This window comes from Sphaerospermopsis sp. FACHB-1094 (assembly GCF_014696195.1).
Lineage (GTDB): Bacteria > Cyanobacteriota > Cyanobacteriia > Cyanobacteriales > Nostocaceae > Sphaerospermopsis > Sphaerospermopsis kisseleviana.
In genome coordinates this window covers 1-85,082 of the sequence record NZ_JACJPT010000014.1, presented here as the reverse complement: position 1 = coordinate 85,082, position 85,082 = coordinate 1, and the positions used below count along the sequence as shown (strand labels likewise).

At 36.7% G+C, this 85,082-nt stretch carries 93 protein-coding genes and 5 pseudogenes; 46 read left to right on the top strand and 52 right to left on the bottom strand.

Annotation, left to right across the window (positions count from 1 at the left end):
* Positions 1-219 (top strand): annotated as a pseudogene (locus tag H6F47_RS06765) (4-hydroxyphenylpyruvate dioxygenase); the annotation flags it as partial.
* 160 nt (positions 220-379) lie between these two features.
* Here the strand turns inward: H6F47_RS06765 and H6F47_RS06760 are convergent.
* On the bottom strand, positions 380-1,921 hold the full coding sequence (locus H6F47_RS06760; RefSeq protein ID WP_190648135.1) for an FAD-dependent oxidoreductase: 1,542 nt from the start codon (positions 1,919-1,921) through the stop codon (positions 380-382).
* 378 nt (positions 1,922-2,299) lie between these two features.
* The gene (gene nagA / locus H6F47_RS06755; RefSeq protein WP_190346650.1) at positions 2,300-3,469 is read right to left on the bottom strand and encodes an N-acetylglucosamine-6-phosphate deacetylase; all 1,170 of its coding nucleotides are present in this window, start codon (positions 3,467-3,469) and stop codon (positions 2,300-2,302) included.
* A 114-nt stretch (positions 3,470-3,583) separates the two neighbouring features.
* On the opposite strand from nagA, the gene purE reads away from it, so the two are divergent.
* Complete coding sequence (gene purE / locus H6F47_RS06750; RefSeq protein WP_096568468.1) at positions 3,584-4,102, top strand: 5-(carboxyamino)imidazole ribonucleotide mutase; 519 nt, start codon at positions 3,584-3,586, stop codon at positions 4,100-4,102.
* Positions 4,103-4,206: 104 nt separating this feature from the next.
* On the opposite strand, the gene H6F47_RS06745 is transcribed toward purE, so the two are convergent.
* The 3 genes from H6F47_RS06745 to H6F47_RS06735 are packed head-to-tail and all read right to left on the bottom strand — an operon-like array spanning position 4,207 to position 6,117.
* Positions 4,207-4,899 carry a zinc-dependent metalloprotease family protein gene (locus H6F47_RS06745; protein ID WP_096568471.1) on the bottom strand — a complete coding sequence of 231 codons (693 nt, stop codon included), beginning with the start codon at positions 4,897-4,899 and terminating at the stop codon, positions 4,207-4,209.
* 12 nt (positions 4,900-4,911) lie between these two features.
* Positions 4,912-5,514 (bottom strand): TerD family protein, encoded by a 603-nt coding sequence (locus H6F47_RS06740; RefSeq protein ID WP_096568474.1) that lies wholly within the window; start codon positions 5,512-5,514, stop codon positions 4,912-4,914.
* A 24-nt stretch (positions 5,515-5,538) separates the two neighbouring features.
* Positions 5,539-6,117: a TerD family protein gene (locus tag H6F47_RS06735; protein ID WP_347237705.1), complete on the bottom strand. Its 579-nt coding sequence runs from the start codon at positions 6,115-6,117 to the stop codon at positions 5,539-5,541.
* Positions 6,118-7,498: 1,381 nt separating this feature from the next.
* On the opposite strand from H6F47_RS06735, the gene H6F47_RS06730 reads away from it, so the two are divergent.
* The 3 genes from H6F47_RS06730 to H6F47_RS06720 all read left to right on the top strand — a co-directional run bounded on the left by H6F47_RS06730 (position 7,499) and on the right by H6F47_RS06720 (position 9,756).
* A complete protein-coding gene (locus H6F47_RS06730; protein WP_190648132.1) occupies positions 7,499-8,965 on the top strand; it encodes an ammonium transporter in 1,467 nt (488 codons plus the stop codon).
* 195 nt (positions 8,966-9,160) lie between these two features.
* Positions 9,161-9,397 (top strand): DUF2281 domain-containing protein, encoded by a 237-nt coding sequence (locus tag H6F47_RS06725; protein ID WP_228051890.1) that lies wholly within the window; start codon positions 9,161-9,163, stop codon positions 9,395-9,397.
* Positions 9,391-9,756, top strand: a complete 366-nt coding sequence (locus H6F47_RS06720; RefSeq protein WP_190648131.1) for a type II toxin-antitoxin system PemK/MazF family toxin — start codon at positions 9,391-9,393, stop codon at positions 9,754-9,756. Before H6F47_RS06725 ends, H6F47_RS06720 begins: the two co-directional genes overlap by 7 nt.
* A gap of 89 nt (positions 9,757-9,845) precedes the next feature.
* On the opposite strand, the gene H6F47_RS06715 is transcribed toward H6F47_RS06720, so the two are convergent.
* Positions 9,846-10,349 carry a hypothetical protein gene (locus H6F47_RS06715; protein ID WP_190346646.1) on the bottom strand — a complete coding sequence of 168 codons (504 nt, stop codon included), beginning with the start codon at positions 10,347-10,349 and terminating at the stop codon, positions 9,846-9,848.
* Between the two features lie 140 nt (positions 10,350-10,489).
* A complete protein-coding gene (locus H6F47_RS06710; RefSeq protein ID WP_096568492.1) occupies positions 10,490-10,858 on the bottom strand; it encodes an SET domain-containing protein in 369 nt (122 codons plus the stop codon).
* Between the two features lie 224 nt (positions 10,859-11,082).
* Here H6F47_RS06710 and H6F47_RS06705 point away from each other — a divergent pair, with 224 nt between their 5' ends.
* Positions 11,083-11,556, top strand: coding sequence for a hydrogenase maturation protease (locus H6F47_RS06705; protein WP_096568495.1), 474 nt, complete (start codon positions 11,083-11,085; stop codon positions 11,554-11,556).
* Between the two features lie 138 nt (positions 11,557-11,694).
* Here the strand turns inward: H6F47_RS06705 and H6F47_RS06700 are convergent, their stop codons facing one another.
* The 4 genes from H6F47_RS06700 to H6F47_RS06685 all read right to left on the bottom strand — a co-directional run bounded on the left by H6F47_RS06700 (position 11,695) and on the right by H6F47_RS06685 (position 14,804).
* Positions 11,695-12,069, bottom strand: coding sequence for a hypothetical protein (locus tag H6F47_RS06700; RefSeq protein WP_190648129.1), 375 nt, complete (start codon positions 12,067-12,069; stop codon positions 11,695-11,697).
* A gap of 19 nt (positions 12,070-12,088) precedes the next feature.
* Complete coding sequence (locus H6F47_RS06695) at positions 12,089-13,375, bottom strand: SagB/ThcOx family dehydrogenase (protein ID WP_096568498.1); 1,287 nt, start codon at positions 13,373-13,375, stop codon at positions 12,089-12,091.
* Positions 13,362-13,826 (bottom strand): ankyrin repeat domain-containing protein, encoded by a 465-nt coding sequence (locus H6F47_RS06690; protein ID WP_190648127.1) that lies wholly within the window; start codon positions 13,824-13,826, stop codon positions 13,362-13,364. Before H6F47_RS06690 ends, H6F47_RS06695 begins: the two co-directional genes overlap by 14 nt.
* Before the next feature lie 381 nt (positions 13,827-14,207).
* Complete coding sequence (locus H6F47_RS06685) at positions 14,208-14,804, bottom strand: CBS domain-containing protein (RefSeq protein ID WP_187040955.1); 597 nt, start codon at positions 14,802-14,804, stop codon at positions 14,208-14,210.
* 804 nt (positions 14,805-15,608) lie between these two features.
* Here H6F47_RS06685 and H6F47_RS06680 point away from each other — a divergent pair.
* Entirely contained in the window at positions 15,609-16,076 is a 468-nt protein-coding gene (locus tag H6F47_RS06680) for a DUF29 domain-containing protein (RefSeq protein WP_096568504.1), read from the top strand.
* Between the two features lie 51 nt (positions 16,077-16,127).
* On the opposite strand, the gene H6F47_RS06675 is transcribed toward H6F47_RS06680, so the two are convergent.
* The 14 genes from H6F47_RS06675 to nifK all read right to left on the bottom strand — a co-directional run bounded on the left by H6F47_RS06675 (position 16,128) and on the right by nifK (position 25,961).
* The gene (locus H6F47_RS06675; RefSeq protein ID WP_137668013.1) at positions 16,128-16,550 is read right to left on the bottom strand and encodes a hypothetical protein; all 423 of its coding nucleotides are present in this window, start codon (positions 16,548-16,550) and stop codon (positions 16,128-16,130) included.
* A 288-nt stretch (positions 16,551-16,838) separates the two neighbouring features.
* Positions 16,839-16,988 (bottom strand): site-specific DNA-methyltransferase, encoded by a 150-nt coding sequence (locus H6F47_RS06670; RefSeq protein ID WP_236104082.1) that lies wholly within the window; start codon positions 16,986-16,988, stop codon positions 16,839-16,841.
* A gap of 3 nt (positions 16,989-16,991) precedes the next feature.
* The gene (locus H6F47_RS06665; protein ID WP_347239067.1) at positions 16,992-17,339 is read right to left on the bottom strand and encodes a FeoA family protein; all 348 of its coding nucleotides are present in this window, start codon (positions 17,337-17,339) and stop codon (positions 16,992-16,994) included.
* A gap of 52 nt (positions 17,340-17,391) precedes the next feature.
* On the bottom strand, positions 17,392-17,691 hold the full coding sequence (locus H6F47_RS06660; protein ID WP_096568510.1) for a 2Fe-2S iron-sulfur cluster-binding protein: 300 nt from the start codon (positions 17,689-17,691) through the stop codon (positions 17,392-17,394).
* 194 nt (positions 17,692-17,885) lie between these two features.
* Positions 17,886-18,257, bottom strand: a complete 372-nt coding sequence (locus H6F47_RS06655) for an iron-sulfur cluster assembly accessory protein (RefSeq protein WP_137668011.1) — start codon at positions 18,255-18,257, stop codon at positions 17,886-17,888.
* A 66-nt stretch (positions 18,258-18,323) separates the two neighbouring features.
* Positions 18,324-19,106 (bottom strand): HesA/MoeB/ThiF family protein, encoded by a 783-nt coding sequence (locus H6F47_RS06650; protein ID WP_096568515.1) that lies wholly within the window; start codon positions 19,104-19,106, stop codon positions 18,324-18,326.
* Positions 19,107-19,116: 10 nt separating this feature from the next.
* Complete coding sequence (gene nifW / locus H6F47_RS06645; RefSeq protein WP_096568518.1) at positions 19,117-19,434, bottom strand: nitrogenase-stabilizing/protective protein NifW; 318 nt, start codon at positions 19,432-19,434, stop codon at positions 19,117-19,119.
* Positions 19,431-19,631: a CCE_0567 family metalloprotein gene (locus H6F47_RS06640; protein ID WP_096572692.1), complete on the bottom strand. Its 201-nt coding sequence runs from the start codon at positions 19,629-19,631 to the stop codon at positions 19,431-19,433. The genes nifW and H6F47_RS06640 overlap by 4 nt, the downstream gene beginning before the upstream one ends.
* Before the next feature lie 138 nt (positions 19,632-19,769).
* Positions 19,770-20,246 (bottom strand): NifX-associated nitrogen fixation protein, encoded by a 477-nt coding sequence (locus H6F47_RS06630; RefSeq protein WP_190346643.1) that lies wholly within the window; start codon positions 20,244-20,246, stop codon positions 19,770-19,772.
* Positions 20,243-20,662, bottom strand: a complete 420-nt coding sequence (gene nifX, locus H6F47_RS06625) for a nitrogen fixation protein NifX (RefSeq protein ID WP_096568524.1) — start codon at positions 20,660-20,662, stop codon at positions 20,243-20,245. Before nifX ends, H6F47_RS06630 begins: the two co-directional genes overlap by 4 nt.
* Positions 20,663-20,729: 67 nt before the next feature.
* On the bottom strand, positions 20,730-22,061 hold the full coding sequence (gene nifN / locus H6F47_RS06620; RefSeq protein WP_096568527.1) for a nitrogenase iron-molybdenum cofactor biosynthesis protein NifN: 1,332 nt from the start codon (positions 22,059-22,061) through the stop codon (positions 20,730-20,732).
* A gap of 88 nt (positions 22,062-22,149) precedes the next feature.
* A complete protein-coding gene (nifE, locus tag H6F47_RS06615) occupies positions 22,150-23,517 on the bottom strand; it encodes a nitrogenase iron-molybdenum cofactor biosynthesis protein NifE (RefSeq protein WP_190648126.1) in 1,368 nt (455 codons plus the stop codon).
* Between the two features lie 329 nt (positions 23,518-23,846).
* Positions 23,847-24,173, bottom strand: coding sequence for a Mo-dependent nitrogenase C-terminal domain-containing protein (locus H6F47_RS06610; protein ID WP_096568530.1), 327 nt, complete (start codon positions 24,171-24,173; stop codon positions 23,847-23,849).
* Between the two features lie 252 nt (positions 24,174-24,425).
* Positions 24,426-25,961 carry a nitrogenase molybdenum-iron protein subunit beta gene (gene nifK, locus H6F47_RS06605; RefSeq protein ID WP_096568533.1) on the bottom strand — a complete coding sequence of 512 codons (1,536 nt, stop codon included), beginning with the start codon at positions 25,959-25,961 and terminating at the stop codon, positions 24,426-24,428.
* A 964-nt stretch (positions 25,962-26,925) separates the two neighbouring features.
* Between nifK and H6F47_RS06600 the strand changes: the two genes are divergently transcribed.
* From H6F47_RS06600 to H6F47_RS06560, 9 genes are all read left to right on the top strand, one after another.
* Positions 26,926-27,543 (top strand): Uma2 family endonuclease, encoded by a 618-nt coding sequence (locus H6F47_RS06600; RefSeq protein ID WP_096568539.1) that lies wholly within the window; start codon positions 26,926-26,928, stop codon positions 27,541-27,543.
* A 205-nt stretch (positions 27,544-27,748) separates the two neighbouring features.
* The gene (locus H6F47_RS06595) at positions 27,749-29,053 is read left to right on the top strand and encodes a site-specific integrase (RefSeq protein ID WP_190648124.1); all 1,305 of its coding nucleotides are present in this window, start codon (positions 27,749-27,751) and stop codon (positions 29,051-29,053) included.
* Between the two features lie 48 nt (positions 29,054-29,101).
* Positions 29,102-29,500 (top strand): hypothetical protein, encoded by a 399-nt coding sequence (locus H6F47_RS06590; RefSeq protein WP_190346638.1) that lies wholly within the window; start codon positions 29,102-29,104, stop codon positions 29,498-29,500.
* A gap of 47 nt (positions 29,501-29,547) precedes the next feature.
* Positions 29,548-29,961, top strand: a complete 414-nt coding sequence (locus H6F47_RS06585; protein WP_187039492.1) for a hypothetical protein — start codon at positions 29,548-29,550, stop codon at positions 29,959-29,961.
* A gap of 17 nt (positions 29,962-29,978) precedes the next feature.
* The gene (locus H6F47_RS06580) at positions 29,979-30,254 is read left to right on the top strand and encodes a hypothetical protein (RefSeq protein WP_137668952.1); all 276 of its coding nucleotides are present in this window, start codon (positions 29,979-29,981) and stop codon (positions 30,252-30,254) included.
* Complete coding sequence (locus tag H6F47_RS06575; RefSeq protein ID WP_190648122.1) at positions 30,239-30,637, top strand: type II toxin-antitoxin system VapC family toxin; 399 nt, start codon at positions 30,239-30,241, stop codon at positions 30,635-30,637. The genes H6F47_RS06580 and H6F47_RS06575 overlap by 16 nt, the downstream gene beginning before the upstream one ends.
* A 307-nt stretch (positions 30,638-30,944) precedes the next feature.
* Positions 30,945-31,193 (top strand): hypothetical protein, encoded by a 249-nt coding sequence (locus tag H6F47_RS06570; RefSeq protein WP_096568550.1) that lies wholly within the window; start codon positions 30,945-30,947, stop codon positions 31,191-31,193.
* Complete coding sequence (locus H6F47_RS06565; protein WP_190346636.1) at positions 31,180-31,632, top strand: HNH endonuclease signature motif containing protein; 453 nt, start codon at positions 31,180-31,182, stop codon at positions 31,630-31,632. The genes H6F47_RS06570 and H6F47_RS06565 overlap by 14 nt, the downstream gene beginning before the upstream one ends.
* Positions 31,633-31,791: 159 nt before the next feature.
* Entirely contained in the window at positions 31,792-32,007 is a 216-nt protein-coding gene (locus H6F47_RS06560; RefSeq protein ID WP_096572694.1) for a hypothetical protein, read from the top strand.
* Positions 32,008-32,024: 17 nt separating this feature from the next.
* Here the strand turns inward: H6F47_RS06560 and H6F47_RS06555 are convergent, their stop codons facing one another.
* From H6F47_RS06555 to H6F47_RS06545, 3 genes are read right to left on the bottom strand one after another with little or no spacing between them, the layout of a single operon-like run.
* Positions 32,025-32,369 (bottom strand): DUF6516 family protein, encoded by a 345-nt coding sequence (locus tag H6F47_RS06555; protein ID WP_096568558.1) that lies wholly within the window; start codon positions 32,367-32,369, stop codon positions 32,025-32,027.
* A 39-nt stretch (positions 32,370-32,408) separates the two neighbouring features.
* On the bottom strand, positions 32,409-32,750 hold the full coding sequence (locus tag H6F47_RS06550) for a DUF5615 family PIN-like protein (RefSeq protein ID WP_190648120.1): 342 nt from the start codon (positions 32,748-32,750) through the stop codon (positions 32,409-32,411).
* On the bottom strand, positions 32,747-32,971 hold the full coding sequence (locus H6F47_RS06545) for a DUF433 domain-containing protein (RefSeq protein ID WP_027404290.1): 225 nt from the start codon (positions 32,969-32,971) through the stop codon (positions 32,747-32,749). The genes H6F47_RS06550 and H6F47_RS06545 overlap by 4 nt, the downstream gene beginning before the upstream one ends.
* Positions 32,972-33,357: 386 nt before the next feature.
* Between H6F47_RS06545 and H6F47_RS28430 the strand changes: the two genes are divergently transcribed.
* Positions 33,358-33,480, top strand: coding sequence for a hypothetical protein (locus H6F47_RS28430; RefSeq protein WP_277876957.1), 123 nt, complete (start codon positions 33,358-33,360; stop codon positions 33,478-33,480).
* Positions 33,481-33,599: 119 nt separating this feature from the next.
* On the opposite strand, the gene H6F47_RS27800 is transcribed toward H6F47_RS28430, so the two are convergent.
* Positions 33,600-42,392 (bottom strand): Ig-like domain-containing protein, encoded by an 8,793-nt coding sequence (locus H6F47_RS27800; protein WP_242027345.1) that lies wholly within the window; start codon positions 42,390-42,392, stop codon positions 33,600-33,602.
* A gap of 318 nt (positions 42,393-42,710) precedes the next feature.
* On the opposite strand from H6F47_RS27800, the gene H6F47_RS06480 reads away from it, so the two are divergent.
* Positions 42,711-44,069: an NB-ARC domain-containing protein gene (locus H6F47_RS06480; RefSeq protein ID WP_190648118.1), complete on the top strand. Its 1,359-nt coding sequence runs from the start codon at positions 42,711-42,713 to the stop codon at positions 44,067-44,069.
* Between the two features lie 583 nt (positions 44,070-44,652).
* Positions 44,653-45,258 carry a hypothetical protein gene (locus H6F47_RS06475; protein ID WP_190346633.1) on the top strand — a complete coding sequence of 202 codons (606 nt, stop codon included), beginning with the start codon at positions 44,653-44,655 and terminating at the stop codon, positions 45,256-45,258.
* 485 nt (positions 45,259-45,743) lie between these two features.
* Here H6F47_RS06475 and H6F47_RS06470 read toward each other — a convergent pair whose 3' ends face one another.
* Positions 45,744-46,799 carry a hypothetical protein gene (locus H6F47_RS06470; protein WP_190346632.1) on the bottom strand — a complete coding sequence of 352 codons (1,056 nt, stop codon included), beginning with the start codon at positions 46,797-46,799 and terminating at the stop codon, positions 45,744-45,746.
* Between the two features lie 180 nt (positions 46,800-46,979).
* Here H6F47_RS06470 and H6F47_RS06465 point away from each other — a divergent pair, with 180 nt between their 5' ends.
* Both H6F47_RS06465 and H6F47_RS06460 read left to right on the top strand, forming a co-directional pair.
* Positions 46,980-47,564, top strand: a complete 585-nt coding sequence (locus tag H6F47_RS06465; RefSeq protein ID WP_096568567.1) for a Uma2 family endonuclease — start codon at positions 46,980-46,982, stop codon at positions 47,562-47,564.
* Positions 47,565-47,606: 42 nt separating this feature from the next.
* Positions 47,607-48,185, top strand: a complete 579-nt coding sequence (locus H6F47_RS06460) for a hypothetical protein (protein ID WP_096568570.1) — start codon at positions 47,607-47,609, stop codon at positions 48,183-48,185.
* A gap of 227 nt (positions 48,186-48,412) precedes the next feature.
* Here the strand turns inward: H6F47_RS06460 and H6F47_RS06455 are convergent, their stop codons facing one another.
* Complete coding sequence (locus tag H6F47_RS06455; protein WP_190648116.1) at positions 48,413-48,988, bottom strand: Uma2 family endonuclease; 576 nt, start codon at positions 48,986-48,988, stop codon at positions 48,413-48,415.
* Positions 48,989-49,300: 312 nt separating this feature from the next.
* On the opposite strand from H6F47_RS06455, the gene H6F47_RS27795 reads away from it, so the two are divergent.
* The 3 genes from H6F47_RS27795 (at position 49,301) to H6F47_RS06445 (ending at position 50,779) form a co-directional block, all read left to right on the top strand.
* Positions 49,301-49,711, top strand: coding sequence for an AAA family ATPase (locus H6F47_RS27795; protein ID WP_242027344.1), 411 nt, complete (start codon positions 49,301-49,303; stop codon positions 49,709-49,711).
* Positions 49,712-49,947: 236 nt separating this feature from the next.
* Positions 49,948-50,508, top strand: a complete 561-nt coding sequence (locus H6F47_RS27790; protein WP_228051698.1) for an ATP-binding protein — start codon at positions 49,948-49,950, stop codon at positions 50,506-50,508.
* Positions 50,501-50,779, top strand: a complete 279-nt coding sequence (locus tag H6F47_RS06445) for a hypothetical protein (RefSeq protein ID WP_190648137.1) — start codon at positions 50,501-50,503, stop codon at positions 50,777-50,779. Before H6F47_RS27790 ends, H6F47_RS06445 begins: the two co-directional genes overlap by 8 nt.
* Positions 50,780-50,908: 129 nt before the next feature.
* Here the strand turns inward: H6F47_RS06445 and nifD are convergent, their stop codons facing one another.
* Entirely contained in the window at positions 50,909-52,291 is a 1,383-nt protein-coding gene (nifD, locus tag H6F47_RS06440) for a nitrogenase molybdenum-iron protein alpha chain (protein WP_190346628.1), read from the bottom strand.
* Between the two features lie 131 nt (positions 52,292-52,422).
* A pseudogene (nifH, locus tag H6F47_RS06435) lies at positions 52,423-52,884 on the bottom strand (nitrogenase reductase); the annotation flags it as partial.
* A 110-nt stretch (positions 52,885-52,994) separates the two neighbouring features.
* On the opposite strand from nifH, the gene H6F47_RS06430 reads away from it, so the two are divergent.
* Both H6F47_RS06430 and H6F47_RS06425 read left to right on the top strand, forming a co-directional pair.
* Entirely contained in the window at positions 52,995-54,422 is a 1,428-nt protein-coding gene (locus H6F47_RS06430) for an integrase (RefSeq protein WP_190648114.1), read from the top strand.
* Between the two features lie 68 nt (positions 54,423-54,490).
* On the top strand, positions 54,491-55,096 hold the full coding sequence (locus H6F47_RS06425) for a hypothetical protein (RefSeq protein ID WP_190648112.1): 606 nt from the start codon (positions 54,491-54,493) through the stop codon (positions 55,094-55,096).
* Between the two features lie 15 nt (positions 55,097-55,111).
* On the opposite strand, the gene H6F47_RS06420 is transcribed toward H6F47_RS06425, so the two are convergent.
* Both H6F47_RS06420 and H6F47_RS06415 read right to left on the bottom strand, forming a co-directional pair.
* On the bottom strand, positions 55,112-55,348 hold the full coding sequence (locus H6F47_RS06420) for a hypothetical protein (RefSeq protein WP_137668815.1): 237 nt from the start codon (positions 55,346-55,348) through the stop codon (positions 55,112-55,114).
* A gap of 351 nt (positions 55,349-55,699) precedes the next feature.
* On the bottom strand, positions 55,700-56,356 hold the full coding sequence (locus tag H6F47_RS06415) for a hypothetical protein (RefSeq protein ID WP_187039466.1): 657 nt from the start codon (positions 56,354-56,356) through the stop codon (positions 55,700-55,702).
* Between the two features lie 450 nt (positions 56,357-56,806).
* Here H6F47_RS06415 and H6F47_RS28425 point away from each other — a divergent pair, with 450 nt between their 5' ends.
* Entirely contained in the window at positions 56,807-56,932 is a 126-nt protein-coding gene (locus H6F47_RS28425) for a hypothetical protein (protein WP_277877134.1), read from the top strand.
* A 114-nt stretch (positions 56,933-57,046) separates the two neighbouring features.
* Here H6F47_RS28425 and H6F47_RS06405 read toward each other — a convergent pair whose 3' ends face one another.
* Together H6F47_RS06405 and H6F47_RS06400 are read right to left on the bottom strand one after the other, a co-directional pair.
* Positions 57,047-57,325, bottom strand: a complete 279-nt coding sequence (locus H6F47_RS06405) for a type II toxin-antitoxin system RelE/ParE family toxin (protein ID WP_190648111.1) — start codon at positions 57,323-57,325, stop codon at positions 57,047-57,049.
* Positions 57,306-57,518, bottom strand: coding sequence for a hypothetical protein (locus tag H6F47_RS06400; protein WP_190346625.1), 213 nt, complete (start codon positions 57,516-57,518; stop codon positions 57,306-57,308). Before H6F47_RS06400 ends, H6F47_RS06405 begins: the two co-directional genes overlap by 20 nt.
* A gap of 40 nt (positions 57,519-57,558) precedes the next feature.
* Here H6F47_RS06400 and H6F47_RS06395 point away from each other — a divergent pair, with 40 nt between their 5' ends.
* On the top strand, positions 57,559-57,738 hold the full coding sequence (locus H6F47_RS06395; RefSeq protein ID WP_206755137.1) for a hypothetical protein: 180 nt from the start codon (positions 57,559-57,561) through the stop codon (positions 57,736-57,738).
* 3 nt (positions 57,739-57,741) lie between these two features.
* Here the strand turns inward: H6F47_RS06395 and H6F47_RS06390 are convergent, their stop codons facing one another.
* From H6F47_RS06390 to nifB, 6 genes and pseudogenes are all read right to left on the bottom strand, one after another.
* The gene (locus H6F47_RS06390) at positions 57,742-60,603 is read right to left on the bottom strand and encodes a DNA methyltransferase (protein ID WP_190648109.1); all 2,862 of its coding nucleotides are present in this window, start codon (positions 60,601-60,603) and stop codon (positions 57,742-57,744) included.
* A 373-nt stretch (positions 60,604-60,976) separates the two neighbouring features.
* Positions 60,977-61,414 (bottom strand): annotated as a pseudogene (locus H6F47_RS06385) (AAA family ATPase); the annotation flags it as partial.
* Between the two features lie 218 nt (positions 61,415-61,632).
* Complete coding sequence (gene nifU / locus H6F47_RS06380; protein ID WP_096572699.1) at positions 61,633-62,535, bottom strand: Fe-S cluster assembly protein NifU; 903 nt, start codon at positions 62,533-62,535, stop codon at positions 61,633-61,635.
* Positions 62,536-62,652: 117 nt separating this feature from the next.
* Entirely contained in the window at positions 62,653-63,864 is a 1,212-nt protein-coding gene (gene nifS / locus H6F47_RS06375; RefSeq protein WP_190346623.1) for a cysteine desulfurase NifS, read from the bottom strand.
* Positions 63,865-63,996: 132 nt separating this feature from the next.
* On the bottom strand, positions 63,997-64,335 hold the full coding sequence (locus tag H6F47_RS06370) for a 4Fe-4S binding protein (protein ID WP_137667210.1): 339 nt from the start codon (positions 64,333-64,335) through the stop codon (positions 63,997-63,999).
* 164 nt (positions 64,336-64,499) lie between these two features.
* Positions 64,500-65,933 carry a nitrogenase cofactor biosynthesis protein NifB gene (gene nifB / locus H6F47_RS06365; protein ID WP_096568594.1) on the bottom strand — a complete coding sequence of 478 codons (1,434 nt, stop codon included), beginning with the start codon at positions 65,931-65,933 and terminating at the stop codon, positions 64,500-64,502.
* 1,484 nt (positions 65,934-67,417) lie between these two features.
* Here nifB and H6F47_RS06360 point away from each other — a divergent pair.
* The 6 genes and pseudogenes from H6F47_RS06360 (at position 67,418) to H6F47_RS06335 (ending at position 70,228) form a co-directional block, all read left to right on the top strand.
* Entirely contained in the window at positions 67,418-68,362 is a 945-nt protein-coding gene (locus H6F47_RS06360; protein ID WP_190648107.1) for an NAD(P)-dependent alcohol dehydrogenase, read from the top strand.
* A 104-nt stretch (positions 68,363-68,466) separates the two neighbouring features.
* Positions 68,467-68,712 (top strand): type II toxin-antitoxin system Phd/YefM family antitoxin, encoded by a 246-nt coding sequence (locus H6F47_RS06355; RefSeq protein WP_096568597.1) that lies wholly within the window; start codon positions 68,467-68,469, stop codon positions 68,710-68,712.
* On the top strand, positions 68,709-69,113 hold the full coding sequence (locus tag H6F47_RS06350; protein ID WP_190648105.1) for a PIN domain-containing protein: 405 nt from the start codon (positions 68,709-68,711) through the stop codon (positions 69,111-69,113). The genes H6F47_RS06355 and H6F47_RS06350 overlap by 4 nt, the downstream gene beginning before the upstream one ends.
* A gap of 46 nt (positions 69,114-69,159) precedes the next feature.
* Positions 69,160-69,729, top strand: a complete 570-nt coding sequence (locus tag H6F47_RS06345; protein WP_137667207.1) for a Uma2 family endonuclease — start codon at positions 69,160-69,162, stop codon at positions 69,727-69,729.
* A gap of 6 nt (positions 69,730-69,735) precedes the next feature.
* A pseudogene (locus H6F47_RS06340) lies at positions 69,736-69,903 on the top strand (type II toxin-antitoxin system RelE/ParE family toxin); the annotation flags it as partial.
* A 4-nt stretch (positions 69,904-69,907) separates the two neighbouring features.
* Positions 69,908-70,228: a transcriptional regulator gene (locus H6F47_RS06335; protein ID WP_137667205.1), complete on the top strand. Its 321-nt coding sequence runs from the start codon at positions 69,908-69,910 to the stop codon at positions 70,226-70,228.
* Positions 70,229-70,291: 63 nt separating this feature from the next.
* On the opposite strand, the gene H6F47_RS06330 is transcribed toward H6F47_RS06335, so the two are convergent.
* Complete coding sequence (locus H6F47_RS06330; protein ID WP_190648103.1) at positions 70,292-70,567, bottom strand: DUF5615 family PIN-like protein; 276 nt, start codon at positions 70,565-70,567, stop codon at positions 70,292-70,294.
* Positions 70,551-70,874, bottom strand: coding sequence for a DUF433 domain-containing protein (locus tag H6F47_RS06325; RefSeq protein WP_190648101.1), 324 nt, complete (start codon positions 70,872-70,874; stop codon positions 70,551-70,553). Before H6F47_RS06325 ends, H6F47_RS06330 begins: the two co-directional genes overlap by 17 nt.
* Positions 70,875-71,741: 867 nt before the next feature.
* On the opposite strand from H6F47_RS06325, the pseudogene H6F47_RS28420 reads away from it, so the two are divergent.
* Positions 71,742-71,834: pseudogene (locus H6F47_RS28420) on the top strand (DUF433 domain-containing protein); the annotation flags it as partial.
* A gap of 6 nt (positions 71,835-71,840) precedes the next feature.
* Here H6F47_RS28420 and H6F47_RS06310 read toward each other — a convergent pair.
* Both H6F47_RS06310 and H6F47_RS06305 read right to left on the bottom strand, forming a co-directional pair.
* Positions 71,841-72,272, bottom strand: coding sequence for a hypothetical protein (locus H6F47_RS06310; RefSeq protein WP_190648099.1), 432 nt, complete (start codon positions 72,270-72,272; stop codon positions 71,841-71,843).
* Positions 72,265-72,522, bottom strand: coding sequence for a hypothetical protein (locus H6F47_RS06305; RefSeq protein WP_190346619.1), 258 nt, complete (start codon positions 72,520-72,522; stop codon positions 72,265-72,267). The genes H6F47_RS06310 and H6F47_RS06305 overlap by 8 nt, the downstream gene beginning before the upstream one ends.
* A gap of 427 nt (positions 72,523-72,949) precedes the next feature.
* Here H6F47_RS06305 and H6F47_RS06300 point away from each other — a divergent pair, with 427 nt between their 5' ends.
* Both H6F47_RS06300 and H6F47_RS06295 read left to right on the top strand, forming a co-directional pair.
* A complete protein-coding gene (locus H6F47_RS06300; RefSeq protein ID WP_190648096.1) occupies positions 72,950-73,459 on the top strand; it encodes a hypothetical protein in 510 nt (169 codons plus the stop codon).
* A gap of 93 nt (positions 73,460-73,552) precedes the next feature.
* Entirely contained in the window at positions 73,553-73,822 is a 270-nt protein-coding gene (locus H6F47_RS06295; RefSeq protein WP_190346618.1) for a hypothetical protein, read from the top strand.
* Here H6F47_RS06295 and H6F47_RS06290 read toward each other — a convergent pair.
* Both H6F47_RS06290 and H6F47_RS06285 read right to left on the bottom strand, forming a co-directional pair.
* Entirely contained in the window at positions 73,803-74,030 is a 228-nt protein-coding gene (locus tag H6F47_RS06290; protein WP_137667201.1) for a type II toxin-antitoxin system Phd/YefM family antitoxin, read from the bottom strand. The two genes, H6F47_RS06295 and H6F47_RS06290, sit on opposite strands and share 20 nt — an antisense overlap.
* A 46-nt stretch (positions 74,031-74,076) precedes the next feature.
* Positions 74,077-74,613, bottom strand: a complete 537-nt coding sequence (locus H6F47_RS06285; protein WP_190346617.1) for a Uma2 family endonuclease — start codon at positions 74,611-74,613, stop codon at positions 74,077-74,079.
* A 678-nt stretch (positions 74,614-75,291) separates the two neighbouring features.
* On the opposite strand from H6F47_RS06285, the gene cysE reads away from it, so the two are divergent.
* The 9 genes from cysE (at position 75,292) to H6F47_RS06240 (ending at position 82,685) form a co-directional block, all read left to right on the top strand.
* A complete protein-coding gene (gene cysE, locus H6F47_RS06280; RefSeq protein ID WP_137667199.1) occupies positions 75,292-76,020 on the top strand; it encodes a serine O-acetyltransferase in 729 nt (242 codons plus the stop codon).
* A gap of 126 nt (positions 76,021-76,146) precedes the next feature.
* On the top strand, positions 76,147-76,404 hold the full coding sequence (locus tag H6F47_RS06275; RefSeq protein ID WP_137667198.1) for an Asr1405/Asl0597 family protein: 258 nt from the start codon (positions 76,147-76,149) through the stop codon (positions 76,402-76,404).
* Positions 76,405-76,690: 286 nt separating this feature from the next.
* Positions 76,691-76,888: a DUF2949 domain-containing protein gene (locus H6F47_RS06270; RefSeq protein ID WP_137667197.1), complete on the top strand. Its 198-nt coding sequence runs from the start codon at positions 76,691-76,693 to the stop codon at positions 76,886-76,888.
* Between the two features lie 562 nt (positions 76,889-77,450).
* Positions 77,451-78,584, top strand: a complete 1,134-nt coding sequence (gene nifV / locus H6F47_RS06265) for a homocitrate synthase (protein WP_137667196.1) — start codon at positions 77,451-77,453, stop codon at positions 78,582-78,584.
* On the top strand, positions 78,571-78,861 hold the full coding sequence (locus tag H6F47_RS06260; protein WP_137667195.1) for a nitrogen fixation protein NifZ: 291 nt from the start codon (positions 78,571-78,573) through the stop codon (positions 78,859-78,861). The genes nifV and H6F47_RS06260 overlap by 14 nt, the downstream gene beginning before the upstream one ends.
* The gene (gene nifT / locus H6F47_RS06255; protein WP_096568637.1) at positions 78,836-79,039 is read left to right on the top strand and encodes a putative nitrogen fixation protein NifT; all 204 of its coding nucleotides are present in this window, start codon (positions 78,836-78,838) and stop codon (positions 79,037-79,039) included. The genes H6F47_RS06260 and nifT overlap by 26 nt, the downstream gene beginning before the upstream one ends.
* Before the next feature lie 238 nt (positions 79,040-79,277).
* The gene (locus H6F47_RS06250) at positions 79,278-79,817 is read left to right on the top strand and encodes a (2Fe-2S) ferredoxin domain-containing protein (RefSeq protein WP_190346615.1); all 540 of its coding nucleotides are present in this window, start codon (positions 79,278-79,280) and stop codon (positions 79,815-79,817) included.
* Between the two features lie 1,042 nt (positions 79,818-80,859).
* Positions 80,860-82,017 (top strand): hypothetical protein, encoded by a 1,158-nt coding sequence (locus H6F47_RS06245; RefSeq protein WP_190648094.1) that lies wholly within the window; start codon positions 80,860-80,862, stop codon positions 82,015-82,017.
* A 47-nt stretch (positions 82,018-82,064) separates the two neighbouring features.
* Complete coding sequence (locus tag H6F47_RS06240; protein ID WP_190648092.1) at positions 82,065-82,685, top strand: hypothetical protein; 621 nt, start codon at positions 82,065-82,067, stop codon at positions 82,683-82,685.
* A 661-nt stretch (positions 82,686-83,346) separates the two neighbouring features.
* Here H6F47_RS06240 and H6F47_RS06235 read toward each other — a convergent pair.
* The 3 genes from H6F47_RS06235 to H6F47_RS06225 all read right to left on the bottom strand — a co-directional run bounded on the left by H6F47_RS06235 (position 83,347) and on the right by H6F47_RS06225 (position 84,962).
* Complete coding sequence (locus H6F47_RS06235; RefSeq protein ID WP_096568646.1) at positions 83,347-83,694, bottom strand: hypothetical protein; 348 nt, start codon at positions 83,692-83,694, stop codon at positions 83,347-83,349.
* A 176-nt stretch (positions 83,695-83,870) separates the two neighbouring features.
* Complete coding sequence (locus H6F47_RS06230) at positions 83,871-84,284, bottom strand: DCC1-like thiol-disulfide oxidoreductase family protein (RefSeq protein WP_190648090.1); 414 nt, start codon at positions 84,282-84,284, stop codon at positions 83,871-83,873.
* 324 nt (positions 84,285-84,608) lie between these two features.
* Positions 84,609-84,962 (bottom strand): Rieske (2Fe-2S) protein, encoded by a 354-nt coding sequence (locus tag H6F47_RS06225; protein WP_096572705.1) that lies wholly within the window; start codon positions 84,960-84,962, stop codon positions 84,609-84,611.
* Between the last annotated feature and the right edge of the window lie 120 nt (positions 84,963-85,082).

The following is an 85,082-nucleotide window of genomic DNA, read 5'->3' as shown; positions in this document are numbered from 1 at the left end:
CAACAAGAAATTTTGGTAGACTCTCAACAAGATGCACCTTTAGAAGCTTTACTATTGCAGATTTTCACCCAGCCAATTTTTAATGAACCTACTTTTTTCTTGGAATTTATTGAACGTCGTTCTCAAGCTGCTGGTTTTGGTGAAGGTAATTTTCGCGCTTTATTTACTGCTATGGAAAGCGAACAAATTAAACGGGGGTTTGTAAAAGGTGACTGGTGACTGGTGACAGTAAGAAGGAAATATCTCGTTATCTTGTTTATCTCGTTTATCTCGTTTATCTCGTTTATCTCGTTTATCTCGTTCCCAGTTTCTAACTGGGAATGTGATCAAAGAGGCTCTGTCTCTGTTATAACTTAGTTTCTCTCCTAAAAATAATAACTTATTCAAAATAATCTCCACCAGAACCAAACTTCCAAGCATCTAGCCAACGATGATAATAATATTGTTGATCTGAAGGCAGATTTTTAATTATTGGTTCTAAGATAGAACTGAAGGAAAATAAAAGAGTAAATATAAATAAATTCCCATAATGTAATATCCAATCAAATAAACTTAATAAACCAACTTGAGGAATAATCTTAGCAACCAAAACAGGATGAGATAAACCAGTTTTTAACAAAGTTCTGGTTAAAGCAGAAAACTGAACCACATCTTGTAAAAAAGGCTTTAAAACCGGATTTCCTAATGTTTCCATTTCTGCAAACACAGATGATAGAAGTTGGTTAATTTGTTGGGGAGGAATTTGTTGATTTACACCCACACTCATGGCTTTTTGAAATAACCAAGTTACACTCAAACTCGGTTGATATGGTTGCAAAAGTTTTAAAGATTGGGATGATAATTGATTGGTTTTTAATGCTTCCTCAATACCCAAAGTTAACCTTTGTAAATGACGAATCATAGCACCAAAACCGCCAAAACTCAAAGGTGATTGATTTCCGCTACTATCACCCACGGGTAAAATACGATCCCAAAGAGTTTGTAAAGGACTTTCGCGGTAACTGGGAAAGAAACCAAACAACGCCCGTTTAAAATTTAATTGACTAATTTCCACACCTTGATACTCTGGTAAAAGGCGAAAATATTCCTCAAATAAATCTTCTAAACTCAAGCGTTGGGGTGCTGCATCCATATAGGTAAATAAATAAGTTGTTCTTCCATCCTTAGCGGGAAAAGCTTCCCAAAAATATTGACATTGATTTTGTAAAGGAGTGAAAGATAACAACAAATCTCCTGATTCATTTTTCGGAAAACCTTCTGCACAACTTCCCACCACTAAACAAAGTGCATCTGGTTTTTTCCCTTGACGTGCTTGTTTACTAATAGGTGAAAGATGTCCCATTGCATCAAGTAATAATCTGGCTTTAAATTGGTTATTGACTATTACCCCATCGGGATGAACTACCACTTTATTAAAAGGAGTATTTTCAAATAAAATTCCTCCCACCGATAGAAACCGATTTTTTAAAGTTGCGAGAAGATAAACAGGGTCAACACCAATATTTAAAACATCTTCTACCCAAACTTCTGTACCACCTGAAAAACTCACTCGTGCGGGATTATATTCAGTGACAATAGTTGTTTCTAACTCTGTTTCTGTTAATAAGTCTAATTCTCTAAATACTGATAATTCTTTGCGAGAAATATTCCATTCCTGTTCTCTTCCTTGTAAAATTCCTCTTTCTAATAATGCTACCCGCACACCGCGCACAGCTAAAGCACAACCTATTAAAATTCCTAATGTTCCACCGCAGATTATTACATCCCAGTCTACAGAATTTAAAGGTGCGGAGTTTTGTTTAACTACTTCTGTGAATGTTTGGTTATCGCTTCGCAAAGATGTTAAAATTTGGTCGGTGCGCCGTAAACCATTTAATACATTTCCGGGAAGTTGAGAAATAATTTCTTCTGTTAAAGTCATGATCATTAATTTTGTTTGATTTAGGATTTTCAGGATTTTCAGGATTTTCAGGATGTTATTGAAAATAATATTATATATCTATTTTTTGGATAAATGAACCACGAAGAAGCGAAGGACACGAAGGGAAGATGTTTTGAGAGAGATTTTTTGTGTTTGCAGAAAACTGACAATCTCTTTTTCTTCTTTGCGTCTTTGCTTCTTAGCGTGAAATAAAATTACTTCATGAATCCTGTACGGGGGAAGCCTTAGGGTAATCAATTATCAATTTTTTCCCAAGGCTATTTTCCTGTAAGGGCGAAGCATTCGGACGATAAATTATCAATTTTTTCCCAAGGCTATTTTCCGAATGCTTCGCCCCTACTGACTCCTGAATTATTACTAATTATTTATCCTTTTCCAATTCAATTCCCTGGTATTTTTATCCCAATGCCAGCGTATTAAATTAGCAGGTTGCTTGGGCGTAAGTGTGGGTAAATTGATGGCTTTTCTGGGTGCATCTGTAGCTAAGAAAATGGCTGTTTCTACATCACAAATGCCCCATTTGACTAAGTTCTGTACTCCCTTGAATAAAGGAAAGGTTGTACCTGATAATGTCCCATCTGCTAATCTGGCTGTGCCGTTTTTAACGGTAATTTTGCGATCATCCCAAGGATATTCCCCATCTGGTAATCCTAACGGTGCTAGGGCATCACTGACAAGAAATAATCCTTTACTCGCACGTAACAAAATTTCTAACATGATGGGGACTACGTGCTGTCCATCAGCTATAAAACTACTCATCACGTCGGGATTGTTCATTGCTGCACCTAATAATCCCGGTTCGCGGTGATGTAATGGTGGCATGGCATTGAACGCATGAGTTACCATTGTTGCACCGGCTTTAAATGCTTGTTGTGCTTGTGCTGCTGTGGCTTGGGAATGTCCTAAACTAACGGTGATACCCAAGGAACGCAAATAGGGGATCACTTCCCCTGTGGGATCTAATTCTGGTGCTAAAGTGATAACTTTGACAATTGAGGCATAATCACCTAATACCCGTTTGACTTCGTTCATTGTCAGGGGTAATAAATATTCTGCTGGATGTGCGCCTCGTTTACCGTAGTTTAAAAATGGTCCTTCGAGATGAACTCCCAGGATTTTTGCACCGGATTTTTGGGTATAGTTGGAGATGAGGGTGAGCGATCGCTGAATATTTTCTACAGAAGTTGTTACCAGTGTTGGTAAATATCCATCAACTCCTGCATCCCACAAATATTGTGATATTTCTTCTAACCGATGGATGTTTTTTCGCGTCAACTCAGGAAAAGCTAAACCTAGTCCCCCATTTATTTGTAGATCAACTCCACCTAATGATATCCAATCTCCGGCAACATCCACAATCTGTAAATTTTCCGGTGTCTCTCGTTGACACACTTTCCCCATTGGTAAAATCTCTTCAATTTTACCCTTTTTATTCACCCAAATCATCTGTAAACCTTGATAACCGGGTACTTTTGCATTGATAATATCAACGTTGGAAAGAATCGGGTTGAGTGTTGCGGTAGTCATTACCCTGCCAAGATAAACCTAAACTTGATTGTAGATGGAAATATCCACAATTCACCCAAAATCCAAAATCCAAAATCTAAAATCTAAAATCCAAAATCTAAAATCTAAAATTCTATGAGTCTTGAAGTTGGTATTATTATGGGCAGTGATTCGGACCTGCCTACTATGAAGGATGCGATCGCTGTTTGTGAGGAATTTGGCATTGAATCCGAAGTAGCTATTGTATCTGCCCATCGTACCCCAGAACGCATGGTAGAATATGCCCAAACCGCCCACCAACGCGGTATTAAGGTGATTATCGCTGGTGCTGGTGGTGCTGCCCATTTACCTGGTATGGTAGCATCTTTAACCCCCCTTCCTGTAATTGGTGTTCCCGTCGCAACTCGTAATTTACAAGGTGTCGATTCTTTATATTCTATTGTGCAGATGCCAGCAGGTATTCCTGTCGCTACGGTGGCTATTGGCAATGCTAAAAATGCCGGACTCTTAGCAGTGCAAATACTCGCTACGCATCAACCAGAATTGTTAGCAAAAGTCCAAGCATATCGTCAAAGTTTATGTGATATGGTGATGGATAAACAAAGTAAATTAGCAGAATTGGGTTATCAGCAGTATTTAGAACAGAGGTTTTAAAAAAGAAAAGTTGTAAAAAAGAAAAGGCGATTGTTGTAAATCGCAGCTATACAAACAAAGTCCGCCTACGCGGACTAGCAACATATAATATTCAAGGATATAAACTAAGATTTATGCTGACTAATAGCATAATTCATTAAGATAATTTGCTCTGCATGAAATGATGGTGGCATCAAACTATGAATTCTATGATCCAGTCCATCGTGCATCACATCAGTTGGTAAATTAGAATGGTCTAAACCTAAAGTGTGTCCAATTTCGTGGGTGATAGTATTAGCAATTAAATTAGATAATTGCTCTAAATTCAAATCAGCACAATAGGAAGCATGAAGTATTTGATCTATCCGCACAGCAGCAAGATTTGTCACTTTACCAGGACTAAAACTAGCAATTCCTAAATAGTCAACTGGTTGATGATGAAATAGCACCTGAACATGAGTAAAGTTTTGCCCCCACTCTCTTTGATCTGGTGGTTCAGATGTTAAAAATAGATTCACACTTCTAAAAGCACTGAACACTTTAGATAAAGCATCTTCCATTAATTTTATCAAGGTGCTTTTTTCTTCAATACCGAACAGAATAGCTGAAATATCAACCCAGATGCAATGACGATTTTGGTGTGTATTTTCAACAAGTAACCTGCCACAAAATGGACATATTTGCCAATTTGTTTGGATGCGAGAACGGCAACCTTGACAGCGAGGTTTTGCTGGTCTTTCCAGGTTGATCCGTTCCCAAATCGGAACTTGCAGCTTACGATTTGGTTTTTTGAGATTCAGGCGATCGTAAAGCGACATTATTCCTTAAATTTAACAGTAGGATTTAACCAATTCTCCCAAACCATTGACACTGACACCATTGCCAATAGCTGCCATTTTCCATTCATTATTGTGCCGATAAACTTCAGCTAAAATCATCCCTGTCATCCCTTTGTACTCTTTGCCAGAAAGGTTATATCTAGCCAGTTCTTTGTTGTTAGCTACATTAACCAAACGCACAAAGGCATTTTCAACTTGGCTAAAGTCTTGTTTCCGGGTAATACATTCGTAAATATTAATTACGAATACCAACTTAGCAATTTCGGCAGGTATGCGGAGTAAATCAATAATAATCACCTCATCATCACCATCACCAGCACCAGTTAAATTGTCTCCTGTATGGGTGATTCCTCCTGAATAATGTTGGAGATTACCAAAGTAAATAATATTCCCTTTATCTGTTAATTTGCCATTAGTATCTAGGCAGATAACAGAGGCATCTAGATCATATTCATGACCACCACCAAAATTACTAAAAAATCCACCTCCAGAACGTTTTGCCACATCCCAACCTAGTCCACACATCATTTGCGTCAGGCCGGGAGCTTCTTTAGAAAGTGATATTCTTTGTCCTTTCTGTAGATTAATTGCCATAATAATTTGCTCCTATATTTTCTCTTAGCTAAAACGATCTAGTAAGGCTTTTAATCCACCTTGATAACCAGAACCTACAGCATTTAAACGCCATTCTCCATCCTTGCGATAGAGTTCGGCCATGATCAATGCAGTTTCAATTGAATAGTCTTCAACTAGGTCGTAACGAATTACCTCTTGTTTATTTTGAGCATTGACAACTCGGACAAAGGCATTATGAACTTGACCAAAATTTTGACCTCTTTCTGCTGCTTCATGTATAGTGACAGTGATCACTATTTTCTGAATATCAGCAGGAACTTTTTGCAAATTAATCTTGATGACTTCATCATCTCCTTCCCCAATACCTGTTAAGTTATCTCCTGTGTGTTGAACTGATTTAGCAGGGTCTGGACTGATCAGGTTGTTGTAAAAAATAAAGTGATTATCAGAGATCAGTTTTTCATTACTTCCAAGTAGGAAAACTGAAGCATCTAAATCAAAATCAAAGCCAGTATCCATCACTTTGACATCCCAACCTAAACCAACAAATACTTCCGTGAGTCCTGGTGCAACTTTTTCCAGTGATACTCGTTGTCCTTTGGTCAGTGATATTGCCATGATTTCGGTTACTCCTAAATTCTATTTCTCGGTTGATTTTCTAGCCAATTATTTCTATCTGAATTAGACTTTCAGAATATTGAATATTGACAAGAAAAAGTAATATAAATCTGCAATTTACTAGCACAAAATCAGACTTTCAGCATGATACAAGATGTCAAATGCTTTGAAAAAATATCAGTACATAAATTTTGCAGCCGGTATTTTACAGAATTGTTGTCAGTACGGACAATGCACAATCTAAAACAATATGACAAACTAAAGTTTACTCTTTGTTTACCTAAAAGCCTAAATTTGGTGCTTAGGTAATGTTACAACTAGAAATGATGTAACAGTTTTACCTTATTTGTTTATCGTTTTGTTTAATCACTATTAAATAACTTATCTTTTGCTCTGTAATCAGTATTTTTGCGTAATTATTACTTTGGGACTAAATTGTATACTTGATTAAATTTGAATTTACATCTCAGGAAATTTACTTAAATAAACAGACATTAATTTAAGATTAATTTAAGATTTTTTCTGAACAATTGTGGTAAAGACGTATAAACTACTAGATTTAGAGTTCGTATACTATACAAGTATATTAAGTAACTGGTTAACAGTTTTGTTAATCTAGCGATCGCCTTCCCAATAGATAAACACTAGCCAAAAATGTAACTTCGTACATAGATCGACTTCTTTGGAAGTGGGGTATCTGGAATACATAATTTTTACATATAAAAAATTAATAAATTATTAAGAATTTATATAAATAAATATATTTTACCTTGAGGGTACAGTGGTAATAGGAGAAAATGCCTGTATTACAAAGGATCTATCGACATTTCCCTATCCTGTGCAGAAGCATCATTGATATCAAAACCTTAAAAACTGTAATTGAATATACAGAAACCTTAACAAGGTTAACATTATTAAATACAAAATCAATCAAACTTATTTGCTTGTGGTTTTATTTGCTGGTGGTTTCACCAACTTCTTCGGAGTTAATTTAATTAATTCCTGGTTATTCTCGTTCTCAATAATTAACTATTGAATTAATTGAGTTGTTCCAGATTCAAAACTGCATATTGAGGAGTGAACATCCTTCATAAGAAATAGGGAATTGTTAATAAAAACAAACTCCCAAATCGTTTTGGCATAAGGGTTGATGTATCTTATGCTATTCAAAAAATATGTTGTAGCGGAGAACAAAAGCATCTAAAAAATAGAACATCAAAACCACGATTTTTCACATTTATTAGCGAAATCTTGTGCAATTACCCTAATTAATTTAACTTAAATTATTTGGGTAAGCCAAAGAAAATCATTCAATAATGGGCAATTATCAATTGTCAATTATCAATTATCAATTGGTCAAGCTTTTCTAGTAATAAAAACCGCAATGAATCAACGAATTCGTCCCTTACACCGCCTACTAGCACTAGCTATAGGTTCAATGGTCTTTGCAATTTTCGCTCCTACAATTGTCCAAGCTGCTGATCCGCCAACATTGGAATCTTTAGCGGACACAACCACAAAATTGCAAATTTCCATTGATACCACCTGGGTAATGCTGACAGGCTTTATAGTCTTCTTCATGCAAACCGGTTTCGCAATGTTAGAAGCAGGTTTATTGCGACAAAGAGGAGTAGTTAACGCCTTAGTAGAAAACTTTGTTGATCCATGTATTACCATCCTTGTTTGGTGGGGTGTTGGTTTTGGGATCGCTTTCGGTACAAGTGCGGGCGGTTTTATCGGCACAGATACCTTTTTCCTGAGTCAGTTACCCGGTGCTGATGGTAGTTACCCAATGGGCGCACCTGGTTCTACTGCTGCACTTAATACCTATACCTTATTCTTCTTCCAATTTGCCTTTGCTGCTACCGCGAGTACCATCACCACCGGTTCAATGGCGGGAAGAGCTAACTTTGTTGGTGACTTAATTTACAGCGCCATCATGGGTGCATTTAGTTACCCCATAATTGTCCATTGGGTATGGAACTCAGAAGGTTGGTTAGCCAAAATGGGTTTCCATGATTTTGCTGGTAGTGCTGTAGTTCACACTGTGGGTGGTTGGACAGCTATAGTGGGTGCATATTTAATTGGTCCGCGTCCTGGTCGTCCTGCTTGGGGAACACTCCCACCAGCACATAACTTAGGTTTAGCAACCTTGGGCGGAATGATTTTATGGTTTGGTTGGTTCGGGTTTAACCCCGGTTCAACTTTGGGAACTGGAAATACTGGTTTAATTGGTTTGGTAACTATCAATACAGCCTTAGCTTCCGGTGCAGGTGCTTTAACAGCAATATTTTTCCAATATACCCGTTCTCAAAAATGGGATTTAACCTATTGTCTCAACGGTGCTTTAGCTGGTTTGGTGGGCATCACTGCTGGTTGTGCGTTTGTTTTACCTTGGGCAGCAGTATTAATTGGAATCATTGGTGGTATTTTAATCGTTCTTGGCATTGATTTAATTGAAGCAATGCACATTGATGATCCAGTAAGTGCCTTTGCAGTTCATGGGATCAATGGCATGATGGGTACTATCGCTGTGGGCTTTTTAGGTCAAAAAGAATTGACCATGAATGGAAAAGCAGGGTTGCTTTTAGGCGGTGGTTTTGATTTATTGGGTGTACAAATTTTGGGTATACTGGCGATCGCTGTATTCACTTTTGCTTTTGCCTTTGTGATGTTTAGTGGACTCAAAGCCATTGATAAATTGCGTGTTCATCCCAAAGGTGATGAAATCGGGATTGATGCTTACGAACACGGTGCAACTGTTTGGCCTGATGTTTACGCAGTTGAAGAGTTTGTTGAAGAACAACAAAATCATTCTAAAAATCCTCCTATTGGCACATTTGAGGGTTAATAAATTTGATCTTGATTTAGTCATCATTTGATAAATAATTAGATCCCCGATTTTCTTAGATGAAGTCGGGGATTTTTATGTTTCACGCAATCTCCGTCAGGAGATCCCGCAGGGTAGACGCAAAGACGCAAAGGAAGAAAGAAAGGAAAGGTTAGGTTACAATGAGAATATAGAGGCAAGCAACCCAGCTTTATTATGAGTATGAATTTACAAGAGAAAACAATTGCTCAAATCCAGCAAATGCCAGATTCTTTAGTTAAAGAAGTATCTGATTTTATAGACAGGTTGTTAACTAAATACAAGCTTGAACAAGGAGAATGGTCTTTTAATTTTGGCGAATCTATTGATACAGCAGAATCTGATTTTGCTGACTATTTATCTAATTTAGAAGATTATGAACAACGTTTGGCAAGTGGGGAAATTAAGTGGTAGATATCAAAAGAGGAGATGTAGTTCTCTGTGATCTGAACCCTGTTATTGGCACAGAACAAGCAGGAATCAGACCTGTTGTAGTAGTGCAAATTGATCGAGCAAATGCAGTCAGCACCCATACCATTATTGCACCATTCACATCAAAAATTAGACGAGCTATTTTACCGTCTCATGTGCTTATTTCTGCTGGTATTGGTGGTTTAAGCCAAGATTCTGTAGTGCTTTGTGAGCAAATTAGAGTTGTTGATAAATCAAGGATTATCAGATTAATTGGTCACTTGGATGATAATTATTTAAATGATTTAGAGATAGCTTTGTGTACTATACTTGGGTTGAATATTGTAAATAATAATGAATGATATGAGGTTGGTGTAGATAGTGAAAACCCAACAGCAAAGGACTGGTTAATGTTGGGTTTCCTTACGTCAACCCAACCTACTTTATTAAGTTACAAAAATTCCCAAATGCGAATTAGAGAAATACCAGTCACTTTCTCAAATATAGACACTAAACCTGTAAGAATTAGACTTGTCAAAAATAACTCCATTGATATGTCTACAGATTTTTCTAACCATTTAGGTGCTTTTTCTGCTAATGTTTTTCTGACAAGATACAAAATGGGAACAACTATCAAGCTTACCCAGCCAGCTATTGTAGCCCATACAATATTGAGAACAGTAGTTAGAAAAGTAATAAGGCTTCCAAAAAATAAAATCAAGAACCAGTTAATTCCTTTTAAAGTGCCTATTATACCTAAAATTACTAGAGCAGTAATTCCACCTAAGATAGCACTCAGAATTGATATAACTACATAGGTTGAAAATAAAATGTCAGAATCGTGCAAAATAGCAATAGTTATGTCTAAATTGATACCTAGTGCAAATCCCCAAAGCAGACCCTTTGTTAGTTCGCGCTGAAAGTTTATAGTCTCACTCATTTTTAATGCAGTCAATATTGGAACATTAAAAACTATAGTGTAAATTAAGCAACAAGTCTACAAATTTACTATCTGATTAGCTAGGTTTAAGATTCGGTTAAACAATAACCTACTCCTTCTCTCTCTGCGCCTCTGCGCCTCTGCGTGATCAAAAATCAATCCACCACATCAAACCAAATAGGCGTTAAATCATCAACATTACCATTATAATTAATAGTAATTTCCTGACCTTCCCGAATATATTTATAAGCAATAATCTCTATTATTTGTTGATCAAACTTTTTCACATACAGCGCATTAGGCTGATAAGAATGATTAAAAAGAGACCCATAACCAAGAGCGATCGCCCCACTTTCTCCATGCCAACCAAAATAATAATTACATAATACCGTATGGGTAATTAACTTAACTTGTTGTTTAGGAATAACAATCACATTGGCGATATCAATTATTTCCCCAAGCTCAAAATCCCTCTGAGCAAAAACACCTCTTCCTTTGATTTCTGTATCACGAACTACTAACATAAATCTATTTTGTCTGATCTGTGAGAATGATGTTTAACTAATCACTACAGATAGACGCAGAGACAATAAAGACAAATTTTTTTCACTTACTTACGGCTGCTATAGTCACTATAAAGTTAATATTTAGAGACATCATCAAAATTTCCGTAAATTTTAATTTTTGTTGAGGTTTATGTGAGGAAACTGTGCAAAATTGAGAATATTCATGTTATTATAAATATCCCATGCTCACGATCATAGGTTGTGGAAATCTCAATCGTAATGACGACGCGGTAGGCGTAATCATTGCCCAACGTTTACAGCAATATCTCGCCGAAAATCCTCACCCCAAAGTCCGCGTTTTTGATTGTGGTACTGCGGGAATGGAAGTGATGTTTCAAGCGAGAGGAAGTGAAAAATTAATTATTCTGGATGCTAGTTGCACAGATTCCCCACCAGGTGCTATATTTAAAGTCCCAGGGAAAGAATTAGAAGCTCTACCCGAACCGAGTTTTAATTTGCATGATTTTCGTTGGGATCATGCTTTGGCTGCTGGGAGAAAAATCTTTTTAGATGATTTTCCCCAGGATGTGACTGTGTATTTAATTGAAGCTGCAAATCTTGATTTTGGACTAGATTTAAGTGCTGCTGTTCAACATTCTGCTGATTTAGTTTTGGCAGAACTAATCACAATTATAAGTCAGAATGTGACGGCTTGATTTCCAAAATTCAGGAGTAGGGGCGAAGCATTCGGAAAATAACCTGTGATAAAAATTGATAATTGTTCGCCCGAATGCTGAATACTGAGAATTAAGAATCTCAAATCCAAAATCCAAAATCCAAAATCCAAAATCCAACTATGCCCAATCACGGTAAACTGAGAGTTCATCTACCCTAATTTCAAATGGTACAGCATTAGGGTCAGGAGGACAAACGCGAATTTTGGCACTGCTAACAATACCATAAAGAATACTAGCCATTGGGACGATTTTTTGCAAAATTTTCCAATTGCTAACTTGATCTGGACATTCAATTACTAAAGTTAAAGCACTAGCATCAGTCGTCATATACCAACGACAATGAGAGAGTAAATTTTGAATAATGCGATCGCATCCTTGATAAAAGTACCGACTAATAGAATATTCTAGCTGTTGTCGCAGGATAATATCTGCTGATGTTGCTTGCATAGGGTGCTTGTCATCAGCATTGAATTCTGATTCTCTTCTGCTCATTTCGGTTGCTTTTCCTATTTTATTTACCAATGGCCATTACATAAAGAACATCCTTATTGGTTAGTAGAAATGCTTGGGCTTCATCATCATAAAAAGCACCAATACCACTACAATCTATTCCCCAATAATTGCAGGATAGATATACTCGTTGTCCGATAAAACCAGCTAATTGCATAGCAGTTTGATAACTCAAATAATCGGACACAAAAAACAAAGTTACAGCGCAGTCTTTAGCCAGCGCCTGATGAATACACAAGTAACCTGTTTTTTCACTCAAATCACCCGACTCAATGAGATTCCTACCATGATATAAACCGGGTGTCATACCTTCAACACGATGCACCACCGAGTAAATTTCTATTTGCTCAAAATCTTCTGTAGGGATTGGTTGTTGAATATCTTGCCAAATTCGCCAATAGATTTCTTGAGTAATAGAATTTCTTTGAAAACGTCGAATAGAACGCCTGTTCCAAACGCTCTCAAAAAACCGTTCTCGGTGAAAATTAAATTGAGGATGTTCTAGCTTTTGCTGGTGACTAGGTTGCATTGATGTTGCTTGATAAGCATCTTCAATGAATTGATTCGCTTGAAAATAGTCAGTTCCACAGACAAAAGGAATGGATAACCTTAAACGTCTGACTGGCTTTTCTTGCGTCTCCCCCGATATCACACAACTACTAATAAACTCCTTATTCTCAAATCCTAAATCAGCATTGAGAGAGAGTTTATCAAAGTCAAAGATTAATTTGATGTTTTTTTCATGAAGATACGCTGAAGCTGCAATAGCGCCCATAAGGTGTCCGCTATCCAATAAGCAATATCTAATGCTCCTGTCTTGATATTTCCAGCTAGACCTATAATAAACACAACTAACTAAAAAAATGCAGCCGTTGATACGTTTATTAGGTATAATATAACTTTCTAACCCATCATCAATTAATTCATAAATCAACGTCAGACAATTATTCTCAACTTCTAGATGGTAGATGCCGTTTATAAATCCTTCAACCTCACGAATTTGGATATAAACTTCCGTGGGATATAACGCCCCAGCAGAGGGATTTACCCGGAGTTGATAGGTTTCATTTTTGTAAATCTTCTCAAAAGTAATGGCGCTTGTTAACTTGATAAAAGCATGAAATGGATTATTAGGAATTAATTTCACTCGCCGATAAAATTTAGGATAAACTTTAAAGGCGCGGGGTTGAGTTGATCCATCCACATAATTGGGATTCATTTGCACAGATAGGTAAGAATGCTTGGTAGCCTCATGAAAGGCTATTCCATAAAGCTTACTGTGTGGCATTTTTCAGTAACCTTAAAACTTCTATATTGCTGGCAAAGTCAATTGCTTTATAGTCATCCAAATTGTGTAAATTCATGTTAGGATTATGTTGTAATAGCAATCTCACTACTTCTGTCTTTCCAGCCGATGCACCATACATCAGGACAGTTGCACCATTATCATTTTGATTGTTAATATCTATGTTGGCTTCTAGTAGTAAATTCATTAAATCGTAGTGATTCCCAAAACACGCAAACCACAAAGCATTATTGTGATCATCGTTAGTGGCATTGATATCCGCACCTGCCTTAATTAATTCTTTCACCACTGGGTAAAGTCCATCTCTAGTGGCTTTCATTAAAGCTGTATCACCATTTTTACCCCGCTGATTTAAATCTTCGGGATTGTAATTATTTGCTAATAGCCATTGGCAGGTTTCTGTACTTAATTTGAGTTGATTTGGTTGACTCATAATTATAGTTGAGTAAATAACTTAAACAAGAAAAATATGATGGCTGATTACTGATAGCTGATAGCTGAATACTTACCAAATAAAAACGGAATGGTGAGCAATGCCCACCATATTTAAAAGCTTTATTTGAATCAGAGAAAAAACACAGTAGCTGGAGAACAATTGTGATACCAATTCTTTGTGACGTTGCCAGAGATTTGATCCCCCCAACCCCCCTTAGTAAGGGGGGCTAAGAGATGAATTGATCATCCGGGAAGAGAAAAGGTATAGCAAGCACTCAGGTAATTAGGACATCAACTGATGACAAAACTAAGATACAAATTAACTTTTAAATCTGTCACCTGTCACCTGTCACCTGTAACCTGTCACCTAGTAAAACTGTTAGCCGGCTGTCACTGGTTTTTTATCGTCAGCAAACAGTTCTCTAGCAGATTTGCATGGTTTTGGTACACCATAAAAAGTAGCTTCTGCTTCGAGTTCGTCTACTATATCCCAAGCTTCAATTGCTCGTTTAGAATCTGGACCATAGTTAGCAGAAATTAACCGAGCTTCAGATACAGCTTTCTGTATCTCTTTGCGTAGGAATTTTAATTTTGGTTTATCTACAAAGTTACCCTTGGTGAGAATATCAGTCACAGAAATAATGCCTAATAATTCACCTTGAATAACAGGCGCACGCCATGTATCAGTATTAGCAAATAACCGCGCTACATATTCAACATCTAGGTCAGGATTGACAACTACGCAGGGTTTAGTCATCACTTCGTACACATGAACCGCTTCGGGATCTCTACCAAAAGCTGCAACTTTGCCCACGATATCCATTTCGGTAATCATACCGTAAGCATCGCCACTGTGACGAGGTTCAACAACTAAAGCCCGCAGTTCTTTGAGCCTCATTAGTTTGACTGCTTCTGCTACGGTTGCGGAACCGCGAATAGTAGCAACATCTTGAGTCATAATTTGTTTGGCTCTCATAATTCCTGCTCCTTTAATTCGGTGAGCGAATCATTGAATTACTTCTAAACTGCTGCGATTCTCCTAAACTTTTTCTCGGTAGTTTTTGCACCTTTGCACCTTAATCATCAATAGATATTGAATAGTGAGGCGTGTTATGTACTACTGGCTAAAAAGCAATTACTTGATGTGAACATTCCTAAACCGAATTATTAATAATCTGAGAGATTTTCATGAATCCGGTGATTTTAGAAATAAGATTTACGCAGGTTCTATATATTTTCATCTACCGTTCTTACTCTTTACCTTGGTTGTGGTTTAACTGGGGATCAAAGTAAGAGGTTTGGGATTTACTCTGTAATCGCTTCTTGTTGAGGTTTAGGTTCACTGCCAACAATTTAGCTTACTTATATAGTATCACTCTGGTCAGCAGGAAATATGAATGATTTATAAAGATCCACCCATTTTTGACCATAAATCGGATTAAAAAATTGTTAAGTGGATGACAGAAGCAAAAAATTATATTTGATGTTTTTGATATCAGATATTACGATTTATTATGAAATTTATTAGTTAAACATTTAGAAAAATTCCATTAAATAAATATAAAAATTATTGACTAGAAATACTATTTCTGAATTATGGCAGCAGCGGAAAATATGAGGTTTGACAAAATATATGTTTCATTTGTAGTCAATAGATACATTTTTGGGTTATCATAGTTATAATCTAGGTATTAATTAATAACCTGGTTAACTTATCAATATATTGAAGACTGACGAAGTACATCAGAAATTGTAAATGTGAAATTGGAACTGTGAGTTTATGCTGTTACCAGTAGAATTAGCAAATCAAAATTTATATGAACAAGATTATTATTTGTGGTTGCGGACAACTATTAATCAACTGCGTGCTGGGCAATTTTCATCTGTAGATTTAGAGAATTTAATTGAAGAATTAGAAACTATGGGTAGAAGTCAGAAACGAGCTATTGAAAGTTTATTAATTAGACTTCTCGAACATTTGTTAAAACTTAAATATTGGGATAGTGAAAGAGAGCGTAATGAGGGACATTGGAAAGGGGAAATCAGGACTTTTCGCAGACAAATAAAAAAAGAATTGAAAGATAGTCCTAGTTTGAAACCTTATATTTTAGAAATCTTTGAGGAATGTTATGAAGAAGCAAGAAAAGAAGCAAGCGATCGCTCTCAACTTCCCCTGGATACATTTCCCATCAATCCCATTGGTTCTTTAGAGCAGGTTTTAGATGATAATTGGTTTGTTGGGAGATGAGAAAATAGCGATCGCTCTTTTATAAATCAATTCCAGAGTCAAAATTCACATTTATTGTGACCATGAATTTTGAGCTATGATTTGATTGTATAAATAATTCTCCAATTCTGAATCAACATCTAAAGCAAAACGTAGTTCCCTATCGTTGATATGTGGAAAATATGACTTTCCAAATCTTCTAAGTAAACTTCCACCAACTTGCGCTCCTCTTTGAATCTTGTGTTGCAAATGCAACCCAGTAACAAAAGCTGTTATCCGTGCTTTACTGTCAGTGTCATTTCTAATACAAGTTCTTAGAGCTATCTTAATATCTTCTTCTGGTGAACGAAGGTTAACGTTGTTTGTTGCAACCTGTATGAAATCAAAACAACCAAGTCCAGCTTGATAAATTTGCTTTCTGAGATTTTCGTCCTTAACTAATTTCCAAAATAAAGCAACAGCAATTTTTTCAACGGGATCAGGATCAGAAAACATAACTTACTTATTGATCAATATATAAACGTATAATTTAATATACACTACTTTTTATACTAAATCAAGAACTTAATTTAGTCCTTAACAATGAGTTGATTAGAACAGGTTTTAGATGATAATTGGTTTGTGGGATAATCTGGCATTAAGCATTCAGTAATCTAGTCATAAGATCCCGGACTTCTTTTATTATCATGTTAATAAAATCTGACTATATCACAGAAGTCGGGGATCTGGGTATCAACAAGTGTTATAGCTTAATCATTAAAATTTGGCTAAAATAATCATAGTTCAAATAATAAATAATTCCTGTTGTTTAAAATTAGATTCTGCCATACGGTTATTAGCTAGATTAACATAATCAGGATTGATTTCAATTCCTAAATAATGACGATTTAAATTTCTAGCTGCTAAACAGTCTTTTGGATCACATAATACCAAAAATTATTTTTGTTTTAATAATCTATTAGTTCCACCCTCAAGCACACGCACATAAATAGCCCGTACAGTGTCCCGATCTAAATTCATTGATACATTTCCAGCCTTAATTATAAAAGCCGGAAAATGCTGCTCAACAGTGATATTAGTTCCTGTATGAATACCCATTGATATCAGTTTCTTTCTCATAGTTTTATCCTGAGTTTGACAGACAGTAACAATTCCTATTTCTCCAGGTTTGAGCAATTCCAAAGAGCAACCAGTTACACTAAAACGAGTAAACATTGCCGAACAATAATTAAAAGTAAAAAGTGAAACTTGAAATGATGAAAGATGATAAACATCCTCCATCATGGTAAAAGTTCAATTATGGGTTTAATTAGCAAAGCTAAACCCTAATTTTGTATTAAACCAAATAAGCTTCTTGGTGGGTTTTGATTGTACAGTTGGAGCGGGGATAAGTAACGCACAATAAAGCAAAACCTTTTTCTACTTGTTCATCATCCAAGAAGTTTTGATCATCTTGGTTGATTTCACCTTCAACAATTTTACCTACACAGCTAGAACAAGAACCAGCGTGACAAGAAACTGGTAAATCAATACCTGCATCTGCTGCTGCATCAATAATTGTGACATCATCATCACAGTCAATTGTGGTGTCTAATTCTTCTTTTTTGTTGATCAATCTTACTTTATAGGTTGCCATGTTTTACTTCTCCTCAAATTTGAATAGAACTTGTAATTTGGTTGCTTACTGTTTACATTTTCAGTAAGGTAAATCATCTCTTCCGTACACAAAAAAATGTAGAGTGTGTCTACGGAAAAGTTGTAAATTTGTAGGTGATGGAATGGAACTTAGAAAAGTTTCCATATCTATTTTTTCCTAAGTTCCAAATTTTTTTAGCTGCAAGGTACACCGTTAGGTGAACAATCTCCTGATTTAAAAGATTTGCCACAACCACAGGTGTCAGTTGCATTGGGGTTGGAAAACTTAAAACCGCTATCCATGACACCCTCAATAAAATCAATGACGACACCTTCTAATAAGGGCGCACTTTTAGCGTCAACGTAAATCAATACGTTACCTTGTTGGGTGACAATATCATCAGGTTGGGGCTTATTGGTAATTTCAATACCATATTCATAGCCACTACAACCACCGTTTTTAACGGAGATGCGGATACCTTTTTTAGCTTGATTTTCTTCCGCAGCAGAACCTTTTAAAAAAGCCCGCAAACGAAATTCTGCTTTTTCTGTTAAAGTAACAGTCATTTTGTTTCCTGTAGCGATGATTCTGATTTTCAGATGTAGGTTAATTATTACTGTGGTGGTGAAACTTTAAACTGATAAAGATTGAGATTGGGAATATCTCCAAGGTGCTGTATTACCGCAGACTGGACAATTGCGATCGCGTTGAGAACGACGTTTAGCAAATTCCATTCTACTGAAATCAATTGTTAGCAATTCCGATAATAATGGTTGACTAAAACCGGTAATTAACTTGATAGCTTCCAAAGCAGTTAAACAAGCTAAAGTTCCAGAAACAGCCCCTAAAACTGAAAAACCCCGGCGATCCCAATCTGGTTTTTCTGGAAACAAACAGGACAAACAAGGAGTTACACCAGGAATAATTGTTGTTAGGTAAGCCTCCATTCCATCCATTGCTGCTTCCACCATTGGTTTACGCCACTTTACACAAGCTTCATTTAATAAATTACGCTCGGTAAAATTGTGGGCGCAGTCCAAAGCCATATCCGCAGATTGCACCAACGAATCTACATTTTCGGGGGTAATATAATCATGAATTGCCTCAATTTGCACATCAGGATTAATAGCTTCCAGAGTTTCTTTAGCCTTAAAAACTCTTGGTTTTCCCACCCAATCATCAGTCATTAAAATCTGACGATTCATGTCATCGAGACGCAAATCACCACCCCGGACTAGGATGAGCCGCCCAACGCCCGCTACTGCTAGGTAAAGCGCCGCCGTTCCACCTAATCCCCCCACACCAGTCACCAGAACCGTCGCTGACTTCAGGCGCTTTTGAGCTATTTCGCCAAAATTCGGCAGCATCATTTGGCGACTATAGCGTTCTAATTCGGTAGGCGTTAGGTTGATCAATTTATACCTCCTAGTCAGACGTGATTTCTGTTAGCGTAACTACATTTTTTGGTTTGTCATTGAACACCTTGAACAATTTTTGTTCGTGGGGTGTTGATTCTATAAAAACTTGATAAGCTTGTTGCAAAGCTTGGCTGTATTTTTCTAACTTTTCTGCTGCACTTAGATTAGGATATTGCTCATCAATTTGATACATAAATTGAGAGAATTTTTTTAAGATATGCAGCCGATTGACATTGACAAAATGTTGATCGTAAGGCAGATTAAAAAACTGGAAATAAGCTTCTGCATCTACGATTTTTTTAAATTCTTCAATAGTTCCAGTCATTTACCGTTCTCCATTTTTTTTAGTTGTTGCTTGAGTTGATCTAACTCTTGATAGATTTTGTAAGTCTCATTGGCAACATCCATCAATTTTTCGTAATCTGTAGGTAGTCCTTCAGCTAAATCATGCAGATCCATTTTCATTTGACCTGCTTTACTATTTAGCTTTTTAATCGTGGTTTTCAGTTCTTCAATGGTCATTGGTGATTGGTGATTGGTGATTGGTAATTGGTAATTGGTAATTGGTAATTGGTAATTGGTAATGGGTAATTGGGTATTCTTCCCAGTCCCCAGTCCCCAGTCCCCAGTCCCCAGTCCCCAGTCCCCAATCACCAAATATTACAAATTGCCTACTTCGGGGAAACGTTTGGCTAATTCAATTCCTTTTTCAACAAACTTTTCTCCCTCTTCATTCAGCTTTTCTAGAGATTCAAAACCAAAACGGTGAGCATCACGTAAGGTTTTTACAGTTAATAATAATCGTCCAGAAAAAACTAAAGCCCAACCAAAACCTTCATGACCTAATTCAATTACCACATTAGAAAGTAATCCAGTTTCCTTTTCTATGCTTGAGGCGATCGCTCTAAAAAAAGCATTAATGCGAGAAAGAGTAGCTGGATCAACTTCACCTTCTGTAGAAATTTCTTTTTTCTTTTGTTTTGTCACCACAAAAGGTTTAAGAATCAATTCATCAGACCAATTTTTGTAAAATCCATAGCTATCATTAGCTCGAATTTGTTGGACTAATGTTTTCAGAAAAGGTGAAGAAATTATCGTGCTTGTTGCGTTTCCGTTCACACTATTATTTTCACTCATACCGCAGCTTCGTTTTCAATTTCCTCTAAAAAGTTAGATTTCTTTTGACCTAAAGCTTTACGCAACCAAGGTGGAGGATTCCCTTTCAAAGTTTGCACTAATTTAGTCAAGATTTCTTCAATCTTTTCTTCTTCAGATTTCGCCTTAACAGGTGTCACACCATGCTTAATTAAACGAGCGGCCGCACTACCACCAATAGCCACTACATAAACTATTGTACAATCTTTTAAAGCCTCAAGTTTAGGGGTAATTTTATCCTCATTACCATCTTCTTTAAGATCACCATCAAAGGTTAAAGTTTCTAGAAATTGATATCCTTCATCTGTAATTTCATAGACATCAATTTCCTTAGCCCATCCAAAATGAGCATTAACATGAATTCTGTCAGTTGTCGTAAATGCAATTTTCACTTTCATTTGTCCTTTGTTAGTAATTAGTAATCAGTAATCAGCTTATTAACTGTCACCTGTCACCTGTCACCTGTCACCTGTCACCTATTACCTGTTCCCATTGTTTCATCATTAATGCTTCTTCGTGTTCTATAAATAGGTTGCCAATACCAAATAAAACATCCATAGAACCGCGATATCCTACCTTGGTAAATAAGCCATTTCCTAATCTGTCGTAAATAGGAATACCTAAACGATAGAGAGGAATAGAAAGACGTTTAGCAATAGTATTAACATTAGAATTTCCAATTAATAAATCAGAACCTACTGCTAAATCTTCCAAATCTTCTAAATCGCCAATAGTCACATTTTTAATGGGTAGATGCTCTAATAAAGGTGATTTTGTGGTAGTTACAGCCCCATGAATTTGCGCCCCCATTGACTGGAGAAAATGCACCATAGACCACATTAAATCCGGTTCTAAGGCTAAAGAAATCCGTTTTGCACCAAAATAAAAATGAGTGTCTAACATCGCATCTTGTAGCTGACGACGTTGGCGACAATATTTTTCTGGTACGGGATTTCCACTTAACACAGATAAGGCTTGTAGAAACTCATCCACAGGTTCTAAACCTGTTAAATCTCTGAAAACTTCGTAGTCTGTGTTAAACCTTTGCTGGAGAATTTTAGCTGCTCCTCGCATACTTTCACCTAATGCAATAGTGAAAGCAGAACTACCTAAAGATTGCAATTGTTTGATAGTTGTACCACTAGCAGTTATAGCACTATAATTATCCTCTAAATGTCCATCTAAAGAAGCTCCCAAATTAGGCACAAAAATAGGATCTAAACCGAAGGATTTAACCATTTCTTCGATTTCTTGAACATCTCCCGGAGTAAATGCAGAACCCGCTAAAATTGTGATTTGTTCTGGTTTTACCCCTCCTGCTTTGGGAACTTCTTTAACAATACTTTCTACTGCAACTGCAAAACCATCTTGCAATGCACCTTTAAAGTCAGGAGTGGGAGCAAAAATAATGGCTAAATGATCTAATTCTGGATGACGTTTTCTAATTTCTTTTAAAAAACGTTCAATATCATCTCCTCTAGTTTCAGTTAACCCAGTGGTACATAAACCAATAATTTCTGGTTGTAATTTTTCTACTACTGTTAAAATTGCTTGTTCAACATTTTCTTCACCACCTAAAATGGTAGTAACTTCCGTCATTGCGGTAGTAGCTAAAGGAATCGCTTCCCGAAAATGCCGAACTAAAACAACTTTTGCAAAAGCAGTACAACCTTGAGAACCATGAAATAAAGGGATAGTTCCTTTTAATCCTAAAAAAGCTAAAGATGCGCCTAAAGCCTGACTTTGTTTAAGGGGATTAACAGAAACAGATTTTTCTGGAAGTGTAACAAGTGCCATAAATATAATCTCAATAATTGAAAATTGAAAATTGACAATTGATAATTAATAATTTTCCATTATCAATTATCCATTATCAATTTTTAATTTATTCCCAAGGTGTGGGTTTACGAATTTGTTCCCAAATTGGGCTATACAAAGCTTCGTATAATTCCCGTGCCATTTCTACCATTCCCATATAACCAGCATAGGGATGATGACGTTCTTGGTTAATATCTAAAAATGGGATTCTGGCTTTTAATGCTGTGTACTGGTTTCTTCCCCCAGCTATTAACATATCCGCTTTTGTATCTTCCACTAACTTGAGCAATTCTTTGGCATTTCCTTTTTCTAACATAATGCCATCATTGCCTAACAATTTCTTGATTTTGGATTTATCTTCTTCTGTACTTTTGCGGGTACTGGTGGCAACAACTTCTATTCCTAAATCTTTAGCTGCCGAAATAATTGACCAACTTTTTACACCACCAGTATAGAGTACAACTCGTTTACCTTTGAGTCTTTCTCTATAAGGTGCAAGGGCAATATCTAAAGCTGCTGTTTCTTCAGCAATTAATTTTTCTGTCCGTGCTTGTAAATCAGCATCACCTAATTTTGCAGCGACATTTCTCAGGCAACGGTTAATATCATCTATACCATAAAATGATTCTTCAATGTAAGGAATACCGTAACGTTCCTCCATTTTCCGCGCCATGTTTAATAATGCCCGTGAGCATATCATCACATTCAATTTAGCACGGTGAGCATAGGTTATTTCTTGATAGCGAGCATCGCCAGTAATTTTAGATAAAACGCGAATACCTAACTTTTCAAATAAAGGTAAAACGCCCCACATTTCCCCAGCAATATTGTACTCACCAATCAAATTAATATCATAAGGTGTAGTATATTCTGGTTCAGCAGTACCGACTACATAATCTAATAAAGCTTCACCACCAAAGCGATTTCCCAGATTTTTACTACCTATAAAACCAGGAGAAATAACAGGAACAACCGGAACACCAATTTTTTCTGCTGCTACTTTACAAACTGCTTCCATATCATCACCAATAAGAGCAGTTACGCAAGTAGCATATACAAAAACTGCGGCTGGTTTGTAACGTTTGTGAATTGCGAGAATGCCTTGATAAAGTTTTTTCTCACCACCAAAAATCACATCATTTTCTGTTAAATCAGTGGTAAAACCTGTTTTATAAAGCATTGGTCCAGAAGACAAACTTCCGCGACTTCCCCAAGAGTTACCAGCGCAAGCAATAGGACCATGTACCAAATGAGCAGCATCGGTAATAGGCACTAATGCTATCATTGCGCCATCAAAAGCACAACCACCTTGAGCAGCACCAGGTTGAGCTTGTTGGGTACAGGATTTGTTTTTCTTTTCTCCTTGTTTTTTTTGATTATGTTCGCATCCTGATTCATTCAGAAGTTCGTTAATTTTGCTTTGGGTCATTTTCATATTTATGTCTCGCCTGGGTTGATTTTTATTAATTAAAATTGTCAGCATTCAGCTATCAGTAATCAGTCATCAGCTTTTTAAAGCTACGCTGCTATGGAAAATCCTGATTTCTGACATTCAACATTTCTGCAAAACTATATAGACTTACCGCAAAATTCCTCTTAATATTAGATTTACACAGTTAAAATTTCAGAAAAGATATCTATTTATCTGTAACTGAATTTTAATAACATCAATCCTTGATAATTGCTCTTCTGTTTAGTTCAATACTAATGACCAATGACTAATGACCAAGAAAAAAGTAATGGGTAATGAATAATAATTGATGTTTAGCAAATATATTGCGTCACATCTTCGCCACATTCGTCAACAAGATATGACAAAGCCCGAAATCGTAAACCGACAACTTCGTTATACAGAGGATTGATTTGACAAATTGCGGGAATATGGAAAGTGCGACCAAATAAATTAATATCTCGCTCGAAAGGACAACAACAGGGAATTACTCGACAAATTAGATGGGCTAGGCGATTATTTTTAACTGGGATACCATCTACTAACTTTCTCAGGGGACGGAAAATGTCAAAGTTTCCGGGGTTTTGGTAGCTGGGTGGATGATAGTTAGGATGTGGATGAGAATGGGGAATAGATGCCATAATGCAAACCTAAGATAACTACAATTTAGTAATCAGTAATCAGCATTCAATTATTCTGACTGCTCTACGGGCGAAGCATTCGGGCGATTAATTATCAATTTTTGTCGAAGGCTATTTTCCGAATGCTTCGCCCCTACGATTCCTGTTGTGATTTACTGGAATAGGGAATTGGGAAATAATACCCAATCCCCATTTATTCTTTGTTGTTTTGCTAGTAGTCAGATGTTTTTTAACACCTGACTGTTGATATTCTTAGCGTACTAAGTCGTAAGAAATATCGGTCTTACCAGCAACGTTGGTGTTGCGATCGATTTCTTCAAAGATTGTGTTAACAACCCAGTTCAACAAGTTGATTACACCTTTGTAACCGATGGTTGCATAGCGGTGGTAGTGGTGACGGTCCATGATGGGATAACCGATTCTTACTAAAGGTACACCACAATCACGCCACAGGTACTTACCGTAGGAGTTACCGATTAACAAGTCTACGGGTTCGGTGAACAACAAGGAACGTAAGTGCCATAAGTCCTTACCACCCCAGATTTTAGCGTCTTTACCAAATTCGCTAGAATCTAACAGTGCTTGCAGTTCTTTTTCAAATACTTCGTTGGTGTTGTGAACCAAAATGTGTACAGGTTCAGCACCCATTTCTAACATGAAGCTAACAACGCTGTAAACTAGGTCAGGATCACCGTAGATAGCGAAACGCTTACCGTGTACCCAAGCATGGGAGTCGGTCATAGCGTCAACTGCACGACCACGTTCTACTTCTAATTCAGCAGGAATGGGCTTACCAGTTAGTTCGCTGAGTTTCATCAAGAATTCGTCTGTACCCTTGATACCCCAAGGACGAGCAACACAAACATCTTGCTTCCATTCCTTAGCAATGTATTCACGGGTCTTGCTCAGGGAGTAAGCTTGAAGAGCAACAGTAGCTTTAGCGTTGATGGAGTCTGCTGCATCTTCTAACTTTGTACCACCGGGGTACATATTGAATTCACCATCGTTAGGTGCGTCAACATAATCACTGTTGTCAGATAACAAGGTGTAGTCAATGCCCATCAATTCAGCGATGCGCTTAACTTCACGGTTGTTTTCTACATAGGTGTCAAAACCGGGGATGAAGTTGATTTTGCCATTGCTGGTAGCTTTCTTCTTACCTGCGGTCAGGTTAGAAAGAATGCCCTTCATCATGTTGTCGTAACCAGTGATGTGAGAACCTACGAAGCTAGGAGTATGTGCGAAGGGTACGGGGAAGTCTTGGGGAACTGAACCAGCGTTTTTAGCGTTGGTGATAAACGCACCTAAGTCATCACCGATAACTTCAGCCATACAGGTGGTGCAAACTGCGATCATCTTGGGTTTGTACAATGCGTAAGCGTTAGCCAAACCATCAATCATGTTTTGCAGACCACCGAAAACCGCAGCGTCTTCAGTCATGGAAGAAGAAACGCCGGAGAATGGTTCTTTATAGTGACGGGTTAAGTGTGTACGGAAGTAAGCAACACAACCTTGAGAACCTTGAACGAAGGGAAGAGTGCCTTCAAAACCCACAGCAGCGAACATAGCACCTAAAGGCTGACAACCTTTAGCGGGGTTAACGGTTAGAGCTTCACGAGCGAAGTTCTTTTCACGATATTCCCAGGTCTTTGTCCATTCTGCAACCCGTTGAACTTCTTCGGGGGTGTGAGCGTTTTCAAATTCTTTCTTGTTTTGGAACAGTTGTTGGTATTCTGGCTGGTGGAATAGCTCAACGTGGTCCTTAATATTTTCTGGATTCTGAGGCATTTCTAGTTCTCCAAGCTTGCTGTGTGTTGTGTTTCAGTGATTTTTTGGTTAGGTAGAGGCGGGGTTTTCCCGCCGGTTTTTGGTGGAGAGTGGGGAATGTGGCTCAAAATTCAGAATGCAAAATTCAACACTGAGAATTTTTGATTTTGAATTTTGACTTCCCTACTCCCCCCTGGGGCGAAACCCCAGACTTTTCCTATCCGGCCAAGGTTGCCCCTACTCTGTTGTTACCTAGACTGCTGCTGTAGCTTTTCTTAAAGCTTTCTTTGCAGACTTGTTCCAGGGAGCGCCGATTAATCCCCAGGTTGGGCTGTTGAGTGCCAAATCCATGTCACGAGCGAAGATTGCGAATCCGTCGTAACCGTGGTAAGGACCGGAGTATTTTTATTAATGGTTTAATAGTTTGTGAATGCTTAATGTTTGTATTTAAACTGAAATTAAGTTACAATTAAGCTAAAATTACAATATACACCAAGAGAAGAGAATGATTAATATTAATTGGGGAGAAATCCAAATCAAACAAAGATTGATTAATTAATAGAATAGTGCCAATTATCGAGAATTTTCTAAGGAAAGATGATTTATAGCAAATTATGAAACTACAGTTAAAACCAGCAGGAATAAATCATAATGGCATATTTAGGGTTTGCTGAATAAACCTAAAACCTTGATATATCAAAGGTTAGAGGCTGATAAACACAGAAATTAGTGCAAGGGTTTTGAAGGGTATACCGGAAAAAGTGTGCATTTTTTGGGATTTCAAGAGATGGCAAAGAAATTTTCCAATCTCCTCCTGACTCCTGACTCCTGACTCCTGACTCCTATGCCCTCACGGAAAGACTTTCTCAGCAACCCCTATTTATTAGATACCAAACTAATAACATCTTGTAAATCCTTAAATCCTGGACATTCTGATTCAGACAAGTGCTATAATAATATTTACAGATAGTTGAGTGAAGACACTATGAGCATCACAACTTTAACTAAACTAGACTTTATACAATTCTTACAACAACGTCCTGATGATGGTATTTATGAATTAGTTAACGGAGAAATTGTTAAAGTGGAAGCAATTAGAGCGCATAAAAATGTAGCCAGATTTTTGGTAAAGGCTTTTGATAGAGAGAGTGAACGATTACAGCTTGATTATATTGTAGATAAAGATATAGTTATTAGAACTATTACTAATAAAGGAGAACAGAGGGGAAGAAATCCTGATGTGAGCGTAGTTCTTGCATCTTTATGGAATGCTAATGTTACAGCTTATGGTGCTTTAATTGAACCAATTCCATTAGCAGTAGAAGTAGTATCAACAAATTGGGAAGATGATTATGTTGATAAGTTAGAAGAATATGAAAATTTGGGAATTAAGGAATATTGGATAGTGGATTATTTAGCTATAGCTTCTCGTAGTTATTTAGGAAATCCTAAGTTACCAACGGTGTTTGTTTATGAATTGGTTGATGGTAAATATCAACAAACAGCATTTACAGGTACAGATAAAATTATTTCTCCTACTTTTCCTGAATTAAATATTACGGTTGAAGATGTCATTAAAGCTAGTCAAATTTATAATGTATAATATTGTCGAGATACTGAAATGATTGTAGAAGTTTGGTATCTGTTTTCTGGATGTTTGCAGTTAACATATTTATTTCGGGTTTAAGTTTATTCTAATAAACAATTAAAAATGCAAGATTCACAAATTCAAGATCCAGAACCAGGGGTTTTGAATTAATTATTTATGGTTTATTTGTTTATTTTGATGCGATCGCCACAAACCCAACATGAAAACCAACTTAACCCAGGAAATACAGCAAGTAAATCTGCGTTTGAAGTCTGCAAAAACCAGAGTTACCATTCGAGAATCTAATGGATGTCTGCAATTACGGGCAACTTTACCCCTGAAACCAGGAGATGCTGATATCAGAAAAACAGGTAAAAAGCAATACAACATCAGTTTAAACATTCCTGCTAACTTGGAGGGATTAAAAACCGTAGAAGAAGAAGCTTATGAGTTAGGAAAGTTAATTGCCAGAAAAACCTTTGTTTGGAATGATAAATATTTAGGGAAGGAAACTAGAAAAAATGATTTACCAACTATTGGGGAATTGTTAGAAAAGTTTGAAATTGAATATTTTAAAACCCATAAACGCACAACTAAAAGTGAGCATACTTTCTTTTATTATTATACTCGAATCAAACGTTATACCAATGCTGATGATTTAGCAATTGGGGAAAATTTTATTCACGCAATTGAGAAAATTGATAAGGAATGGGCGCGATATAATGCTGTGAGAGCAATTTCTGTATTTTGTCAACTTTTCAAGATTGAAATTAATTTAACTAACTATGCTAAAACCCCGGAAACTAACTCTCGCAATATTCCCACAGATAAGGAAATAGTTGCAGGTTTTTATAAATTTGAAGAATATGAAAATAATAGAGGTAAACAAGTTAATCAAGATGTAAAAGATAGCTGGTTACTTTGGCGTTGGGTTTATGGAATGTTGGCGGTTTTTGGTTTACGTCCCCGTGAGATTTTTATTAATCCTGATGTTAATTGGTGGTTGAGTAATGAAAATATAGATTTAACTTGGAAGGTTGATAAAGATTGTAAAACGGGAGAAAGGGAAGCATTACCTTTATATAAAGAATGGATTGAGGAATTTGATTTAAGAAATCCCCAGTATTTAGAAATGTTGGTGACAGCAATTAGTAAAAAAGATCAAAATAATCATGCAGAAATTACCGCTTTAATTCAAAGAGTTAGTTGGTGGTTTAGGAAAATCGGTTTAGATTTTAAACCCTATGATTTACGGCATGGTTGGGCAATTAGAGCGCATATTTTAGGGATTCCGATTAAAGCAGCAGCAGATAATTTAGGTCATAGTGTGCAGATTCACACGAAAACTTATCAACGTTGGTTTTCTTTGGATATGCGGAAATTGGCAATAAATCAAGCTTTGAGTAAGCGGAATGAGGTTGAGGTGATTAAGGATGAAAATTTGGTTTTGAAGATGGAGAATGAAAGGTTAAAACTTGAGTTAGAAAAATTAAAAATTGAAATGATTTATAAAGGTAGTTTTTAGGATTTAATATGTTATAGTTGCAGGATATCAAAAAATATATTTTCAGGGATGAACTACCAACCAAACTCAGACTATGACAGCGCGTGGAAAGAAGCGATTACAGTTTATCTAGAACAATTTATAGAATACTGTTTTCCTGAAGTTTATCAAGATATTAACTGGGAAAAAGGATATGAAACTCTAGACACCGAATTACAAGAACTAATTAGAGATGCAGAAACAGGAAGACGTTTAGCGGATAAACTGGTAAAAGTCACCCTGCGGAATGGAGAAAAAGCGTTAGTTCTGATTCACATAGAAATACAAGGACAAGAACAAGACGATTTTGCGGAAAGGATGTATATTAGACATCTACAGAAAAGAAATTATAGAACCTATTTATGGGGGCAGGGCGAAGCTTATGGGATATCTAGATGTCTGATTTTTCCGTTAAATTATCGCCCATAAGCTTCGCCCCTACAACTTATGACAAATTAATACATTCTATTGTGGAGATGTCTATTTATAATCATCGTTTATTTAATCGCTATCGTCTTAAAGTCTTTAGTTTCGCAGTTTTAGGAGATGATAACCCCAATTGGAAACCAGCATCTTATGGTTATAGTCAGTGGGGATTTACCACTCATTTGCAATTTCCCAGTGTTAAACTATTAGATTATAGCCATGATACCCTAGCACAAAGTAAAAATCCTTTTGCTATCATCATTATGGCATATTTACAAACCCAAGCCACTCAAGGTAATTCAGCTGCTTGGTACAAAATGGGATTAAATGCGGAAGAAATCACTGAACGCATGACTCATGTAACTCTTGTTCAGGTGTATGCAGCTTTAACTTATTATCATGCTAATCGAGAAGAAATTGAAGGTTATATTGCTGCTGAAAAAGCTGATTATCAACGGTTATAGATTAAGGAGATAAGTCTATGGAAAGCATGAAAATTAAAGCACAAATTGGTAATGATAGGATAGTCAAAATCGAACTTCCTCCTGAGTTTGCTAATGAAGAATTAGAAATGGTGATTGTATTTCAACGTATTGCCAAAACATCATTAAAATCTGAAAATAAATCTCCAGAAGAGTTAGGATATTCTCGAAGATTTTTAGAAGAAGTAATAGGTAGTTGGGAAGGTGAAATGATTGAAATTCCAGAACAGCTTCAGTTTGAAGAACGGGAGGAAATTCAATGGCCTATCTCTTAGATACAAATGCTTGTATTCAAATTCTCAATTCTCGAAATTCACCTGTTACTAAACGACTTTTATCAATTCCTGTTCAAGAAATTTATATTTGTACTGTGGTGTACAGCGAACTATATTATGGAGCTTACAAAAGTGCAAATGTTAATAAAAACTTATCTCACTTAGAAAATTTACTTGCTGAATTTGTTGATTTACCCCTAGATCGTCAAGCGGCAAAAATTGCTGGACAAATTCGCGCTCGTCTGGATTCTTTAGGTATTCCCATTGGTCCTAATGATTTGTTAATTGCGGCGATCGCATTAGCAAATGATCTCATTTTAGTTACTCACAATACCCGTGAATTTAGCCGTATTGAAAGTTTGAAATATGAAGATTGGGAATAGATAAGTTAATGTTGGGTTTTCTCAACCCAACCTACAAACTTGTTTATTTTCTGATACCAAATATTAGTTTGGTAGTTTTAGTTCATAGAAGATGTTTGTTGTGTTAAATCCAAAATCTTCTCTGCTAGTAATAAAGGATTTTGATTGCCAAATATTTGATCATCTATTACTCCTATGCAGCAATTAGCTTAATTGCACTGTTAAACCCAAAAAGCGATCGCACTTTCCAAGCTCCAAACCCCAAAGAGCGATCGCCTCATCCTAAATATCCAATGATAAAATCAAGAAAACTCAAAACAATCCACCAATGACAGCTACACTGGTTAAACCCTCCCAATTCCTACCAGAAGGAATCTGTATCAAGCGTATTAATAACCTCACCCTCTTCAAATTTACCGATCAACTAGGAGAACGGATGCAAGAACTCCTTGATAAAAATAAATTGAATACCCTCACCCCAGAAGAAGCAATAGAATTAGAAGCCATAGGAGAACTTGACGACATATTCAGTTATATTAACGCTGCTGTTGCTGCTCAAGAAAATGCCCATTCCTAAATCTCTTTATGAGCAGGTGAGACAACGCGCTCAATGTCGCTGTGAATACTGTCACTACCCTGAACTTCTCAGCACAGCACCCCTTTCCATTGACCATCTGCAACCCCAATCTCTGGGAGGTACGGATAGTCCCGATAATCTTGCTCTGGCCTGTCGTCGTTGCAACGAAAGACGCTACAACTTCACTACAGGTATTGATCCTGATACGGGAAAAGAAACTCCTTTATTTAACCCTCGTCAGCAAATTTGGTCTGAACATTTTATTTGGACATCTGACGGTTTGTGTATTCTTGGTACGACTCCTACAGGAAGGGCAACTTGTGAACGTCTTGATCTAAATGATGAACGTCGAGGAGAAAAATTTATTCAAAAATCTCGACAAAGATGGGTTGAAAGCGGTCTACATCCTCCTGAAGATGATCCACAAGAATCAGAGTAATTTGTGCGATCGCCTCATCCTAAATATCCAATGATAAAATCAAGACAACTCAAAACCATCCAGTCATAACAAATGCGATCGCACCGTGAGCTTCACTAACCCACAATCATGAAACTTGTGGAAAAATAGAAATATAAAATTCTCTCTACCATGAAAATTATGAACGCCATAGAACTATTTCCCACCCTGCGAAATTTAACTCGTGCAGATAAGCTAAAAGTTATGCAGTTTCTAGTATCAGAATTAGCTAAAGATGAAGAACCATCATTAGAACAGGGAGCAACTTATTCTATTGTGTCCCCGCTAAATTCTCATGCTGCTGCACATCAACTAGCCCAACTACTAGAAGCTGATAAACAAAAGGAACATGAATAAACCTCAAAGATTTTCCTTTACAGAGGCTCTGGAATTTTAGATGGGATAATTTCATCTTTAATATGCTTATGATCTGCGTAGCCCAAATCAGGTTTGTGTTTTGCATTATCATAGCGAAATATTAAGTTGTTTTCATTGTCTTGATAATGGAATGAATAAGAGAGCTTTGCTAATGATTCTTGTAGATCAATATGTTCTTTGAAAAATAAGCGACTCCCCCGTAAAAAGCCTAAATTTCCCTGGATAAGCCCGACATAGTTTGATCTAGCATCTAAGGAAAAATTAAAAGATATAATCCACCCTTGATTCAGGTATTTTTGAATAACGATAAGAATATCAGCTTGGTAATTGTTGAGTGACATATTCTATTTAAGCGATCGCTTTCTAGTATCAAACATTAATTATTTAAAAGCTTCAATCTGATCCAAATAAACATTAATTAACTGATGATCAGCCACTAAAATTTCAATTTCTGGCCAAACTCTAGACAGAAGTAAGTGAAATTGACGTTTTCGCACATTCCCAAAGCGTAGATGTACTACTTTAGGCGGGAGTAAATCAACCATCATGCGATCGGAAAAATCTGCATCTTTGGTAACAATTACCAATTTTCTTTCTTTCGCATACTGCCATATTTGGGTATCACTTGGACTGTTACCTAAGATTGAAACATGGACAATGGGTAAAGATGGAGTAAATTGGATTTTCACGGGTAAATTTTCATCGAATAAAAACCCATTCATGCGATTTTTCTCACTTGATAATGATTCCCCATCAACTTTGCTGCAAATTGAATACAAGCATAAATATCTTCTCGTTGTAGAGAGGGGTACTCTTCCAGAATTTCCTCAATTGAATCACCAGCGCCTAAAAACTCCATAATTGTTTGTACAGAAATTCGAGTATTAGTAATAATGGGTCGTCCATTACAAATGTCTGGATGAATAGTGATTCTACTTTCCATTTTGGTTACTTCTTGTCGTTACGGATTAATTGTAGCATTTGTCTGATAGCGTGGTGCAAGCTAGATGAGGATTTACAGGATGAGGGATCTGTTTGTAAATGATGTTGCTAATTTGACGCTGATTAATTGTCTGATAGCGTAGCGTGGCGCAAGCCATATCAGGATTTCCAGAATTTCAGGATTTACAGGATGAGGGACTCGGTGGTTAATTGGTGGCGATCGCTGTGGTTGTCTGAATCAGGATTTCCAGGATTTTAGGATTTACAGGATGAGGTTGCTAATTTGATGGTGATTAATTGGTAGCGATCGCTGTGGGAATTTGTCTGAATCAGGATTTCCAAGATTTCAGGATTTACAGGATGAGGTTGCTAATTTGAGGATAATTAATGATGAGCGATCGCTGTGGGAATTTGTCTGAATCAGGATTTCCAAGATTTCAGGATTTACAGGATGAGGTTGCTAATTTGAGGATAATTAATGATGAGCGATCGCTGTGGGAATTTGTCTGATAGTTGACAGGATGTAATTTATCCTCGCTTAGATCCCCAACTTCTCTAAGAAGTCGGGGATCTGAATAACTCTATTGATAAGCGATCGGACTCAAATAAAGTGGCTAATTTGACGGTAATTAATTTATAACAATAAAGTTATTATATCCTAAATTACCTGTTCGTCCTGTTACCTCAATAATGGCATCATTATTCTGCTGAAAACCAGCTATCGAATCATTAATTACTACAAAAGTTCTGGTATTTCCGGTAGATATGTATCCCACTGATGGTACTGAAGTAAAGTGATCAAAAGAAATTTGAGCAACAGCATTCTTAGCAAATGATAATTTGGATATTGCATCCAAAATTGCCTTGTTATCCAAGGAATTAATAATTTCTGTTTCTTTGAAGAAACTAGATGGCTTAGTGGAAACAACGAAGGAATCATAACTAGCCTCGAAGTCTTTAATAATATCCATGTTATTAAAAACAGAATCTTTTAAATTCTTATAATCAAAACGATCTGCACCATCACCTCCATACAAGGTATCAGATCCAAAACCACCGTTTAATAAATCATTTCCTTTACCGCCATATAATTTGTCATTGGACGTTAGTAAATTGTGTTCTCCGTCATCGCCATATAAGATATCATTTCCATCACCCCCGTGCAATTCGTCATTTCCATTACCCCCGTTCAAGTAATCATTTCCATCAAACCCGTTCAAGTAATCATTTCCCGGATCGCCATATAATTCGTCATTTCCATAATTACCATATAATTTGTCATTTCCATAACCGCCGGCTAACAAATCATCTCCCCGACCGCCATATAAGGTATCATTGCCACTTTTTCCAGACAAGTTAAGATTATTGACGCTATAAATATCGCCACGACCTTCTTTGCTATTAGAAATATCATTTAGTCCAAATTTCCCAAATAGATTGTTGCTTTGCTGGCTTGTTGGATCATAATCGCGCCCTTCTAGCAAGCTTTTATATATTTCTGTTGCATAATCATGAGCTTCTTTATGCTCATTATATGCGCCCTTGTATGCGCTACTCACTAACTCGTAAACTAGAAAAAGCGGTTTTGTAAAAGGAATTGCCTTTTCTACTAAGGACTTTACTATGTCTAATCCCACGCTTTCTGCGATCTCTTTTGCCGATTCATTCCATTCCTTCAACCCAGCTATCAATGCGCTTATTGATGCGTCAGAAATTCCTTCTATTGATTTTTTAACTTTATCATTTGAAATCAGTTTTTTTGAGTTTAGGTTATCGAAAATAATCTTTCTCATTAAGGTTGTGTTTAAAGAAGTTGAGGATAATTTCACTACCTCCCACAATAGTTCCTCTCCTGCTTCCAACAATGCTCCCTTTATAGGGCTTGCTAAATCCTCATTTTTCTCATCTTTTACATATACATCCAGATGTCCATATCGGTTTGGATCACCAAACCCAGAACTGTCGGGGTTTGTATGAATACCAACTACTCTTGTTGCATCATTTTTATCCAGACGATCTTGCGAGGGAATCTTTTTATCTAATCCACTTGCATCTAACCCTACGATTAAGTCTATCTTCTTTCTGTAATGAGCATGATAGTTTTTTTCGTAGTGAGCAGCTATTTCATGAGCAGCTATACCGGCAACATGAGCCCCTAAACCGTGTCCTACTAATTCCATCTTACTAGGATCTAAACCTTTATTGATCAAATAACCAGCAATGGACTTACCTACAGTTTTTATTTCCTCTTTAGCTTTACTATATTCGGAGAAAAAGGGTAATTTACCAGTCTCCACAGTCCATTTTCTCCAATCACTTTTTGACCAGTCAATACGAAAAATATTTGCACCTTTATTTTTGATCTCGTATTGCTTTATTATTTCTGAATCGTTAGGGGTCGGCGAAAAATAAAAATCGCTAATAAACAATATGGTTTTAGCAGAAGGGTTGAAACTTGCATAACTCTGAGATAAGATTTCACCTTCTGTATTATAGAATCGAAACTGCTGAGAACTAATCTTAATCGTTTGTAGAGGATTATCCCTTGTACCAATATTATAGTCAGAGTCTCCCACCAAGGATCGTGATCCGTCAGGGAGTGTTGATCCTCCAGTTAAAGATACATCCAATTTTATCTGATCACTGTTTCTGTTAGCATTGTTGGGCGTGATCGTAAGAGTGGTCGTTTTTTGATTTGGTGCAAAATCAATATATTTTGGACTTGCTGCACCCGTTATACTAATATACTTAGAATAGTATCCATCACCTGATACCTGTAATTTAGATAGATCCCTATCAGCGCCAACTCTAAAGTACACTCTTAATTTTTCACTTAGAGGTTTATTTTCACTATCTGTCCGAGTGAAGGTATAAACCAATTTAGTGTTTCCCTCAGTCTCACTACTTGACGACTTCAATGTAACAGTAGGTAGAGTAAGTAGATCATCATTCAGAATAGTTCCCGTTGCTGATGCGGTACTAATTGTTGCACCTTCGGGATTGAAAAGGGTAACGGTAAAGGTTTCATCGACTTCAATAAGTGTATCACCCTTAATGTCAACGGTGATTTCCTTGGTTTTTTCATTAGCTTCAAAGGTAATAGTATCTTTGGGAAAATTGGTATTGGTAAAAACACTATCACTATGAAAGTCATAAACATTCGCAGACAAACTTTCAATTTCTAAACCTGCTACTGTCCATTCGACACTACTTCTCCCTGTGGTGTTACCTGTACGGGTGACTTTAAAGGTAAAGGGTTTTTTACCACTATTACCTTCAGTTTGTGAAGCATTTTGAGGAGTAATAGCTAAGGTGGTATCATCATTGGTAATAGTTCCCGTAATACCAGAGGTTGTTCCCACTGTGTAACCAATACCCGCTGCTAGGGTTAAAATTACAGTCTCATTGTTTTCAACTGTGGTGTCTGCTTTGGGGTCTATTGTTAGGGTTGCTGTACTTGAACCTGCTGCAAAGCTGATGGTTTTTCCTGTTCCTCGTGTAGCACCTGTATAATCACTGCTATCTGCTGTACCTGTAATACCATAGTTGACGGTGAGGGCGTTAGCTGTACTTCCAGTTCTGGTGAAGGTGTAAACTAAGTTTGTTGTACCATCTTCTTGTACATTACTTGGTGTTGGTGATACTGCTAGGGTAATGCTAGGTTTTAAGACATCAGTAACAGTAATAAGAAATTGTTTTTCATAGGATAGTCCACCCTGGTCAGTGGTTTTGACTCGAATGTTATATTTGTCCTTGGTTTCAAAGTCAAACTCAGCATTAGTTTTTAACTGATTGCCAGAAATGCTAAACAAATTATGGTTATTGCTATTTTGTACTGGTACTAGACTATAAGTAAAAGTGTTACCTGTATCTTGGTCTACAGTGCTGAAATCACCTACTGCTGTACCAATCTTTTGATTTTCAAGAACACTCGTATTCTTAAGATTGATGTCAGTGGGTGCCTCATTAACATCAGTAACATTAATCGTAAATTGTTTTTCATAGAATAGTCCACCTTGGTCAGTGGTTCTGACTCTAATGCTATGGCTTTTCTTTTTTTCAAAGTCTAAATTATTTACCCCAGCTTTGGTTTTGAGTTCATTACTGATAATGGTAAATAAATTATTGTCATTGCTACCTGTTCCTGTCACCAAACTATAAGTGAAGGTGTTACCTGTATCTGGATCTACAGTACCAAAATAACCTACCAATGTACCTGGGTTAACATTTTCCTTAACTACGTTATCGGGAAGATTTAAGTCCGTTGGAGCTTTGTTAGTTGTGAATCTCCATGTTGTTGTTGAATTGGGAAAACCAGCATAGTTGTTACCAGCTAAGTCCCGAATTGCGGTGTTAGCAATTTGTACATAATAACCTGTTCCTGATGCTAGATCATTAGTGGGATTAATAGTTAGCTTATTACCACTAATGGTGACATTGCTATTAGTTACTGCAATGGTTTCTACTATAGAATTATCTGATACTTTCTTGATAAAGATGTTGCCTGTACCTTTTTGAATCGCTTCATCAAAGTTCACCACTAAATCGGCATTTACAGCCACACCTGTAGCATTATCTGTGGGGGTTAAACTGGTAGCTAGTGGAGGTTTTGTGTCTTGTATATCATCATTGGTAATAGTTCCCGTAACACCAGAGGTTGTTCCCACTGTGTAACCACTACCCGCTGCTAGGGTTAAAATTACAGTCTCATTGTTTTCAACGGTGGTATCTGCTTTGGGGTCAATAGTCAGGGTTGTTGTACTACTTCCTGCTGCAAAGGTGATGGTTTTTCCTGTTCCTGGTGTTGCACCTGTATAATCACTGCTATCTGCTGTACCTGTAATACCATAGTTGACGGTGAGGGCGTTAGCTGTACTTCCAGTTCTGGTGAAGGTGTAAACTAAGTTTGTTGTACCATCTTCTGTAACACTACTTGGTGATACTGCTAGGGTAATGCTAGGTAAATCATCATTGGTAATAGTTCCTGTAACGGCTGTGGTTGTTCCCACTGTGTAACCACTACCCGCTGCTAGGGTTAAAATCACAGTCTCATTGTTTTCAACGGTGGTGTCTGCTGTGGGGTCAATAGTCAGGGTTGTTGTACTACTTCCTGCTGCAAAGGTGATGGTTTTTCCTGTTCCTGGTGTTGCACCTGTATAATCACTGCTATCTGCTGTACCTGTAATACCATAGTTGACGGTGAGGGCGTTAGCTGTACTTCCAGTTCTAGTGAAGGTGTAAACTAAGTTTGTTGTACCATCTTCTGTAACACTACTTGGTGATACTGCTAGGGTAATGGTGGGTAAATCATCATTAGTAATAGTTCCCGTTGCTGATGCGGTGGTAATTGTTGCGCCATTGGTAGGACTGGAAAGAGTAACGGTAAAGGTTTCATTGGGTTCAATGCTTGTATCACCGCTAACATTTATGGTAATTGTTTCGGTTAGTTTATTAGGTGCAAATGTTAATGTACCAGAAGGTAAAGTTTCGCCAAAATCATTAGCATCAGCAAAATTAGTACCTGAACTTGTTACTTTCCAGTTAACACTATTTGTCCCTGTGGTATTACCTGTACGGGTGACGGTGAAGGTAAAGGGTTTATTGCCTGAATTTCCTTCCGTTTGAGTTACATTACTAGGAGAAATACTTAAATTGGCAACAGTTTCGTTAATGTCAGTTACACCAATAGTTAATTGTTTCTCAAAGGATAACCCACCCTGGTCTGTGGTTTTGACTCTAATGCCATAACTGTTTTTGGTTTCGTAGTCAAATACGGCTTTGGTTTGTAACTTATTATTATCAACGATAATGAATGAATTGTTATTTGTATCACCTGTTCCTGATACTAGGCTATAGGTGAAGGTGTCACCAGTATTTGGGTCTGTAGTGGTAAAATTACCAATTTTTGTATTAATGGGTTGATTTTCGGCAATTGTGCTGTTATTTAAAGTAATGTTGGTGGGCGCTTGGTTAGTATCAGTAAAGTCACCCACATCAATAACCTTTATTTCTTGCCCATCAAGTAAATAAGCGTAATTGCCTATTACTTGTACGTCATAACCATAACTAAAGTCATCTTTGCTTTTGAGTGTTGGTTTGGTTGGATCACTGATATCTATAATTTCTAGTCCTAAGTAATCGTGAAGCAAATAAGCATAGTTGCCTACTACCTGCACATTATCAGCATACCTTATATCGGTGCTTTTATAATTGCCTTTGAGTATGGGTTTGGTCGGATCACTGATGTCTATAATTTGTAGTCCTGAAAGTCCATCGGCTACATAAGCATAGTTGCCTAATAATTGTACATCATGGGCATAACCTGGGGTATCATAATTTCCTTTGAATGTGGGGGTAGTGGCATTGCTGATATCTATAATTTGTAGTCCTGAAAGTCCATCGGCTACATAAGCATATTTGCCTAATAATTGTACATCATGGGCATAACCTGGGGTATCATAATTTCCTTTGAGTATGGGTTTGGTCGGATCAGTGATATCTATGATTTGCAGTCCTGCATCAGATGCGGATACATAAGCATAATTATCTACAACCTGAACACTTTGTGCATAGTTTCCAGTATCATAATTTCCCTTGGCTATGGCTTTGGTAGGATCTGTGATATCTATGATTTGTAGTCCAAAAGTACCAGCTACGTAAGCGTAGTTGCCTACTACTTGCATATTGCCTGAATTGTAATAACCCTTGAGGGTGGGATTAGACGGGTTGCTGATATCTATTATTTCTAATCTGCTATTACCAGATACATAACCATAATTGCCTACTACTGTTACACTATCAGCACCGTTATTAGTAGCATAACTGGCTTGAAGGGTGGGATTAGACGGGTTGCTGATATTTATAATTTGCAGTCCTTTAAAGCCAGGAGAGAAATCATGTCCTATAGCTACATAAGCATAGTTGCCCACTACTTGTAAATCACTAACGTAGCCAGACGGATAACTACCCTTGGATTTAGGATTAGAAGGGTCACTGATATCTATTATTTCTAATCCTTTATCATTAGCTACATAAGCATAGTTGCCTATTACTTGTACATCACTAACGTAGCCGGACGGATAACTACTCTTGGATTTAGGATTAGAAGGGTCACTGATATCTATTATTTCTAATCCTTTATCATTAGCTACATAAGCATAGTTGCCTACTATCTGTACATTCCAGGCAGTCCCGGAAGTATTATAATTTCCTTTGAGGGTAGGAGCAGTGGGATTGCTGATATCTAATATTTCTAATCCTCTACCACTAGCTGCATAAGCATAGTTGCCTATTACCTGTACTTTATACACAGAGCCAGAAGTTACAGATCCAGAAGAAATATTATAATTCCATCTGCCCTTGACTATGGGATTAGTCGGATCACTGATGTCTCGAATTTCTAGTCCACCAGCCGCAGTCGCTAGATAAGCATAGTTACCTACTATTTGGATATTATAAAAGGGACCAGATTGGGAAAGCTTTGTAAATAGTTTAATTGGGAAAGGCAGTTGGATTGTAGCTAAAGCTAAATCATCATTAGTAATAGTTCCCGTTGCTGATGCAGTGCTAATTGTTGCACCATTGGTAGGACTGGAGAGGGTAACGGTAAAAGTCTCATCCTGTTCAAAAGCTGTATCACCCTTGACATTAACAGTGATTACTTTCGTGTTTTCATTAGGTGCAAAGGTAATAGTACTTGTGGGAAAAACACTATTAGCAAAGTCAGCAGCATTTGCAGGATTATTACCTGAACCTGCTACTGTCCAGTTGACACTATTTGTGCCCGTGGTGTTACCTATGCGGGTGACTGTGAAGGTGAAAGGGGTAGTACCTGTGTTACCTTCTGGTTTTACTGCATTGGTAGCGGCGATCGCCAAGCTGGGAGGTACTATAGCATTATTATCATCATTAGTAATAGTTCCCGTTGCTGATGCAGTGCTAATTATTGCACCATTGCTAGGGCTGGAGAGAGTAACGGTAAAAGTCTCATCCTGTTCAAAAGCTGTATCACCATTAACATTAACAGTGATTACTTTCGTGTTTTCATTAGGTGCAAAGGTAATAGTACCTGTGGGAAAAACACTATTAACAAAGTCAGCAGTATTTGCAGAATTATTACCTGAACCTGCTACTGTCCAGTTGACAGTATTTGTGCCTGTGGTGTTACCTGTACGGGTGACGTTAAAAGTAAAGGGTTTTGTACCACTATTACCTTCAGTTTGTGAGGCGTTAATTGCAGAAATATTTAAATTTGTACCCAGTGTCTTGGTTGTGAAGTACCAATCGTTTGGATTTTCAAAACCACCATAATTAATACCAGCTAAATCTAGAATTGCTGTAGAAGCAATTTTCACATAATATGTAACACCAGGTTCTAAATTTTTGACCGGATCAATAGTTATCTGAGTTCCACTAATGGTGACACTATTACTAGTTACGAGGATTGCCTCTACTTCTGTATTATCTGATTTTCTGAAAATGCGAATGTAGCCTGTCCCTTTCTTGACATTTTCATTGAAATTCATTATCAAATTAGTATCAACTGCAACGTCTGTAATATATCTGGGTGTCAAAATTTCGGCTACCGGACGTTCATCGGTTGTAAAGTTCCAAGGGATTGAGTTGTTAAAACCAACATAATTATTACCAGCTAAATCTAGAATTGCCGTACTATCAACTGTCAAATAATAATTCGTCTCCGGCTCGAAATCATTAGTGGGATTAATAATGACTTGATTTCCACTGATGGTAACATTATTTACTGAAATTACTTCTACTGTCTGGTTATTTGATAGTTTTATGATTTTAATATTGCCTGTCCCTTTTTTGATGGCTTCATTAAATTCCATCACTAGGTTAGTATTAAGGGCAACATTTTTGCCACCATTTTTAGGCGTTAAGGATACAGCGTAAGGTTTATTTGTGTCTAAAGCATTTTCTACCTTAATTTTTTGCCTATTCCAAGTAATTATACTATGATCATCCTCAGCCTCTAATACTCGTAAAATCTCTACATCCAGATTTTGACCCTGGACCAAAGCCGCAAAAATCGCCCCTTCATCTCCAGTGCTATCCGTCTGGTTAATTTTAGCATCTACAAAATGCCCAATTTCCTCTAACAAAACCCCACTAATAGCTGCTAAAGAAGCACCAGCAACAAAGGTATTTGATAAATAAATCTTATTCTTACTACTAGCATAAGCGCCATTAGCACCGCCAAGAATACTACTATCAAGAACTTCTATTTGGGGAAGTTGACTAAAATCCCCAACTTCCCACTGTAACCGTAAAATTTCCGCAAGGCTGCGGTTGTATTGTGTACCAAAAGCAGTATCAAAAACCTGCCAGAAGTTGTTTTTATTGGCAAAATTAATCAATTGATTATATGCTAAAGGAAGAACGGAGTTAAGTAGGATGTTCATAAATCTACGACTTTATAGTTTGTAATACTGTGCTATTTTCTTATTGGGAATAAATTGTTATTGCGAGTAAATGCAGATAAATATGAAATTTACTACCCGACCCACAATAACCTACAATGGTTTTAAAATATACTAAACTTAATACGCCCAAAAGAGGATGTCAAGACCTCAAAAGTATGTAAAAGCAGTAAAAAGTCTCTAAAAGTAATATCCTGTACTAAACCCGCGAAGATGGGTTTTGTCTGTGTAGTTTCACTAGAAGATGTATTAAAACCATGATAGACTTTTAAAAAGTCTTGACTTGAAAGGGATCGAGTAGTGTTCAATATTGAACAGATAATTGAAATTGCAGATAACCAAATCTTTGAGCATCAAGGACGACATCTCAATGATTTACAAAGAGCTATCCTAGAAGGGTCACTACAGGGTAGAACTTACGCAGATATCGCGAAAGAACAGCACCACAGCGAAAAATATATCAAGGATAGCGCCAGTAAACTGTGGAAATCCTTATCTCAAGCAGTTGGCAAAAAAGTTAATAAATTTAATGTCAAGTCAATTTTAGGTAGATGTACTTTCTCTTCAACTAATATTTTCAAAGTAATACAAATCAATAGTGGTAATCTTAAAGAATCTGCACCATCAACAGAAAATGATAAAATTATCCATAAACAAGAAAAGATAACCTCTCATCTAGATTTAAAAGATGCACCTGAAATCGGTGATTTTTATGGACGCAAATTAGAATTATCATTACTACAACAAAAAATCATCCAAGGAAAATGTAATTTAATAACTTTACTAGGTATTAGAGGTATTGGAAAAACTGCTTTATCTTTAAAATTACTTGATAATATCAAAGAAAATTTTGAGTTCGTTATTTATAAAAGTTTAAAATCTCTACCCAGTTTAACACAAATAATCACAGAGACAATTTACCCTAATGATCAGCTTATTCAAGATAACTCACCTCATCAACTTTCACAATTTAAAAAAGCCATAGAAAAACACTCTTATCTGATGATAATTGACGATGTTAACTGTATTTTTTCAAAGCATCAAGTATCAGGTAAATATCAACAAGGGTATGAAGAATATGGGAATCTATTTAAATTATTATCAACAACAAAACATCGAAGTTGTCTAATTATCAATAGTAGTGAGGAAATTCGTGAATTATCTAAACCACAAACTGATCATAGTCATGTTTTCACCCTGGAATTATTGGGATTAGATGATGATGGTGTAAACATTCTTAAAAAATTTGGCTTGAAAAATGAGGAAAATTATCAAAAATTGCTGAATATTTATCAAGGAACTCCCCAATATTTACAAATAATTGGTTATCTTATTCAGGAATTATTCGCAGGTGACACCAATAAATTTTTGCAGCTAGATCAACCTTTTATAGATATTGAACTAACGGCTTTTTTAGAGCAAAGTTTAGATATTTTGCCACCATCAGAAGTAGAATTACTACATTTTATAGCTAGTCAAAATGGCTCAATTTTATTAAGTGAACTGGAAAATAGTCATCAGGTTTATGAGCTAATAGTTACTAGTATTCAATCCCTAAAAAGGCGTTTCCTTCTTTCTACCCAACAAATAAATGCAGAAGTGAGTTTAGAGGTTTCACCTGTGATTAGAAAATTTTACCACAAACTAGATTACAACTAGACTAGATCCCCGACTTCCTGGAAAAGTTAGATATTTATTAGATATTTATAAGACATTTATAAGACATTTATAAGACATTTATAAGACTTACGCAAGATGTGACTTAAAACCTTATTCTTGTGTAGGGGTAATTCATGTAGCTTGCTTCCCGAAGGGTATTACCCCTACTTTCGTTCCCTTTTACGTAAGTCCTGATTTAAATTAAATTGTATCTGAATCAATATTTAATTCCTGCAAATTTGCTGCTAACCCTTGAACTTTTTCATCAGATATTTCTGCTTTTTGGGCTTTAAATTCTGCCCTTTGAGCTTTTTGCAAAAATAATAATTAGGGGGTGCTGAAAACCAGAAGAAGCAATAGAATTAGCAGCAATAGGAGAACTTGACGATATCTTCATTGATATTTTGGAAGCACTAAGTAACTTTTAAATTAGTTTCTAAGTATTAATAGAGTTTATTGAAACAATAGATATCTATAGACATTATATGGACAATTTATGAATTGTCCCTACGATAATTTTTACCAGATTTCTAATGTGGTTTAATGTGATCGTTAAGTATAACCGATAGGTTTTTTTATAAGTATGCGAATCAATCTTTCCGTCACCGCTGCTGCTATGGCCTTGTTAGCTGCTACTCCGTCAATAGCTCAAGCTCAAGTTAATAACATCATCCTTAATTCCAACTCATCAACCCCCTCAACTTCAGTAGTCAATATGACCATCACTGAGTCTGAAGTTCTGGCAGCCCAAAAAGCCTGGGGAGATGCATTAGTCGCCATCTCCACCACCTACGATCAGAAGGGAAAAGCCGCAGCTAAGGCATTAGCCGAGAAGATTATTGATCAAGCCTATGGTTATCAGATGGGTGCAGTGCTGTTCAAGCCAACTTTGACAAAAGCACCACAGACTTTCCGCACAACACGCCAAGGTGCATTGGCTTATTTCGTGGGCGACGATTCTTCTTTCCCTAATGATACTGGCTTTGCCCTCAACGGATGGCGAAAGGTAGAAATTCGCAACGCTGGAATCTTCATTGTTGGTAATGTAGCTACAACAATGGGCAATGTCTTAATTACTGACAAGACTGGTAAAGTAACCACAGTGGACAAAACCTGGAAGTTCATCAAGGATACCAATGGTAAACTGCGTATTGTAGTACACCATTCCTCCCTGCCCTACAAAGATTAAAATCACCTGTTTCATCAGAAAAATAGCAGGTTGGTGAAACTAAACATAAATCACTGTAGAGATATAGAGATGTTCCATAGGTAAGAACTCTCTTCTCTACATTCTGTGCAATATTCTGTGCAATTATGATGTCTATTAGACATCTCCAAAATAGAATGTATTAATTTGTCATAAGTTGTAGGGGCGAAGCTTATGGGCGATAATTTAACGGAAAAATCAGACATCTAGATATTCCATAAGCTTCGCCCTGCCCCCATAAATAAGTTCCATAATTTCTTTTCTGGAGATGTCTATTGGGTTGAGAGTTTCATGATTCATTGATGTCCTAACTGCTCTGTCTACGGCTATAAAACTGTCAACCAGAATAGGTAAAAATTAGCACCTTTGCCAACTCAAAAAGTGTGACATTTGCATTGTGTTATGCGATCGCCAAATTATCAAATTAATTAAGTATTAATTCAAAAAAAGCGATCGTCTGATATTAATTATCTACTGTAATCGCAGACTTGAGGAGGAACTTGACCTGATAAAAGTCCAGTCACTTTAAAAGGTTGTGCAGAACTTGTGGGATCAAAAGAAATCAAAGAAGCATCAATCACCTTAAAATCACCAGGTGCATTTAAACGCCATAATTTTGGAGTTTTAGCCACAGGAAAAGGTTGATCAAAACAGTAAGCATTAGTATCACCATGCAGCAATAAAACAGGTTTATCTAACTTTGCTGCCAATGTCTCTAACTGTTCACAAAATCCTTTGTAAGCATGGTTATTCAAACATCTGCTGTACACATCTCCGGTGCTACCATCAGGAGCAAAAGGATCTAACTGAGTCGCTACAACTATAGCAGATGTATCACTATTTTTGGCTAAATCAAAAGCATGATCGAGCCAAATTTCATTTTCTTTATCTCGTGCATCTGTCAGTTTTTCAACTGTCTGAGGATCATCAAGAAATATCTCAGTCCGACCATTATCTGTACTCACAATATGTTGCGTTACAAACCGGACACCTTTATAAAACCAAGTCTCATTTTCTGGTAAACTGCTTTGTTGTTCATATCGCCATTCAGGATTGACACTTTTAGGCTGACTAAATAATACCCGTCGAATAGCATTCAATCTTTCTAACTCTGATTGTCGTACCTTGAGGTTTTCGCGATCGCAATCAGTCCAATCATTATCCCCTGGTGTATAAAACACTGGTTTAACTATTTCATTTTTCCAAAAAGTCTGACTCTTCTCCAACCAAGCATCAGAACAAGCTTCTTGTGGACGACCAAGATCACCTAGATGAATCACAAAAGGTATATCATCATTCTCACGAAATTTTGGCGCAATATCTTCTATTAAAACCTGCTCATCAGTCCTACCATCTGCCAACTTCACCAAATAAGGTATATCACCATAAGCAGCAAAAGTGACTGGCGCTGTAGAACTCGCAGTTTCTGCTTTTACCCCAGTTGTGAAAACGAAAAAAAACACTAAAACACTCACAACCAACTGCAACAGTCGAGGATGCTTAGAAGTCAATTTGTTTTTCATTGGAAAAATGTCATAAAAATCACGTTCGTTAATATTTTACGGTGTATTGTCATTAACAAGAATACTGCTGGATCTTAAATCTTTCTAAAGAAATGCAATCATCAACATAACCAGCCAGTGAATCAAGAAAAAATATTAAATTTGTAGCTATAATCAAAACAAACTTCTCAAAATTCTGATATGATAGCCATTCCCCAAAAACAGCCAAAAATGACCTTTGAGGAATATCTCAGATGGGAACTTAACCAAGATATTCGCTATGAATACATCAACGGCGAAGTTTTCGCCATGACTGGTGGTACAATTCCCCATAATGATATTGCTCTCAATCTTTACAGACCTTTATATTCTCATGTCCATCCTCAAGGTTGTCGAGTCAACGTATCAGATGTCAAAGTACAAGTTAATCCCAACAGCATCTACTTCTATCCTGATCTTGTTGTTAGTTGTCACCATGAAGATATCAACGCTCGCAAATTTATTCAACATCCGCAATTAATTGTAGAGGTGCTTTCTCCCAGTACAACCAATAAAGATAAAGGAGAAAAATTCAGATATTATTTAACAATTCCCTCCCTACAAGAATATATTTTAATTGATTCGGAAAGAATATATGTTGAGCGTTATTGTCGAGGAGAAGGGAGAATGTGGCTTTACTATCCCTACACGACTGGAGATATAATTACATTATCAAGCATTGAATTTGAATTTCCCATTGAATTATTATATGAAGGTGTAGAATTAGAGACAGAAACAGAAAATTAAACTCGAATCTTAAATCTAGAAACAAAGGAGAACATGAAAATTATGTCCAAGCGTAAAAAAAGCAACCTGCAATGGATTAAAGAAACCCTCGAACTAGATCCAAACCATCACTGGGAAGGACCTGAAGATTATAAAATATTTGTCGCTGGTAGGGGTGCAGTGCGGTTTAATGTTCCCCAAGATTGGGTATTTGAACCCAAAGAAAAATCCTTTAAATTCACAGATAAAAAACCACCTAATGATGATTGTTGTTTAGAAATTTCCTATAATCATTTACCCCCCAATGATTGGACATTATTCCCCCTCAAACGCACCTTAAAAAAAATCATAGAAGATGATAAGCGTGATGTCATTGAAACAGGGGAAATCATACAAGTTAAACGCCAAACAGCAAAAATCATGTGGGGACAAATTAAATTTATTGATACCCAAGCAGAACCTAGAGAAGCATATTCTAGAATTTGTGTAGGTTTAGGTTCTAATATTCAATGTTTAATTACCTTTGATTATTGGGCGGATCAAGCAGAACAATTAACACCTGTTTGGGATGAAGTAATGCGGAGTTTAACACTAGGTTTATATATTCGTGATCCGCGCACTGGTTTAGCTTTTCCTGATTAAAGGAAAACAAAAGAATATGAAGATTTCCACCAAGAAAGAATTATGAAAATCTCTCTTAAAACCTCATTTCTCTGTGTTCTCTGTGGTTCGTTTATTTCTTAACTTTTGCCTAAAGGTGTGTCAGATTATAATCAGATGATAAAGATTATAAATTTAATCATTTTCTTACTAACTTATCTGTTTTACACACCTTACCAACTTAAACATAATTTAAAAATCAACTAAAACTAACTTTCTATTTCTTCCTCAGTAAAAACAGGAGGCCATAATTCAGAAATAGGTAATTCCCAACCTGGTAAAAGTTCAGGAATAGTTAAAACATCATTGTTGTTAAAAACGACCGGTTCACCTTGAGAACGATAAACCGTAACAGTTTCTTCATCAGGATCAATTAAAATTCCCACCACTGCACCCAAATTAATAAAATTGATAACTTTTTTTTCTAAGGTTTTAATTCTATCACTTTGAGATTTAATTTCTACTACTAAATCAGGCACAAGTTCACCAAAATAACGGGGACTTTGACGCAACCTTGCAGCACGCACAAAAGAAACATCTGGTGCTGTTAAATTGCTATCTGGTAAAATAAAACCACCCGCAGAATCAAAAACTCTTCCTAAACGACGGGGATAAACCCAGTTTGCTAATAGTCGGCTAAAAAGAATACCAATTTCACTAGAAACGATATCCGATGGACCCACAATAGAAATGCTCCCATTTTCTAATTCTAGATCATAATCTAAACCTGCATCATTGATAGCACTTTGCAGTTTTTCCACATCTTTAATTGTCATGATGGGCATAGTTTTTTACTCCTTGTGGTGATTTGTTAATTGTAGCATTTGTCTGAATCAGGATGTCCAGGATTTGAGGATTTACAGGATGTGATTTATTGTTTTTTTAAATAATCTTGGGTTGTATTGTTGCTTAACCCAAGTTACAGACTAATCCTCATCTTGATTGGTGGTTAAGTGTATATTTTTGTTAAGGCATAATAGGATAACTTAGTGCTGTGTTATACTATGTTAATCTAATATTTAGATAGAAACAATTCATCATGCAAATTATGATTGAAGTTAATCTTAATATATTACATCTAGAAATCAATCTATACAATGGATAACATCAATGAAAGAAATAAAAGCACCTCAAGGGATTCAAATAAAAAGAGAACAAATAAAACCAACAATATGTTACAAAGCCTAAATCTTCATAATTTCAAAAGCCATAAATCAACAGAGTTTAGTTTCGATAACTCCCAATTACATGGACTTGTAGGAAAAAATAGTGCTGGTAAAACCAGCGTTCTCCAAGCATTACATAATCTCAGCAGACTAACTGCCTCACCCTTTAAAAATATTTTTCAGTATGATAAATTGCCCCAATTTATTACAACAATTGGTGAAAAAGATATGTCTGTTACTGCAAGTGGTTTTGGGGTTATAAAAATCGCCAAAATTGGCAAGCTGCCTATAATTGGAAACAAGAAAATAATGATTATTGGCATCCCACAGCATCATATATAATAAATGAAACAAAAGAAAATTTAGCAGGATGGACAAGTTCTTTCAGTAATTCTCCAGATGTAATTCGTAAGTCTTTACGACATACAGTTTATCTCAAATTAGCTGCCAATAATCTCGCCAAACCAGCTTACAGTGATGAAATTACCCCCAGAGTAGAATTTGATGGATCAGGATTAGCACCTACCTTAGATTTTCTCCGTGATGAAGCACCAGATAAATTTCAAATCATAGAAGAAATGTTAAAAAAAGTTGTCCCAAATGTCCAAAAAATTGGTATTAGACGGGCAAAAGTTCCAGTCATTCGTCAACGTTTAATAGAAGTTGATGGTCGCTCTATTTCCTATGATCAAACTCAGGAAATGACCGGACAAGAAGTAGTTTTAGATATGAATACAGGTGAACGTATTCCCGCCCATGCAATTAGCGAAGGAACAATGTTAACTTTAGGATTATTAACTGTATTAATGAATCCTACTCAACCTAATTTAGTATTATTAGATGATGTGGAACAGGGACTTCATCCCCAGGCACAACGTCAATTAATGACAGTTTTTAAAGAAATTATCGCAGAAAATCCTAACCTACAAATTATTTTTTCTACCCATTCTCCTTATATAATTGATGCACTTGCACCTTCTCAAGTCCACATTTTAAATAACAGTAAATCAGGTTTTACAGTTGCTAAACGTTTGGATGAACATCCTGATATAGAATGGGCAAAAGAAACTTTAACAACAGGTGAATTTTGGGATGCTGAAGGGGAAGATTGGGTATCAGAAGGAGAGGTCAATGGTTGAGGTGATTGTGATAGTTGAAAGTGGTGCAGATGCGAGAACAGCTACTAAATTAGCCGAGCGAAGTTATAGTGCGATACCTTCGGTGCGCTTCGCTAACGCACTTTCTCAAATACTCAATGATAAAATCAAGAAAACTAAAGATAATTTACCCATGACAGCTACACTCGTTAAACCCACCCTACTATTTAGTCTAAAAAAATCCAATTTTAAAAATTATCCAATTTTACCAAATCACCAAACAACAAAATTAAGCAATTCCCTCAAACACTGATAAAATCAAACATTTACCACTTGCAGTTATCCATAAACAATGTTATATTAGAACATAATAAAATCAATTTAATCTAAAAATTAAAATCTCAAAATTCCCCAATTCAAAAACCTGAAATTACCGCACCTTTCAACAAACATCATCAAGTTCGGAGTAATCCCAAGAGTGCATTTGACGGAAAGGAAGACCCATCTTTTGGAATACATACTTCTCTTTCACACCAGAAGCAATTAAGTCTGGCTTCAGAGCTTTAACAAACTCTTCAAATTCAAAAGCGGTTACGTCGTCATAAACGATAGTACCGTTTTCAATGTAGTGAGTAGTACGTTTATAGTCGTCATTATGAGCGAACTCATAACCAGTACCTACCAACTTCATACCCAAATCTTGGAAAGCGGGTACAACGTGACGGGGACGTAAACCACCAACCATCATTGCAACTGTCTTACCTTCCAAACGAGGACGGTACTTAGCAACGATCGCATCCATAGAAGGCTGATATTTAGCAATAACTTTCTCAGCGTTTTCTTGGATCTTAGAATCAAATTTAGCAGCGATCGCTCTTAAAGATTCAGCAATCTTGGTAGGACCGAAGAAGTTATACTCCATCCAGGGAATACCATAAGCTTCTTCCATGTGACGGCTGATATAGTTCATAGAACGATAGCAGTGGATGAGGTTGATCTTCACATTAGGAGTCAACAACATCTCATTGATAGTACCGTCACCAGACCACTGAGCAACAACACGCAAACCAATTTCTTCTAATAAGATACGGCTTGCCCAAGCGTCACCACCGATGTTATAGTCACCGATGATTGCTACGTCGTAAGGAGTACCTTCAAACTTGAGAGTACCGTCTTTCTTAGCTTTGTCTGCTCTGGGGAATACCCAGTCACGGATTTGGTCGTTAGCGATGTGGTGACCCAAGGACTGAGACACACCACGGAAACCTTCGCAACGTACAGGAATAACGGGTTTACCGAGTTTTTTAGCAGCTGTCTTAGAAACCGCTTCGATGTCATCCCCAATTAGACCGATGGGACATTCAGATTGAACGGAAACACCACGGTTTAAGGGGAATAATTCTTCTAATTCTTCGATCAGTTTCAATAACTTCTTGTCTCCACCGAACACGATGTCGCGTTCTTGGAAGTCAGAAGTGAAGTGCATAGTACCGAAGGTATCAACACCAGTTGTACCTAAGTAGTAGTTACGACGACCAGACCAAGACCAGTAACCGCAACCTACAGGACCATGGCTGATGTGGATCATGTCCTTAATAGGACCCCAAACCACACCCTTAGAACCTGCATAAGCACAACCACGAGCGGTCATTACACCAGGTAAGGATTTGATGTTAGATTTAACACCACAATCTGTTTTACCTTCTTCGTGTACATTCAGGTGCTTTTCGCGCTTCTTAGCAGCCTTTTCGGGATAAGCTTTAAGAACGTCTTTAATCAGTTCTTTTCTTTCTTCAACAATCTTCTTGTTGTCTGGAGGAGTCATGTCTGGCCTCTATTAGCTCTTTTAGATATTGTTTAGGTAGAGAAGGGGAAGTTAATCCCCACGCTTGGGGAGGAAGGTAAAAAGGAAGTGATGTAGAGTTTTCCTTTTTCCTATTCCTCAATTACTGAATACTACTTGGTTGCAGAAGCGGGCTTACCAATGATTTCAGCGTGCTTAGAATCATCGTCAAGAATACCGTATTCGATCAACAGAGCTTCTAATTCATCCATTTCTATTGGGGTAGGAATGGTGAGGTTCTTGTTTTCGATGATCTTCTTAGCTAATGCACGGTATTCGTTAGCTTGGTTGCTGTCAGGAGCGTACTCGTTAACGGTCATACGACGCAATTCTGCGTGTTGAACGATGTTGTCACGAGGTACGAAGTGAATCATTTGGGTGTTCAAACGTTTAGCCAAGGTTTCGATGAGTTCGTGTTCCCGGTCAGTTTTACGGCTGTTACAGATCAAACCACCTAAACGTACACCACCGGAGTGTGCATATTTCAAAATACCACGAGCGATGTTGTTTGCAGCGTACATCGCCATCATTTCACCAGAGGTAACGATGTAGATTTCTTGTGCTTTACCTTCACGGCAAAGATTATTTATCTCATAAAAATAGCTGTAGAATGTTCATTTTAGACTATGTTTGCGGTAATCATTGTCTAGAGTGAACGGTTTTTTTATTAGGGTAAATCTAGGGTATGGACAGAACACAGGAAGCATTTGCCGATTTTCACCAAACAGCTATTACCGATGGGGGATATTTAGGTAGAATGCAAGCAGTAAATGAACAAGAAAATCATCTAACGGCAAAATTAACTACAGAATTAAAAGCAATTAATGGTAGATTAAAAGCGGCTAATGTTGGTGTTTATATCCGCAAATCTGGCAATTCTTTACAGTTGAGATGCACTTTACCTATTAAACCAGGGGATATTGATAAAAATGCTAGTGGTACAAAACAATATGATATTTCTTTGGGTATTCCTTTTAATTTTGATGGGTTGAATACTGCGGAAGAAGAGGCTTATGAATTAGGAAAGTTAATTGCTAGAAGGCAATTTCACTGGAATGATAAATATTTAGGAAAAACTCGAATTAAAGCTAGTTTAAAAACCATTGGTGATTTAATTGCAGATTTTGAGAAACGTTATTTCCAAACTCGGAAAAAAACTTTAAAAAGTGAAAATACTTTTAGCAGTTATTTTTATATTGCTCAAAAGCATTTACCCAAGGATAAACTAGCGATAGATGCTAATTTTATCGAAGCTGTGCAAAATTGCCAATCTTCTGATAGTGTGAAAAATGAATTGATTAAAGTAATTCGGGTTTTGTGTAAATGTTCTGGTTTAGAAGTTCCTGAATTAAGCAATTTAAAAATTAAACCTACTGCAAAACGTAAACGCGATATACCCACTGATGTGGAAATTGAAAAAGAATATTTGAAGTTTGAAAATTACGCCATTAACCGACCAAGTAAGTTAACAACTAGAGAAGATAGAAACAATTGGAAATTGTGGAGATGGGTTTATGGAATGTTAGCAACTTATGGTTTAAGACCGATTGAAATTTTTGTGAAACCGGATTTAGATTGGTGGTTATCTGCCGATAATACCATGAATACATGGCGAGTTAATGAAGAATGTAAAACCGGAGAAAGGGAAGCTTTACCATTATATCCTCGTTGGGTAGAAGAGTTTAATTTAAAAACAGATTTAGAAGCAATTGAATTATTGAAATTGAAAATTCAAGATAAAATAACGAGTAAAGAAATCAACGCTGCGCGACATGGTACAGATAGATGGTTTAGATTTGTGGGTGTGAATTTTCAACCTTATGATTTACGTCACGCTTGGGCAATTCGAGCGCATTTAATGGGGATTCCTATTAAAGCGGCGGCTGATAATTTGGGTCATTCTGTGAATATGCACACATCCATTTATCAGAAGTGGTTTAGTTTGGAAAATCGGAAGGTTGCAATTGAGGAAGCAATTAAGAAAAAATCGAAAGTTGAAGAATTGCAAGAGATGGTAATAATGTTGGAACAGGAAAATGAGAGGTTAAGAATTGAGAATGAAAGATTGAAATTGCAGATGGGACACAGTTTGATGAAAATTGAGTTAAGATAAGATATTAGCCTCACTCACAGACACTGAGGCGCAAAAATAATTTTATAAAACTAGGAATGTTACAAGATATGTCTTATAGTCAATTTACATCTATAGGTAAGGTTAAAGAAGCTTTTGGGTTAAAAACTCAGGAAGGTGGGCGTTTTATTCCTGAAGTTGCCAAAATTGAACCTTCTACGACGTTAACAGCATATTTAGCAGAAAGTTTACCCCTTGCTGCTTCTGCTAGTGAAAAAGCACGTTCTGAAGGGATTATTTATCCAGTTTTGTTAGAAGTAAGAAGAATTTTAAATCGGCAAATTAGTTTATTTTCTGGTGAAGATTTTACAGTTGATGAGTCGGTGGGATTAAATGGAATATGTGACTTTCTGTTAAGTCGTTCTCCTGAAGTGTTGGAAATTGAAGCACCTGTAATTGTGATTGTAGAAGCCAAAAAAGCAGATTTAAGAACTGGGTTTGGACAGTGTATTGCAGAGATGGTAGCTGCACAGAGATTTAATCTTGCTAAACATAATCCTCTTAGTATTGTTTATGGTGCAATTAGTAGCGGTACACAATGGCGATTTTTAAAGTTAGAGGGTGATATTGTAACTATTGATTTAGCTGATTATCCTTTACCTCCTGTAGATGAAATTTTAGGGATGTTAGTTTGGATGATGGAAAATGGTGGATAGTCAATTAATAATTTCCTACAGTTCAGGAATATGCAGTTCAGGAATATGTTCATTTTCATAGTTTTCAATTAAAACTCCTATGACTTCCATCAGAGATGCAAGAGGATGATTTTCATCTTCACCAACTTGATCTATCAGAGAATCTAGTATATCAACTAAGTGTTCATATTCCTCTTCTGTGTGAGTAAAAAAGACGTTTTCGGCAATGGATGACCAAGCATTAATGGTTTTTTCAAGGTTTAAAGTTTGCATTATTCTTTCCACTTTCCTTCATCATATAGGACTAATATTTGATTTTTGAACAGAACTCCGTACATGGTTCGGCTTCGCTCACCATAAATACTGACAGCCTTCTTTCCTGTTCCCTGTTCCCTGTTCCCTGTTCCCTGCCTCTACGAAAAATTCATGAATCAAATCGGATCACTATATTCTGAATGTGTTAGCACAGCACGGATATAACCAAACACCAAAAAAGCGTTAGCGAAGCTTACCGAAGGTATCGCACCCATAAACCACAATACCGGAAATGGGATTCTTGGGTCGCGTTTCGCTATCGCTCTCAACAAACTACAATACCAGAAGACCTTTTAACGTTTATATGTCTTACTTACTGTTATTGCTTTTATTCTGCTGAGTTGTTTTGAAGATTGTAGGAGAAAAGCGCAAAGCTTCGTCCTGCTTTTGTTGTTCACGAGCTAAACGCTGTCTCGATTTTAACGTTTCTCTTAATAAGTACCTAACCCAGCTATCTAAATCTGCCCCAAATTTATACTCATCAAGCAAAGCTTCTTCTAAAAAACCCAGAAATATTTGAACCAAATCAGAAGTAGTCAGTTCTAGATAGCGATTAAAGGAATTTGATTCTTCAGGCCAGTGAGGTAAAGTACGATCCCCTAAACCCATATCTTTCGCTAATTCAATTAGATCATAGTAATCTGTGTACCAAATATCCTTATAGTCCATATCAGGAAATATCCTGGCGTTATTACCAAGGTATACTATTGCTTTCACAAGATTATTAATAACTCGCTGTTGTTCTGGAGCAGAGTAATGTTCTTCGATAGCTGCTATCAAACTCCGCCCCAATTGATAACCTCTTTGAGAAGTTATCTGTTTATCCCTTTCCAATTGGTCTTTTGAAAGTTTTTCACCCTGAAAATATTCGCTTTGAGGCAAGCTGTCATGATTTATTCGCGCCGCATCCAATTCAGGATTATGAGTACCGGAAATGAGCGTCTGTAGTAGCTTTAAAAGTGACATAGCAAAAGATCCTCATGTTTACTAAAAACTTTTACAATTATAATGTGTAGTGTAAATTTTTGGTCGGAGTGCAAAAGTGACAGAAGAAATTGATTTGATGAAACTTGTAATCGAAGTAGATGATGAGCTTATTCAAAAAGGGATATAACCCTTTGCACATCCTATGCATAATTACTTAACGATTACACAGTGATTAAACTGCGGCATCAGTGCATTTAAATATAATCCGCTATTTAACGCTGTAAATCAGATATATAAAGAACTATATCATTTAACAGATTTAGTAATTTCACTTATCCATATAGAAACATTTATGTTTCGAGATGTCTTTTTTCCTCTACGTATACCACTTATTTTTGGTTGCTATTTGTAGTTCAACAGTTTCCTGATTATGTTAAAAGTCGGTATGAAGCTCAAAAATTTTCACGATTGGATCTTGGTAAATTTTTGATGAATACTCAATATATCGGTGGTGAAATTTTCCGTCAGTTTTCTAATCGCAATTATCGAGAAGACTTTACAGCAATGCCGAATAGAAATTGGGATTTAACTTATAGGACATTCCCAAAAAAGTAAAGTGATATCATATCTGCTTGAATACCCATCAAAACCACACCACAACATCAGAAATGCAATACCTTCGGTAAGCTTCGCTAACGCACTCCACAAACCACAACATCGGAAAAGTCTTTATTTATAAACATCTCCTCTTGTACCAATTGTGAAAATTTCAACTTCACCAGATTGTGTATTAGCTGTCAAAACTATTCTGATTTTACCAATACGTAATCTATAAAATCCTTCCCACTCTCCCTTCATCTTTTTAATATCAAGTTCTGTAAAGGGAATAATGGCTTGTTCTTCGACAAAAGCTAGAAGTTGAGATATTTTTTCTTGAATCTTCTTAGCATCTTCAAGATTTGCCTTTTCTAAAAACTTAACAGCATTCTTACGAAATTTTATGGCCATGTTTTACCCACTCTGTCATATCAACCAATTCTTCATCTTCATAATCTGATGGTGAACCAAACATTTCATCTAGTTCTTCTTGTTCTTCGTCACTTACATAGGGTATGAGAATTTGACACAATAACATTCTTTCTTCTCGCAAAACTTCGCGGATACTTTCTTTGATTATTGCTTTAAATTCTTCAATTTCCATTATCTTTATCCTTGAGAATACAAGTATTATACCGTTTTTAGTGGAAGCGATCGCACCTACAAACTACAACATCGGAAATGCGATACCTGCGGTAAGCTTCGCTAACGCACCTCACAAACCACACACCGGAAAAGCGATCGCACTCAAACCACAACACCCAAAAGCGATCGCTCTCCACAACCTACACACCAGAAAAGCGATCCCTTATGTAAAACATTAAATTTCAATCTGGCATTTTCACACAATCATCTGTAATAAACTCACTAGCATCAGTTACACAGGGAGGTAAACCAGGAGCTATTACAGGTAAATTTTTTGCTTCTCTATCTGCGACTTCAAAATTTAATTCCAGCAAAAACTTTAATACATCTTTTGTTTTTTCCATACCATAAGCCTCACGAACTGCTTTGTCAAGTTCTTCATGTGCTGTGCGAAGACGGTTTTTTCCTGGTATTTCTAGGGTGCGATAAAGTTCGCGTAAACTCCATTTATTTTCTGTCATAATTTGTTGTCTTAACTCTCGTAATTTAACTGCTGCTGCGGCTACTTTCTTCACCTGTGATAATTTGGGATTTTGAGGAAAAGGAAAAGAATCAAAAACAGTATCAGAAGTATAGCGAAAATCTCTTTTTAAAGTTGAGCATCTTTCATTAAACCATTGCCAATGAATATCAGATTGTAAAATTCCGAAAGAATAATCATCTGATAACGGGAATACTTGCAGAGCATCATTAGGATGTATTGAAGAACTAACAAACTCAAAAATTGGACGTTTAGTTACTCTTGCACAAGCAACATATCTCGGAATGAGAGAAATTTTCTCCAACATTTCCGGCCTTCCTCTCCAAAATCTCCACCAATGACGAAAGTGTGATTGACGTGGACCATTCTCTTTACCAGTTTGTTTTCTCTCATCATTAGCATTCTTTTCTATGGTTGGAAAAACATTTTTCTGAATATGTTCAAATGCTAGGCTATGTTTCATAGCTGAAACAGAATCTTGACAATGATTCATATCAATACAGTAGCGAGATGTAAGACTTTTATAATTCCCTAATAGACTATTGCCTATTAAGTAAGGATGAATTACAGATTGAGAAGATTCATCTTTAGCAATTATTTTCGCTTGTTGTGCAGTGAGTAAAAATCCTTTATGTCCGTGAGTTTGTCCTTGATAACAAGCTCCTGAGTTGATATTAACTAAAAGTTTTTTTGCTTGAGTAACATCAAGTTTTGCAGATAAAGAAGAGTTAATTTTCTCAAGTTCTACAACTTCCCAAGGACTATCTACATCATCTCCAACTTGAGTATATAATTTCTTTTGACCTGATTCTTCACCTTTGATCCAATTAACAATGGAAACATGAACAACTGCACTACCTGACCAAACTTGAGTAGAAACTGCTTCGGTAATTGTTCCACCATTATTGACTATATAATCTAAACCGCCTTCACGGGAGTAATTTTGACGGATGGTATTTGTACCAACCAGTCCAGCGCGTCCACCTGTGCTTAATTCATCATGGGTACGACGAAACCAATAAACACAATAATCTGCTCTTCCTGGTACTTCTTGATATTTTTCTCTTAGTTGACTAACATAATCTTCTCCATATTCTTGCTGCATTTTGTTTTTTGATTGATAGGGAGGGTTGCCAATAATTGCATTTGCTTTTACCCAATCACAAAATAAAGCATCATCACAGCGAATATTTTGATCCAAATTATCCAGAGGAAGGGCGCGATCCATTTCTAAAGATAAACTGGTTTGTGCTACATTAAGTAGCTGATTTTCTTCATCTAATGCTAATTTTTTAGCAATCATTAAAGTTACTTTTGCTAGTTCTACAGCAAATGGTTTAATATCTAATCCATAAAATTGGTTTGTTTTTACTAAAGATATTGTACCTATACTAGATGTAGTTCGCAGACTGAAATTATCATGGATTTTGTTTAATAAACTGGCTTCTAATCTCTTGATTTCTCTATAGGCAACATAAAGGAAATTACCACTACCACAGGCTGGATCAAGGACTTTGAAATTAATTAATTCCTGTCTGAGTGCTAGTAATTCATTTAGCTTATTGGCTGCATCAATTCTTTGTTGCCAGGGTCTAACAATTGTGGGTAAAACTACTTTTTGAATGTCTGCGGGACTGGTATAATGTGCGCCTAAAGCATGACGTTCTTCTTTGCCCATGCTAGATTCAAATAATGTCCCAAAAATAGCAGGTTCTACTTTTGACCATTTTTCTGACGCTGCTGATGCTAATAAATCAAGTTCGCCTCTTGTCAGTGAGATTGGTTCAACTTTAGAGAATAAACCAGCATTAAAATATGGTACATCTCGATAACGGCTATCTTGAGGTGCAGGACGGTCACTTCCCATTTGATTAAAAAGTCCACCAATTAAATCATAAGAACTGATTTTATTAGTACGACAATCATCTAAAAATTCACTAAATAATCCTCTAGGTAACAAATCAATATCTTCTGCAAATAAGGCAACAACGCACTGAAGAATAAATTTTTGGGCAATGTCTTTTTTTTCTCTTCTTTCCACTAAGCGATTAAAAACTTGAGCAACGTTATCTGCTGCTTTGCGTGTAACGTCAACTAAGTTGTTATTGAATAGCGGTTTACGATTTTCAGGAAATAGGAAGTTTAAGACGGTATAACGATTTTGTAAATCTTCTAATGTTACTTTATCTAATGGTTCTTGTAATTGAATATCAAAGTCATAAATCCAAAATTCATCAAAGTTACAAAGAATTACATATTGTGGACGATGGGGAACTAATTCCAGCCAATATTCAAAGGCTTGTTGATAGTGTCTTTCTAGTTTTTCACCCCGTTTTTTCATTTCCATTAGTAACCGAGGTCGCCAAAGTAAATCAGCAAATTTGGTAGACTTTCCTTTAACTTTTACCCGATATTCTAATTCTGCTCCTGCTTCTTTATAACCTTGATGGTTGAATGCTTGAAATAGGCGATCGCAAAATACCTGTGCTTCTCCTTTTTCATCACCCTTCAACTGGCGAGCATATTCAACAAAACTGATAATTTTATTGCGTGTATCTTCCATTTGACTGTCAAAATATAATAAAAATTTACAAGAATATATTATACACTATAATTATATATGTATGTAAAGGATAACTGGGAGAATCGGCATTTTTAACAAAATGTAATAAATGTTTTATTTTTGTTTTATTTTGCTGTATTTCTGATGGTTTATTCACAATCAAATATCACTGTAAAATAACCAATGAGTAACCAGTAACCAATTTAGCAAAAATCATGTATCCCCCTTGACACAAGGTAAAAAATAGGGTAAACAAAACCATAAAACCCAAACAAAAACCCCATTTCCCCAAAAAATCCCAGGGCAAAAATAGGGAACAAAAAAACAAAAGTCCTCAAACAATTGCACCAACAAAAACCCTAAACAACCCCCCTTTACCTTCACGGATAGGCATAGCGAAACCACCACATACAACGTCACCTAATACGTCGTAGGAAACGAAGTCTAAGTCTGTGTAAGCACCGTTTTCTTCCAAGAAGTTAATAGCGGTGATAATACCACGACCTGCACAACCTACACCGGGTTCTGGACCACCAGATTCAACGCACTTAACACCACGGAAACCGGTCAACATTACTTCATGGAGTTCGAGGTCTTCTACAGCACCTCTTTCAGCAGCCAAGTGTAATACTGTGGTTTGAGCCTTAGAGTGAAGCATCAAACGGGTAGAGTCAGCTTTAGGGTCACAACCTACGATGAGAATGCGTTGACCCATTTCAGCCATAGCTGCGAGGGTGTTTTGAGAGGTGGTAGATTTACCGATACCGCCCTTGCCGTAGAATGCTATCTGTCTAATTTTTTCGTCGCTCATTGTTCCTAGTTCCTAGTATTAGTGGTTTACTGGTCTTTTGTTTGTTGGTTTCTCACGCCTTGTATCTACGGCAGTGAGCGTGTAATAGAACGTCGCAGCTTATGGAGGCGATCGCTCTACCAAACATAGATTTTGTGTTGTGTTCATAGTGTTTATTGGGTTGTAAGAATTACTGTTTTGTTAGTTGTCAATTGTCAATTCTCAATTGTCAATTGTGACTAAACTTCTTCAACAATGATGTTTTTGTTAACGCGATCGCGCAATCTCGATTCAATCGCAATCTTCAAAGTTGCAGTGCTACTTGGACATGAACCACAAGCACCTTTCAGAATTACTTTTACCTTATCGCCTTCAATATCGTAAAGTTCAACATCTCCCCCATCGGCGATTAAAACAGGTCGGACTTCTTCATCTAATACTTTTTGAATTAGGGCGATTTTTTGCACATTAGTTAATGGTTTTTGTTGCCCTACTGTGGAAATTTCTTTGTTAGCTGTTGCGCTATTTTTACTGGCGATTTCTTTCTCATACTCTTGCTTAACTTCTTTTATTATATCATCAATCTTCGCTAAACAAGAACCGCATCCGCCACCAGCTTTTACATAATTTGTTACCTGTTCTGCACTGAAAAGGTTATTCTGTCTTACTGCTTTCTTGATCTTAGCATCAGTTATTCCAAAACAGCTACAGATTAGGACACCTTCATCATCGTCATCATGTGCCGCTAAAGGAATACCACGATAGTTATAAATCGCAGCTTCTAAAGCTTCCTGACCCATAACAGAACAGTGCATTTTCGCTTCAGGTAAACCGCCCAAATATGCAGCGATTTCCTTATTTGTTACCTGCAAAGCTGCATCTAAAGTTAGACCTTTAACCATTTCAGTTAAAGCACTAGAAGAAGCGATCGCACTGGTACAACCAAAGGTTTGAAAACGAGCATCAAGAATTTTATCGGTTGCTTCTTCAATTTTCAAATGTAATCTTAAAGCATCACCACAAGCGATACTTCCTACATCACCCACAGAAACCTTTACACCAGGTTCATGATTATCTTCAATTGCGCCTTGGTTTTTGGGTTCGTAAAATAATTCTAATACCTTATCAGTGTAGTCCCACATAGTTAATTTTGGATTTTGGATTTTAGATTTTGGATTGATGATTGGTAATTGGTGATTGGTAATTGGTAATTGGTAATTGAAACAATATATTTGCTATTACCCATTACCTATTACCCATTACCTATTTACTAAAGTTTGCCCATGTTGTTGTAACCAACTTGCATCATCATTTTTGAAGGGAGATAATGCACGTAGTTTTTCAACAATTTCTGGCATGACTGCAATTACTTGATCAATTTCTTCCTCAGTGGTGTAGCGACAAAGACTGAAACGAATTGAACCATGTAAAGTAGTGTAGGGTAAACCCATTGCTCGTAAAACGTGAGATGGTTCAAGAGAACCCGAAGTACAAGCAGAACCAGAGGAAGCACAAATACCATGCTTATTCAAAAGTAACAGAATTGCTTCACCTTCAATATACTTGAAACCGATATTAGAAGTGTTAGGCAATCTATTATTTACATCACCGTTTACTTGACAATCAGGAATCTTAGCAAGTAAACTTTGTTCGAGGCGATCGCGCAATTTTCTTTCTCTCTTTGTCGCCTCTTCTAAGTGTAACAGTTCCAGTTCCGCAGCTTTGCCTAAAGCGATAATTCCGGGAACATTTTCTGTACCTGCTCTACGTCCTCTTTCTTGATGTCCACCGATTAAGAAAGGACGGAATCTCACACCACGTTTTACATATAAAGCACCAATACCCTTGGGAGCGTGAATTTTATGACCAGATATGGTTAACATATCAATTGTACTGGTCTTCATATTCAAGGGTACTTTACCTACAGCTTGTACTGCATCAACGTGAAAAATAGCTCCATATTCTTTAACTCTAGCACCAATTTCTTCAATTGGAAAAATTGTGCCAGTTTCATTATTGGCATACATTACTGTTACTAAAGCAGTGTTGCCAGTGAGGGAAGCTTCCAACTCATTCAAGTCTATTTGTCCCTTATTATTAACAGACAAATAAGTAACTTGATAACCTTGAGTTTCTAACTGTTTGCAGACATTTAAAACAGCCGGATGTTCTACCTGGGAAGTGATGATGTGGCGTTTATCTGGTTGAGCTAATAACGCTGCTCTAATAGCTGCATTATCACCTTCAGTACCACAACTTGTAAAGACAATTTCCGATGAATCTTCTGCTCCCAATAAAGCTGCAACATTTTCTCTAGCTACTTTCACATCTTTAGCTAATTGACCGCCAAAAGTGTGCATACTAGAAGGGTTGGCATAGTAGTCCGTCAAGTAAGGTAGCATCGCCTCGACAACTTGAGGATCTACTTTTGTGGTTGCATTATTATCGAGATAGATGCAATTCTTTAACATTTCACTCACTATTTACTTAGTTATGATTTATTACTTATTGGATTTGGGTAATTGGTGATAGGTAATTGGTAATTGGTAATTGCTAAAAACTTCTTTACTGTCACCTGTCACCTGTCACCTGTCACCTGTCACCTAAATCGCTGCTTGTTGTTTTTTCAATTGTTCCGCTAACTTTTGGGAATAAGTGTTATACCAGCGTTCCCAATAATCTTGTTTATTGGTTAATTTTGCAATCACGCGGTTATAAGTAGCAAACCACATTTCCCAATAATCTTTTGATTCTTCTACACAACCACTAGCTGTAGGACAAACTGCTTTACATTGAGGAACTGTGTAAATAGTATTGGCGCAGTTTGTACACTTTTCAGAATCAATTACGTGCTTACCTTCAACTTCTTGAATTGCACCATTAGGACATACAGACACACAAAGATTACAGGAAATACACTGGCTAGTAATTGTGTAAGCCATGATTATTCTCCTTTGAGGTTTTGGGCTGTAGTAATGGGTAAATAGAGAAGGCAAAAGTGAGAAGTAAAAAGAACAGTATTCTTCAAACTTTTGAACGCCAGTTGCTTCAAGTCGGCAGAGCCGCCCAACGCACTGGCTCCTTTTGACTTCCTAAATATTCATTACTATTTCGCCTTTACATACTGCTCGTAAAACTCTAAAGCAACTTTTTCGATTACATCGTAAGCTTCAACAGTCTGTATGCCGGCTGCGTGCAGTTTCTCTTTAGGACAGTTGCCAATTTTGGAAACTAAAACCGCTTTGCAATCAGCAATTGCTTTCATTATATGGTCTGCGGTTGCTTCTTCACCGTATCCACCTTGACAATATTGATCAATTCGCCGATGTCCTGCATAACGAACTTCATTTCCATCAACTTCGTAAACTTGAAATTCCTTCGCGTGTCCGAAGTGTTGGTTAACTAAACCACCGCCTTTAGTGGCAACTGCAACGAGAATTTTTTCCTTAGTAGCTGTTTGTTTTTCAGCCTTAACTTTCTCTTTCGCTAGTTTAATTTCTGCTCTAAATTTCTCAATTCCTTCCTGTACTTCTTGACGTTTTTCTAAGTCATATTCTGGGGACATTTCCAAGAATTTCTCTTTAGTAAATTCCTGGCTGCGGTCTTCTCCTAATAATCCTACCGCATCGGCACGACACTGGCGACAGTGACGCATCATTTTCATGTTACCAGAACATTGATCCTGTACTTCTTTCAGTTCTTTGTTTGTTGGTCCACGTTGACCAGTTAAACCAAAATGTGTACCATGTTCTGGGGCAGAAATTAGCGGCATGATATTGTGCAGGAATGCACCATTCTCACGAATCATTTTGTTAACTTCTACCAAGTGTTGATCATTAATTCCGGGAATCATCACAGAATTAACTTTACACAAAATGTCAGCTTCTTTTAAAGCTTGCAATCCTTCCATCTGCTTTTCTAGCAGAATTTTCGCACCTTCTACACCTCTATAACGTTTGCGTTTATAGTGAACCCAAGAATAAATTTGTGCGCCTATTTCTGGGTCAATGGTGTTAAGGGTGATGGTAACATGATCTATATTTAATTGTTTGATGCGATCGATGTATTCTGGTAGCATCAAACCGTTGGTTGATAAACAAAGCTTAATATCTGGTGCTTTATCTGCAATCAACTCAAAGGTACGAAATGTTTTTTCGGGGTTTGCTAAAGGATCACCAGGTCCAGCAATTCCCAAAACTGTCATTTGGGGAATTTTACTCGCTACAACTAATACTTTATGTGCAGCTTCTTCTGGTGTTAGTAGTTCGCTAACTACTCCCGGACGGCTTTCGTTAGCGCAGTCATACTTGCGGTTACAATAGTTACATTGAATATTGCAAGCAGGAGCAACAGCAACGTGCATCCGTGCATAATGGTGATGCGCTTCTTCGCTGTAACAGGGATGGTTGGCGATGCGTGCTTTGAGTTTTTCGTCCATTTCTGGCGCTGTGTTGCTATCACAACCGCAACCACCAGATTTGGCTTTGAAATTGGGTTCCTGTTCGGAGGAGGTGAGGAGTCCTGTAGCCGGTAGTGTCATTGAATTTCGCAAACGTCGGTGGACTAGATGGCCACTGTGGGAGATGCCGTTGCTCCTTCCAATGCCTATGAACTGAAGTCGCGTTTATACTCTCTTTGCCCCAAGGGTTAATTTGGCAATAATATCAATTTTGGTAATTTATGATAGATTCTAAATTTTGGTGACATTTAATTCAAAATCCCAAATCTAAAATCTAAAATCTAAAATCCAAAATTGATCAGGCAATCAATCCTTGAAGTTTGGCTGGTGTGTGTTAACTTTGGGTTTTGGGTAGACGGGTACAGCCGCGACTTCCTTTCACTTCAGGCATGGTGCTATCTCATCCCTCCACTCACTTTTCGCTGCTGATTTGTTAAGGAGCGTTAAGTGATTGGCGATAAATGATTTATAGCAGCACTTTTCATAAGGCTTTTTGCTATCTCTAGGATAGGATTTATTGGATTTATTATGTTTGTACTCAAAAATATAAATCCTCATCTCTGCAAGGATTACAATAATTAAATAATATTTTTTCGGGTATGGGTGCTAGTATTTTTTAGTTGGGGTACGAGTATTTATGAAGTGGGGTTCAGGATTTCTTTGTACTCATTCAAAACCCAATACCTGTCAGGGTTGGGATAAAATCTTAGTTAATTTTCGCTTACATTTACAATGTACTCAAATCCTGATCTCTTTCTTCTGAAAGTCTTAATATATAAGGAATTTCAGGATTTTAGCTACATTTACAACTCTTTGCCTAAAGTTTTACTAAGTCCGAAAGATGTCTATTATATTCTGTATCTAGAATAGCATTTTTTTTCAGATAAAAATGCAGTTTATATTTTTTTAATTTTTCGGTAAGTATTCAGCTATCAGTCATCAGCTTTCAGCGAGTCGTTTGATTTTAGTGAGAGCATCCCAATTTTGAAAAAATAACCGTAGCAACACCAAAAAATCTCTTAAACTCTCTTACCTTTGTGTCCTTTGCGTCCTTTGCGTCCTTTGCGGTTCAATCATATCAGTCCCTTAGATCATTTTTTCCGTGAGATCAAAATAAACTTACACATTGGATGCTCCCGATTTTAGCTAAAGGCTGTCATCGTTTAATAATACTATAGTCTTAATGCAGATAATTTGCAAGTAATCTTATTTTGTTTAAGGGAGGGAATAGAAATAAGTAATCATTTATCAGTAATCAGTAATCAACTTTCAGATTTCAATATACAGGTTGCTGAAATTATACTTTTTGAAAGTTTTTCATAATTTGTCTAGGTTTCACAGCTTTTTAACAGGGAAATTTACAGACTAATATTTGTGTTTTTTATGATTTTTGCTGATAGCTGAATGCTGATGAATAGGGAATAGGGAATAGGGAATGAAAAATAATCTCAAGTTAGGTGACAGTTGACAGGCAATGGTAAAAATAAATAAGTCTTGCTGAACTTTTGGCAATGACTAAACTGTAATTATGGCAAACAAATATATATATAAGGATGGGAATTTTTATGAAAGCTATGGTGATACGTCGTTATGGTTCTCCTGAAGTCTTGCAATATGAAGAGGTAGAACAACCAAAAATCAAACCTGATCAGCTATTGGTGAAGGTTCACGCTAGTAGTGTTAACCCCATTGACTGGAAAACCCGCAAAGGGATGTTAAGCATTTTGACTGGAAACAAATTTCCCCTGATTCTTGGTTTTGATGTCGCTGGAGAAGTGGTGGCAGTTGGTTCACAGGTGACGCGCTTTAAAGGAGGTGACGCTATTTATGGCAGTACCAGCTTTCCAGGGGGTGCTTATGCAGAGTTCGCTGCCATCCCGGAAAATTTAGCAGTTGCCAAACCCACCAACATGAGTTATGAACAAGCAGCCACCGTCCCATTAGCAGCGTTAACGGCTCTCCAATCTCTGCGAGACTTGGGAAATATCAAATCAGGTCAAAAGGTATTGATTAATGGTGCTTCGGGTGGTGTAGGGGTGTTTGCGGTGCAAATTGCTAAGGCTTTGGGTGCTGAGGTGACTGGTGTTTGCAGTGCTAAAAATTTGGATTTGGTGAGGTCTTTGAACGCAGATTTAGTTATTGACTATACGCAACAAGACTTTACAAAAGGTAATGTGCAGTACGATATTATTTTTGATGCGGTTGCTAAAAGTTCGTTTTCTAATTGCAGAAAGGTGTTAACGCCAAATGGGGTTTATGTATCAACTTTGCCTATACCGGAGGTCATTTTACAGAGTGTTTTAACAGCGTTTCTTCCTGGTCAAAAGGCGAAAATTGTTTTGGAAAAGCCGAATAGTCAGGATTTGGGTTATTTGAAGGAATTAATTGAGGCTGGGAAGTTACGGACAGTGATTGATCGCACATATCCGTTACAAGAATTAACAGAAGCTCATCGGTATAGTGAGGGTGAAAGGACTGTGGGGAAAATTGCGATCGCAATTACACATTGAGTCAAGTTTCGCGCAAAGAGGCAAAGGAGCAAAGTTGGTTGGTGTATCTTGCAGTAATTTGAAAATTGCACTAAACTTAGTTTATAAACTTAGCTAAAAAGCCAGTGGAAACTGTAAATATCCATCAAGCTAAAACAAATCTTTCACGTCTGTTATCTCGTGTGGAACTGGGTGAGGAAATTATCATCTCTAACCGGGGTGTTCCTGTGGCTAAGTTAGTTCCTTTTAGTGTGTCATCTAATAGACGTGACAGTTTAGGGCAAGATAAAGGACTTTTTGTAGTACCAGAAGACTTTAATGCACCCTTACCAGATGATATTTTGGCAGCATTTGAGGGCAGTGAAGAGTGAAATTTTTATTGGATACTCAATGTTGGTTATGGTGGTTTGTTGAACCAGAGCGTTTAAATGAAGAGGCGATCGCACAGATAGCTAATGAAAACAACGAACTATGGCTTTCTGTTGCTAGTGTGTGGGAAATGGGGATAAAAGTGGCAATTGGTAAGTTACCATTACCAGCACCACTAGACGGTTACATTTCTAGTCGCATGGTGCGGTTAGGTGCGAAATATCTGGAAATTACAGCTTCTCATGCACTTAGAACAGCTATTTTACCCTTACATCATCGAGATCCTTTTGATCGAATGTTAATAGCTCAGGCACAAATGGAGGACACGACAATTATTACGGCTGATCCAATGTTTAAAGAATATCAAGATACTGCTATTCTTTGGGCTGGTCATAAAAGTTAGGAAAGTTAGAAAATTATATCTAGTACCATTATTGAGTTAACAAATTATGATTACCACCGTTGAGCGTCGTTATAGTTTAGATGAATATCGAGCTATTGAAGAAAAAGCGGAAGGACGTAATGAATATCATGATGGAGAAATTGTACCCATGCCAGGAGGATCATTAAATCATAGCCGTATAGGTCGAAATATTTTGACATATCTTACCTATCTGCTGCGTGATACTCAATTTGAAGCTATTAACAGCGATTTACGGCTATATATTCCTCAACATAACCAGGGAGTATATCCTGATGTTATGGTTTTTGATGGTGAACCACAACTAAATGATAATCGCAAAGATGAGGTTTTAAATCCTATTTTAATTGTGGAAGTATTATCTCCTTCTACAGCAGACTATGATCGTCAAAGTAAGTTTAGAATGTATCGTTCAATTCCTAGTTTTTGTGAATATTTATTAGTTGAACAGGATGAAGTTTTTATAGAAAAATATAGTAAGCAAGATCAAGGTTGGTTATTGGGTGATTTTAATGATTTAGAGAAATCTATTTTTTTAGAGTCTGTGGGTGTAGAATTACCGATTAAAGAAATTTATCGTAGTGTTAGTTTTGGGTGAATAGTTGTGGCCTTTGCATTCGACCCCAGACGGAATGCTATATTATTAGTTGCAGGTGATAAATCAGGTGGAAGTGAAAGTCGTTTTTATAAGCAACTGATCAAAACTGCTGATGCTAGATTTGATGTACATTTAGCTCAACTAAAAAAACAATCAGAAGAAAAGAAAGGATAAAACAATGGGGAAAACTTTAAAGGAAAAATTAGAACAGTTATCACCAGAAAGACGACAAAAAATTGAAGAAGAATCTAAGTTGCTAATTGCTGAAGAAATGGCACGACAACAATTGAGATTAGCACTTAAACTCACTCAGGAACAAATGTCAGAAGTAACTGTTTCTCAAATGGAAAATCGTACTGATTTAATGCTTGCAATTTTGCGAAAGTATATTACTGAGATGGGTGGTGAGTTGCGTCTTGTTGTTGAATTTCCAAACCATCCACCTATTAATATATTAGATATCTCGGAAATTGAAGAATTGGAATCAAAAGCGAGTTAATTTTCATAAAAACTCAAGTTGATTCTTCATATCTTCTGATGCAAGTGTTTCCCAAATCAGAATTCAAGTATTTAATATTTCACCAATTGAACGACGTTTTTGATCACAATATGTAATTCCTGCATGATTTATTCCACTACGATGAAGCATGACAAAATCATCATCATGAGTTATCAAGATCCGGTTTTCAGATAAAGCAAAAGTAATTTGTTCTCTATCTGACACACCAATTAATCCTGCTTCTGAAGTTGTAGTCACATTAATTCCTCGACGACGTAAACCTAACGCAATGGCATTACTAACACTTTCATCTAAATGGAACTTAATTTTTTCTGTCATTGCGCTGTTTCAGTTTTTGTTGCAAAATCGAAGTAGTTTGTGCTTGGATTTCTTGGATGAAAGCTTCTGATTCTGATATTTGTTGCCTAATTTCTTCTCGATGATCATGATAATATGCTAACGCTGCATAGACATCGGATAAAGTAATACTAGGATAGTGGTAGAGAATTTCATCAGGTGACATTCCCATTTGTTCATGCCAAATCACAATATCTTGAACTCGAATCCGATGTCCAGCTATCCGGGGTTTTCCTCCACAAATACCGGGAGTGATTTCTATATGTTCTTTGATTATGTTAAGGGACATATCTATGATTTAGAGAATTATGTAAGCCGATTATATCACTATTTTAGTGGAGATGTCTATTATATTTATCGTAGGGGTTTAGCATTGCTAAACCCCTACCCGTCCATTTGTATCATTTCAGCAATTTAAATGAATGTGATTTAGAAAATTATTTAATTTCTTACTTGTTGAAAAGTTTTATAATTTTTACAAACAACCTCTAAACAAATATCGCCTTGCAAATGAAAATAAATTAGTGATTTTAAATTGGTGTTATCTACTTGATTTTGATTGATAAATGGATAGTATTTAGATAAATATTTCTGAATATCATCTTCAATTTTTTTGAGTTCGACTTCTCCTACCCAAAAACAAATATCCTCATCTTGTGTATTTAGAGGTTGGGAAAAAACCAGGTGAATAATGTGGTAAAGTTCAATTGCGACATCATCAGCTTCAGGACCGAAGGTAAAGTCAAGACGTAATCCCAGGGTTTGAGGATTTCAGGAAATACCAACTAAGTCAGCACTTTTTAAATCATCGAGAAAATCCGATAACATAGGATCATTGTTGATTAATTGAAAAATTGAAAAGATATGATAGAACAAGAACTGCTCAACCGTATTTCCATAGATCCAAAAGTAATGGTAAGAAACCCTACTATTAAAGGTACACGATTAACTGTTGAATATATACTTATAGGACTTACGCATTGACAGGATCAACCAAATATGAGGTACGGATTTCAGGCTTTTTAACGTGATTTTTTAATGATTTTTGAGCGATCGCTATTGATCGGAAGTTAATCGACAAAAGCCTGAAACGACGGATTTTCGTTCATGCACATCATGGTGAATTTGTACAGTGCGTAAGTCCTAACTTAATCTTCTGGCACACGGCGCAACAGTCGCAGAAATCATAGAAGAATATGAAGATTTACTAGAAGCTGATATTCGAGCTTGTTTAGAATTTGCATATTAATTATTCTCATTGAACATACCTAATTATTGTAAATCCAATTAAAATAACTATAAAAAGACGAATAACTTCACTCCAAAAATCTTTATCGTTAATTAATTCCTTGATATAGGGAATGTTATTTTCTCCATCACTGACTGAATTTTCCTGATGTAATGGAGTTTCTGTCATCAAGACTGACTCAGGTAGAGATTCTTTTTCTATTTTAGAATCACTAATTTCTAATTCTTTTTCTTGAGTAACATTTTCTTGGTTCAATTTTGCATCTGAAGAAGATTCTTGTTGTATTTTATCTTCAACTTCTAAATCAGTCTTCGGTTTAAATGCTTCTGTAATTAATGAAGTAAAATTGTACTTTCTTGAAAAAATAGTTGAAGCAAAGGAAATTAAAAAAAGTATCAACGTATTAATAATGTAAGCAATGATATTATATTTATTCATTTTCTATTTTACTCCTGTTATCACAATCCAAATTTAATTTATTACACGCATAAATTCTGATTTTTCTTCCTACCCAGTAACCCACGAATCTACCTTTATTAAATCCATCTATACCTACAATATCGTAAGGAGACCCAAAAACGGGAGAAGTATCATTGTTGTTTATTATGCCACGTAAATTTGTATCATTTTCACCTTCATTAACTCTCAAGTGAGATTGTTTTTGAATATCCAGTGTATTTTTATTCATTATAGATTCTGCTCTGGATTCTAGATTATCCAATAATACAAATGAGCATATTACTAGAATCACAATACTAAAAAGGACAAATTTTCTGATCATTACTATTTTTTGTGAAATTCTTAAAATCCAAATAAACCTGATGGTAATTCTACAATAAAACCAAGAAGCCATAAAGCTAACCAAAGAGCTGCTGCACCTACGAAGAATAATACTAATTGTCCAAAGAAATTGTTGATCATATTGATATCCTCTCTTTAATAGGGTTGTCCAAAGTCAAACTCGCATCTATTCTTAACTACCCTACACCACCTACCCAAACCTGAAAAGCGGAAAAAAGCGGATCGCAAAAAAATTTACAAAAAAGGACGGAAAAAGACTGATAAGTACGGATAAAGTATGCTAAAATTACCTATGTCGTGTTACATTTCTAAATATGCAGATTCACGAACTACTACAATTAGTGGATGACGCTGTTTATCTCAACACAGGTGAGCATCTGAACGACATACAACGCGCAGTTATTGAAGGTTCGCTCAATCATCACAAGTATGCTGATATTGCTGAAAACTGTGGTTGTAGCGCGGGTCATGCAAAGGATGTAGGTTATGAACTTTTACAATTGTTATCTGATATTTTTGATGAACCAGTGGATAAAAAAAATCTTAAATCTGTTCTGGAACGACAGGGAAATGTAAATATTTCTTTCGGTGAAAAGAGTAAAATTAATCATAGTTTAATTGGCTGTATAAATATTAGTTCTACAAATCCTAAAAATAAATCAGATAAAAATAATTCTATTTATCCTAAATTAAAACAGCGTAAAAATAATAAAACTCAGTCAGAAAAAATTGACAAGTTAAGGTATTTTGGTTTAAATGATGAACAAATTGCAGAAGTGCTAGATTTACCTTTAGAGGTTGTAAAGCAGGTAGACTCGGAATAATCAAGCTTTTAATTTTTACGGTGATTTTTCCTTGGTATCTTTCATCTGTACGCAATCAATGTTATAATTACACCAATTCTTGAGTATCCTATTATGAGCCAAATTCTAACTCTGGAACTGAGTGATCAAATAGCGATCGCTATTCAGCAACAAGCTAATAATATTGGTATTTCTCCAGAAAGTTTAGCAACAACATTGCTAGAACAACATTTTAGTCGAGTTTTGGTAGTACCTACAGATGCACAAAAAGAATTAGCACGGGCAAAATTTGAGCGTCATTTTGGCACACTTAATGTTCATAATAGTACAAATATTGACAATGAAAGCATTGATGCAGATTTAGCTAAAGATTATATGCTGTGATGACTTCTTCAGGACTAAAAGATTCTTCATCGTCCTGGGAAATTAAATAACTTTCTATTTGTTTTAAGCGTTTCCATTCTTCATAACTAATGAGAGTCGCTATTGCTTTTCCTGCTTGTTCAATAACAATTGATTTTTCCCCCTGAGTCAGACTATCTAGGAAATCAGTCAAATGTTCTCGAACTTGAGAGGCATTTACTTGAGTCATAACAACTTCCTAATAAACATATTCATTATTCTAACATAACATTATATCATCTTTGCTGAGTCATTGCCATCACATTTGCAACAGTTAATTCTAAAATGTTATCTAGGCTAGGGATTATATCATGATCGGCATAAATAAGCGGTAATTCTTGATTTTCCCATACCCAAATTTGCTTTCTTTGAATGTCAATTAACCAAGCAAGTTCTGTTTCATTACTCAAGCAATGCAGGATTTTCTGTTGTATATCTAATGTACTTTGATCAGGAGAACGAATTTCAATTAACCAGTCTGGTGAAGCTTGTAGGGGTCCATCTTCATCTGTAAAACGTTCACTTTTCACAACCGCAATATCAGGTACAAAAGACATGGGAGGAACAATACACCGCAATTCTTGAATAGCTTCGTAAGCTGTAGTTTGGCTGTTGATGGCGTTAACAAGGTTGCGTTGGAGGCGAGAATGAAACAGCGTTGGCATGGGTTTTTGCTGGGCTTTTCCCTGGATAAACTCCCAAGCAGGAGAGGCTTCAATATTGGGTTGTTGAAGAAAATTGTCTAATGAATTGGTGAGGGTTGAAAATTTCATAGTTGCTGTTATTTATTGTTCACATTTTTGGTAATGTCATTCATTTCTCTGTTCAATATATTGTTTGGTTTGCGGTGCTGCTAATGTCATAGGGCTAATAACTACTATTTACATAAAAATTAGGCGAATTCGTAAGTCTCGATTATAACACAATATAAAAACCCAAGCTAGGTAAAATTCTATAATCGCTAAATTTTTCTTCCTACCTATTGCTATTTTGTATTCCCCTCTACAGAAAATAAAATCCTAAAACAAAATAAAGAAATCGGTCTTTTGACTACCAAAACTCTACACTAATAATAGTAACAGCAAATACATAAAACCTTAATTTCCTGTCATTAACACAACTTTTCACATCAACTGAGTACAACTTAATATATCTCAAAATATCTTGCCTAAATCGCTGTAACTCTCACAGGCAAATAGATTTAATTGAGTACAAAAAACCTCAAACCCTATCCCATAAATACCCGTACCCCTGTAATAAAAATCTAGTACCCCTACCCCAAGAAAGAATGTAAATTTGTGTTAAATATCTGTTAAATAGGGGTTTAAACCTATTGAGTACAATCTTAATAAATTCAATAAATCTAATCGGTAGCTGGGATTTTCTCTGCTTTCAAGTCACCTGGTATAAGCAGAAAAACACAACATGGCTCTTTTAACCAGACAGTACCGATGCAACAGTCTCTAGACAGTCTCAAAACCCAAACTGCAAATACAGACTCGCGGAAAAATCTACTCTCTGGCGATTTTTTAGAGCCATTAATGAGTGATTTTCGCATCATTTTTGAGCGTGATCCAGCCGCACGAAATTGGTTAGAGGTGATCTTTTGTTATCCTGGTTTTCATGCTCTTTGTTTACATCGTCTCGCTCATTGGTTACACATTCGTAAAGTGGGTTTTATTCCCCGTTTAATTTCTCATTGGGGACGATTTTTTACAGGTATTGAAATTCATCCAGGGGCAAAAATTGGTAAAGGTGTATTTATCGATCATGGTATGGGTGTGGTAATTGGTGAAACTGCCATTGTCGGCGATTATACACTCATTTATCAAGGTGTAACTCTCGGTGGAACTGGGAAAGAAAGCGGTAAACGTCATCCCACTTTAGGTAATAACGTGGTTGTGGGTGCAGGTGCGAAAGTTTTGGGAAATATTCAAATTAGCGATCGCGTGCGGATCGGTGCAGGTTCTATCGTTTTACGTGATGTTCCTCCTGATTCTACCGTCGTTGGTATTCCTGGGCGCATTATTTCCCAAAAACAGAAAAAACGCATTTCTCCCTTAGAACATGGAAAATTACCTGATGTGGAAGCAGGTATAATTCGCTCTTTACTTTCCCGCATTGAACAACTTGAACAACAAGTAAAAACTCTCAAAAATCATCAACAAGATGATGTATAGCAATGGAAATATCGGTAGTTCACAAATTGATGATGGAGTTTTCTCGAAAAAAGGGTTTTCCTCCTGACTCCTGACTCCTGCTATATAAGTAAACTGTAAACTTTGCCTATCAACGAGCAGTAATTTATGTCCTTGAATGGTAACTTTTTGGCTTTAGGTGAACAATTTTTGGAAGTTCCTTTGAGCGATCGCTCAGAAATTTTTCACCACTTGCAAGAGTTAATGATTGCCTGTGCTTGTGAACCAGATGGTTCTTTAAGAGTGCAAATTAATAGCTTCAAAGAAGCAGTGATTGTGCAAAATACCATCATGCAATTTTTAGCTTCTCGTGAAGAATTAGTGGAATGGTTAGAAAGTTGTTGGTACTGCGGTTATAATGGCTAATTCTCAAAACCGATGTGAGTGATACAATTCACGACTTATCTCAGGTTTAATCACCACAATATCAGAAGTAAATTCAAGATGCAAATTTAATTTATCTTCTGTCATAGTCAAAGTTATTGTTCACTCACAATTTCGCTTGCATAATCAAGACAATTAACCTAAGCTTAGGTTTCACTTATTTTTTCCGATCTGCTAAATCTCCAATTTCTCTGACATATTTTCTTCTGTAATGGAGTGAAATTAGCAGGTAAATCTGTGTCTATTTTGATATTTTGAACGTCAACTTATGGTAAACGGTAACAGCGATAAGAAATTATTGCAATTTCTACATAGCGAACTGTCACTTTCAAAAGCTGATATTGCTGTTGCTTTGCGACATCGTGAATTTGATCAAGGTCCCATTCCCATGCTGCTTTGGCAATATGGTTTGATAGATTTACAACAGTTAGAAAAGATTTTTGATTGGTTAGTCGAACAAGGTTAATCAATTGAAAATTGACAATTGACAATTGACAATTAAACAATATCAGGATCTTCCAGAAATATATATTCTGACTCCTGACTCCTGACTCCTGACTCCTGACTTCTTAATTATGAGGTAAATATTATGATTACGAGTTTAATTGCTGGACTGAGTATTTTGTTACTGACAGGACTTACTAATAGCTATATTAGCTACTGGCTATTTGTAGAACATCCCAAACATGAGCAAAATAAATCTTCCTAAATGATACCGAAATTTAGTTTCCTAACATACAGATGTGGTGTGAGTTATTGAGCAATAATTAAATATTATCAACTGTTTGGAATAACTCCTGTTATTTTTAGCAGTTATCTACAAAAATTAATATTTACTTTATATCTATGTGGAATGGCCATTGTAGCATTAAAGGACATTAGTAAAAACTAAGAATTCAGGATTCAGGAGTCAGAATATTTGATCAATACTTAGATGATCAAATACTGTTTTGTGGCGTAAACGTCAAAAATCTGACCACTAATAGCTGAACGTTTACAGTAAAAACTTGGCTAGAGGAATGTTTGAGATGAGTCAAATTAGTATTAATGATACTACGTTACGTGACGGGGAACAAGCGGCAGGAGTTGCTTTTAACTTAGAAGAAAAAGTAGCGATCGCCAAATTTCTCGATGCCATTGGTGTACCAGAATTAGAAGTAGGTATACCCGCAATGGGAGAGGAAGAAATTCTTGCTATCAAAGCAATTTCTGAGTTAAATTTAGATACTAAATTACTAGCTTGGAATCGTGCAGTTATCTCAGATATAAAAGCCTCTATTGCCTGTGGAATCAAAAGAATACATATTGCTATTCCCGTTTCTGGTATTCAAATTGCCGCCAAATTTCATGGTCAATGGCGAGTTAGTTTACAAAGACTAAAAGACTGTATTAACTTTGCTCTAGATCATGATTTATGGGTAGCAGTAGGGGGAGAAGATTCTTCTAGAGCAGATGAAAATTTTCTCCAAGATGTAGCTTTATATGCTCAAGAATGGGGTGCATCTAGATTTCGTTTTTGTGATACAGTGGGAATCCTTGAACCTTTTAAAACTCACCTCAAAGTTAAACGATTAGTATCTACTTTATCAATTCCCGTAGAAATTCACACCCATAATGATTTTGGTTTAGCAACTGCTAATGCTATTGCGGGAATTAGAGCCGGCGCACTTTCTGTCAATACCACCGTGAATGGTTTAGGAGAAAGAGCAGGAAATGCAGCTTTAGAAGAAGTTGTTATGGCTTTAAAACATATCTACAATGTTGACTTAGGAATTGATACAAAAAATTTCTTAAAACTATCTCAATTAGTTGCTAATGCTGCCGGTGCAAACGTGCCACCTTGGAAAGCAATTGTCGGTGAAAATACCTTTGCTCATGAATCAGGAATTCATGCTGATGGTGTCATCAAAAACCCAGAAACCTATGAACCATTTGCACCAGAAGCAGTAGGTTGGGAACGTCGTTTAGTCATCGGTAAACATTCTGGAAGGCATTTATTATCTAACTTATTAGCACAGCATGGGATATTTTTGAATGACGAAGAAACCCAAGCTGTTTTAAATGCAGTTCGCCATGAATCAACCATCAAAAAACGCAATCTTTCTCCAGAAGAATTGTTGAATTTAGTACAAGAACAGAGGTATTTTCATGCAGCGAGATGAGATAGAACTAAATGATCCACCAGTGTTTGAAATTGGTGAAAAAGTCCGAGTTAAGAAACTCATCAAAAATGATGGTACTTTTCCAGGGCGAGAAATTGGGGAAGTTTTAGCCAAAATTGGAGACGTTGGTTATGTGGCAAGTATAGGAACTTTTTTACAAGCTTACTATATTTATGCCGTACATTTTTTAGATACAGGGTACATCATCGGTTGTCGCAAAAGAGAACTAGAATCTGCTGAGGAAACATCAAATGAAAGTCATGCTACGGACGAATGATGCTGGAACTTTGGTTGTCTATGTCGCTAAGAAAGACTTAGAAGAAGAAGTTGTGAAACAAACAGACAGTGATGCAGGTAAAGTTCTCACTTTAGCTAATGGTTGGGAATTAGAATTTAGTGAAATTCCTACTCAAGAAAGTTTACCTCAAACTTTAGAAGCTAAACGTCTGTCCTAAGATTATCTCAGGATTTTATCTCAGGATTTTATCTCAGGATTTTATCTCAGAATTTAGCTATCAGCATTCAGTTATCAGCTAATACTTAAAAGCTGAAATAAAAAGAATCAGAATTAATGAAGAAGAATATGTAATTTTCTAAAAATTCATACTTCTGAATTTTCCCCATTGCTGTTCTTCGCTGAATGTTGATAGCTAATATTATTTTCTCTCATTTTCTCTCGTGAGGGTTATCAATATGGGTGAAAAATATCTCACATTATCTGAAGTGAATCTGGAAGGACAGTTTTTAGGTTTTGTTGGTAACAAACCCGAAAAATATAAACATTTGCGTTTAGCTATTCCTGGGGGAACTTTAAAAATTAAAATTCCCCAAGATTTACTTTGTTCCTTGGTTGCTAATTTAGTATCTGGTGAACAAGTTATCATTCATGCTATTAGTAAATTAAATCCACGCACCAGTAAACTTAAACTTATTGCTTATCGAGTTCAACAAGTTGGTTTTTGTCCTATTCATTACCAACTACCAGAAAATACAGCTAAAATTATGGTTTGTCAAAAATCAGGCTGTGTGAAACGAGGTGGTAAAGGTTTATTGTCAGAATTAGAAAAAACTTTGTGCGATCGCGGTTTACTGCATAAAGTCAAAATTGAACACACCGACTGTCAAAAACGTTGTAGTAGCGCCCCTAATTGTGTTTTAATGTTGGGTAAAAAACAATATAATAAAATTCATCCAGAGGCGATCGCATCTTTGCTAGAAAATCATTTAACTTAATAGACCTCTCCAAAATAGAATGTATTAATTTGTCATAAGTTGTCATAAGTTGTCATAAGTTGTAGGGGCGAAGCTTATGGGCGATAATTTAACGGAAAAATCAGACATCTAGATATCCCATAAGCTTAGACCTGCCCCCATAAATAAGTTCCATAATTTCTTTTCTGGAGATGTCTAATAGGCATCTGGTGGTAATGAATGTAGGGACAATTCATGAATTGTCCCTACCAAAGGTTTCAGGTTATGCTTATTTAATTTTCGGAGATATGTGAGATAAGCTGTTGTGCATTTAATTTGTATAAGTGGAACAGGCATCTTGCCTGTTAAACAAGAGTTCAGAATATTAGAATTATACAATTAGGACTTACGCAAGATGTGACTAAAAACCTTATTCTTGCGTAGGGGTAATTCATGAATTACCCCTACTTTCGTTTCCTTTTGCGTAAGTCCTGACAATTTAGCTGTGTAACAGCTTATCTAATGATAAATTAACAAATTTCCTAACAACGTATTAATTCTTATTAATCCTTGTTAATATTGTAACTTTTAATTACATTTTTCTGTTCAAAAGTTAAGAGTTTTTAATCTTCAGGCAGTTGACAGAAAACCTAAAAAAAACTGATAAACAAAGTAAATATAACAAAATAGCAGATTTACAAGCAAAAAATATGTATTTTATCCCAATAAATCTTTGATAAAAAAGATATCTCGTAAATCCTGACTATTATCTTACCAAAATAGCACTATAGTCATCCGGTTTGATTTCTGAATTTATCTGTGTAGGCAGGCAAGAGGCAATAGTTCGACTTCGCTCACCAACCAGGCAAAAGGCTTTTAGAGAATTTTGGTGTACGGAGTTTTTTTCAATAATCAAATAGGAGTCCTATATAAACAAAATAGTAATTAACTTGTTAAAAATATTGATCCTCACTCAGCCTGAGTAAATTTAAAAATATCAGTACTGGTAAAAGTTTGGTTTTTAGCAAAAAAATGCTATAACAGTGACACGAAACAAATGTATAAAAGTGTGAGGAGTACAACTTTGACTACACGCAAATTCGCCAACATCATCTCAGCCAACTGGATGCAGTTTTTAAGCATCAATTTATTAGGATGTCTTTTACTATCTACATCTGCCGGCATAAAACCCGCGTCTGCGGTTGATAACTCAGTTCCTGCTACTGTCAGCAACGAACTAGAAACCCAGCTAGAAACAGTATCCAGCCAAAATTTCAGCCAAGAATCTCAAGATACAAAATCTCAAGATACAAAATCTCAAGATACAGTTATTGAAAACAATCAACCGCTGAAGTTTTCCCCAGCACCTGAAACTATCTCACAGCTAGATTTCTCTACCAGCCTCGGTGATACCTTTCAACCAGCAAATCAAAACTCTTCTGTTAAAAAGTCTTCTTTTCAGCCCAAACCACCTCAAACCATCGCTCAAGTAGATCCTTCTGCTGGTACAACTGTAGGTGATACTTTTTCAGAAGCAAATAGACTACGCCAGGAACTACTGATTGATCCCATTATCCAAATTCAACCTCCCCTCAAAGCTGCTCCTGGCTCCAGTGCAGGTACACCCACTGCCTATGGTGCAGGTTGGGGACAAGCTTTTATTGGTGGTGGACTATTCTTTCCTTTTGATGGCAAAGTAGATGGTTCTATGTCTGTCGGTTTTGGTTTAGGAAACGCAGTCAAATCAGCAGGTCTAGAAGTCGCCTTCAATATTATCAGTCTCGGTGGTCAAAATAACTTCTTTGGAGACTTTGCTGATAGTGGCACCGTAGGCTTAAAACTACACAGAATCCTGTCCAGGGATACAGCTGTAGCCGTTGGTTGGTCAAATGCCATTAAATGGGGAGAAGCAGATATTCCCCAAGAGACTATTTATGGTGTAGTTAGCCAGAGATTTGACGAACTCTCTGTTTCTTTGGGTGTTGGTAGTGGCAGCTTCAGATCCAAAGGTGCTAGAAATGCCGGTGAGAATGATCCTAACTTATTTGCCAGCATAGGTTATAGAGTCACACCACAAGCATCCCTCGTTAGTAGTTGGACTGGAAGTGGTCTTAACTTAGGTGCTTCTTTTGTTCCCTTCAAACAAAGTCCTATGGTGATCAATGCTATCTTTACCGATGTCACTGACAACCTTAATAGTTCTGGATTTACTTTAAGTGCAGGTTATAGTCTTCAGTTCTAAAATTTGTTTTTTCCACCACGGCAATTTCACCTAAAAAGGGCAAAACCATGATTAAACAAAAATTGACCCTCACCTTGGGTTTAATCTCTATATTATTAGGTTCTTTGGCTGCTTCTCCCCCCAGAGCCAATGCAGGTCAACAAACAGTCCCAGGAACTACCCAAGACTCATCCAGTTTGGCTGGGGATACTTTGGCAGTTGGTCAACTTTTGCAAGGAGGAACACCAACAATAACAGGTATTTCTGTTAGTTCTGCTGATGGTGGTGATGTCATTATTACTATTGATAACCCCCAAATTCAGACAAACTTGATTGCTGCTGCCGCTGCAGTAATCTCTACAAGCACCACACCTGAGTCTCAAGCTATTGTTAGCTTATTCTCGGGTGTCACTACTGATAATCTACCTACTGTTAATGTTTCCGGAGTTTCTGCACCATTGGCCTCTGCATTAATCTCTGCCGTGAATAATCTCATTGTTCGAGATTCAAGTGGTGCGGTCATCAGTGTAGATATCAATAATTTAGAGACAGCTATTACAGCCTACAATAATCTTGTCCTGGCTACTGCTCCAAATAATCTCCAAGCATTATCACAAGATCCAAATTTCAGAGAAATTCGTAATGCTCTCGAAACCCTTAGAGACTCTTTAAATCAAAGAAGCAATTAGTCAGAAATGAAACCCAGTATCTACACAATCAAAATCTAAAAGATTGTCATAGAAAGCTGGCAATAATGATCTCCTGACTCATTGAACTCTTGACTCCTAGAACTCCTCAATATAAGTTGTGCATCACCCTTGTAGAGACGTTGCAAGCAACGTCTCTATATATATGACCGGAGATGTCTATTTAGGGTTTGCTGAATAAACCTAAAACCTTGATATATCAAAGGTTAGAGGCTGATAAACACAGAAATTAGTGCAAGGGTTTTGAAGGGTATACCGGAAAAAGTGTGCATTTTTTGGGATTTCAAGAGATGGCAAAGAAATTTTCCAATCTCCTCCTGACTCCTGACTCCTGACTCCTGACTCCTATGCCCTCACGGAAAGACTTTCTCAGCAACCCCTATTTAGGGCTTGCTGAAAAAGTCCTTTCGTGAAGATTAAGGAGTTTATCATTAATATCTGTACCTCATAATAACGGAAACTGCTGTAATTAGGGTTTGCTGACCTGTCACCTGTCACCTGTCACCTAGCTTTCACAGATAACTTTTTCAGCAAAGCCTAATTAATTCATAAAATTATAAAATTATGGCATATTTACAATATAAATATCTCCCGACTTTTAATAAAAATTTCGCTATTGCTTGTTTTTACAGTCGGGAGACGGTTAACCAGATATACTTTCTATTAAGTGCCAATTGCGACTATGTTCAATCTGCTGTCGGACAAAATCAAAGACTTGTCGGCAATGATTGTCCAATTTAAGTGGTAGTTCCTCATTTTTGATCACAATATTCATGCGGGTTTCCTCGTCCGTAGCAGTGGATTTATCAATCAATACTTCCACTGTCACTAACCTGGAAAATGATACATTTCCGGGAATTTCACGAGCCATAATGTAATCTGGTGTGTAGTATTGAATTTCCAAATCACAATACTGTAGTAGCTCTATCAGCAATGGTTGTAGATAGTCGCTGGCAACAGAAACAAGAAAAGAACAGGTATAGCGAGCCATAATAGCCCCATTTTGGTAACAATCTGTCCATCTTATAATAATTTAAGTTGCCAGTTATCAAAATCTCAGGGCTAAGGGGTAGGGGCAAACCCCCCGTGGTTGCCCCAGGAGGCAGTTGTTTAATGTAGGGACAATTCATGAATTGTCCCTACGATAATTTTCACTGCTAGGTCTAATTACCCATTACCTATTCTGCAATCATCATCTATGCAATATGCTGATTGATAAGTATTCGCACGTTTACCAAACACGGTATAGCGATTATCTCTGATTTGTGCATAAAATCTATCTCCTGCCCATTTCATACCCGGTAAGGCGCGATAAGCTTCCACAAATACACTACCTAGCGGTAATAGTCGCCCAATTTCTTCCGCTGCATTGCTACCTTGCCAACGTTTTGATGGACTTTGAGCATCTATTAAAATCATACCCTGTTCACAATCTTGGGCAGTAATTCCCCATTGGGATAATACCTTTTCATCTTGCATGGGGATGTAGCGAAACAGCTTTCCTTGGTCTAGATTTTCTAATAATTGCACTAAAGTAACACAGAGATTGCAATTGCCATCATAAATCACGTAGTAATTCATATTAGACTTGTCCAGAAAAGAAATTATGGAACTTATTTATGGGGGCTGGTCGAAGCTTATGGGATATCTAGATGTCTGATTTTTCCGTCAAATTATCGCCCATAAGCTTCGCCCCTACAACTGGGGAGGTCAGGAGGTGGGGAGGTGGGGAGAAAAATTAATTCTGACTCCTGACTCCTGTACGGGCGAAGTAGGGGCGAAGCATTCGGAAAATAACCTGTGATAAAAATTGATAATTAGTTGCCCGAATGCTTCGCCCTTACAGGAAAATAGACTATTCATAAAATTGATAATTTGTTGCCCGAATGCTTCGCCCCTACGATTTTATTCTGGTAAGTCAATCAAAATATTGCCATCTTCCACACGGAGAGGAAATACTGGCAGGGTTTTGGCTGCGGATACCATTGATAGTAATTTACCAACTCCGGGTGGCCAAGGACACCAAGTTTTTACTTCTCCAGTATTTAGGTCAAAGGCACTACGATGGAAAGAACAAACAATAGCTCCGTCTTGAATTTTACCGGATTTCATAGGTAATTTGAGGTGAGGACAGCTATTTTCCACGGCATAAAGCTGATTTTCGTGGTTTAACACTAAAATATTTCTGTTTCCTACTTTTACCACTTCTCGCGCCCCAGGGGATAGGGCGTTAACTTCGAGAATTTTTGTCCAGGCCATTGTGTTCTCCGTTTTTTTCTTTTTCGATAGCTGTTTTTAGTTTCTCGCAATTATGTCATTTGCGATCGCCATCATAGGGGACTGGGGACTGGGGACTGGGGACTGGGGACTGGGGACTGG

Excerpts from the sequence above, each read along its gene's own strand:
- H6F47_RS06760 (WP_190648135.1), bottom strand. The coding sequence starts at position 1,921 with ATGACTTTAACAGAAGAAATTATTTCTCAACTTCCCGGAAATGTATTA.
- nagA (WP_190346650.1), bottom strand. The coding sequence starts at position 3,469 with ATGACTACCGCAACACTCAACCCGATTCTTTCCAACGTTGATATTATC.
- purE (WP_096568468.1), top strand. The coding sequence starts at position 3,584 with ATGAGTCTTGAAGTTGGTATTATTATGGGCAGTGATTCGGACCTGCCT.
- H6F47_RS06745 (WP_096568471.1), bottom strand. The coding sequence starts at position 4,899 with ATGTCGCTTTACGATCGCCTGAATCTCAAAAAACCAAATCGTAAGCTG.
- H6F47_RS06740 (WP_096568474.1), bottom strand. The coding sequence starts at position 5,514 with ATGGCAATTAATCTACAGAAAGGACAAAGAATATCACTTTCTAAAGAA.
- H6F47_RS06730 (WP_190648132.1), top strand. The coding sequence starts at position 7,499 with ATGAATCAACGAATTCGTCCCTTACACCGCCTACTAGCACTAGCTATA.
- H6F47_RS06725 (WP_228051890.1), top strand. The coding sequence starts at position 9,161 with ATGAGTATGAATTTACAAGAGAAAACAATTGCTCAAATCCAGCAAATG.
- H6F47_RS06710 (WP_096568492.1), bottom strand. The coding sequence starts at position 10,858 with ATGTTAGTAGTTCGTGATACAGAAATCAAAGGAAGAGGTGTTTTTGCT.
- H6F47_RS06705 (WP_096568495.1), top strand. The coding sequence starts at position 11,083 with ATGCTCACGATCATAGGTTGTGGAAATCTCAATCGTAATGACGACGCG.
- H6F47_RS06700 (WP_190648129.1), bottom strand. The coding sequence starts at position 12,069 with ATGAGCAGAAGAGAATCAGAATTCAATGCTGATGACAAGCACCCTATG.
- H6F47_RS06695 (WP_096568498.1), bottom strand. The coding sequence starts at position 13,375 with ATGCCACACAGTAAGCTTTATGGAATAGCCTTTCATGAGGCTACCAAG.
- H6F47_RS06690 (WP_190648127.1), bottom strand. The coding sequence starts at position 13,826 with ATGAGTCAACCAAATCAACTCAAATTAAGTACAGAAACCTGCCAATGG.
- H6F47_RS06685 (WP_187040955.1), bottom strand. The coding sequence starts at position 14,804 with ATGAGAGCCAAACAAATTATGACTCAAGATGTTGCTACTATTCGCGGT.
- H6F47_RS06680 (WP_096568504.1), top strand. The coding sequence starts at position 15,609 with ATGCTGTTACCAGTAGAATTAGCAAATCAAAATTTATATGAACAAGAT.
- H6F47_RS06675 (WP_137668013.1), bottom strand. The coding sequence starts at position 16,550 with ATGTTTTCTGATCCTGATCCCGTTGAAAAAATTGCTGTTGCTTTATTT.
- H6F47_RS06665 (WP_347239067.1), bottom strand. The coding sequence starts at position 17,339 with ATGATGGAGGATGTTTATCATCTTTCATCATTTCAAGTTTCACTTTTT.
- H6F47_RS06660 (WP_096568510.1), bottom strand. The coding sequence starts at position 17,691 with ATGGCAACCTATAAAGTAAGATTGATCAACAAAAAAGAAGAATTAGAC.
- H6F47_RS06655 (WP_137668011.1), bottom strand. The coding sequence starts at position 18,257 with ATGACTGTTACTTTAACAGAAAAAGCAGAATTTCGTTTGCGGGCTTTT.
- nifW (WP_096568518.1), bottom strand. The coding sequence starts at position 19,434 with ATGACTGGAACTATTGAAGAATTTAAAAAAATCGTAGATGCAGAAGCT.
- H6F47_RS06640 (WP_096572692.1), bottom strand. The coding sequence starts at position 19,631 with ATGACCATTGAAGAACTGAAAACCACGATTAAAAAGCTAAATAGTAAA.
- H6F47_RS06630 (WP_190346643.1), bottom strand. The coding sequence starts at position 20,246 with ATGAGTGAAAATAATAGTGTGAACGGAAACGCAACAAGCACGATAATT.
- nifX (WP_096568524.1), bottom strand. The coding sequence starts at position 20,662 with ATGAAAGTGAAAATTGCATTTACGACAACTGACAGAATTCATGTTAAT.
- nifN (WP_096568527.1), bottom strand. The coding sequence starts at position 22,061 with ATGGCACTTGTTACACTTCCAGAAAAATCTGTTTCTGTTAATCCCCTT.
- nifE (WP_190648126.1), bottom strand. The coding sequence starts at position 23,517 with ATGAAAATGACCCAAAGCAAAATTAACGAACTTCTGAATGAATCAGGA.
- H6F47_RS06610 (WP_096568530.1), bottom strand. The coding sequence starts at position 24,173 with ATGGCATCTATTCCCCATTCTCATCCACATCCTAACTATCATCCACCC.
- nifK (WP_096568533.1), bottom strand. The coding sequence starts at position 25,961 with ATGCCTCAGAATCCAGAAAATATTAAGGACCACGTTGAGCTATTCCAC.
- H6F47_RS06600 (WP_096568539.1), top strand. The coding sequence starts at position 26,926 with ATGAGCATCACAACTTTAACTAAACTAGACTTTATACAATTCTTACAA.
- H6F47_RS06595 (WP_190648124.1), top strand. The coding sequence starts at position 27,749 with ATGAAAACCAACTTAACCCAGGAAATACAGCAAGTAAATCTGCGTTTG.
- H6F47_RS06590 (WP_190346638.1), top strand. The coding sequence starts at position 29,102 with ATGAACTACCAACCAAACTCAGACTATGACAGCGCGTGGAAAGAAGCG.
- H6F47_RS06585 (WP_187039492.1), top strand. The coding sequence starts at position 29,548 with ATGTCTATTTATAATCATCGTTTATTTAATCGCTATCGTCTTAAAGTC.
- H6F47_RS06580 (WP_137668952.1), top strand. The coding sequence starts at position 29,979 with ATGGAAAGCATGAAAATTAAAGCACAAATTGGTAATGATAGGATAGTC.
- H6F47_RS06575 (WP_190648122.1), top strand. The coding sequence starts at position 30,239 with ATGGCCTATCTCTTAGATACAAATGCTTGTATTCAAATTCTCAATTCT.
- H6F47_RS06570 (WP_096568550.1), top strand. The coding sequence starts at position 30,945 with ATGACAGCTACACTGGTTAAACCCTCCCAATTCCTACCAGAAGGAATC.
- H6F47_RS06565 (WP_190346636.1), top strand. The coding sequence starts at position 31,180 with ATGCCCATTCCTAAATCTCTTTATGAGCAGGTGAGACAACGCGCTCAA.
- H6F47_RS06560 (WP_096572694.1), top strand. The coding sequence starts at position 31,792 with ATGAACGCCATAGAACTATTTCCCACCCTGCGAAATTTAACTCGTGCA.
- H6F47_RS06555 (WP_096568558.1), bottom strand. The coding sequence starts at position 32,369 with ATGTCACTCAACAATTACCAAGCTGATATTCTTATCGTTATTCAAAAA.
- H6F47_RS06550 (WP_190648120.1), bottom strand. The coding sequence starts at position 32,750 with ATGAATGGGTTTTTATTCGATGAAAATTTACCCGTGAAAATCCAATTT.
- H6F47_RS06545 (WP_027404290.1), bottom strand. The coding sequence starts at position 32,971 with ATGGAAAGTAGAATCACTATTCATCCAGACATTTGTAATGGACGACCC.
- H6F47_RS28430 (WP_277876957.1), top strand. The coding sequence starts at position 33,358 with ATGATGAGCGATCGCTGTGGGAATTTGTCTGAATCAGGATTTCCAAGA.
- H6F47_RS27800 (WP_242027345.1), bottom strand. The coding sequence starts at position 42,392 with ATGAACATCCTACTTAACTCCGTTCTTCCTTTAGCATATAATCAATTG.
- H6F47_RS06475 (WP_190346633.1), top strand. The coding sequence starts at position 44,653 with ATGCGAATCAATCTTTCCGTCACCGCTGCTGCTATGGCCTTGTTAGCT.
- H6F47_RS06470 (WP_190346632.1), bottom strand. The coding sequence starts at position 46,799 with ATGAAAAACAAATTGACTTCTAAGCATCCTCGACTGTTGCAGTTGGTT.
- H6F47_RS06465 (WP_096568567.1), top strand. The coding sequence starts at position 46,980 with ATGATAGCCATTCCCCAAAAACAGCCAAAAATGACCTTTGAGGAATAT.
- H6F47_RS06460 (WP_096568570.1), top strand. The coding sequence starts at position 47,607 with ATGTCCAAGCGTAAAAAAAGCAACCTGCAATGGATTAAAGAAACCCTC.
- H6F47_RS06455 (WP_190648116.1), bottom strand. The coding sequence starts at position 48,988 with ATGCCCATCATGACAATTAAAGATGTGGAAAAACTGCAAAGTGCTATC.
- H6F47_RS27795 (WP_242027344.1), top strand. The coding sequence starts at position 49,301 with ATGGATAACATCAATGAAAGAAATAAAAGCACCTCAAGGGATTCAAAT.
- H6F47_RS27790 (WP_228051698.1), top strand. The coding sequence starts at position 49,948 with ATGTTAAAAAAAGTTGTCCCAAATGTCCAAAAAATTGGTATTAGACGG.
- H6F47_RS06445 (WP_190648137.1), top strand. The coding sequence starts at position 50,501 with ATGGTTGAGGTGATTGTGATAGTTGAAAGTGGTGCAGATGCGAGAACA.
- nifD (WP_190346628.1), bottom strand. The coding sequence starts at position 52,291 with ATGACTCCTCCAGACAACAAGAAGATTGTTGAAGAAAGAAAAGAACTG.
- H6F47_RS06430 (WP_190648114.1), top strand. The coding sequence starts at position 52,995 with ATGGACAGAACACAGGAAGCATTTGCCGATTTTCACCAAACAGCTATT.
- H6F47_RS06425 (WP_190648112.1), top strand. The coding sequence starts at position 54,491 with ATGTCTTATAGTCAATTTACATCTATAGGTAAGGTTAAAGAAGCTTTT.
- H6F47_RS06420 (WP_137668815.1), bottom strand. The coding sequence starts at position 55,348 with ATGCAAACTTTAAACCTTGAAAAAACCATTAATGCTTGGTCATCCATT.
- H6F47_RS06415 (WP_187039466.1), bottom strand. The coding sequence starts at position 56,356 with ATGTCACTTTTAAAGCTACTACAGACGCTCATTTCCGGTACTCATAAT.
- H6F47_RS28425 (WP_277877134.1), top strand. The coding sequence starts at position 56,807 with ATGAATACTCAATATATCGGTGGTGAAATTTTCCGTCAGTTTTCTAAT.
- H6F47_RS06405 (WP_190648111.1), bottom strand. The coding sequence starts at position 57,325 with ATGGCCATAAAATTTCGTAAGAATGCTGTTAAGTTTTTAGAAAAGGCA.
- H6F47_RS06400 (WP_190346625.1), bottom strand. The coding sequence starts at position 57,518 with ATGGAAATTGAAGAATTTAAAGCAATAATCAAAGAAAGTATCCGCGAA.
- H6F47_RS06390 (WP_190648109.1), bottom strand. The coding sequence starts at position 60,603 with ATGGAAGATACACGCAATAAAATTATCAGTTTTGTTGAATATGCTCGC.
- nifU (WP_096572699.1), bottom strand. The coding sequence starts at position 62,535 with ATGTGGGACTACACTGATAAGGTATTAGAATTATTTTACGAACCCAAA.
- nifS (WP_190346623.1), bottom strand. The coding sequence starts at position 63,864 with ATGTTAAAGAATTGCATCTATCTCGATAATAATGCAACCACAAAAGTA.
- H6F47_RS06370 (WP_137667210.1), bottom strand. The coding sequence starts at position 64,335 with ATGGCTTACACAATTACTAGCCAGTGTATTTCCTGTAATCTTTGTGTG.
- nifB (WP_096568594.1), bottom strand. The coding sequence starts at position 65,933 with ATGACACTACCGGCTACAGGACTCCTCACCTCCTCCGAACAGGAACCC.
- H6F47_RS06360 (WP_190648107.1), top strand. The coding sequence starts at position 67,418 with ATGAAAGCTATGGTGATACGTCGTTATGGTTCTCCTGAAGTCTTGCAA.
- H6F47_RS06345 (WP_137667207.1), top strand. The coding sequence starts at position 69,160 with ATGATTACCACCGTTGAGCGTCGTTATAGTTTAGATGAATATCGAGCT.
- H6F47_RS06335 (WP_137667205.1), top strand. The coding sequence starts at position 69,908 with ATGGGGAAAACTTTAAAGGAAAAATTAGAACAGTTATCACCAGAAAGA.
- H6F47_RS06330 (WP_190648103.1), bottom strand. The coding sequence starts at position 70,567 with ATGACAGAAAAAATTAAGTTCCATTTAGATGAAAGTGTTAGTAATGCC.
- H6F47_RS06325 (WP_190648101.1), bottom strand. The coding sequence starts at position 70,874 with ATGTCCCTTAACATAATCAAAGAACATATAGAAATCACTCCCGGTATT.
- H6F47_RS06310 (WP_190648099.1), bottom strand. The coding sequence starts at position 72,272 with ATGAATAAATATAATATCATTGCTTACATTATTAATACGTTGATACTT.
- H6F47_RS06305 (WP_190346619.1), bottom strand. The coding sequence starts at position 72,522 with ATGAATAAAAATACACTGGATATTCAAAAACAATCTCACTTGAGAGTT.
- H6F47_RS06300 (WP_190648096.1), top strand. The coding sequence starts at position 72,950 with ATGCAGATTCACGAACTACTACAATTAGTGGATGACGCTGTTTATCTC.
- H6F47_RS06295 (WP_190346618.1), top strand. The coding sequence starts at position 73,553 with ATGAGCCAAATTCTAACTCTGGAACTGAGTGATCAAATAGCGATCGCT.
- H6F47_RS06290 (WP_137667201.1), bottom strand. The coding sequence starts at position 74,030 with ATGACTCAAGTAAATGCCTCTCAAGTTCGAGAACATTTGACTGATTTC.
- H6F47_RS06285 (WP_190346617.1), bottom strand. The coding sequence starts at position 74,613 with ATGAAATTTTCAACCCTCACCAATTCATTAGACAATTTTCTTCAACAA.
- cysE (WP_137667199.1), top strand. The coding sequence starts at position 75,292 with ATGCAACAGTCTCTAGACAGTCTCAAAACCCAAACTGCAAATACAGAC.
- H6F47_RS06275 (WP_137667198.1), top strand. The coding sequence starts at position 76,147 with ATGTCCTTGAATGGTAACTTTTTGGCTTTAGGTGAACAATTTTTGGAA.
- H6F47_RS06270 (WP_137667197.1), top strand. The coding sequence starts at position 76,691 with ATGGTAAACGGTAACAGCGATAAGAAATTATTGCAATTTCTACATAGC.
- nifV (WP_137667196.1), top strand. The coding sequence starts at position 77,451 with ATGAGTCAAATTAGTATTAATGATACTACGTTACGTGACGGGGAACAA.
- H6F47_RS06260 (WP_137667195.1), top strand. The coding sequence starts at position 78,571 with ATGCAGCGAGATGAGATAGAACTAAATGATCCACCAGTGTTTGAAATT.
- nifT (WP_096568637.1), top strand. The coding sequence starts at position 78,836 with ATGAAAGTCATGCTACGGACGAATGATGCTGGAACTTTGGTTGTCTAT.
- H6F47_RS06250 (WP_190346615.1), top strand. The coding sequence starts at position 79,278 with ATGGGTGAAAAATATCTCACATTATCTGAAGTGAATCTGGAAGGACAG.
- H6F47_RS06240 (WP_190648092.1), top strand. The coding sequence starts at position 82,065 with ATGATTAAACAAAAATTGACCCTCACCTTGGGTTTAATCTCTATATTA.
- H6F47_RS06235 (WP_096568646.1), bottom strand. The coding sequence starts at position 83,694 with ATGGCTCGCTATACCTGTTCTTTTCTTGTTTCTGTTGCCAGCGACTAT.
- H6F47_RS06230 (WP_190648090.1), bottom strand. The coding sequence starts at position 84,284 with ATGAATTACTACGTGATTTATGATGGCAATTGCAATCTCTGTGTTACT.
- H6F47_RS06225 (WP_096572705.1), bottom strand. The coding sequence starts at position 84,962 with ATGGCCTGGACAAAAATTCTCGAAGTTAACGCCCTATCCCCTGGGGCG.